Origin of the sequence: Paraburkholderia domus (assembly GCF_905220705.1) — a bacterium.
Classification (GTDB): Bacteria; Pseudomonadota; Gammaproteobacteria; order Burkholderiales; family Burkholderiaceae; genus Paraburkholderia; species Paraburkholderia domus.
In genome coordinates, this window is sequence record NZ_CAJNAT010000004.1 from 1 (window position 1) to 115343 (window position 115343).

Consider the following 115343-nt stretch of genomic DNA (forward strand, 5'->3'; position numbering starts at 1 on the left):
GCCAGTTATGGAACCAGACCGGTCCCATCGCATTGCCGGAAGTGCCGGGCGACACTGAACGATAGGTGCGGGAGAACACCATCGGCATGTCGTCGCCGCTGACGAAATCCGTGCTGTCGAGCGTAACGGCGCCGCTGCCCGGATAAACAGGGTCGGCAACCGGACAGGATTTTTCGGGTTGTGGATCGGTTTCGCCCGCGCACCACTTGTTGATGAGATCGAGGTCGTTCAGACATGCATAGCCGCCTGGTCCACCCGGCGAATTACTCGCCGCGTCGATAGCGCAGAACTTGCTGCCCTGGATGGCGCCTGATTTTGCGTAGCGTGTGGTGCAGTCATTCTGGTAATCCGCATTCGCACTGAAGGCGACCAGTAGCAGCATGAATGCGACCAGCAGACGGGCCAGATTTCCCGCTGGCCCGTAAGGCGGTTTGTTTGCTCTCATCTCTCTCCCTTTTGTAATGCGCCGTTAAAAACGTAATAAGGCGACACTGCATCGGGGAGTGCGACGTCAAAATGGGAGAATTCTGAAAAGCGCCGTAGCGCGACACATCTTTACAGGCCGGCTGAAATTGGCAGCTTCAAGGCAGGGCCGCCGCTAATCTGCGCGCCAACAAAGCCCGCTGTGCGGAACATCCAGCGGAGGTGAAAACCATGACATGTACGAGCTACAACGAAAGGGAATATCCGGTACGCGTCATCGTTGACCGCGACACCATTGACGATTTGCAGATTGACGCGCGCGCAACCTTTAAGTTAGGCACGCATTGAACTTCGTGAACTCAGGACGGACGCGGACGAATCGCGAGCGTCGTAACACGCGGACAAAAAAATGGCCCGCCGTCAGGCGGACCTTGGAAGGTCATTCGAGATCTGCGGCCGGGCGTCATTCTCTTCCAGGTGACGCGGCGCTCCAGCTTCGTACTAAGTGATCGCTGCACGCGCTCCTACTTCCTTCCCACAAGATATGTCACGCCATTCGGACCATAACGCTCCGAATGCGGTTTGTTTACCGGCAAGTGGAAGACGTCGCCGACTTTATATTCTTGCTCGGTGTCATCCACGCGTATATGCAATTCGCCTTCCAGAATCAACGCCTTCGCTTCGAATGAATGTTCATGCACATCCATCTCGACGTTCGCCTCCCGCGTCACAACAACCGCCTCAGGGAATCCGTCTTTCGTCAGGCTTTCAGTGAATGCTTCGCGGTCCATAGTGCCCCTCCGTCGGCAAGCAGTTGCGGAGACTTACTCTAACGCTATCCGGCAGTTCGTGCAGAGCGCAACCGCGTACTATGCCGATGCCGTCGCATGCGTTTCGACCTTCCTTCGGGCTCTCGCGCGCGGCGCTGCCGATTCACCCATCCCTTTCCTGCGGCGCTCAGCGTTCGATTCCGCTTCCTCCGCGTCGTCCATCACAACCGTCATCTTCCCCCGCTCGATGTTCGCCGCGGTTTCGTACTGTTGTGCCGTCCGCTCCAACAGCTCCGCAAGCATCATCTGATCGCGACGGTCGCAATGGTTCATTGCAATACCTTTGCGCAGCGTCCTGGCTAGCATGGCCAGCGACGAGAGCCGCTCGACGTAAATGCGGGTGGCCTCCACCACCTCAGCCGCAAGACGCTTGTACTCAGCGGGCTTTACGGATAGGCGAGGGTACATGTAAGTAGCTTCAGCGGGTTTGCTCATGGCGCGATTTCCGGTTAATTCTCGAAATCGCCCGACACTCGCTGCAAACGGGTGGGCGGGCACGTAGCGAGGTTGAGAGACCGGTGTTTTGCCAAGCCGGCGAGCCTTGTGGCCCCCTCGCCACCACCCGCCCATTGCGGACGCGTTGAGGCAGACGCACGAACCTGCACAGCAGGTCATGCGGTCAAAACATGCGGGCTCTCAAACCCGGTCATCATTGTTTTGACGACCGCCAAATTATAAGTGCGCCCTTCTCTTAAAATTCATTTTGTTAAGCTAACTATCTAACTTTGGCCAATCGGCCTAAGACAGTCCAAAACCTTCCCCCAGCGCAACGACATCGCACCTCTGAGCTTCGATCAAGCACCCCAACAAAGCAGCCGCCCAACCGAAGCCCATCCCCCTTCACCCGCCCTTAATTCACCACCAACACCGGCGCCACAGCCGCCGGATCACTAATACTCGGCCGGCCGTTCTCAACGTGCCCAGCCACACGACGCGAGAAGCTGGCGTCATCGTTGCTCGTCACCGTCAAGTCATACCAGTGATGGCTCGATGCCAGCACCCACGCCTCTTCGATATGCGCCTCGGCCGGCACCAGCACCGGACGTGTCCGCGCACCATACGCGTTGTCCGTCACCGTCAAGCGCGCAACGCCACCGCCCTTATTGCTGAACTTGATGAACACGTTCCCGTTCGCAACGTCGTACTGCACCTTGATTTCCGCCTCTGCGGGCTTATTGTGGCCGTGCCAACCCGCTGCCTGCGAAGTTGGCGCCGTCGCTGTCTGCGTATTGCCGGCAAACTTACGCACGAAGCCGTTCGGCCCAAACACCTCGAACGTATACACACCGTTCGTCGTCGTCAGATCGAAGGTCTCGTTGAGCGACTTGCCTGCCTCGATCGTATAACGCCACGGACCATCCGTGCGATTCGTCGAGTACACGTAGAAATGCGCGCCTTGATTGCCGGTGTTGGCAAGCACGATTTCGAATGTGTTCTTCTTCACATCCGCGCGCCCATTCACATGCAACTCATACGGCAACGCGCGGGCAAAACGGATACCCGATTCCTGCGGATCGAACGCGACTGGCGTCGCAGGCACGGTGGGTTTCGGCTGCGACGTACACTCGTTGGCGATCTGCTGATAGTTGCTCGTATCCGGGAGCGGCGGCACGGTGGCGTCCGGCGTGCGGAAGTCAAACGCCGTCGTCAGATCGCCGCACACCGCACGGCGCCAGGCCGTGATATTCGGCTCAACCACGCCAAAGCGCGTTTCAATGAAGCGAATCACCGACGTATGGTCGAACACCTGCGAGCACACAAAACCGCCCTTGCTCCACGGCGACACGATCGTCATCGGTACGCGCGGGCCGAGGCCATACGGTAAGCCGTCTGCCGTGTACGTGCCGCCACGCGCCGGATTGACCACGTTGTGAATCTCGCCGTCGGTGCTGACGGTCGACTGGCCTTGTGCCGGCGTCGTCGCCGGTTGCGGCGGCACGAGGTGATCGAAGAAGCCGTCGTTCTCGTCGTACATGATGAACAGCACGGTCTTGCTCCACACTTCGGGATTCGACGTCAACGCATCGAGAATCTGCGACGTGTATTCTGCACCGTAGGCGGGCGTATAGCTCGGGTGTTCGGAGTACGCAGCCGGCGGGCACAACCACGACACCTGCGGCAGATTACCCGCGAGCACGTCGTTCTTCAGGTCCGCGATTGTGCGCACCGTCTGCGCGCGCTCGTACAACGCTGAACCCGGCTGCGCGTTGATGAAGTTCGCGAAGTTCTGCAGCACATTGGTGCCGTAGTTGCCGTTCAACGGGTCCGCGCCTGTAAGACCTTGCTGGTAGATCTGCCACGTGATGCCCGCGGCTTGCAGACGTTCCGGGTACGTGGTCCACGAGAGCAATTGATAACTCGGCGGTCCGTCGCCGTCGACGTAGTCGCTGTTGTCGAGCAGCGGGCCCCCCATCGTGCCGGTCGGATCGACCATGCCGGTCATCAGATACGAACGGTTCGGGTGCGTCGGCCCCGGCAGCGAACAGAAGTAAGCGTCGCAAACCGTGAAGGCGTCGGCCAGTGCGTAGTGGAACGGAATGTCGCTACGCAAGTAGTAGCCCATCGTCATGTCGGTCTTGTACTGGGGCCACTGGTTGTACGCGCCGTTGTTGATCGCATAGTGCGTCGGGTACCAGGAATGGTCGAGATCGCCGATGCATTGCGCGCTGGTCGTCTGCGTGTTCAGATGGAACGGCAGCACAGGTTGCGCCGCGTTTTCTTTCGACGGCTGGTACCACACGGGTTGCTGGCCACCCGGCAGCGGAATCGGGAAGCGGTCGTTGTAGCCACGTACGCCGCGCAGATGGCCGAAGTAGTGGTCGAACGAGCGGTTCTCCTGCATGAATACGACGATGTGCTCGACATCGCGGATCGTGCCGGTGCGCGAAAACGCGGGCACGGCAAGTGCGTTGCGAATCGACTCGGGCAGCGCGGTTAGCGCGGCAGCAGCACCGGCGGACGAAGCCACGGTCTGCAGGAAACGGCGACGGCTATTTGATGTCATCGAATATCACCTTCTGCGGGTAAGGAAGAATAGCGCGACTCGTGCGCGCCGGTGGAATCAGGTCAGTTGCTGTTGGCGTTGTCGCCCGGTGCGTAATGCATCACGGGCGCGACTTGCTGGCTGTCGGCGGCGAGGCTGGCTTGCATGCTTTGTGTGATCGCGTCGGATGCCGCGGCAGGGTTGGCTGCGAGTGGTACCGATGCGTTAAGCATTGCCGCGGCAGGAGCCATGGGGGCGGCTTGCACGGCATTGTTGTTGGCAGTATTTACCGACGAAGACGCCGGCGCTGAGTCATCCGCGCCGCAGCCATTCAACGCGAAAGTTGCGAGCGCAACAAAAACGGCGGTAGCCAAAAGTGAGTTTCTTCTCATGTCTGCATCCAGCGTCGTGATGGCGGATGCAGTCTCCAATCCTTTCAAGAAATAATTGTGAAACGTTTGCGAGTGGATAAAACTCTTATCAAGCGTCAGTTATCCGAAAGGTGGTGGAAAGCAGCAAGCAGGAGAATGGTCACGTTAGCGCCATACGCTGAAGCTTAGGTACACCGAACGATTTGCGCTTTGCATACTTTGGTAAGTCAATGACACGCATCGAAAGACCTTTCGACATCTCGCGTCTCGAAGACGAATGGCTCGAAGCAGATGGCTTCGGCGGTTTCGCATCGGGAACCGTCGGCACGCTGCGCACGCGCCGCTATCATGCGTTGCTGCTGACCGCCACGCGCCCGCCTGGCGGGCGCGTGGTACTCGTCAATGGTGTGGAAGCCTGGCTCGAAGCGGACGGTCAGCGCTATCCATTGAGCATGCAGCGGTACGTGCCGGATGTGATCTATCCCGACCTGACAACGAGTCTCCTTGAGTTCAATACCGAGCCATGGCCGACGTGGCGCTTCCAACTCGATTCTCAGAGCGTGCTGACCGCAGAGCTGTTCGTGAGCAAGGCGACGCGCGAAACGGTGTTGCGTTGGCGGCTTGAAGGTGCAGAGGCAGCATCTGGCGCGGGCGCGTTCAGCCTGAAAGTCAGGCCCTTGCTCTCCGGGCGCGACTACCATGCACTGCACCACGAAAACCCCGCGTTCAACTTCAACGCGCAGACAAGCGGCGACCAGGCGTGCGTGAGTTGGCAACCCTATGGTGACCTGCCGATCGTCAATGTGGCGACCAACGGCGTCTACACGCACGCGCCTGATTGGTATCGAAACTTCTGTTACGTTCGCGAGCGCGAGCGTGGCCTCGATTTCAGTGAAGACCTCGCCACGCCCGGCGTGTTCAGCTTCAATCTCACCGATGGTGAAGCGGTGATGATCCTCAGCGCGTCGATTGCGTCCTCAGCATCCTCAGCGCCGGCAGCGGGGCCGGCAAGCACAAAACCAGTCGCCGCCCACGCAACCGAACTCGCACGCATCGAACAGCAGCGCCGCAGCACGCTCGGCTCACGCCTCCAGCGTTCCGCCGATGCCTACGTCGTCGCGCGTAACGAAGGCCGCACGATCCTCGCCGGTTTTCCATGGTTCACCGATTGGGGCCGCGATACGTTCATTGCCATGCGCGGTTTGTTGATCTCAGCGGGCCGTCTCGCCGAAGCCGAAGCGATTCTGCTCGAATGGTCGGGCACGTTGTCCGAAGGCATGCTGCCGAATCGCTTTCCCGACTATGGAGACACTCCGGAATACAACTCCGTCGATGCATCCTTATGGTTCGTCATCGCCGTCCACGACTATCTGGCGACGAACCACGCGAAAGCCGACACCCGAACGCGTCTGCAGCAGGCAGCCGAAACCATCCTCACGGGCTATACAAACGGCACGCGCTTCAACATCAAAGCCTCCTCGGACGATGGCCTCCTGAGTGCCGGCGTCCCCGGCGTACAACTCACGTGGATGGATGCGAAGGTCGGCGACTGGGTGGTCACGCCACGCATCGGCAAACCCGTGGAAGTGCAAGCGCTCTGGATCAACGCATTGCGCATTGCAGCAACGTGGAATCCGCAGTGGCAGCAGCCTGCTGAACGAGCGTTGCAAGCGTTTCATGAACGCTTTATCAACCCGTCGACGCAAGCGCTTGTCGATAACGTTGACGTGGATTTCGTAAAAGGTGCGGTAGATCGTTCGATCCGCCCGAACCAGATCTTTGCCGTAGGCGGTCTGCCGTTTCCGTTACTCGAAGGCGCGGCGGCGCGCGCGGTCGTCGATCAGGTCGAAGCGCAGTTACTCACGCCGCTTGGCCTCAGAACACTTGCCCCGTCCGATCCTGCCTACCGCGGGCGCTACGGCGGCCCTCCGATGGCGCGCGATGGCGCCTATCATCAAGGGACGGTCTGGCCATGGCTGCTAGGCCCATTCGTCGAAGCATGGCTGCGGGTTCACGGCGCCGAGCCGGACGCCCGTGCACAAGCCAAAGCGCGCTTTCTCGACCCGCTGTACGCGCATCTCGATCACGCCGGCCTCGACCATCTCTCCGAAATCGCCGACGGCGATGCGCCGCACACGCCCGCTGGCACGCCGTTTCAGGCGTGGTCGCTGGGGGAGTTGCTGCGCATCGAAAACCTGCTTGTCCGGTTGAAGCCCATTGCAGCGTAAACCGCGCTACGATGTGAGTCCCACCGCCAGGCCCGACGCAAGGACATCGTCATGCCACCGCTGCGCGCTGCCAATCTGCTCGACACGATCGAAGGTACCCGCCTGCACTCGGCTGACTGCGCCCATTGGCAGCGCTGGGGACCGTATCTCAGTGAGCGTCAGTGGGGCACGGTGCGCGAGGATTACAGCCCGGACGGCACCGCCTGGGACCACTTTCCGCACGACCACGCGCGCAGCCGCGCCTACCGGTGGGGCGAAGACGGCATCGCCGGTTTCGGCGACGACAAACTCAGCTGGTGCGTCTCGCTGGCCCTGTGGAACCGCAAAGATCCGATCCTGAAGGAACGCCTGTTCGGCCTCACCAATGCGCAGGGCAATCACGGCGAGGACGTGAAGGAGCTGTACTTCTACGTCGACGGCACACCGACGCATTCGTACATGCGGATGCTCTACAAGTACCCGCATGCCGCCTTTCCCTACGACGACCTGGTTCAGGAAAACGCGCGGCGCGGCGGCGACATGCCGGAATACGAGATCCTCGACACCGGCGTGTTCGACGATTTGCGTTACTTCGACGTGCAGGTCGAATACGCGAAACATGCGCCCGACGACATCCTGATGCGCGTGACGATCGAGAATCGCGCGGATGAGGCGGCTTCGCTCGATGTGCTGCCGCAGATCTGGGCGCGCAACTCGTGGTCGTGGAAGGAGAACAAGGACAAGCCATCGCTCGTGGCTGGCAAAGACCACAACGGTGAAGCCCATGTGGTCGGCAAGCAGCATGGCCATGAGCCGATCGTCGTGACGGCGTGGTCGAAGGACGCCCCGCAGATGGCGTGGCTGTTCTGCGAGAACGACACCAACGTCAAGCGCCTGTTCAATGTGGAGGGTACCGGGCCGTTCAAGGACGGCTTCAACGACTACCTCGTCCACGGCGACGAACAGGCGGTACGCCGAGACGCAGGCACGAAGGCAGGCGCGCACGCGTCGATTGAACTCGGCCCGCATGGCCGCGCCGTGGTGTACATGCGCTGGCGTCCGGCGTCGGGTCCCGATGCTGTGCAGCTCGATGCGGATGCGGTATTCGCTCACCGCATTGCCGAGGCCGACGAATTCTATGGCGCGCTGCAACACGAACTCGACGATCCCGATGCGCGCCTCGTGCAGCGTCAGGCGCTCGCCGGCATGTTGTGGTCCAAGCAGTACTACCAGTACGACGTGCATCGATGGCTCGAAGGCGATCCACTGCAACCCAAGCCGCCTGAGTCCCGCAAGCGCGGCCGCAATGCGGAGTGGCGACATCTGTGCAACGCAGACATTGTGTCGATGCCCGACAAGTGGGAGTACCCGTGGTACGCGTCATGGGACCTGGCGTTTCATGCGGCCGCGTTCGCGTTGATCGATCCGGCGTTTGCCAAGCGTCAACTGCTGCTGCTGGTGAAGGACCGCTTTCAGCACCCGAACGGCCAACTGCCCGCCTATGAATGGGCGCTAGGCGATGCGAATCCGCCGGTGCATGCCTGGGCCGCGTGGCGCGTCTATGAGATCGACCGGGCGCTGACCGGCACGGCGGATCGCGATTTTCTGGAACTCGTATTTCACAAGCTTCTGCTGAATTTCACGTGGTGGGTGAACCGCAAGGATGCGGAGGGCCGCAACGTTTTTCAGGGTGGCTTTCTCGGCTTGGACAACGTCGGCATCTTTGATCGCTCGTCACCGCTGCCGACAGGCGGTCATATCGATCAGGCGGACGGCACCGCCTGGATGGCGGCGTACGCGCTCGATCTGATGCGTATCGCGCTCGAACTTGCCTATGCGAACTACGTGTTCGTCGATATCGGCGTGAAGTTTTTCGAGCACTTCCTGTATATCGCCGAGGCCGTAAGTTGCGACGATGGTTGCGATACCGGTCTATGGGACAGCGAAGACGAATTCTTCTACGACAAACTGCGCCTGCCCGACGGCAGCAATATTCCGATGCGCCTGCGCTCGATCGTCGGCCTGATTCCGCTTTTTGCCGTGCACGTGCTCGAAGAACGTTTGCATGGTCACTTGCCGGGGTTGCGCGAGCGGCTCGTCTGGTTCCTCGAACATCGCCCCGATCTCGCGAAGCTGGTTTCACGCTGGAACGAACCGGGCAAGGGCAATGCGTTGCTGCTCTCTCTGTTGCGCGGGCATCGGATGAAAGCGCTGCTGCGGCGTGCACTCGACGAAAGCGAATTCCTCTCCGATCACGGCGTGCGGGCGCTGTCGCGATTTCACCGCGATCATCCGTTCGAGTTCAACCACAACGGCACCAGCGTCACGGTCAAGTATCTGCCGGCCGAATCCGACACACGCGTGTTCGGCGGCAATTCGAACTGGCGCGGGCCCGTGTGGATGCCGGTGAACTATCTGCTGATTGAATCGTTGTACGAATTTCATCGGTACTACGGTGACAATTTCCGCGTCGAGTATCCGACCGGCTCGGGGCAGAAGTTCTCACTCAGCGAAATCGGCGACGAACTGGCACGCCGGGCGACCACCTTGTTCCTGAAGGACAAAAACGGTGAACGTCCGGTGATGGGTGCGTATCCACTCTTGCAGGCCGATCCGCGTTCACGCGATCTCGTGCTGTTCCATGAGTATTTCCATGGCGACAACGGGCGTGGTGTGGGCGCTTCGCATCAAACGGGCTGGACCGGGTTGGTGGCGTTGCTCCTGCAACCGAGGGCGATGGCCGCGTCCGGTAATGTGCCGCTGGCAGGCGAGCCGGACCGGGCGCCGATTCCAACGTCGCCAACGTCGGCTATGGCACCCGCCCCCGCATGTCCACCCGAGTCAGCGCCCGAACCTGCACCTGCGTTGGCGACCACGGTGACCACGTAGCAAGTAGCAAGTAGCAAGTAGCAAGTAGCGAGTGGCAAGTGGCAAGTGGCAAGTGGCAAGTGGCAAGTGACAAGTGGCAAGTGACAAGTAGCAAGTAGCAAGTAGCAAGTAGCAAGTAGCAAGTAGCAAGTAGCGACCCGGCCGCGCGCGAGGTTACATAAGCCATACAGCGTGCGCGCCAGGCAGGTTGAGTCGTTGTTTTTGAACTGTGCGGGTCCAAGCGTGGTCTTTCATGTACCGCCACGTCCGTTCCATTGGCTTCCTTAAGTGAATCCCATGTCGACTACTCCGAACACCCCAACCCCGGCCAGTCACGAACCCAGTTGCAAAGTCAGCGCGGGTCCGCATGAAGCGCCGTCGTCGCCGGCCGGCAAGCGGCCCGCGCCGCCTTGCACGCTGGTGATCTTCGGTGCGGGCGGCGACCTGACCAAGCGGCTGCTGATGCCCGCGCTGTACAACCTCTCGGTGGACGGCCTGCTCGACAATGGCATGAAGATCATCGGCGTGAATCACGGAGCGCGCGAGACGAGCGAATGGCGCGAAGATCTGCACATGTCGCTGCAACAATTCGCCGCCGACAAAGCGAGCACCTTCCACGCCGGCAAGCTCGACGACAAAGCATGGGACTGGGTCGCGCAACGGCTCGAATACATGGCCGGCGAGTTCGAAACCGACGACACGTTCACGAAGCTCAAGCAAAAGCTCGATCAATCGCCGGGCAGCAACGTGATTTTTTACCTCGCGGTCAGCTCGCGCTTTTTCAAACCGATCGTCGAGCATCTCGGTAAAGCGGGCTTGCTGAAAGAAGGCGAGGGCGACTCGGGCGGCTTCCGCCGTATCGTGATCGAGAAGCCGTTCGGTACCGATCTCGCCTCGGCGCGCGATCTGAACGCGCACATTCTGTCGTACGCGAACGAATCGCAGGTGTATCGCATCGATCACTTTCTCGGTAAGGACACCGTACAGAGCATTCTCGCGGTGCGTTTCGCGAATGCCTTGTTCGAGCCGATCTGGCGGCGCGAATATATCGACAGCGTGCAGATCACCGCAGCCGAGACGATCGGCGTTGAAGGGCGCGGCAAGTTTTACGAGCAGACCGGTGCGTTCCGCGACATGCTTCCGAACCATCTGTTCCAGTTGCTCGGCATGGTCGCGATGGAGCCGCCCAATTCGTTCGATGCCGAAGCCGTGCGCGACAAGAAGGCTGAAATCTCCGACGCAATCCAGCCGCTGACCGCCGACGACGTCGTCTTCGGTCAATACGAAAAGGGGCCCGCGGGCATCGGCTATCGTGAGGAACCGGACGTCGCACCGGACAGCACGACGGAAACCTACGCCGCGGCGCGCGTGTACGTCGAGAACTGGCGCTGGGCGGGCGTGCCCTTCTATCTGCGGACCGGTAAGCGGCTTGCCGCGCGCCGCACGGAGATATCGGTCCAACTGAAGCCGGTGCCGTTCCGTCTGTTCCGCGACACGCCGGTCGACGCCCTGACGCCGAATGTGCTGACCTTGCGCATCGATCCCGCGCACGGCACGAGTTTCGATTTCAATGTGAAAACGCCGGGGCCGGTGATGCAGGTGGGCGCGGTCCAGTCGTCTTTCGACTACTCGGACTTCTTCGCCGAACGGGCCAATGTCGGCTACGAGACCTTGCTGTACGACTGCATGCTCGGCGACGAGACACTGTTCCAGCGCGCCGACAGCATCGAAACGAGCTGGTGCGCGGTAGACGATGTACTCCACCCGAAGACCGGCGGCGCGATGCCGGTGCACGGTTATCCGGCCGGCAGCGAGGGACCTGCGGAAGCGGATGCGCTACTCGCACGCGACGGCCATGCATGGCGGCCTTTGAAGCAGGATGCAGTTGAAAAGAAGTAACTCCATGAGATGCGCCAACACAATCGGGGGACACCGTGGCCACACGTAAGACGAAAGTGAAAAGCAGTACCGAACGGATTCTGGCCATCGATGTCGGTGGCACTGGCTTGAAAGCCGCGATCATCGATGCGGACGGACAGATGAAAACCGAGCGTTTGCGCGTGGCGACGCCGCATCCATGCACGCCGGATCAACTGGTGGACGCATTGGCGAAGCTGGTCGAACCGCTCGTCAAAACAGAGCCGCCCACGCTGATGTCAATCGGTTTTCCTGGCGTAGTGCGTAACAACCGCATATTGACGGCGCCGCACTTTGGCGTTGAAGGCTGGCACGACATTCCGTTGGCGGATTCGCTGGCGCAGCGCCTCGGCGGTCTGCCGGTGCGCATGATCAACGACGCCGAGATGCAGGGTTTTGCCGCGATCGAAGGTCATGGGCTCGAATTTGTGCTGACGCTCGGCACGGGTGCGGGCACGGCGCTGTTCCGTGACGGCGAGTTGATGCCTCACCTCGAGCTTGCGCATCATCCGGTCAGTAAGAAGGGTGTGGCTTACGACGAGTACATCGGCGACGCGGCGCGCGAGAAGGCGGGGAATAAGCGCTGGAATCGCCGGGTCCAGAAGGTAATCGGCATTCTCGATGCGCTGGTGAACTACGACAAGCTGTGGATTGGCGGTGGCAATGCGGCACGGCTGACGTTCAAGTTGCCCGCGAACGTGGCGACAGTATCGAACGATGCGGGGATCGAAGGCGGTGCACGTTTGTGGCATCCGAAGTCGCTGCGCGAGACGCGGCAGTTGCCGGAGGCCAATGAGAGGACGGGCCGGTTCAAGTGAGGCGCGCGTCGTCGAGCGAGTTATGTTGCGTCGGCGGAATAAAGCGCCCGGGCGATACGTTTGCCATCTAGAGCGGCGGCACGCGTTTTCTGGCGATGATTGTTTAGCCTTTGCGGCGGCCGGGCAACCGACGCCGCCGTCAAAGGCAACGCACTACCTGGCCGCATCACCCCAGCGATATTCCAGGCTAACCTCATCGAGCTGCGCTTTGACTTGTGGATCGAGCACAAGCTCCGTAGCAGCCAGCGTATCGCTCAGCTGTTCAGCGCGACTGGCGCCGATAATTGCCGAGGTAATCAGCGGATTAGCCAACACCCACGCAAGAGAAACCCGAGTCAAAGACTCGCCCGTCAGCGCAGCAATCGCTTTCAACTTCTCGATCGTTTCGAACTCGCGCTGATGCCAGTACCGCTCCTGGTACATTGCCCCCGCTTTGCCGACGGTTTCGGTAAATCGCCCGGACGTGGGCGCTGCATCCGCCCGATGCTTACCCGTCAGCAAGCCACCCGCCAGCGGGTTATAGGGCATCACGGCCAATTGCTCTTCTGCCGCCAGACGTAACAACTCCCTCTCGATCTGCCGGAACAACAGGTTATACCGGGGCTGAACCGATACAAACCGCGACACGCGCAACACATCAGCGCGACCCAGCGCCCGCGCCAGCCGATACGCCAGGAAATTCGACACGCCGATATACCGTGCCTTTCCCGAACGCACGATGACATCCAGGGCTTCGAGCGTCTCATCGAGCGGCGTATTCGCATCGTCGGAATGGAGCTGATACAGGTCCACGTAATCCGTGCCGAGCCGCCGCAGCGATGCATCGATCGCGTCCAGCAGATGTTTGCGCGACGCGCCTTGATCCCACGCTGACGGCCCCATCTTGCCGACCGCCTTCGTCGCCAGAATGTAGCGGTCGCGTTTGCCCTTCAGCCACCGTCCGACGATTTCCTCCGTGCGCCCGGCAATGCTCTCGTCGCCACCGAGCGGATAGACGTCGGCGGTATCGATGAAGTTCACACCGGCGTCCGCCGCCGTGTCGAGGATTCGATGCGAGACATCTTCTTCAGTCTGCAGACCAAAGGTCATCGTGCCAAGACACAGGCGCGAAACGGTCAGGCCGGTGCGGCCGAATTTGCGGTATTGCATGGTCAACTCCGAAGCAGGACGGAACGGTTGCGATATGCGGTGTTGCAAAAAGGATAAACGGTGCGGCGATTTCGCGTTCGATCACTCGTGCGCACCTGAGTGATGTGTCGTTAGTATTTAGAAAGATTTTCGATGAAATGCGTAAGTGCAATACGCCTTGAACGTTGGAGTACATCACCCAGGTCGTGTCGTTGACTCGGTCCTAAATTGACAGTAATTGAGGTGGGTATCCCTGACATACGAACATTTTCATATTCATCTAACGAATATAAAAATCGCCATGTAAAGGGCCACCTGATATTACAAGTATGTAATGCATTGCTGACCATGAAGCATTGAAAATTACGAATTGCATACGTTGGTAAAAAACGGAAATAATTTGATCACTCTGGGTAAGGCTCGGCGCGATTGATGCGTTTTGATGCGCATGAAATGATATCGATTCTCATTTAACAACTAGCCAGCCATCCCGTCGTCTTCCCTCCAAGCAGAAGACAGGCAGCCAGCCAATTGCGGTTTTGTCACTGATTGCATGTCGAACATGCGGATCTGGCAAGCGCACTTCTGACGGGATTTCCCATGTTCAACCACACGCCGCTTGCGACTGCGTTAGCGTTAACTTTTGCCGTTCCATTCGCCACGCCCGCTGTGGCGCAGACCGCGCCGCAAGCCGCATCGCAGTCGCCGGCTCAAAACGCGCCGGCGAATACAGCGGCCGAGAACGCGACCTTGCCGGCCATCGGTGTCGCGGCGCAAGCCGAACAACAGGACTTCCAGGCAGAACGCTCGACGGTCGGCGCAAAGACGCCCACCGCATTGCGCGACATTCCGCAGACGGTGACGGTGATCAACAAGGCGGTGCTCGCCTCCCAAGGCGCCACGTCGTTCCAGGACGCTTTGCGCAATGCGCCGGGCGTGACCATTGGCGGGGCTGAAGGTGGCCAGATCGGCAACAACATCAACTTGCGCGGTTTCACCGCGCAGAACGACATCTATCTGGATGGGTTCCGCGATCGCAACCAGTACTATCGCGACACCTTCGACCTCGAGGAGCTTGAAGTGCTGTATGGTCCGTCGTCGATGTTGTTCGGCCGCGGCTCGACGGGTGGCGTAATCGATCAGGTTAGCAAGAAGGCGAATCTGCATGACTCGGCGGAAGTCTCGGCAATGGTCGGTACCGACGATCGCTATCGCAGCACCGTCGACGTGAACCATAAGCTGACGGAGACGGCGGCGATACGCCTGAACGCATTCGGCCAGAGCCTCGGCTCGACGCGCGACGAGATGAAGAACAAGGACTACGGCATCGCGCCGGAAGTGCGTTTCGGCATCGGCACACCGACCGAAGTGACGATATCGGCGCTGATCCAGCACAACTACGACATGCCCGACTACGGCGTGCAGGCGTTGAACGGGCATCCGTCACCGGTGCCGAAGAACACGTTCTATGGCCTCACCACCGACCGCACGATCCAGGATGTTCAGACCTTCACGGCCGGCATCAAGCACAAGTTCTCCGACAGTCTGACCCTGAGCAACCAGACGCAGTTCTCGCATTCACTGACCGATGCACGCGAAACCGCGCCGCAAGCTGTGTTGACGGGCCCGCTCGCGAGCAGCACTGCGCTGACCAACGGCAATTACACGACGTTGTCGCCGTCGCAGTTGTTCATCAAGCTGCAGAGCCACGACCGTGTGATCGAAAACCATTCGTTGTACAACGACACGATGCTCGAATACAAGTTCGACACCGGCCCGGTCAAGCACGACCTGATCGCCGGCATCGAACTCGGCCACGACAGTTATTCGAATCAGGCGTACACGCGCAACAACTTGCCGGTCGTCACGATGGTGAACCCGGCGTATCTGTCATCACCCGCTGGTGTGACCACGACAGTCGGCAACTACGCCGATTCCGGTTCGAATGAGATCGCCGGCTACGTCAACGACACGGTATCGCTCGGCCAGCACTGGAAGGTGATCGGCGGCCTGCGTTGGGACCGCTTCCAGGCACAGATCCACAATTCGATCACGGCGCCGCTTTACGCGAGTCAGACCAACTTCTTCACCAGCGTGCGCGCGGGCGTGATCTATCAGCCGACCGACTGGCAGTCGTACTACGTGTCGTATGGCACGTCATTCGATCCGTCGCTCGAAGCTTTGACGGTCACCAACCTGACGCAAAACCTTGCGCCGGAGTCGACCAGGTCGTATGAAGTCGGCGGCAAGTGGGATCTGCTGGGCGGCAATATCTCGGTGACGTCCGCGTTCTTCCGCGAGGAAATGACTAACGCCCGCACGCAAGTTTCGCCGACCGAATATGAACTCGACGGCGACATCCGCGTCGACGGATTTCAGGCCGGCGTAACCGGTCACATCACCGACAAGTGGCAGATTTTTGGCGGCTACACGTACATGGACGCCATCATCCTGAAGGCGCTCGACGGCACGCAAGGGCACGTGCCGGCCAACACGCCGCGCAACACGCTGACGCTCTGGAGCACTTACGCGATCACGCCGCACTGGGAAATCGGCGGCGGCCCGACTTACATGTCGCCGCGCTACGCGTCGAACACGAACTACGTTCAGGTCCCGGGCTACACCCGCTGGGATGCGACCGCCGCCTATCACGCGAAGAAATACGACGTTCGGCTGAATCTGCTGAACCTGACCAACAAGATGTACTACGACGCGCTCATCCAGTCGGACGGTGGCCGTTCCGTGCCGGGTATCGGACGTACGCTGCTCGCGACGGTCGACTACCGGTTCTGAAGCGCGCCTCATTGATACGTTAGGCTTGCCGCTCTTGCAAACGGCAAGCCGACTAAACGAGGCCAAGGAAACTCAAGATGCTGCTGCACATTCCGAATGTATTGGACGCTGAGCAATTGCGCTTTGTGCGCGAACGGCTCGACAGCGCCGGCGACGCATGGGTCGACGGCCGCGCGACCGCCGGTTATCAGGGCGCGCCGGTCAAACGCAATCAGCAGATCGCCGAGCATTCACCGCTCGCGCGTGAACTTGGCGATGTGATTCTCGCGTCGATCGAGCGCAACCCGCTGTTCATCAGCGCGGCGTTGCCGAACCAGGTTTATCCGCCGCTCTTCAATCGTTACGAAGGCGGCATGCAATTCGGCAGCCACGTGGACGGTGCGGTGCGGGTGCTGCCTAACGGTGTGAAGCTGCGCACGGACGTGTCGGTGACGCTGTTCCTCTCCGAACCCGGCGAATACGACGGCGGCGAACTCGTCGTGGAAGACACCTATGGCGTGCAACAGGTCAAGCTCCCGGCGGGCGACATGATCGTGTATCCGGCCACCAGTCTGCATCAAGTCACACCGGTCACGCGCGGCGCGCGCCTCGCCAGCTTCTTCTGGGTGCAAAGCCTCGTGCGCAGCGACACGCAGCGTGCCTTGCTATTCGATATGGACACAGCGATTCAACGCCTGAACGCCACGCACGCCGACGATGCTGCGCGCCGTAGCCTGGTGGGCTGCTATCACAACCTGTTGCGTTCCTGGAGCGAAACGTGAGCGTACCCGAGGCTATTGAACTCGAACCAGTTGCGGCCATCGACGCCGCGGCGAGCGAACCGCAGGTGGGGTCGATCGATGCTGCTGTGTGCGTGGCGCTGATCTAACAGACCCTACGGACGGCGCGTGGCGATAGTGGCTCGCGCATCCGGCATCCTGCCCGCCCGCCAGCGGGAAAGCGCGCGCTCGCGCTAGAATCGTCGCAGACCGCCAAAACTGGTTACCTGTCCGCAGGCCGCATTTACACCGTTTCATCGCGTGATTGCCGAGCAACTTGGCCTGCCGGCCGAAGAGCAACTGGTGTGCGGCATGTCGCTCGGTTTCGCCGACGAACGCGCATTGGTCAATACGCTACGCACCGATCGCGAACCGGTTGAACGGTTCACGCGATTCCTCGATTGACGGCCATTCTCACTTCCTATCGGACCATCATGAAAACTTCGCGCCGCCATTTTCTCATGCTGGGTGTGGGCGTGAGCTCGTCGCTCATGCTATCCCGCGTCGCGTTCGCCGACACCGCGAACACCCTGAGCGAAGCCGATCCGAAGGCGCAAGCCCTCGGCTATAAAGAGGATGCGTCAAAGGTCGACAAGGCGAAATTCCCTGGCTACGCCGCAGGACAAACCTGCGCCAACTGCTCGCTATTCCAGGGTAAGGCCACCGACGCCTACGGTGGCTGCACGCTGTTCGGTGACAAGCAGGTCGCCGCGCGCGGCTGGTGCAGCTCGTATTCGAATATGTGACCGCGCAAGCGGCCCGCACGCCGGCACGTGTGATTAAAAACGCTTTGACCTTAATTCAAAGCGCTCAGTACCAGGTCATGCGAATGGCCGATCCATATCGCCGCGTCGCGGTGGTCGCGCAAGGCGTCGCCCGTATTCGGGTGCACAAAAATATCGAGCGCGCCGTGATTCAGCGTGAGCCAGCCGACGAGTTCGGCGAACTGTTCCTGCGCGAACGCGAGTTGATACGACCACATTGGATGCGGCCCGACCGGGCGTTCGTGAAAACGGCCCATTTGTAATTTGCCGTTCCAGTGCGTTTCAATCTGCTCGCGAAAGGTCCACGCGGCGTCGCGGCTGCCTGAATCGAAGTAAACGTGGGCGTGCCAACTCTCGATGGCTGAGGTGTCGCGAAAGGTCATAACAGGGTCCGATGGGGTTCAGTCTTTATCAGACACTCATTCTGCTTGAGTTTTCGCTGACGCGCGATGCCAGGCATCGTCGGCGAATTCGCCGGCGCGCGCCAGATGCCTGGTCATGGTGGCCTTGCGCAGTTCGAAGAGATAGCGCTTGCCGACCTCTCAACTTCATGGCTCACATCTGAAGAAATCGTCGCGCTACGCCGATTCGCCAAATTGGCCTGCCAATTCCCCTCGTTTCGCGCAATTGCATTCACGCGTACTCACATAAACTGTTTTCCATGGAGCGACAAAACACCGAGCCCATCGACGCGGTCTTCCCCCGCGTTGTTTTGAACCGTACCGTTGATGGCAGTTTGCCGCGGTTGTCTAACGTGGCAGGGCAGTAAAGCAGTAGGAAGTCGAAGCAATGCAAACAGCGCGCAAACGAAGCAACAACGCGCGCGAATCAGCAGGGGGTTGCAGCGAGGCGATGTTGAAGGCGAGGGACCGCGCTGTAACGCAGTAGCAGTTCAAGTAACAACAGTTTTGCTAGTTTGTGGTGGTTATAGGTCGGCAAGCATCCACGCGCCTGTACGACTCTTCCATCCTGTCCGGCCCTGTTCCCTCGCGGGAACAGGGTCTTTTTTTGTCTGTTCGGCAAATGTGACTTGTATTTAGCGGGTCCGAACCTACATGGCAGCTTGGCATTTTGGGCCTGCCGCAGCGGAAAGTCTGCTCGCGCGCGGCGGGATGCCGCACGGAATCGAGACTTTAAGTTGTTTAAGTCTGTCTTAATAGTTGCTTGCCATGATGGCTGCACAGACTCACATTAAGGGCCTGTCAAGCCGCCAGCGCATCGGCGGCGTTTGCCACCGGAGAGCACAGCATTCGGTGGTAGAGCCGAGAGTTAGCGAAGGAGGTTGAATCGATATGTCCAGTAAATCGCGAGTCCGCAAGCACACCCAGCCGGCCATGTCCCCGCTGCTGCGTGCGCTGACCTATAGCCGCACCGCCCACGAGCCGGTCACGATGGCGATGCTCATGCAGTGCTACACCGCCCTCGACGCATTCCGGCGCGGCCGAGGCTCGCGGGATTTGCACATGACCTTGAGCCGGCATTTGCTGGTGTCGCAGGAGTTGGCGCGCCTTGGTCTTGGCGAGGACGTTCTTGCCGATATCGAAAGCGCACATGCGGCGATGGTGCAGCTCGACGCGCGCGAGCATCAAGACGGCACCTGGATTCTCGACGACGGCGAATACAGGCGTCTTTGCACGGCGCTGGCGATTCTGGATGGGCAGCTGTCCGCTGCATCGTTGAGCGAGATTGCGAACGCGGAAGCGAAGATGATCGAGGGTTTGATGCGATCCGCTCGTGCGCAGGCTCTTGTCGAAGCGACTGTCTAAGGTCGCGTTGTAATTCTGCGGTGAGCCGTCGACGGCTCGCCATCTATCGGCACAGCAGCGTCAGAACATGATGTTGGTCCTGAGACCCACAACGGCTTCATTGCCGACTCGCTGCGATGGGTTCTCCGGATTCGGAATGCCGCCGGCCGGACGGAACGCGTACTGGAAGTCCGCTTGCAACTGCCACCACGGCGCGACCTGGTACTGATAGGTCGCTTCGATGATGGTCTCCGCGCTGCGCGACGGATACCCCGGTGTTGTGAGCGAAGCCGTGTCGCTCGCGAGGTTTTGCGCATGCGAGCCAATCCTCGCGTAGCCGACCGCAAGCCCGGCGACATCATTGTCGCGCCCCTTGAACGGCGCCTTCAGTGTCACGCCGACGTTCACCCCCAGGTCGACCAGATTGCGATCGCCTGGCGCGCCCATGATTCTGGCGAACACGCCTAACGATTGCGGACTGTCCGCGCCCGCACGCCAGACCATCTGGTCGGCCACCGCGTAGAAGCTGTAGTCGCCCCGGTGACTACGCGGAACGCCGGTGCTGGCCGGATTCGCAAGTGACAGGCCGGTGTTGTCGATCTGCTGGTCGGCAAAATTCCCCGTGTTGTACCAGAAGCCCAGTTTGTAAGTGCCAGGCAGTCCGGTGGGTTTAGCGTCCGACGGATTAGCCGGTGGCGGGTTGATCGCGTACTGCACTTCGCCGATGAACAGGGCGCTGTCATGCAGGTTGAAACTGGTGCCGTGCGCGTTCAGCTTCTGCGGATCGCCGATGCCATTGCCTGCCGGATTGCCGTCGAACACACCCGCCAGCACGGTCCACGAATCCGCGGGGGTGGCCCGCACGCGTACCCCAAGTGACGACAACGGATAGGCAGGCCCGCCCGCCGGCATATCGGTGGACGGCAGCACCGGCCAGCCAAACGTGGCGTTCATGAACGTGGTCGCATACTGGCTCGTCATGAACTCCTGGTCGAGACTCTGCTGCCCGATCTTCACATCGACCTTGCCCGCGAGCAGGGACTGCTGATACCAGAGTTCCCACAGTCTCGTCGTCGCATCCGCTTCGATGCCGGTCGCCGTTTGCAGGGTCTGCAGGTTCCGCTGGGTCAGGTTGGTGCCGTGAATCTGCAGGCCCGACACGTTGAAGGTGCCGCCCGGCAAGCCGATGGCCCTGCCCGTATCGACGACCAGGCCAAACTGGGTCAGACCGTCGTAAGCCCCGCCACGCGCAGTCCCACCTGACAGGTTGTTCAGATACTCACTGGTTTCCTGCAGGCTGAACGTCATGCCGTGGTCGCCGAGCCAGGGCCGCAGGCCACCCATGTCACCGAAAAGTGTCGCACGGTCCCAGAAACCAGTCGGCGCAGGCGGCGCCTGGTCCGCCTTCGCTGCGTCCGTTGCGGGCGACGTCGACGACGGCGCGGACTCGGCTGGCGTAGAGGTAGGCGCGGCTTCCGCACTCGCCTGAGCGAGCGCGGACTGTACAACGCCAAGAGACAGAAGGCAGGTCAGGCTGATGGGGGCACCGCACATCAGCAATGTGGTCTTGAGGTTTTTCTTCATGGCAAGGGGAGGCGAGATTCTCAGGCGGATAAATCCGTTCGTTTTTATGGATATGACACGCAATGTGTGGCGAGACCGTGACCGGGCCTTGTTCAGGAGAACCACCAGCTCAGTCGCAACGAGCGACCCAGCTCGTTGCCGACGGCGGACGTGCACAACATCGCGACCAGCGCGAAAGCGCCTACCGTGACGGCGACAATCGCGTACCCGATAGGCGTTAAAGGGTTGCCTGCATAGGCCACACGAAGTGCGGCGCGCCCGGCCGTTTTTTCCGGCACGGCGCCACCGAAAAACCTGAAGAATGATTTGATGAACATAAGCGCACCCCCGTCCTGCCCGGCCAAGCCGGGCGACGTGTGACGACGTGACTACATCTCGCAAGCGGACTTGCGACAAGCGGCCAAACGAAGGGAGCGTGCTGCTGACAGACCGGCAGAAAGCCAGTCATTGACGAAGCGCGCTAACCCGACAAAGCGAGTTAGCGGCGAAGGAGTGTTCCTGCGGCGGCTATCTCGCGGTGACTTCGCCGGCACAGGCCGGCATCGGACTTCCACTACTAGAGCATGTGTCCACGAGGGACTCCTTTTGATGAGACGGGGCGGATTGTATTCGGCTCACGATAAACACCGCAAGTAAAAAAACCGCAAAGACATCGCAGTCCGAATCTCCTGACGAGAATCCTTCGCCGAACGATTCTGTTTCTTATTCCGAGGTCATTCCCGCAAAGCGATGATTTTTCTTTCGATTCTGAAAGAAATAGATGCTGGAAATTTATATTGGCTCTGCTTAGCGAATGATGTTGACTTCGGATTCCAGCGCCGCCTAAAATTTAAAAATCTTCACAAACGGGGCTGATGCCTTGGACACCTGCAGTAGTCGACCTTCGAATAGTTTCGCTGCCTGACCGGCAGGACGTCCGCGCTCTCTTCATCCAGCCGCCGTCTTGCCTTCAGGCAGACGGTGCGCGCCGTAGTAACCCTCTCCGTGCACCCTTATTAGCGCTATATGGCCGCAGTATTTGCGCGTCCGTATGGCATCGCGTCGCGAGCGTCAACTCGCGGCTGCGTCCGTTCGCGCCTTGTCGATTTTCGATGGCGCAGGCGGACGCGTGGACAAGCGCGCGCGCAGCAGACGCGCATTGCAAACATGCAGCAAGCGCGTACAGACGTCGATAAGGAGCCGCCATGCCGGACAGTGACAGTTATCCCATATGCCGCTCACCTTTACCTTTACCTTTGCCTTTGCCTTTGCCTTTGCCTGAGGAAAGCGAGTAGACGTCCGTCAAAGCGCGCAGAGTGCGCCTGACCTCCATGTCTGCTGGCTTTCCGCGAATCGCGTCAAGCCAGACGCCTGGAGAAACATCATGAATTTCAGCCTCCTTCTTTCACGACTGCCGCAGGTTGAAGAATCGCGCGTCCACTACGACGCCATGCTGGCGCTGCATGCCAACGAACCGCACAGGTTCGCTGCATTCTGGCAACGGCTTAAAACACTCGTTTCGTAATCACTCGCGCCCTTTTCCGCCATACGCAAGCGACGTCGTCGTTCGACGGGACACGCTCTTACGTATGCCGGAGGTGCGCTATTTCCTTTTAATAACCAGAACCAGGGAAGAAAACAAAATGGCCACTCCAGCTAACGTCTCACCGCCACGCAGCGCTGTGCTTGACTCGGCCCATATCGGGGATATCAAAGGCGCTCTGGGCACCATCGCCCATCACGACACCGCGCCCCGCACCAACTGGTGGGCGCGCTTTCGAACACTGCTGGCCATCCTCGGCCCGGGCCTTATCGTGATGGTCGGGGACAACGACGCAGGCGCCTTCGGCACCTACACCCAGGCCGGCCAGAACTACGGAACCACCTTGCTGTGGACCATGCTGCTGCTGGTGCCCGTCCTCTTCGTCAACCAGGAAATGGTGCTGCGACTGGGCGCCGTCACCGGTGTTGGCCACGCGCGCCTCATCTTCGAACGCTTCGGCAAGTTCTGGGGGGCGTTTAGCGTTGTCGATCTGTTCATCCTTAACGCGCTGACCATCGTGACCGAGTTCATCGGTATCACGTTCGTCCTGGACTTCTTCGGCATCTCCAAGATTCTGGGCGTCTGCATTGCTGCGGCGCTAACGATGGCCGCCGTCAGTACAGGCAATTTCAGGCGGTTCGAACGCTTCGCTGTCGTACTGTGCGTCATGAGTTTGTTGCTTGTGCCCGTGCTGGTGTCGATCCATCCGCCGGTCGGCCAGATGACACGCGATTTCTTCATTCCGAACTGGCCCGCCCACTCGAAGCTGAGCGATGTGATGTTGCTCGTCATCGGTATCGTCGGTACGACGGTTGCGCCGTGGCAACTGTTCTTCCAGCAGAGCTACGTGGTCGACAAACGCATCACGCCGCGCTTTATGAAGTACGAAAAGGCCGATTTGTGGATTGGCATTGTGTTCGTGCTGATTGGCGCTGTGGCGATGATTTCGTTCTGCGCGGCGCTGTATGCCGGCAAGCCGGAGTTCGGTAATTTCACGGATGCCGGCGGCGTGATCGGCGGTCTGGAAAAGTATGCGGGTCGTACGTCCGCCACGCTCTTCGCGGTGGCACTGCTCGACGCCTGCATCATCGGCGCTGCTGCCGTGTCGCTGTCGACCGCATACGCCATCGGTGACGTGTTCAAGATTCGCCACTCGTTGCACCGTCCCGTGTCGGACGCCAAGGGTTTCTATCTCGTCTACTTCGGCATTGTTGCCGCCGCAGCAGCGCTGGTGCTGATTCCCGGTAGCCCGCTTGGTCTGCTGACTGAAGCCGTGCAAACGCTCGCGGGCGTGTTGCTGCCTAGCGCCACGGTGTTTCTGCTGCTGCTGTGTAACGACAAGGCCGTTCTGGGTCCGTGGGTCAACTCGAAGGAGCTCAATCTGTTTACGGGCGCCGTTATCTGGGTGCTGGTGATGCTGTCCATCATCCTGACCGCCTCGGTCGTCTACCCGGACATCACCGGCGAAACGATTCTGGAAACGCTCGCTGGCGGGACACTGTTGGCAATCTTCGGCTATGCCGGCACGGTCGGGATTCGCAGACTCCGTCGCGAAGCCGCGGATGGAGAAGTGCACACGTATCCGACGAACGCCCGCGATACATGGCGCATGCCGCCGCTCGACGACCTGCCGCCGCCGAATCTTACGCTGGCCAAGCGTGTCTGGATGGGTGTGCTGCGCGGCTATCTGCTGTTGGCTGTTGGCCTGGTTGTTCTTAAGGTCGTGCAGATGGCATTCTTGAAATAAGACAGATACCCGCGCCGGCCGCACCTTCGGTCATTCGCTCGAACGCACGACGCGATGCGACGCGACCTGAGGCTCACGCTATCGCGGGTTCGAAGCTGAAACAAGGATGAAATGAAAAACGCCCCTGACGGGGCGTTTGGCAGTTCGACAATCTTTCGTTTCTTGCTGACCTCGTTCTAATCGTTGTACTTCGTAATATCGAAATATGCGGTCCCGTTCCGCCCGCCACTCAACTGCACGAGCCGCGAACCGCCCGACGTCAACGCTGGGAACGGGCAATTCGTGCAAGTCTGCACGCCCACAGAATTGACACCCGCATAGACCGTCGTTTGATACTGACCAAACGTAGTGTTGTTCGGCCCACCGATCGAGAAACCGTCCACTTCCGTCGTCGAACCGGTGGCCGTTCCAGGGTAGGCCTGGATCTGCACGGACGTCACCGGATACGCGAGATTCTGTCCGTTCACGAGACTCGACCACGTCACGCTCATCGCGTACTGCGCGCTCGCCAGCGAGCCGCCCGGCGTGAGGAACTGCGTCGCGAAGTCAGGCAGCAGCGTCGGCCATGCGACCGTGCTCCCCGCCGCCGCGCTTAACGGGCTCCCCGGATTGACGATCGACGACTGGCCGAGCTGCGCGCCGTTCTTGTCGTAGAACGTCACGGTGTAGGTCGCGTAGAGCGGCACGGTGCTCGCGTCGATCGATTGCGCCGAGTAGTAGCCGCTCGACGCCGCCGGCGTGAAGGTCGCGGTCGACGACAGCGATTGCCAAGACCAGCGATACAGGGACGTGTTGCTGCTGGTGGTCGCGGGAGACACCGGTGCCGCACTCAACGTCCGATCCGACAGCCCCAGCGTGCTGCTGCCGAGCGCATTACGCTGCATCAGCCAGATCTGCGCAGCGAGTCCGGGTCCCGTGACGGAAGCCGAATACACCGTCGGATTCGAAGTGGTCGGAATCGAAATCGTGAGACCCGACTCATAACGGTTCACGTCGTTCAGCTTCGAATCGAGGAAGGTGCGGCGCTGGATTTGCGACATGATCGAAACAACGAATTGCGACTGATTGCCGATCAGATCCCAGCCGAGCTGCGTGCCGTTGGCGAGCGTGACGGGCGTGGGGAGCTGTTGCGCGATGGTGTAGAGCACACCGGCTGCCGCGCCGCCTGCCAGCGTGACCGGCAACTGCACGAGCGCAAGCTGCTTGCCGTTGCGTGTGAAGAAGGCGAGCGTCTTCGGCGAACCGAACACCGCACCACTGAAGATGGCATCGGTCAGACCGTGGCCGACCGCCAGATCGGTCGAACCGTTTTCGAGGAACGTGGAGTCGATTGCCGGTGAGCATGACGTGTTGAGCGTGCCGTTCGCGGCGCAGGCCGTCAGCAGGGACGCAAGCGGCTCCAGATAGTTCGCCGCCGCGGGCGGCGCTGCGAGCGTGACGGACTGGGCAGTCTGGTTGTTCAGCGCGACGGTCGTGCCCGGTGCCGCATTCGACGCCAGCAACGAGCCCCCGTTAGCCGCCGACACCAGCGAGACGGTGTCGATCACTGCATCGGCGCCGGTGTGGTTCGGCGTAAAGGCCATGCCGATGGGATCGAAGCCTGCCGTCTGGATGCCGTTCTGCGCGAGAATTTTCGTCAGGATCGCGTCGAGCGTGATGGTAGCGATCTGCACGGACGGCAGCGTCACCTTGGCTAGCGCCGTGGTGGATGCCAGGTCGATCGGGTTACCCGAGGCCGTCAGCATGGCGGCAATCGCGGTGGTCAGCGTGGTGACGTTGGCGACAGCGGGCGCCGTGCCACTCGGCAGTTTGGCGAGCACGGAGACGAGCGGGGCGGAAATGCCGGCGGCGTCGGTGGCGACGATCAGAAATGGCGCGGTCATGCCCTGCACGGAGATCGTGTACGCGCCTTGAGCATTGGTAGTTGCCGTCGCCTGAGCGCCGGTCGCATCGGTCAGCGTGACGGTCGCGCCCACTAAGGCGGAGCCGGTTGCGACCGTGCCGTTTACCGAGGTGGCCGTGACCGTTGGCGTGCTCGACGAGGTCGAGCTGGAACCGCCGCCGCCGCAACCGCCGAGTTGGAACAAGACAAAGGCGACGGCGGCCGCGACGCCGGTGCGCACTAACGATCCATGCATGAATTCCCCGATGCTCTGTTTACATGATGCGTTTGTTATATCGGCAGATTTTGCCGATGAGTGTGGCTATACTTGCCGCGCTGCGTCGCCGGCTCGAAAGCGGATTATCTGCTGCTATTAATCGATAAACGGCAAATTCCATGCGGGCTTTAGCGCGTTGGCAGAATACTTCAAAGCGGCGGTCTCGTGTCGCACGTCCGAAGGCCGTTCAGCGTTTCAATTACTTGCCCAATTCGTGTCCGATAATCCCGCCGGCTACCGCGCCGCCGACCGTGCCGACCGTGCTGTGATTGGTCGCCTCGTTGCCGATAACGCCACCTGCCGCCGCCCCGCCAAGGGTGCAGCCGGCCGTAGATGTGAGCAGCGCCAAAGCCGTTGCAATGACGCCCAAGCCAGTTCGATTCAACATGGTGTCACCTCGGATGTTTGTCGATACAAGCGAAGCAGCAATCCACATGCCGCCTTCTTATTACGAGTGTCCGTAGGGCCTGCGATCCATTGTCGCCCGGGCGCTGAAACGGGTTTGCTGGACTCATCCGCGCTTGCTAGACTGCCTTTCGCAACCCAACTGTAAGCGCGTTTTCGCCTTCGTACGCCTGCCTGGCGTTCACGTCCGCGGCGCGATCAATCGGAGACGCCATGTCTTATATGCTGCTTATCGTCGAACCCCCGAATCAACGCGTCGAACGCGGCGAGCAGGCGGGGCGCGAGGTCTACGACCAGATGGTGCGTTTCGCCGCCGACCTCAAAGAGCGCGGCAAGCTGGTCGCTGTGGAATCGTTGACCTCCGCCAGTGACGCTGTGCGCGTGCAGGTGCGCGATGGACAGCCCAAACTGCTCGACGGCCCGTTCGCTGAAGCCAAGGAATTGATCGGCGGTTTTTTCTTGCTCAATTGTGAAAGCCGGGAAGAAGCGGTGGCGATCGCGCAAGCCTGCCCGGCGGCCTCTTGGTGCACCGTCGAAGTCCGCAAACTCGGGCCTTGTTTCCTATAGGCGGGTTCGCCCATTCCCGGCTTTTTCTCGGGGTTTTCCCCAGGCCGGCGGCAAATATGTCGATCCGGTCCCGCATCGCTCGTCGTGTGAGTAAGGAGCCAGCAAACAGATAACGGCTCCCACTGACCACTCGCCACCCAAGGAGCGACCGCGATGCGATTCATGATCATAGTGAAGGCGACTGCCGTCAGCGAAGCTGGCGGGCCGCCAGACGACGCCCTGATGGCCGCGATGGGCGCATATCACGAAGAACTGGCCAAGGCCGGTGTGCTACTCGACGCAACCGGCCTGAAACCGAGTTCGAAAGGCTGGCGCATCCACTACAGCGCGGGCAAGCGCACGGTAATCGATGGTCCATTCGCGGAAACCAAAGAACTGATCGCCGGCTACACGCTGATTCAGGTTCGCTCCCGCGAAGAAGCCATGGAATGGGCGCGGCGTTTTCCGGCGCCGTTCGGCGAGCAGGCCGATGGCGAAATCGAAGTGCGGCAACTGTATGAACTCGAGGACTTCGAGCCGAGCCCGGAACGGGAGCGTTTCCAGAAACTGGACGCGGCCAAACCTTGATCCCGACGCCGATCCGGTCGCTAACCTAGGCGCCGATCCGGCCACACTGAAAGGATTCATCATGCTCAAAACCATTCTGATCGCCGTCGTCGCTGCGGTAGGCCTTGTGCTCATCTACGCGGCGACTCGGCCCGACAACTTTCGCATTGAACGCAGCGTGCGCATCGAGGCGCCGCCTGAGCGGATCTACGGGTTGATCGACGACCTGCATCAATTCAATCGCTGGAATCCGTTCCTGCGCAAAGATCCTGCGACGCAAGGCACCTACAGCGGCACGCCAAGCGGCAAGGGGGCGCGTTATGCGTGGCAAAGCGACAAAGTCGGCGTGGGGCAGATGGAGATCGTCGATACGGCGTCGCCATCGAGCGTGACGATGAACCTCGATTTCATCAAGCCGTACGAAGCGCATAACACCGCCGATTTCACGTTGAAGCCGGAGGCCGGCGCGACTCAGGTCACCTGGGCGATGCACGGGCCATCACCGTTTCTGTCGAAGCTGATTGAGGTGTTCATCAGCATGGACCGGATGGTCGGCAAGGATTTCGAAGACGGCCTGGGCAATCTGAAAACGCTTGCCGAGGCGAGCTGAATACGTGGGATCGCTCTACAGGCAGCGTACTGCGATGCAATTCGCGGCCTGTAGAGCACACAACCGGATCAATGGATTCCATCATGCATAAGCAGATCTACGTCAATCTTGCCGTCGACGACCTCGAACGGTCGAAGGCATTTTTCAGCGCGATTGGCTTCGGCTTCGAGGCGCAATTCACCAACGAGCAGGCCGCGTGTCTGGTCCTCGGCGAGAACCTCTACGCGATGCTGCTGGTCAAGGATCTGTTCAAGTCCTTCACGCGCAAGTCGCTTTGCAATCCGAAGGAAAGCACCGAGGCGCTGATGGGCCTGTCGTGCGAGAGCCGGGGCGAGGTGGATGCGCTGGTTGCGAAAGCGCTCGCCGCCGGCGGCACGGTGCCGCGCGCACCGCAGGACTACGGTTTCATGTACGGGCACGGCTTCGAAGATATCGACGGACACATCTGGGAGCTGATCTACATGGACCCGAACGCCAAGGCAGCGGGCTGATCCCGTGACGACGCCGGCCACCCATCGTGCCATCGAGGCAGTCTGGCGCATCGAGTCCGCCAAGGTCATCGCCCACGTCGCGCGGATCGTGCGCGACGTGGGACTCGCCGAAGAACTGGCGCAGGACGCGCTGGTGGCGGCGCTCGAGCATTGGCCTGACGCGGGCGTACCCGACAATCCAGGAGCGTGGCTGATGGCGACTGCGAAGAACCGCGCCCTCGACCGATTGCGCCAGGAAGCGCTGCATGCCCGCAAGCGCGAAGAGCTGGGTCATGATCTCGACGCATTGGAGGCGCACCTCGTGCCGGATTTCGTCGATTCCCTCGATGCCGCACGCGCCGACGATATCGGCGACGACCTGCTGCGGCTGGTGTTCACGGCGTGCCACCCGGTGCTGTCCACCGACGCACGTGTTGCGCTAACGCTGCGTCTGCTCGGTGGCCTCACCACGGACGAAATCGCGCGCGCGTTCCTCGTGCCCGAGGCGACTATCGCGCAGCGCATCGTGCGGGCCAAGCGCACGCTGTCGGCGGCCAAAGTGCCGTTCGAAGTGCCGCAAGCGGATGCGCGTGCGCCAAGGCTCGCGTCGGTGCTGCAGGTGATCTATCTGATTTTCAACGAAGGCTATTCGGCCACAGCCGGCGACGACTGGATGCGTCCGGCGTTGTGCGAGGAAGCGCTGCGGCTCGGGCGCGTGCTGAGCGGGCTCGTGCCTGACGAAAGCGAAGTGCATGGCCTCGTCGCGCTGATGGAAATCCAGGCGTCCCGCACGCATGCGCGCACCGATGCCGAGGGTCGGCCGGTGCTGCTGCTCGATCAGGACCGCAGCCGCTGGGACCCGCTGCTGATTCGGCGCGGGCTGGCCGCGCTCGGCACCTCGCACGCGTTGGGCGGCGCGAGCGGTCCGTACGCGTTGCAGGCGGCGCTGGCCGCGTGTCATGCGCGCGCCCGCCGCGCTGAGGAGACCGACTGGGCGCAGATCGTCGCGTTGTACGATGCGCTGGCGCAGGTGGCGCCTTCGCCCGTGGTCGAGTTGAACCGGGCAGTGGCGGTGGGGATGGCATTCGGGCCGGCTGCCGGTCTGGAAATCGTCGACGCGCTCGCCGCCGATGCGGCGCTCGCGAACTATCACTGGTTGCCGAGCGTGCGCGGCGATTTGCTGGCGAAGCTCGGCCGTTTGGCAGAGGCGCGCGCGGAATTCGAACGCGCTGCCAGCATGACGCGTAATGCGCGTGAGCGCGAGCTGTTGCTCGAGCGTGCTGCGCGCGGCATCGCGCATTGAACGGTGCCGCGCATCGAGTCTGAGTCGTTTAGCGCCGCGTCACCCGGCGCAGGCTCGCACCAGATAGAACTCGCGTGGACCGAATTCCTGCGGCGGATCGAGCAGCGGCTCGACGTAACGGGTGATGCCCACCTGATCGAAACCCGCCGCGATGCACGCGAGTTCCAGCATCTTTGCATCGTGGACGGTGAAGCCGTATTTGGCGAACGGCATCTCGTTGGCTGCTTCGGGCGTGATGGCCGCGATCACCAGTACGCCGCTCGCACGTAACACGCGGCGTGTTTCCTTCAAACCCGCCGTCAGGTCGGGCCAGAAATACGTCGAGTTGATCGTGATGGCTTTGTCGAACGACGCGGCCGGGAATGGCACGGACATGACGTCGGCGGTTTCGAGCCAGACCCGGCCATCGCGGACGAAGGTTGCGTTGCGGCGCCGAGCCTCGGCGATCATGGTCGGCGATAAATCGATGCCGGTGAAGATGAGTCCTGCAGCCTGATCCAATACCGATGCGATATGGCCGCCGTTGCCCAGACCGATTTCGAGAATCCGCTCATTCGCGTGCGGGTCGAGCAGAGCGAAGGACGCCTCGATGACGGCCAGATTCGAGCGCTCCAGCATATCGCCGACTGCCACGCCGATCTCGCCTGCGGGGCAGCCGAGTTGCGGAAGCAGAATGCTTTCGTCGAGATTGGCGACGAGGTCGCTTGCAAGGTTAGGGGATGCGTTCACGGTAAGTCCTCCATGACAGGTTGCGCTCTATGCCGCAGCGCGGATGCGCGATACGAGATCGCGGCGCCCTCAATTTATGTCATGAAAATTGGACTACTGATCATCCAATCCGCACGCCTTTGACTTACGACAAAGCGGCGTGCGGAAGGCTTTAGGATCGACGTCGAGTGTGTGAGAGGTAAGACACTTACCGAATTAGCTGGGCTACACCTAACGCCGCTTTGTGCGCAACCGCAACGAAGTTCGGACCGGGGCGTGTCTGCACTCCCCGCGCCGTTCACGCAATCAGGCCGAAAAGAACGCCATGGCACCCGTAATAACACCCGCAGCCGCAATACCGAACGATAGATTACGCAGCCATTTCTTGCGGGTCAGCAACGTGATCGCGCACAAGGCGATCGCAACCTGAATCAAGGTGGTGGCCTGGGCCCAGCGATGGTGGCCGTGCAGCAGCGCTTCACTTTTGGCGTCATTGTCCACGACTTCCTTTTCGATCGCTTCAGCCTTCGCGCGAATCGGCTCTTTCTGTTCCTTGTATTTGTCGACGTCGGCGATGAACTTCGCGTGTGCATCGGCATTGCCGAGCGACAGCGCTGCGCCGAGTTCAGCGAGATTCTCTTTCTCGCCCTTGGCCTGGTAGTAGTTCCATTGGTTCGACGCTTCGGTCTTTTTAATCGCGGCTTCGTTCTTGTAATACAGCGCCAGATTTTCGCTGTTGCCACTCTGGTACGCGCACAGTGCACCGATCGTCGCGAGGATCGCCGTCATCACGGCCATGCGGCTCGCAAAGGGGTCCGCGTCGTGGTGGCCGGCGTGTTCAACCGCATGGTCATGCGGACCATGCACTTCATATTCTTCAGACATCTGATTCTCCGAGCCGAGCTTTTTTTGTGGTCCCCGGGCGGCGCGCATGGCGGTGGCCCATGCGCGGGCGACGCCGCAAGCGCTGCGCGCCGGCCCGGGCGGGCTCAATCTTAGCGTGAGGCGGCCGGTGATGGAAAAGGTATCGGCGTCGGGCCAGGTCAATGAATGCCGACGGCTAACCACGCCCGCCGGTCGCTTCGGCCGTCACATCGTGATGACGACCCGGCCGCGCGTGCCGGCGGCTACCGCCTCGTAGGCCTCGCGCGCCCGTTCGAGCGGGAATTCCTGTGCGATCGCCGGGCCTTGCAGCTTGCCGCTTTCGAAGCCCTCTACCAGCGCCGTCATCAACGGTGCCGATTCGGCGACGCCCAGTTTGGCGCTATCCACGCCGAGCAGTTGCGTTTCGTTGTGATAGAAATCGATCAGGTCGAATTCCACGCGGCGCTTACCCGTGGCGCTGATTTCCAGCACCCGGCCGCGGCGCTTGACGAGACTCAGTGCGGTCTCAAACGCGACGCCGCCGACCGAGTCGTACACCACGTCCGCGCCGGCGCCGCCGGTCAACGCCTTCAGGCGCGCGGTCACGTTTTCGTCGAATGGGACGTAGTCGTCGATCAACCGGCCCGCGGGCGTATCGGCGGAAAGGGGATGGCGGTCGACGGCGATCACGCGAGCTCCCCGCGCTTTCGCGATCTGCACCACCGCGCCGCCGACGCCGCCGCCCGCGCCGATCACGGCAATCGTCTCGCCCGCTTGCAGGTGGGCATACTCGACTGTGCCGAGCCATGCGACCACGAAGTTCACGCCGATCGCGGAGGCCTCCGCGTGGCTGAGCGTGGTGGGCTTGCGCGACAGGCCGGCGAGCGGGATCTTGATGAACTCGGCGTGCGTGCCGTCGCGTGTGAAGCCGATATCGCCGCCAGTGCCCCAGACTTCAGCGCCGAGCCATGCCTGCGGACCCTCCACCACGACACCGCTGAAGTCGCGGCCGGGCGTGCGCGGCAGGACGGTGTGCTCGAAATGGCCGGACACGTTCTTGACGTCGCTCGGATTCACCGAGGCCGCCTTGACCTGCACGACGGCGCTGTCCGCGTCGGCTTGGGGCGTCGGCAGATCGACGTATTCGAGCACCTCGGGGTTGCCAAACGTCTTGAACTGAATCGCTTTCATTGCGTGTCACTCCTGTCGGGTCTTGCGCTGCGTTGTGCAGCCGATGAACGTAGTCTAAGTGACCGGCACAAAGGCGTTGAGACAAAGACTTTCGAAACGGCGGCTCGGTGCGCTGTTCGCGGTTCGCTTATGAAGACCGCGGACCCTGATGGTCCGTGTGCGAAGCATAGCGCGAGATGTCGGGCGAGGCATTTTCCGGGCGGTTCGCCTATGTACGATGGCCCATCACCAGCAGAAGCAACGACAGGGTCACCACCGATCCCACCGTCGACAGCAAAATCGTGCGCGATGTGATGTGCGCCTCGCGCCGGTAGAACTCCGCCAGCATGAATGGGCCGGTGCCGGTGGGCAACGCGGCCAGCACGACGGCCATCTCGACCAGGGTGGCTGAGAGCCCGAACACGTGCGCCGCGAGCCACCAGGTCAACGCCGGCTGAACCAGCAGCTTGACGCCGGTCAGCAGCAGCGAGATGCCGCGCGCACCGGTCTCGGGCGGACGCTTTTCCGCGAGGAACAGGCCAAGGCTCACCAGCGCGCACGGACTGGCGGCACCGCTTAGCAGCTTCAGAAACGTCTCCGCGCTTTGTGGCAACGCGACGTGTGTGCTCGCGAACAACACGCCCGCTATCGGTGACACGATCAGCGGATTGCGCGCCAGCGAGTTCAGCACTTTCAACCCCAGCTTGTGCGGCGTGCGCTCGGTCTGCAATCCGACTTCGATCAGCACGATCGCGAGCGCAAAAAGCACGCACGCGACGAGGATCGTGGCGATCGTGGTCGGCGTCAGGCTGGCTGAGCCGAACGCGATCATGCCGAGCGGAAAGCCGATGTAGCCCGTGTTCGGATACGACGCCGCAATCGCGTCGACGCTCGCGTCGGCCAGATGCCGGCCACTCATCAAGCGCATCATGAGAATCAGCAGAAACACGCTGACGCATCCGATCGAAAACGTCGCGACGAAAGCCGGTTGATAGAGCTGCTGCCAGGTGGCGTGCGCCATCGTGTCGAACAGAAGGGCCGGCAGTGCCAGCCAGACCACGAAGCGATTCAGCTCGGACGCGGCGTTCGGTCCAAGCACGCCGCGCCGGCGACAGGCAAAGCCCGCGAAAATCAGGCCAAACACGGGAAGCAGAATCTCAAGGGTGGCTAACATCGGTGCAAAAGAAGGGGACGGACAGAGCGATGCGCCAGCGTAGTGGCTTGCGTTGATACAATCCAATACTGTTTTTTGTATCCGATAATTCCTTTTCTGCATCGTCATTCAGCCCGAGGGTATCGTGATCGATATCAAGCCGCTACGCTACTTTGTGACGCTTGCCGAGACGCGCCATTTCGGCCGGGCGGCGGCACGCCTGAATCTGTCGCAGCCGCCTTTGAGCCGGCAGTTGGCTGCGCTGGAGGCGAACCTGGGGGTGACGCTGCTCGAACGCAGTCCGCGCAGCGTCACGCTCACTGCGGCGGGCGAGCGCTTCTACGTCGATGCGAAGGCGATCCTCGCGTCCGTGGAACAGGCGGTCGGCAACGCGCGAGCCGCGGCGCACGGCGATGCCGGCAAGCTCGCCATTGGCTTCACGATGTGCTCCGCATACAACGTCGTGCCAGGCTATGCGCGTGTGTTCGGCGCGGCGTTTCCCGAGGTCGCATTGAATCTGCGCGAGGTCGTCTCGAACGATCTGGCCGCGCAGGTGCTGGCTGGCCAGATCGACGCGGCGATCATGTTTCCGAGCGTGCCCGACAAGGGCATTGCGACCCGGACGATCCTCCGTGAGCCGTTGTGCGTTGCGCTGTCGCGCAGCCATCCGCGAGCACGCGCGCGGCGATTGAAAATCGCGCAACTGGCGGGCGAGCCGTTCGTGCTGGCGTCCGAGGAAGTCGCGCCGACCTTGCGTGCGACCATCCTCGAGCACTGCCGCTCGGGCGGTTTCGAACCGGATATCCGCTTTGAAGTGCAGTTGCAGCAGACCGTGCTCAGTCTCGTCGATGAAGGCGTGGGCGTGGCGCTGGTGCCCGCTTCGATGCGCAAGGCGCAACTCGCGGGTGTGGTGTTCCGGCCGCTGGTCGATGCGCCGCTGATCGAGCAGGTGCTGGCGTGGTCGCCGGCCAATCGCAATCCGTGTCTGGCGCGGTTTCTCGAACTGGCGTGAGGCGCCGTTTTATGAATTCGCCAGACGGTCTGTGGCGTCCGCAGGGTCTGCCGGGTCGGCGGGGTAGCGCATAGCGTCCTGCTTGAGGCGCCGTCGGCACCAGAACGTCCAGACCGTCAGGCCGGCATAGACACCGTAACGCAGCACCTCGGAGGCCAGTTCCGAGTGCGGATCATTCGGCCACTGCAAGATGATCAGGCTGCGCAACAGGTTCTCCCCGGTCATGCCCAGGCCCCATACGAGCGTCATCAACCGGATATAGGCGGCGAGCATAGGGCGTTCGCGCCAATGCTTTTCGTAGCTTTCGACGCTGCGATGATCTTCGCGCGCCCTCGTCGAACGGCCGAGGTAGAACACCAGCGGCCGCGGCAAGGCCAGTGAAACGAGGAACGACGCACCGATCATCCCCGAGACCATGGGATCCGCTAGCGCTCGCATGCGCGAGCCGCCGCCCGCGGCCATCGCGACCAGTGATAGCACGATGCCGACCAGCACGATTGCGCTGAGTGCGTCGAAATGGCGGTGGCGCACGAGGTCCCAGCTCATCCACGCGATCAGGGGCAGCGCGGATGCAACCAGCGCGCCGAGTTGGCCATAGTGCGGGAACGCAAGCCGGTAGGCGAGCCACGGCAAGGCGATGTTCACGATCAGCGCGGAGAGGTGGCGCAAGCGGGATTTCATGGACGCGCTCGCGATAAATACCGCCTACGCGCGCTTGCCTTCGATGGCGCGAAGGAGCGGGCTGTCAGGTGCAATGCGAATAAAGAACTGCGGGGGGTGAAAGCCCGCAGACGCCGCTCTCAACTCCGTCAGTGAAATGGTGCCGGAGAGTCGTTGCGGTTCGTGCAGGCCCAAAGCAAAGCCTTTCGATAGCCCATCGAAGTAGTCAAAGAATTCGCGCCGGGTGATGCCGCACACATTCGCAAATCGTCGCCATAAAGTGGTGGGCGCAAGCGAATGGGCGGCGCTCACCGTGGCACAACCGATCACGCGGCCAACCGGTAACTTCACATAGATCCATACGACAGTACCTGCCTTCACGTTCATCGCGCGACGTCGAAGTTCCACATGCTTGGTGCCTGCCAGTATGTTTTCGGCATGCCGCTCCTCAAGCGAAATGAGTACGTGTTCTGGGTGTTCCATGGGCAAACCCTTCCTGGAGGATTCCTTGAAGCTGTGCGTTGTCGATTGCATGAGTGATAAGCAGGTCCTGCGGACTGCCACAGCCCAACCGTTGCAGTGTGGCGAGCGGAACTGGACGTTCAAGGCAGATAATGTTGTCGAACACCGTCACGGTTTTCGTCTTGGATCGACCAATCGCTTCGAGTCCTGCAGCGTCGAGAACTGACGGATCGAGGTCCGAATTTTCCATCGCCTCTTGGGATTTCAAATACGCGTGCTGTACGCGTGCGATCGCGACAATGGCGCCAAGACCTTTGTTCTTCGCGGATTCGTAGAACAAGATCAGGTTACCACGCTTAAAGTGTCTGAGCGTCGCGACTCCGCTCAAATAGTGACGTTCTTTATAGAGTCTGGCTCGGGCGTGCGGCAAGAGGCTTTTCTGGGGTGAGTGTGCCAATAAGTCCTCTGCAAACTCGTGTCGCACCGGAGAAATCACCGCCCCTCGTCCGGGTAGGCAAAAGAGCGCGGGAGAGAGCAGTGTCTCCAGAGTCATCAAGGAAACATGTCCCACGTTTCCATCGGGCCTGACGAGGCGAACCTGCTGGTCGACGTCCCTATAGACCGGTGGGGTGTCGGGCAGGCACACGCGGGCAGCCCGAAAGAGGTGGTCCTTGCAGTCTTCCCAATTCGATGGGGTGACGACGCGTCCAACGGCAATCTTGGTTAGCGATGTCTGGCCCGTCATTCCGCCAAAGCCGAGCGCGGACGCTACCTCGCGGATTTGCGCCTGCTGCGCAGGAAATGTCAGTCTGATTTGGGACGTGCCTTCTGCCGTGGCTTGCTCTATCAGGTATCCAAGCAGCAGACGGGCTGCATGTATCGCACCAGGTTGAGTTTCATCGATGGCCACGCGCGCATTGAAATCGACGCCAGCGATTGTCCTGGGCCACATCAGATATCCGACCAGAACACCGTCGGACCAGACACCATGACGGTTGCAGACTCGCTCGTTCGAGTCGATTGCGGCCCACTCGGTCACGATAGCCGTGACGGGGATTCCGAGCCGGGATAAAAGCCGATGGACTGCGGCTTCGTCTGCCTGCGTAATGGATGCTATCGAGAGTGCGTTATTTCCTCCGGTCTGAAATACTTCTTCTCTTGTTTCGCCAGTATTCAAATCTTTAAAAGCACCGGGCGAGATGACCTGGATTCCACATCGGTCGTCAAGTCTCGCGGCCGCGTTGAGTATCGACGAGTCATTTGTGACTAGACCGGTGAGCCCGTTCTGAATGGCAGTGGCCAAATGTCGTAGGTCGGAGACGTCATTGCTACTCAATGCATTGGCTCGATAGCGTTCCGGAAATACTATAGACGCCAGCTCCGGCTTGAGGGCGTTCCACTCCTCTGCACTCGGGGTAGGAAAAGAGGGGAATATGCGAGCGTACGCCAGCATCGGATCTGTCACGCCAACGCGTGCGGTTCGGGTGAGTTCGGTCGTAATCTCTGTGCTCAAGGCCAACTGGCAGGAACCGGCTCTTTCAATTCGGAACAGGTCAAGGATTTCTTCGTTTCTACGTCTGCGTGGACCAAGGTCGAACAGTACATTCAGATCCAGCAGGAAGATTGGAGCCGCCGTGCCGTATGTCGAATTCAAGCCCAAGGGGTCGGCGGCGCTGAGCCCGCTTGGTGCGAATAATTGCGGCGTATCCAGCTCGTGACTGCGAACGACGATCGTCCGGTTCCTTGTCTCGCCACCCCTTACGATGCTCTGCACGTAGAAGCCTTGCTCTTCCCAGAACTTGTTGGCCTGAGTGAGGTCTTCTGCGACGCGCGCATACATGGAAATGAATGCGTGGTCTGTCAGATGTTTCTTGAGGTGTTGCAGCAGGCGAGTTGCAATCCCATGCTTTCTGAGCGTCGGCGCAACGAAAATCTGCCGGACGCGTCCCTTCGGATGTCTGGCTTCAAACAGTAGGTGGCCTGCATATGACATGCCCTTTGCATGACGTTCGACCGCGACGAAGAGTTGCTCCTTCCGGGCAAAGTCTTCAAAGACGCGTGACGGGAAGAATCCGAGGGCATTTTTATCGCTGTCTGCTGCCTCGTTGACTGAATCTACAAATGGAGCAACGTCGCTATAGCGATCCAGAATCTCAATGGTGTTTTTTTCGACGATCATCTCAGCGCGCGGCCTCCCAGCGTGTTGTCGCAAGCAGACGTTCTCCTGCAAGACGATGGCTTGCAGGAGGCTGCTGCGGACTATTTTGATTGAACTGTTCTTGAACAAGGCGCGTCAACCTTTCCAAGAATAGGATCGTAAAGATACCATTATTTAGGTTGGCATAATAATGGGATGCAGCGGTTGGATTGCATCATGAACGGAGTGGCTCTGCATTGTCGCTGAGCCTTATCGCAATGCCCCTTTTGAGGCGACGGGGCAACAACGGTATTGCTAGAATCTGCAATTATCAAACGCACGACTTTCCGAGTCACCACGCCAACCACCAGCCCGCCTATGTCGACACGCCCCACGCTCCTTACCACCGACCGCCTGATCATGCGTCCGCACACGCGCGACGATTTCCTCGACAGCTATGCAATGTGGTCCGATCCTGAAGTGATCCGCTATATCGGCGGCAAGCCGTTCACGCGCGAAGAAGTCTGGGCGCGCCTGCTGCGTTACGCCGGACATTGGGCGATGCTGGGATACGGCTATTGGGTGGTGCGGGAAAAGGACGGCGGCCGGTTCCTGGGCGAAGTCGGCTTTGCCGACTACCACCGCGAGATCGAGCCTTCCTTGATGGATACGCCTGAAATCGGCTGGGCGCTGGACCCAGCCGTACACAATCGCGGCTACGCCACCGAAGCCGTGCGCGCCGCACTCGCCTGGGCGGATGCACATTGGCCAGGCGGCGAGACCGCTTGCATCATCGCGCCGGAAAACCAGCCGTCGCTGAACGTCGCGCGCAAGTGCGGTTACCGTGAACAGCTTCGCACGACGTACAAAGGCAATCCGACCATCGTGCTGCGGAGAGCGGCAGGGATGGTGTAACCCGTCGCCTGACATCTCGTCAGTTTCTTCAATCTATGAAGCGTTGGAATCGTCGAGCCGGCGCGCAACCGGCTCGCGAACCGTCTTGCCTTATTGACCGCCTTCGCTCGCCGCCGCCCGCTGCCGCGCGATGAGGTCCACCAGGCGTTCAACCTGCTTGCCTTGCGCATCGAAGTTGCCGGCATCGAGCCAGCGCGCATAGCTTGGACGCAGCGCGGGCCATTCGCTGTCGATGATCGAGAACCACGCGGTATCGCGATTACGTTCGCGATATACGATCGCCTGCCGGAAGATCCCTTCGAACGTAAAGCCATAGCGCAGTGCCGCCGTGCGCGACGGTCCATTCAGCGAATCGCACTTCCATTCGAAGCGGCGATAGCCGAGATCGTCGAACACATGGTTCATCAGCAGAAACATCGCTTCGGTCGCGATGCGCGTGCGCTTCAGCCTTGGTGAATAGGTGACGTGCCCGACCTCGATCACGCCGTTCGCGCGGTCGATCCGCATCAGCGCGAGCGTGCCGACTGCGTTGCCGGTCGCCAGCTCGATCACCGCGTAGTGCAGCGGATCGGGGGATGCGGCCATCCGCGTCAGATGCTCGCGATATGCGGCGAGGCTCTCGAACGGCCCGACCGCGAGATAGGTCCAGTCGCGGCTATCGGGCGCCGAACTGTAGGCCTCGTAGAGATCCACGGCATGGCGCTCCACATCGACCGGCTCGATCCGGCAATAGCTGCCCACCAGCGGCTCGCGCCCGGGCGCCTGCGCGCCATTCCAGCCCGGCACGGGGGCGCCGATCGGCTGCTCGAAAGCGTTATGTCTGGGTTCCATGTCTGCTCTCCTGTCGATAGTGGTGACTGCTGTCTATGGAGAACGATACGACAAACGTGGTATGTTAAAAAGATCCAATAGAACGGTATTTGATAGGTCCAGCCGAGATGATCGAAATCATTGGCCCGCTCGCTAATTCAGCCGCCGCGACCGCCACCGCCGGCGGCGTAAAGCCCGCGCCGCTGCAAAAGCAATTGATCGAACGTTTGCAGCAAGCCATCCTCACAGGGCGTTTGCCGGCGGGGTCACTGCTGCCGTCATCGCGCTTGCTGGCGGCGGAGATGGGTGTGTCGCGCAACACGGTGGTGATCGCGTACGAGCATCTGGCCGCGGTCGGCTATGTCGTGGCCGACAAGAAGGGCACACGCGTGAGTCCGCTCTCCAGCCCCTCGGCACGCGGTGAACCGCAGACACCGGCGGTCGCGCCGGAGGTCGCCTACGCGGCGCGTGTCGAGCAATTCGCGGCGACGCGGACTCATGCCGACAACACCTTGCCGCTGACACCCGGCACGCCGGCGTTGGATCACTTTCCGCTCGCTGCCTGGCGGCGAGCGCTCGAACGTTCGATGGAGCGTGCGTTGCCGCTCGCACTCGGCTACGGCGACCCGATGGGCGAACCGGCCCTGCGCGACGCGATCGCCGCGCATTTGCGGATGGCGCGGGGCGTGCGCTGTGACGGCTCGCAAGTGGTGATCACCGAAGGTGCGCAGGACGCGCTGAACCTCTGCGTGCGGCTGTTCACCAATCCGGGCGACATCGCGTGGGTGGAAGATCCGGGCTATCGCGGTGCAAAAGCCGCGTTCAATCTCGGCGATCTGACCATGCTGCCGATGCCGGTCGACCCCGAAGGCATCGCGGTTCCGTCCGACGCCTGGCGCACGCATGCGCCCAAGCTGATCTACACGTCGCCCGCGCATCAGTATCCAACCGGCGCGGTGTTGTCGGTGGCGCGCCGGTTGGATCTGATTGCGCAGGCACGCTGCCGCGGCGCCTGGCTGATCGAAGACGACTATGACGGCGAATTCCGCCATACCGGCGAGCCGATCGCCAGCATGCAAGGGCTGGTCGAGGACGCGCCGGTTTTGTACGTCGGCTCATTCAGCAAGACGATGTTTCCGGCGCTGCGCATTGGCTTCGTGGTGTTGCCGCGCGCAATCGCCGCGCACACGGCGGTTGCACTGCAGGAGATGCTGCGTGGCGGGCATCGTCTGGAGCAACTGGCGCTGGCGCATTTCATCGACAGCGGCGAATTTGGGCGGCATCTGGGCCGCATGCGACGTTTGTACCGCGAGCGCCAGCAGGCACTGCGCGATGCGCTCACCGCGCATTTCGCGCCATCGCAGATTCTGGGCGGCGATTGCGGCATGCATCTGACGCTTCGCTTGCCGCCGCCTATTTCCGATCGGACCCTCGCCGAACGCGCGCTCGCCGCGCGGCTCAATCCGCGCGCGCTGTCGGGTTTTGCATTGCAGCAACGCGAGGAGACGAATGGGCTGGTGATTGGGTATGGCAGTACGCCAGCTGGGCAACTGGCGCCCGTCGTCCGCGTATTGGGCGAGCTGGTGCGGGAGATGGCGCGTGAGTCGAGCAGCGGGTCGGCAAGGCGGTCGACTACCCGGCGCGCTGTGTAAGTTTTTACGTTTGTCCGCGTGGCCCATGTCGCGCTATCGTGTCGTTTATGCGCGGCGATTTCGAAGTGCGCGACGTCGACGAATCGCCCGCAGGTCATGCCCAGCGCACCGCGATGCGACATCGCTTGGGATGCGGTGCCCGCCTGCCGGGCGGCTACTGCGCTCGGGCATGAAGAATGCCTTTGTTGTGGTTATTTACGACGACTTATCCGACCGGAGACGACATGAAGGAAATCGAACCGACCGCCTGGTATGAGCTTGCCGCCCATACGCCCGTGCGTGAAGGCTGGTACGAGGTGCAGTTGACGAGCGGGGACACGGCATTTGCGAAATATGGCGACGGCGTATGGACTGAGAAACCCTTGTTGGTGTTCACGCACTGGCGCGGCCTTTCCTCCGACCCGTCGAAAGCTGCCGATGGCGAGGCCGAATCGATCGGCGCGGAGGCCACCGCGGCTCAGGGCGTGCGAGCCGCATGGAACGCGTTCTTCCCGGGACTCGGCGAAGAACAGCACAAACCGCTGGACGCCCTGCCCAACGGCAAAGCCCCGCATTAGTTAGCCGATGGAATGCCTGGGCGGCGGCTTGCCGGCTGCCGCCTGGCGATGCCGGGTCGCCGACCTGGAGGATTGGGTAGCGTTGCGCCGACGCGAGTGCGTTAGCGGTCGTGTCCGCCAGCGTTGTTTCCCCTTGAGTTCCCAGCTGTCACTTCCGCTTCAGCGCGTCGGCCGCCATTCTGCCGATGTCTGTATCGATGTCCGGCGTCTCGCCCGTTTCGAGAATCCACGCCGCCGACAAACCCGACCACGCGAGAATCCATTGCAGCAGACGACGTCTTTCGAGTCCGGCGATTTGCGCCACTCGTTCGACGCGACGCTCGAACCGTCCGCGTACTAGCGCGGACTCCGAGTCCGGGTTGCAGAAGATGTTTGCATAGTCGAAGCCGCGCTCGCCGTACAAACCCTTCGGGTCGATTGCCAGCCAACCACGCGCGCCGAAATCGAGGACGTTGCCGTGATGAATATCGCCGTGCAGCACGACCGGCTCTTGTGGCGCGGCGAGCAGGGCTTGTGCTGCTGCCGCACTCTCGGCGAGCCAGTTCCCATATTGCTTTGCCGCAGGCCAGAGACTCTGGAACCAGCGCGGCAAGCCGACCAGTTCCGGCGGCGGTTTGTTGCGCGGTGCGTGGAGTCGTGCAGCGGCGGTGCAGAGGATGTCGATGGCGTGGTCGTCCGCCTCGCTGCTGCCTGTGCGGGCCATGTCCGCTAGCGAGTGATTGCTTTCGGCGCGCTCCAGCAGCACGGCGTCGGCATCATGGGCTAGCACGCGGGCCGCCCCGTCGCCGTCCCACCACACCATCAACTGCGCGCCGAATTTCTCTTCGGGTTCCTGTGCAACTTTCAGCATCGCGGCGACGCCATGCTGGCGCACCGGCAGCAGGCGGCTGCTGTGCGTGCGAATCGGCTCACCATCCGGCAGCAAATCCCACTTGACGATGTATTCGGCGAACATCGCGCTTCAGGCCGCGAGCGTGGCTGTGTGAACGGCGGCGGCGAGGGCGAGCAAGTCGGCGCGGACCACATGCGCCAACTCGAGCGCCTCGAATCCGGCTGCGCGGGCGGCCGCGTCGAACAGGGCGATATTGCTGTCAGCAGTATGCAAGCAGACGATGCGCACGGCTTCTCCGACGGTTTGTGGGTGGTCTTGCATTCTCGCCTGGATCACCCCGAGGTGGCGCTCGTATGTGGAAATCACGCCGATCCTGGATGCTGCGTGCGAAGGGCAGAGCGCAGCGTCCGTGGCGCCGTAGCTCGCGCAAGTGCGACTCAAGAGGCTGCCTCACCCGCTTTGCGCGTCCCCGCTACAATCTGCCTGATCCATTTGACGCGGAAGAGCACGTATGAAAGCCACCCGGGAACCCGTCGCATTGTCGCGGGCCACGCAGTTACTGAATCATGGACCCGTCACCATCATTACCAGCGCGCACGGCGGCCGCTCGAACGTGATGGCGGCATCATGGGCGATGCCGCTCGATTTCACCCCGCCGAAGGTCGTCGTCGTGGTGGACAGCCGCACGCTCACGCGGCAATTGATCGAAGCGAGCGGCGTATTCGGGCTGCAACTGCCGAGCCGCGGATTTGCCGCGCAGACGCTGGCGGTGGGCACGAACGCGGGTGCGGAACTCGACAAGTTCTCGGCCTTCGACCTCGAGACTTTTCCCGCGCAAGAGATCGATGTGCCGATGCTGGCCGGCTGTATCACGTGGATGGAATGCAAGGTCATCCCGGACGATAGCCAGCGGCACGATCTGATCATTGGCGAGGTGGTCGCCGCCTACGCGGATAGCCGCGTGTATTCGAACAACCGCTGGCATTTCGGCGACGACCCCGATCGGCGTACGTGCCATTACGTGGCGGGCGGGACATTCTTCGCTACGGGTGACGCGTTTGAAGTCGAGCCGGTAGCGAGCGGGGCGGGGGACTAACGACATGGCAGCGACGCGTCAGCGTCCTGCCGACCTCTTACTCAGCCCCCTCAGCAAACGCCGTGAGCGCATCCCCCGCCAACCGATAGCGAACCCATTCGCTTTGCGCACTCGCGCCGATCGATTCATAGAAGCCGATTGCCGGCTCGTTCCAGTCGAGCACGCTCCATTCGAACCGCCCACAGCCTGTTTCGCATGCAATTTGCGCGAGGTGGCGAAGCATCTGTTTGCCCGCGCCACTGCCGCGCGATGTCGGCGATATGTACAGGTCTTCCAGATAGAGCCCTTGTTTGCCGAGCCACGTCGAATAGGAAAAGAAATAGACGCAAAAGCCGATCGGCTCGCCGTTCATTTCGCAGATCAAAGCCTTCGCGGTGGACGTCGCGGAGAACAGGCTTGTTTCGATGTCTTGAACGGTAGCGACAACTTCGTGTTCCGCCTTTTCATACACCGCTAATTCGGTGATAAAGCGGAGAATCAAGGCGGCGTCGGGTGTGTGGGCGTGGCGGATGTGAATAGTCAAGGTGCAGGGCTCGGTCGGTCTGGATGGTGGATCGAAAGGGCCGCCGCGCGCGGCGGCCAATCTTCTATGTCGCTATAGTACGTGGGACTGAGGCCGCCGGGTAGTCACGCCGGCTCGCTCACGATATCCATTCGCGATGGCGTTTCTCGCTGTTGCCGAGATACTCGAGCACCCGTTCCAGCACCGGTGGCGTTTTGCCCCCAGAGCGCTCGTCGAGATCGCGATTGACGTGCCCTCACAAAATCGTTTACTGTCGATCCATGGACTTCCACTCAATTCCCTTCGCTGCTGTCACCACCACGACGACCACCTTCACAGGCGGGTCGTCTGGAGGTTGCGCACGCTAGAAGCAAGAAGCTGTGGCAGACCACCAAAGGCCCCGCCGGAAACGGACGGGGCCTTTGGCGTTTCTGGACCTCCGTTTGCGGCATCGATCTGCAGCATTTGCGACATCAAACCAAACGGAGCAGGACTGTGAACGACATCGATCATCGTGTATTGGGCAATAAACTCGACCTCTTCCATCAGCAGGAAGAAGGCGCCGGCATGGTTTTCTGGCACCCACGCGGCTGGGAGTTGTACCGCGTGCTGGAAGACTACGTTCGCGCCCGCATGCGGCGTGCGGGCTTTCGCGAGATCCGTACGCCGCAACTGCTCGCACGCTCGTTGTGGGAAAAAAGCGGTCATTGGGAGAAGTTCGGCGCGGCGATGTATTCGCTGTCCGACGCGGAAGAAGGGCGCGCGCTTTGTCTGAAACCGATGAGTTGTCCGTGTCATGTGCAGGTGTTCAACCAGCGCGTGCGCTCGTATCGCGAGTTGCCGGTTCGTTATAGCGAGTTCGGCGCGTGTCATCGTGACGAACCTTCGGGCTCGCTCGAAGGGCTTAAGCGTACGCGTGCTTTCGTTCAGGACGATGCGCATGTGTTCTGCACGGAGACGCATATCGAAGCCGAAGTCGGCCGCTTCTGCTCGTTGTTGCGCTCTGTCTACGCGGACCTGGGTTTTCCCGACTTCAAAGTAGCACTCGCCACGCGGCCCGCGATGCGCGCGGGCAATGATCAAACGTGGGATCGCGCGGAAGAGGCGCTGGCAAATGCAGCGCGCGCGGCGGCCCTCGGATTCGACCTACTCGAAGGAGAGGGCGCTTTTTACGGCCCGAAACTGGAGTTTCATCTGACGGACAGCCGCGAACGCAGCTGGCAATGTGGCACGATCCAGCTCGATTTCGTGCTGCCCGAACGGCTCGACGCGGAGTACGTCAACGAGCGCAACGAACGCGAGCGGCCCGTGATGATTCATCACGCGGTGCTCGGCAGCATGGAGCGTTTTATCGCGATGCTGCTTGAACATCACGAAGGATGGTTGCCGCTGTGGCTCGCGCCCGAGCAGGTCGTGGTTGCGACGATCAGCGATGCGAATGTCGCGTATGCGCAAGAGGTGATGCAGGCGCTTGACGACGCCGGCATCAGAGCGCTGCTCGACAGCAGACCGGAGCGGTTGGAGAAGAAGATCGTCGATGCGAGGGAAAAGCAGGTGCCGATTTTCGTCGCAGTGGGTTCGCGCGATGAACGCGATCGGACGATCAGCATTCGCATGCGCGACGGGCAGCAGTCGACGCTTGCGCTTGCGGAGGGTGTCGAACAGTTGCGGCTGGATGCGCTGCCGCCTCCAATGCGATCGATGCTATGACCGTAGCCTGTCGCCGGGCGGCATGGGCTTGCCGCCGGTGATTGCGCGCAGCCTGGCAATGGGATGTCGATTCGAGTTTGTTGGGGGGAGAGTGTTTGAGGCGTGAGCGGCTTGCGCCGAGTTTCGATGGGAGGACCTGCGTGGTAGGAGAGCGCTGTCCTCCTGGATCGCCGGTACGCCCGTCGTCATGATGCCACCGTCGAGCGGCACAGTCAGGCCGTTTACGTTCGACGCCTGCAGATGAGCTGCAACGTAAAGATGCGCACGGTGTTCGTCGAATCCGATGCGACCGCGCAATTGCGTTCGGTGATTCGCCGTTGCGCACGGGGCGTGATTCACGTCAGCTTCGCAGGCTCGCCCGCCTGGGAGGTCTGGCTTGCTGCAACCGGTAGCGGCAGGCCGGTCGCCGGGTCCAGATTCTTTTCCTTCGCCAGGCGGTTGATCAGTTTGTCCGATGGCTTCGGCGGAATCTCGGCCTGTTTCTTTTCCCATTCGAACGTGCCGTCCCATGCCGGTAGTTGAGCCGGTGGCAGCGGAACGATCCTGTCGATATCCGGAACAGTAGGGTTGCTCAGCTGGTTGCGGTCAAGGAAATTTCCTATCAGTTTGTAGCGGCGCGAGCGTTCTTGATCCTTGGAAAGATCAAGAAAATAGAGCTCCTCAGTAGCGGGTGGCGCGAGAAACGATTCCTCAAGATTCAGTGCCGATACGCTACTTCCAGCAGCCACGCCTTTCTGATATGCCACGAGAGCATCATGGTATTTCCCATTATTTTGACGATTTACTCCCAGTTCATAAGCTGCCCGCCCATGCCCTTGATCGGCAGCACATTGCCGCATCTGTCTTGCAACGTCCGGCGCTCGATCATGGGGAGCCAATAAGTCGGCAACGTAGTACTGTGCGTCCGCATTCCCCAGATCCGCGGCCTTGCGGATGTACTTCTGCGCCATCTCCGTGTTCTGCTTCAGGCCGTATCCGGAATTCAGGTAGTAACCAATATCGTAGTAACCCGTCGGAATCCCCTGATTGACCAGTTGGGTCGCCCATTCAACGGCCTCGCGTGCGGCGTCCGGCGAACTTGCCATGCCCTGCGACACCAGTTGCTGCACGTTATGGTTCGCCTTGTAATGGCCGTGCGCCGCTGCGATGCGGTAGTAACGCGCCATCTCGTCGAAGTTCTTCGGACCATCCCGCGTCTGCAGATACCGGCCGTAACGGAACAAGGCATCCGCGCCCGGATCGAGCGCGGGTAGACGATCAGCTTCGTGGGCGCAGGTGAACGCCAGATTGGCGCGTATGTTCCCCAATGCCGCATCCCAAGGTAGCGCGTCACCCCGGTTCGAACAGCCGCTCGCCAGCAAAACGAATAGTGAAACCAGTACGGGATATCTCATCGGACTACCAGCGTTACGCCTTATCGTTGTAAACGGTCAGTGTCCAGACTACGTCCGTGGTGTAGCGACGTTTCCCCAGTACGTCGTCGAGCCACACGAATATGCGTGGCCTGTACACGTCCAGCATCGGCAACGTTTCGCCCTTACGGAAGTACTGTGTCGTCTCGCCGCGTAGCTCTGCCAGAATCTGTGTGCACCACACGCCGCTTTCCGGACATCGCGCACCGGCCCGCACCTTCGTGCCCAGCGGTACGCGCGCCAGCTTCGCAGGCTTACCCGCCTGGGAGGTCTGGCTTGCTGTAGCCGATAGCGGCAGGCCGGTCGCCGGGTCCAGATTCTTTTCCTGCGCCAGGCGGTTGATCAGTTCGTCCGATGGCTTCGGCGGAATCTCGGCCTGTTTCTTTTCCCATTCGAACGTGCCGTCCCATGCCGGTAGTTGAGCCGGTGGCAGCGGAACGATCCTGTCGATATCCGGAACAGTAGGGTTGCTCAGCTGGTTGCGGTCAAGGAAATTTCCTATCAATTTGTAGCGGCGCGAGCGTTCTTGATCCTTGGGCAGATCAAGGTAGGAGCCTTCGTCCGTGGCGGGTGGTGCCAGGAATGATCTCTGAAGAATCAGAGCCGAGATGCTCTCTCCTGCGGCCACACCCCTTTGATATGCCACGACAGCATCATGGTATTTCCCATTATTTTGGCGATTTACGCCCAACGCCAAGGCTGCCCGCGCGTGTCCCTGATCGGCAGCACATTGCCGCATCTGCTTTGCAACGTCCGGCGCTCGATCATGGGGAGCCAATAGGTCGGCAACGTAGTACTGCGCCTCCGCGTTGCCCAGATCCGCCGCCTTGCGGATGTACTTCAACGCCATCTCGCTGTTCTGCTTCAGGCCGTATCCGGAATTCAGGTAGTAACCAATATCGTAGTAACCCGTCGGTATCCCCTCATTGACCAGTTGGGTCGCCCATTCAACAGCCTCCCGTGCGGCATCCGGTGAACTTGCCATGCCATGCGACACCAGTTGCTGCACGTTATGGTTCGCCTTGTAATGGCCATGTGCCGCTGCGATACGATAGTAACGCGCCATCTCGTCGAAGTTCTTCGGACCATCCCGCGTCTGCAGATACCGGCTGTAACGGAACAAGGCATCTGCGTCCGGATCAAGCGCGGGTAGACGATCAGCTTCGTGGGTGCAGGTGAACGCCAGATTGGCGCGAACGCTGGCAATGTCAGGTAAACCAGGCAAGTCATTCTCCTTCGAACAGGCGGCCAAACTTGTGATCGTTAACAACAGTAACGCGGCAACTCTCATTTCCTAGTCCCAGCTGGATCGACTTGGGTCATCTCTATAAAATTCAACTAATGATACGTATGGAGACGGATTTCCACTGCTTCCTTTCAGTCCTTTATTTTTGCCCAAAAAGTACTCCCAGCTCTTGAATACACCGCCAGCATCCAACCTCCCATTCAAACCCTTCTCCCCCACCCCCATCCCCTTCGTATGAATCCCCCACAGCTTCTCCCGCAGCGGCTGCGTCACGCGCATGGACTCGTGGCAGATATTCAACTCACTATCCACCTCCATGCTGCGCAGATTGATGTTGGCCGAACCGTGCGTCACAAAAACATCGTCAACGATCATCAGCTTGGAATGGATATACACCTCGTCCCACTGCATTCCCTTCGGCGTATCGGGCGGAACGAGGGTGCAGATATGCACATTGAGCCCCGGAATGTTCAGTTTCTGCGGGTCTTCCGTCTTCGCCTTCTCCAGTTGCGATTTCAATTCGCTCACCCGCTGGGCAGCCGCAGCGGATTCCTGCTGACAGGCCGCCATGTTGTTCACCGCATACTGTGCCGAGCCGGAGAATGGATCGACCTTCATCTGCATGGCATTCCCGAGCGCCTGGTCAGCCGCCTTCTTCACCTTGAGCGCCGCGTCATACTGCCTGCCCAGATCGTCGGCACGCTCAAGCTTCGCGACACCCGGCAGGACGTCCGCGCGCCCCAGCGCATTGAGCATCTGATACGTGCTGACCGTACCCAGGCCAATCCCGTCATCGCTCGAGTTCGTCACGACAAACAGATACAGCGACGTCTTGCGCCCTCCCTGCTGATAGGCTTTCACCAGATTTGTCAGCTTGTCCGCCAGCGGCGGAAAGCGGAAATACTGATTCTCGATGTATATGAAATTGCTGGTATTGTTGACCGCCTGAAGGTAAAGCGATTCGATATCCTTAACACCATGCTTTCCCGCCTGTGACTGGGTTCGCAGGATCTGCGCCATCACCGGTACGTCATCCTTGCCACAGCGCATGACCGGTTCCTTCGCCGATGCGCGCTGCTTTCCGAGTTGCTGTCCCGTTGCCTTATCCCACGCCTGACAGAAATTGCGGTTCAGGTCGATCAGGATCGGCCCCGTCACCCGGGCGGAGATGTCCTGCCGCGGGCGAAATCCGTTGCGCCCCATCTGCGGATGCATCCGCAGGTTGCCATGGCTGCTGGTGTCCCAGTATTCGTCGAGCGTGTTGTGTCCCATCACAAAGCCGGTGGCCAGCTCGGGATACTCGTAGTCGATCAGCACCATTTTCTGATGATGCGAGGGTGCGCCTCCCATCGCCAGGCTATTCTTCGCCTTCACACCCATACCACGCCCGGCATAGTCACTGTCGAACGCGGTGCGCCAGGCGATTTCTGCGTGCTCCTCCAGACTGAAATCGCGCGTCGCGAATTCAATATTGTCGAACGCCGGGTCACGCCAGTGCCGCAACGCATGGTTATGCCTGATCGTCGTACGAAATGAGTTTCCATTCGACCTCTGATCTGTGCTGGCGCATCCCCAAGAGGCTGTCGAGGCCGGGCACCATACGCGGGCTATTCATCACAAGCGGCGGCATGATGTCACCCTTGCAGAGACGCAGCACGGCATTAGGTGCTGTGCGCGGCAGGTACGACACACGCCAGACGCCATCTTGCGGGCACCTCTCGCCTGTTTTTGCGGCGGTGCCGAGTGGCGGCCGTTCGATCTGTGATGTCTTGCTGGCCGACAGCGGCAGGCCGGTGGCAGGATCGAGATTTTTAGCCTTGGCAAGACGCTCGATCAGTTGGTCAGACGGTTTCTGCGGTGGAACTGCTGCATCCTGCTCCTTCTGCCATTGGAACGTCCCGTCCCACGGTGGCAGTTTGGTCGGCGGCAGCGGAACGATCTGGTCGATATCCGGCACCTTCGGGTTGCGACCGTCGTTGTCAGTCAGGAACTCCCAGATTAATCGGTAGCGTCGCGAACGCTCAGGGTCAGCGGGTAGTGCCATGTAGTTCACTATCTGCGTCGGCGGCGGTGCCTTGAAGCCGTCCTCTAGAAGAGATGCTGATTGCGAATCTCCCGCTTCCACACCCTTCTGGAATGCCTCGACAGCCTCGGGAAAGAGATTGTGATCTTGGCGATCCATACCTAGCGTACTCGCCGCTTTTCCGTAGCCCTGATCGATCGCACATTGAATCATCTGCCTGGCAATGTCGGGAGCTTTGTCACTTGGTAGAAGAAGATAACCAACGTAATACTGTGCCTCGGGGCTGCCCAAATCGGCTGCCTTGCGGAAATGGCGGCGGGCCATGTCCGCGTCCTGGTCCACCCCATACCCATCTTCGAGATAGTGGCCCATATCATAGTAGCCCCCTGGTACGCCCTCCTTGATCAACTGCCCGGCCAGATCGATGGCTTCCCCTGCCGCGTCAGGTGAAGAAGCTGAACCATCAGTCAGGAGCCCTTGCAGGTTGTTGTTGGCCTTGTAGTGTCCGTAGGCGGCCGCGATGCGGTAGTAGCGGGCAATATCGTTAGAGTCTTTCGGCCCATTCTTCTTTTCCAGATGGCGACCATATTTGAATATCTGGTCGGCTATCGGATCGAGGGAGGGTAGATGATCGACTTCGTGGGTGCATGTGAAAGCCAGTCGAGCACGTACGGCAGACATTTCGATGGGCGACGGCAACGAGTTCTCCTTGTTCGAACAGGCATATAACAGCGGTGCAAGGCAAATTATCAGCGCAGCTTTGTTCATCGGTCAGTCCATCTTGCTGCGCGTCGTCGAAGTACGCGAAAAGCCGATGAGTGAGGCAACAGGCGCCAGCCCACTTTTCAGACGCATTCCATTTCGATCGATGATCTTCCCCCACCGTTCAAATGCCTCCTTCGGTTCATCCTGTGCACCCTCACCTCCGGTGTGCATTGCCCACAACCGTCTCCGCAACGGCTGCGTCACGCCCATGTGCTCGTGGCAGATATTCAGTTCGCTATCTACCTCCATGCTCCGCGTATTAATATTCGCTGAGCCATGGGTCAGGAACACGTCGTCGATAATCATGATCTTGCTGTGTATGTAGATGGGCATCCAGTCGTTTGCTGGCGAATCCGGTGCCACGAGCGTGCAGATATGGATATTCAGGCCTGGGATGTTCTTCGGCGCGAGCGGCTTCCCGCGATTCTGTCGGGCCTCGTCAAGTTTTTTTTGCGCGGACCGTTGACGTACCTGCGCGCCCACGCCGAGACTCATGCGGGCAAGCGCGACCTCATTTACCGCGCCTATGACGTCATGCGCTTGCTGAGCATCCTGCACTTGCTTCGCGAGGCCAGACATCAGGTTTGCCTGCCCAAGACTGTCCAGCATCTTGTAGGTGCTGTCAGTGCCAACACCCATTCCGTCGTCACTCGAATTGGTCACGACGAACAGGTAGATCGGTCCATCCTTGCCCTGATCGCGTCCCCACGCTACCTGCTTCGCGGCTGCCGCCTTGATCTGTTCAGCGAGCGGGTCCCATCGGAAATACTGGTTCTCGATATAGATGAACTTCGTCGCGTTACGCACCGTTTGGAGATAGAGCGCCTTAATATCCTGCTTCCCTTCCTGTGACTGTGTACGCGTGATCTGCGCCATGACGGCCGTACCCATGTCGCGACGCACTCTCAACCGGCCCGCCAACGGCTTGCGCTTCGTCAGCAGATCAACTTTTGCGTGACGTTGCCAAGCGCGGCAGAAGTTCGCGTTCAGACATTCCAGGATGGGCCCTGTGACAACGCTCGAGATGTCTTGCCGTGGCGTTTGTCCGTTGCGTCCGAAACGCGCATTCATCTTCGCATAGCGATGCCCATCATCGTCCCAGTAAGCGTCAAGCGTGTTATGCCCCATTACGAAACCGATCGCCTGTTCGGGTGCCTCATAGTCAACCATCACCATCTTCTGGTGGTGCGACGGTCCCCCGCCAAAACCGACTGTCACGGCCATTTCACTCAGCCCCTTGTCCGCGCGATGCAAGGACTCGCGGAACATGATCTCCACACGGTCCATCAACGAAAAATCCCGCGTAACCAACTCGATGTTCACGAGAGGCCGTACGCCCGGCAAAGGCCGCGAAGGGGCATCCGGCGAACCAGCTTCTGGGCGAGCCTTTAGACTGTCAGCGAGGTCCCGTTGCTCCGGCGATGCCGCAATACGGGCGCGGTAATACCAGACGCGGTCGTATTCGCGCTGAGTGTTGTTCTCGTTTTGGGTAGAGACACTTCGCAGCAGGTCGTACCCTGGATTTTCGTTTTCGATAAATTGCCCGACAGCGAATGAATCTGCCCAGCACAGCAGGCGGATTTTCACGCCGTCCAGTCCCTTCTTGATAAGCAGATCGCCGATGCAAAGAGAGTCTCCCCCGTCCCGCTTGAAATACATTGATGGCTGGAAGCCCCAGCAGATAATGTCGACCGTATGCCTCGCTGCCAGGATGGCGTCATAGATCGCGCCGAATGCTTCCTTGCCGTTGACCAACGGACGGTACGAGGCAGACATTGGAGGATATTCTGTGAGCTGCACGAACCACGGCGTACACAGCATTGCAGACGTGGTCTCATCGAGTGCGATTGGTGTATTGATACTGGCAGGCTTGCTCACGATTTATTCTTCCGGTTCATTTTTGAGCAGGGCGTTGTAGCGCTGGCGGTTCAATGCGCGGTCTCCCGGCGCATTAATGTCATCGGACGGCAGGCTTTCGTGGAAATGGAAGCCCTGATTCGCAAGGTCGCCGTTCGCCGCGTCGCCTCGATATGCCTCGGCAATGGGAATTGTGTGCACGACGCCGCTTGCCAACTCCAGCTCGTATTTTTGGGTGGTGACATGGTGGTCGACCGGAATCTGGCCTGTCTCGTCGATGACGCCTTGCTTCACCAGCGCGCCGTCCGCGAAAAGTCTGAACGGCATTCCCGTCAGCATGGACCCCATCGCGGAGGGCGAAGCCGCCGTCTCCAGCATCAGGCGCTGCGCCGGCAGACTGTTCAGCAGCGTACTGCTGGGCTCTTCGCTGGCCACCCCCTCCCTGCCCCAGAACGCGCACTTTTCCAGAATGTCGCCGGGCGTGCCGCTCTCGATGCAATTGGCGTTGATCCGGATGTACGACCCGCCCGCGCCAATCCAGACCTCGTCTTTCGCGGTCAGTACCAGCCGGCCCTCAGTGCTGGTGATCGTGACGTCCTTGAGTGCCGCCAGCGCCATCTCGTCGCCCTGCGCCTGGATCTCCACTTTGCCCTTCGCGGCAAATAACTTCATGCCGAGCTTCTGCGCAAAGAGCGATACTGCTTCACCGGCCGCGACCGTAAAGTTCTTCAGGACACTGACGTCCATGCTGCCACCGGCGGTAAAGAACAGGCTCTTTCGCGCAGCCAGTTGAAGATCATTGCCGGAGACCAGGCCGATACCTTTCGGAGCGCTTACCAGCACGCCCGCACGCTTCAACCCCTTGAGCGTGTTGTCCAGCAGCGCCTGCTGCCCGGCTACATCGGCTGCGAGTGCCCGCGCGCATTCTGTCGCATCGCCCAACGTGCGCATCTGCTGCATCGCCTGTTCCAGCGCCTGTACGGCCGCCTGCATATCGAGCTGTTTGCCCTGCGCCGCGTACTGGGCGTCGGCGGAAATGAATACGCCCTTCGCGCCCCGGATGGCAACGTGTTCGTCGGTGCGCAGTTCCGCGCCTTGTCCTCGCTCCCTGCGGTCGCCGTCGACCATGTGCCCAAGATTCAGCTCACTGGTCTGGAACGGCGTGGTCAGATGGATGTGCTCATGGCCTTCCCTGTCCTCCATGCGCATCTCGTTCTGCGCGGCGGTACGGATACGGTTGCGGGTGTGGTTCAGGTTGTTGACCAGATCCGGATGCAGGCTGTCGTGCATCGCCCCGATAATCACGGGTCGATCCGGATCCCCGTCGGTGTGAATGACCGCCACCTCCGCGCCGTCAATCAGCGGAAAGTGATGACCGTAGTTGCCACCGCTGTACGGCTTCGCAAGCCGCACGGGCCGGCTCGTGCCACCCGGACTCCACGTATCGAGGTCGAACGGCAGCCGGATCACATACCAGCCTTCCTCCGTCAGATAGGCTCGCCTGTAGTCCCCGGGCGATGTGATGCGTGCCGGCAGGATGCCATTGATGACCGGTCGCGCGGCCGGAATGACCGGCGTACGCCAGACCCGGTCGGACGGGATCGCCGTAAACGTATTCGAATACGCCTGCTTGCGGCCACCACTGGATGAGACAGCGACGATGAACAAACCATGTGGCGCATCGGAGAGCTGCTGGTCAAGGTTCAGTACCTCACCGGCCTCGAGCGCAAACACATTGCCGTTGCCTTCGAAGGTAATCTGCTGCGCCAGGTGGGCCTCGTGACGCCGTTGCGCAATGCGCTTTCCCTCCTGAGGCGTCTCGTAATGCTCGCCCCAGCGGTAGTCGACTGCGTTCGTGGTCCGGTCGCCACGCGCCGCGTTCTGCTCGACGAGCAGCGACACCCCGGCCTGACGGTGGTTGTAGTCGTTCAGCCGGATCGCTTCAGGCACGCGCCGCATGCGGCGCCCGATCGACCTGACGGACTCGGCTCCGGCGTTGGCCAGTCCCGAGTGGCGCCGGAACGGCACGATGCGCTGATTACGCGCATACGCATCAAGGTCATCGCCGAAGACGATGACTTCATGGTCCTTCGCCTGTTCAAAGCGGAACCAGATGCCTTCGTCGGCCGCAATGCGCTGGATGAAGGCGAACGTGGTTTCGTGGTACTGGGTGAGGTATTCGTGACGTTTGTACTGCGCCCGCAGGTGGAACCTGAAGTCGACGCCTACGCGATACCCGTAGTGGCGCAACGTATCAGTGATAATTTCCTGCGCTGACTGTTTCTGGAAAAGGCGGCTGGTCACCGTGCGGGCAAGATCAGCGATACGTGGCTCGATAAGCAACCTGTAGCGCGTCTCATCCGCGGACGTATCCATCTGGTCGAACTGCGTCACGATACCGTGGACGGTTCGCGCAGGCGGCATCTCACTGAACTTCGACGCGTTCTCGCCAAACATCCTGAGCAGATAGGCGGCGTTCGGATCGATGGGGTCGATCACGAACTTCGCGGGCCGCCCCAGCACCTGGTCCATCGGCATGCCGGCGACGGCGCTTGTGAACTCGATGTCGTAAGCGTACAGACGGCTGACGCCTTCGCCACCTTCGAACTTCAGCACCGAGAACGGTGCCGGATGCGGCGCAAGTTTGACCTCGTATGCCTGGGATGGCAGAACAATCGATTTCATGAATGCATTCTTTCTGAACAGGTGTGACGCGCCGCAAAGACACAAAAGTCAAAGACAGCGCAACCGGACACCGGCCAGAAAACGTCATCGCAAATGACAAGGTCGGGCCACAGAGTGACCCAGGACCAAACTGGCGAGGACATTCCCCAGCTTGTCGGTATCGTCGTGACCCGACATGGCGTCTTTTACGAGGCTACACCGCATTCATCATACGAATTGTAAAGATTTGCCAAAATTGATCGCACGAACTAGGTGCCGTCCCATGAACCATAAGGATCTTTAATTATTTCGCCAGACAAGGCGTTCAGGGAGGTAGGCATCGTTGGCGTTCGTTTCGACGCCCCGGCTTTCTCGGCCGACTTTGACGGTGTGGTTCTGTCGCAGCAGATTCGTCGTGATGCGTCACCGGATGGCAAAGTTCCGCGCGGCGTGGTGGTCGACACGCGCGCGGCGTGTCCTTCCAGTGTGTATCGGTGGTTTAGTCAGCAAGCAGCAACTTCACGCCCTCGGCTGCTTCATAACGAAGCTGTTCGAGATCGAGGCCCGGAATCACGCCGTTGTCTACCACTACGCGGCCATTCACCACGTTGTAGCGAACACGCGCCGGCTCGCCCGCTGTCACCGGTGCCACCGCCACATCATGGAACCCGTTGAAGCGCAGATCGCTGACGTCGTACAGCACGAAATCGGCCGCCTTGCCGACTTCGAGGGTGCCGACCGCATCCAGGCCGAGCACGCCCGCGCCGCCCGCGCTGCCCCAATGAATGATTTCTTCGACCGTGGTGGCCGATGCGCCTTGCGCCGCGCGATGCACTAACCACGCGAAGTGCGCTTCATTGGTCATGCTGCCGGATTCGTTCGAGGCGACGCCGTCCACGGCCAGCGACATCGGCACGCCCGCCGCTGCCATCTGCGGGGCAGGGGCAATGCCACTGCCGAGGCGCGCGTTGCTCACCGGGCAGTGTGAGCAACCGCTGCCGGTTTCCGCAAGCATCGCGATTTCGCTCGGTTGCAGATGCACGAGGTGGGCGAACCAGACGTCGGGCCCGAGCCATTCGTGATCGGCAACGAACTCTACCGGCAGTTTGTTGAAGCGCTCCTTGCAGAAGTCGACGTAGCGGGTCGTTTCGGAAAGATGCGTATGCAGCCTTAAGCCCATGCGCCGCGCCGCGCGTGCGACTTCAGGCAGCAGTTCCGGCGGCAGAGAAAACGTCGGCGTAGTGGGGGCAACGACGACGCGACGCATCGAAGCGTCGCCCGCATCGTGATAGCGCGACTTCAGGCGTTCGACATCCGCGAGCATCTGATCGAGCGTCTCGGGCTTCAAAGCGACTTTGGAAAACCCCGGGTGATCGCCCGCTGTCTGCAACGCGCCGCCACGGCACAGCACGAAGCGCATGCCGAACGAAGCCGCTTCGTCGAATAGCAGATCGCCAGTTTCGGTGGTGCCCTCCGCGTGATAGAGATAGTGATGATCGGCACAGGTCGTCACACCGGAGAGCAGCAGTTCGGCGAGCCCCAGGCGTGCAGCGACACGTGCCAGGTCCGGCGTAAAGCGCGCCAGACGCGGATAGGGCACGGCAGCCAGCCATTCCTGCAAATCCGAGTTTATGCCGGACGGCACCGCCTTCAGCAGGTTCTGGAACAGATGATGGTGCGTGTTCACCCAGCCCGGATAAACGACGCATGAACGCGCGTCGATCACGCGTTCATCGGCGCGCGGTTCGAGGTTAGGGGCGATGGTCTCGATACGGCCGTTGCGAATCCGCAGATCGACCTGACCCAGGCGCGCATTGTCACCACTTCGGCCGCTCATCACCGCGACAGGGTTCTTGATCAGCAACGCTTCAGTTTGCATGCTCACGATTCAATGTCCTTTCGGTTACTGCGAAGCGGCCGTCGGTCTGGAGAAACGCGCCGGCCGCGCTCGTCTTACTGCCTGGCTCGCTTATTCACGCACCAGGTTGTGCGTCTCGACAATCTCTTTCTTTTCTTCATGCGCGCCGTTCAACACCGCGTTCAGCACGACCGACACCAGACACGCCAGCACGACGCCGCTATGCAGGAACGGCTGCGTCCAGTCGGGCATATGCTTGAAGACTTGCGGCGCCATCACCGGAATCAGCGCGGTGGCGATCGTGAAGCCCACGATCAGCACGTTGTACCGATTGCGCTCGAAGTCCACCTTCGCCAATGTTTGAATACCGGCTGCAACCACCACGCCGAACATCGCGATGCCTGCGCCGCCGAGCGCCGCAGAGGGCGTCGATGCAACCACTGCGCCAATCTTCGGCACCAACGCCACCACGCACATCAGCAAGCCGCTGATCGCCACCACCCAGCGGCTGCGCACGCCAGTCAGGATCACAAGGCCGACGTTCTCCATGAAGGCGATGAACGGGAACGCCGCGAACATGCCGGCTATCGCACTCGCAAGACCATTCGCACGCATGCCGCGCACTACGTCTTCCTCGCTCACGTCCTTGTCGACGATGCCACCAATGGCGACGAACAGTCCCATCGATTCGACCATCTGCACCACCATCACAACGATCATCGTCAGAACGGGCACCACTGAAAACACGGGCGTGCCGAAGTGAAACGGCATCGGCAGCGTGAACCACGGCGCGGCGCTTACGCTCGTGAAGTTGCCCATGCCGAGCGAGCAGGCGAGAATGCCGCCAGCGATCAAACCGATCAGCACGGAGAGATTGCGCAGGAACGGACCGGCAAAGCGGTTGATCGCGAGAATCACCAGCGCGACGAACAGCGTGACGCTCAGGAAGGGCAACGCACCGAACTGCTGTTGGGCGGCCTCACCGCCACCGGCCCATTGATACGCGACGGGGAACAGTTGCAAACCAATCACGGTCACGATGCAGCCGGTCACCACAGGTGGGAAGAATCGTCGTAAACGTCCGACCAGAGGCGCGGCGAACATCGTGAAGAGACCCGCGCCAATCACCGCGCCACACACGCCGGCAAACCCGACGCCTGGGCTCAAGCCGATCGCGATCACCGGCCCGACGCTGCTGAATGCGACACCTTGCAGAATCGGCAGACGCACGCCGAACTTCCAGCAGCCGACGGTCTGCAAGATCGTCGAAATGCCCGAGCAAAACAGGGCGGTGCTGATTAGCACGGTAGTGTCGGCCGGCGACATCTTCAGTGCTGACGCGACGATCAGTGGAACTGCGATTGCGCCGATATAAGCCACTAGCATGTGCTGCAGACCGAGCGTGATCATCTGGCGCTTCGGCAGAATCCGATCGACGGGATGTATGGCGGTGTTCATGACGTGTCTCCAGAATATCGTTGTCGATCGGAACGCGCCGCACGGCCCGGCCGTGCAGCATCACTTCACGCGCCGACCGGATCTCCCGTCAGGCCGCAACCGGCACGGCAAGACAGGCATGGAAGCGGTCGGTCAGCGCGGCGCGATCGAGATCGCGTCCGATGAAAACGATGCGGCATGAGCGCGGTTCAGTGCCCCACACTTGCGCCGCGCGCAGTTCGATGACGTTGTGCACGCCTTGCAGCACGTAGCGGTGCGACTGGCCTTGCACGGCGAGAATGCCTTTCATGCGGAACAGGTTGGCGGCATCGGCTTCACGCAGTTCGGTGAGCCATGCTTGCAGCGCGTCGAGATCGATGTCCGCATCGACTTCGATCCCGACCGAAGACACGCTTTCGTCGTGCTGGTGGTCAGCGTGGTCTTCATCATGAAGGGCGTGTTCATGATCGTGGTGCGTATCATGTTCGTCGTGGTGATGCTCGTGTTCTTGCGCGTGGGTGTGCGCTTCTTCATGCAAGCCGTCCGTCTCCACGAGAATCTGTGAGAACTCATTTGCACCGACGCCGAGAATCCTGTCCAGGTCAATCTGTGCATAGCTCGATTCGACGATTTCGGCGGTGGCATTCAAGCCGCGGATACGCTGTGTCAGTGAAGCGATTTCTTCTGCCGTCACCAGATCGACCTTGTTGATCACGATACGGTCCGCGCAGACGATCTGATCGACCGCCTGGTTGTCGCTGCCGTCGAGCACCAGATCGTCCAGGTGCGCGGCGATATGCTTCGCATCCACCATCGTGACGACCGCATCCAACGTCACCTGTTTCGCGATCGGATCGTCGAGGAAGAAAGTCTGCGCGACCGGATACGGATCGGCGAGCCCACTCGTTTCGACGATGATGTGATCGAGCCGGTCCGGCCTCTCCACCAGCATGCGCACGATCCGCACCAGATCTTCGCGTACTGCGCCGACGCAGCACACGCAACCGTTCGTCATCTCGTAGATCTCTTCGGTCGATTCGAGCACGAGGCCACCGTCGATGCCGATTTCGCCGAACTCGTTCTCGATCACCGCGATCTTGCGGCCATGTTTCTCGCGCAGGATGTAATTGAGCAGCGTCGTCTTGCCGGCGCCGAGAAAGCCAGTGAGCACCGTGACGGGGATTTTCTCGATTTCGTTGTGGGTGGTGTGAATGTGATTCATGACTCGTCTCCGTTTCTTCGTTCGTGATGCGGTTCGTGCGGTTCGGCTTTCAGGCGATATGCGGTGCTTGCGCTTCTACATTGGCTTCTATCTCTTGCTCTCTCCAGCGTTTGACGGTGCCCGCTTCGAGACCGAACAGATCGAGCACTCGACCTAAGGTGTGGTCGATCATCTGGTCGAGCGAAACAGGGCGCGCGTAAAACGCCGGGACAGGTGGGGCGACAATCGCGCCCATTTCCGTGACGGCGATCATGTTGCGCAGATGCGCCAGCGTGTAGGGGGTTTCACGCGCCAGCAGCACCAAAGGGCGGCGCTCTTTCAACGTGACGTCGGCGGCGCGCGAAATCAGGCTCGACGACATGCCACTGGCAACTTCGGCAAGCGTCTTCATCGAACAGGGCGCGACGATCATGCCCAGCGAGCGGAACGAGCCGCTGGAAATGGCCGCGGCCATGTCGTCGCAACGATAGGTGAAGCTGGCGAGGGCGCTGACTTCGGCGAACTTGTAGGCGGTTTCATGCGTCATCGTCAGCAGCGCGCTGCGCGAGACGGTCAGATGCGTTTCGATATCGAGTTGACGCAGCAGTTGCAGCAGGCGCACGCCGTACGTGAAACCGGATGCACCGCTGATGCCGACTACGAGTCGCCGCGGGGTCATGACTGGGCTCCGGTTGCGGCGCGAGCCAGGATCTCAACCGCTTGCTGCGCAGCCCGATCGCTGATCTTCGCGCGAATGCCGTCAAAGTGAGAGCCACGCGTCGCGTCGATGCCCATGCGCGACGTCGTACCCGCAGCAGACGATGACGGATCGAGCGGACTGCCCGGCAGGCCATCGACGATGAACACGTCCTGATGGGGCTGAAAATGCGTGGCGATAGCCCACAGCACTTGCGAATCGTTGGTGATGTCGATATCGCTATCCACCGCCACCACATTCTTCAGATAGGGGTCCCAGCCGAGCAAGGCGAGCATGATCTGGCGTGCTTCGCCGTCGCGCGTCTGGTTCAACGCGACATAACAGTGAAAATGCGTGCCCGAGTTCGGATAGTGCAGCGCGGTGACGGAAGGAAAGCGCGCCTTCAGCTTCTCGCTCATTTCCGCTTCGCGCGGTAAGCGGGCCAGTGTCAGATGCTCGGCGTACGGGCCGCCGACGACATCGACGAGCCACGCATCTTTACGCCGCATCATCGTGTCGATGCGCAGCACGTTGTTGGTGGAGCGGTCCGATGAATAGCCGGTGAATTCGCCGAACGGACCCTCTTCTGCGCGGGCGTCCGGATCGATCGTGCCTTCGAGCACGAACTCAGCGGAAGCGGGAACGCCGATGCCGTAACGCGGCGTACGCACCAGTTCCAGCGGTGCACCAAACAATCCGCCTGCAATTGCGCGCTCATCTGTACCGAAGGGCACTCGCGCCGCGGCGGCCAGCATGAACAACGGATGCGCACCGACCACCATTGCGACTTTCAACGTATCGCCGCGTGCTTGAGCAGTTTGCAGCATGCGCCAGAGGTGGCCGCGCGAATGCAGGCTGGTTGCCAGCGCGTTGCGGGCATGCCGCATCGAACGGTGATAGCTGAGATTCGCGACGCCGGTCACCGGATCTTCGGCAACGATCACCGCGTTGGTGATGTACGGACCTCGATCGGTATCGAAGTGGCGAATCATCGGCAGTTGCGCGAGATCGACGGCGTCGCCTTCGATTACCTGGTCGAGGACAGGGCCGGTCGGAGCAAAAACCGGCGCGATCGGGGCGTTCGCACGTTGCTGGTAAGCGTCGAATAAGCCTGACGCGTCGACGTCGAACAAGCGGCCAATACGTGTACGTGAAGCAAAAAAATTGGTCACCAGCGGTGTCGCAATGCCGTCGACCTTCTCGCAGATCAACATTTCATGCCGTCCGCGCGCTGCCAATTCGGCCACTAGAGCGGTGACGTCCTGATCCGCCGCGACGGGCTGCTTGATGGTCAATACATCATCGGGAAACTGCTCGCGATACGCCTGAGTGAAGCGGTGAAAATCCTGCGTGGCGCGGAAGAGGTTATCCGCCATGGTGAACTCCGTCGAAAGCGAAAACGAAAGCGGACTGTCGGGAGAAGCAGATGCGATGTGAACCGCACCTGCCCTACAGCAAGCGCTAAACGCGTTAAGCAGGCTGCGTTACGTCATTCACGTAAGTCGCCTTCAAACGCTTTTCCGCTTCGGCCAGATCTTTCGGCGGCTTGGTCGGCTTGATGCCGACCAGACGGGCGATGTTGTTGCCCATATAGTCTTCGAGACCGTCTTCATCCAGATCCATGCCTTGCGGTGCCGGACCGCACAGCATTTCGAGTTCGCGGAGCCACATGCCCGGTTCGTTCGGCGGCGAATCGGTGCCGAACACGATCTTGTTGCGTGGCAGTTCGCGAGCGAATTCGACAATGCGCGACTGATAGCACCAGCCCGATTCGCAATACACGTTCGGCGTATCCATCGCCATCCAGAACGATTCGAACGAGTAGTTACCACCCGTTTGAATCCCGAAGTGACCGATGATGAAATTCACCATCGGAAATTCGCGGATGATCGGATAGAACTGCGTCGGAATCGTGTACGGTCCGTCGCCGGTGTGAATCAGCACCACCACGCCGAGTTCCGCACACTTCTTCATCGCCGGACGGAGCCAGTCGAGCGCGCGATCCGGACGATAGCCGTGCATGTTCGCGTGCAGCTTGAGCATCTTGAAGCCGTACTCCTTCACGTGGAATTCGAGTTCGGCTGCGCCGTTCTCCGGACCCCAACGCGGGTTGTACGTGAAGTTGCCGATAAAACGATCCGGGTACTTTTGCGTCAGCTCGGCGATATACGCCATGTAATCGCGAATGCCTTCACGGCCGCGGCGATTGCCGTCGCGATAGCCGGTGTTGCCCGGCGGCGGCTGAATGAAGCCCATGTCGATACGGCGCGGTTTGCCGTTGATGATGTACGGGCCATCCATCATCTTCAGCAGGCGTTCGCCGGTAAACGGCTCGCCGGTGTGGCGCCACGCTTCGTCGACGAGATTGGTCGGGTGCAGATGGGTATCGATGATCATCAGCGGGCTCCTGCGTAGGCTGCTTGAGTTGCATTCGCGGCATGTTTCTGTGAGACGCCGGCGTGTTGCTTCAGATAGGCTTGTGCTTCTTCGACGCTTTTCGGCCGCGCAGTGGGCTCGATGCCGATCATGCGGGCGAGGTTGTTGCCGAGGTAGTCCTCGAGCGTGTCTTCGTCGAGATTCAGGCCCTGCGGGGGCTCGTGGCACAACACTTCGAGCAGGCGCAGCCACATGCCGGGTTCATTCGGCGGCGTGTCCGAGCCGTAGAGAATCTTGTGCGTCGGCAGCACCTTCGCGAATTCGACGATCCGCGATTGCAGGCACCAGCTCGATTCGCAATACACGTTCGGTGTATCGAGCGCCATCTGATACGGCTCGAAGCAATACACGCCACCCGTCTGCACACCGAAGTGCGCCATGATGAAATTCACCGACGGGAACTCACGGATCAGCGGATACCATTCGCTCGGAATGCTGTACGGGCCATCGCCGGTGTGCAGCTTCACGAGCAGACCGAGGTCCGCGCATTTGCGCAATGCAGGGCGCAGCCAGTCGAGCGCGCGGTCAGGACGATACGCATGCATGTTGGCCTGCAACTGCACCATCTTGAAGCCGTGTTCTTTCGCATAGAACTCGATGGCTTCGGCGCCGTTCTCCGGACCGCAACGCGGGTTGTAGACAAAGCAACCGATCAGACGGTCCGGGTACTTCTGCGTCATTTCGACGGTGTACGCCATGTAGTCGTCGATCGATTCGCGCCCCGAACGATTGCCGTCGGTCCACGTATAGATGGTGTTGCCTTGCGGCGGCTGAATGAATGCCTTGTCGATGCGGCGCGGCTTGCCGTTGATGATGTACGGGCCGTCCATCGTTGCGATCAGACGCTCACCGGTAAATGGCTCGCCGTCGTGGCGCCAGGCGAGGTCGACCAGATTGGTCGGATAACAGCTGGTGTCGATGATCATGTACTCGATCTCCTTGAGAGGAACTGGTGTATCCAGTTGCCGGATCGCGGGCAGGCACATCGATGGAACGGAGCCCAGACGGGCTTGCCCATGCGGCCCTTTGCAAGACGCAGTGTTTGTGCGCCTTCCCCTCGCCGGCATCGAGTGTCACACTGATGTGCACTGCTGCTTGCGATGCAGTCTCACAAGATAAAAACGCTCTGTACAATATTTTTTAACCACGATCTTGATACGTTTGCGATATGGACATCCGGCTGTTGCGTTACTTCGCGGTACTTGCCGACGAACTGCATTTCGGCCGGGCAGCCGCACGGCTGCACATTTCGCAGCCGCCGCTGAGTCAGCAGATTCGCATCCTCGAAGAGGAGATGGGCACCGCGTTGTTCATGCGCTCGCAACACCGTGTCGAGCTCACTGATGCAGGGAAAACACTTAAGGAACAGGTGCCGCTGATCTTCGCGCAGTTCGAACGCGCGATCGATCTGACGCGTTGCGCGGGTCGTGGCGAAGTGGGCAGTCTCGAGATCGGCATCATTAGCTCGGCGATGGTCGAACCGATTCCGCGCGCACTGCGGGTATTTGCGGAGAAGCATCCGCAAGTACAGTGGACGCTGCATGAGATGACGCCCGCTGCGCAGATTCTTGCGCTCAAGGAGCGTCGGCTGGATGTGTGTTTCTTCCGGGTGTCGCATGAGGACCCGGAGATTCGCAGTGAAGTTGTGATGCGCGAATCGGCCGTGGTGGCGCTGCCGTTAGGGCACCGGCTCGCCGCACGTGAGGAGATTGCGTTGCGTGAGTTGGCGACGGAGCGTTTTGTGTCGTTCGGGTTGCAGCAGTCGCAGCTTGCGCGCTTTCTGCAGGACTGTTGCGTCGAGGCAGGGTTTACACCGCAGATCGAGCAGGAGGTGGTCGAGGTGCATACGCTGCTGTGTCTGGTGCGTGAAGGTTTGGGCGTGGCGCTGCTGCCTTCGTCGGCGCGGCAATTGACGACCGGCGGTGTCGCCTTCGTGCCGCTGGCTGCGCCGCGTCCTGAGGTGTCGCTGCATGCGCGCTATCGTGCGGAGGATCCGTCGCCCGTGCTTTCGCTGTTCCTCGACACCGTGCGCGAAGTGGCCGCTAGCGTGACTGTGGACGCGAAGGGCGATGAACGCTGACTAAGGTGCGCCGACCGTCTGCGCAACCAGTTCGCGAATCACGTCGATCAGCGGAGCCACGCGCGTCGCTTTCTCCCGAGGCCACACCGCATACAGGTTGTAATGCGTCGGAATTTCTACTTGCGTGAGTTCGACCAGACGCCCCTCGCGCCGCGCGTCCGCCGCGAGCAGGCCGCGCGCCAAACCCGCGCCCACGCCTGCGCTTGCGGCCGCGATCAATCCGGCGGCGTTGTCGAACACGGCAACTGCATCCGGTTCGATGGCGGGCATGCCTGCCGCGGTGAGCCAGGGAATCCACGAGCGTTTCGTGTAGCCGAGCAACGGTAAATCGAGTACCTGTTCAGGTGTGAGCGGCAGACTCAGCCCGCGCGCCTCAAGAAGCGCGGGCGACCCTACGGCAGTCAATCGGTCGCCGCAGATCAGCGCGTTTTCGAAGCCTTCCCATTCTCCATACCCATACCGCAGCGCAATATCCACGCGCTCGAACGCGTTGCGTTCATGGCGCGGCGTGGACAGTACCGTCAACGATGTGCCGGTCAACGCACCGAGCAACGCCGGCAAGCGCGCCACCAGCCAGCTCTGCGCGAGTTCGGGATCGACGTCGAGCGTGATCGACTGCTTGACCGTGCGCTCTTTCACCGACGACAACGCGCGATCGATCTGCTCGAAGCCATCCGCTAGTTGATTCGCAAACAGCACCCCGGCATCGGTCAGCACCACGCGGCCGCTTTCGCGCACGAATAACGGCTGCCCGACGAATTCTTCGAGCGTGCGGATCTGCTGGCTGATCGCGCTATGCGTCAGTGACAACTGGCGCGCCGCGCTCGAAAAGCTGCCGACGCGCGCCGCTTGCAGAAAGGCCTGCATCGACTGGATGGAAGGGTAGCGCTTCAACATGGTGTTAGCCGGACTTACGGGTGATGGAAGAAATCGTCGCTGGCGTTGTGCTTAACGGCTTTCAATAATGACCGCAAGCACGCGGACCCTTTGAATCACGCACCGCGCTGCACAACACCATTCAGGAGACAGCGCATGATCGAGATCGTGGTCAACGACACGCGGCACTCGCTCGACAATGTACCGGAAGACATGCCCCTGTTGTGGGTGTTGCGCGACCGGCTCAAATTGACGGGTACGAAATTCGGCTGCGGCGGCGGGTTTTGCGGCGCGTGTACGGTGCATCTGGAAGGCGAGGCCGTGCGCTCCTGTTTGCTGCCGATTGCAGCGGTGGCGGGCAAGCACATCACGACGATCGAAGGCTTGTCGAAAGACGGCACGCATCCGCTGCAGCTCGCGTGGGTGGCGGAGGACGTGCCGCAGTGCGGCTACTGCCAGTCCGGTCAGTTGATGCAGGCAGCCTCGTTTCTGAAAGACAATCCAACGGTCAACGATGAAACCATCGCGACGGCCATGTCGGGCAATATCTGCCGCTGCGGCACCTACTCGCGGATTCGCAAGGCGATCAAACGGGCCGCGTCGGGCGATCCGGCGCTTGCGTCGGTCACGTGGGTCGAGTCTCTGTGCACCTCCGCTTGCACCTCCACGAAAGAGGAGGCGTAAATGCGCAACGATAAGCAAGCGCTGAACAGCGCACACGGTGCGGCGCGTAGACGTTTCATCAAGCAGAGTTCGGCATTGTTGGCTTCCGGTCTCGCGATCGGTTTTCAACTGCCCGAGGCTGTCGCGAAAGACGCCAACGTAAGTGGCGATCCGAAACCGCAAGCGGGCGAGTTCGAACCGAATGCATGGGTGCGCGTGCTGCCCGACGACACGATCAAACTCGTGGTCCATAAGCACGACTCTGGCACGGGGACGCGCACCGCGTTGGCTGCGGTTGTCGCTGAAGAACTTGATGTCGATCCGTTTCGCGTGGATGTGATCACGCCGGAGAATCCGTTCTACGGGGACTACATTCATCCATTGTGGAAAGTGTTCTCGACAGGCGGCAGTACCAGTGTATCGCTTGAGTACGATCGCTTGCGGCGTGCAGGTGCAACCGCACGTGCCATGTTGATCGAAGCCGCCGCGAAACAGTGGAACGTGTCGCCATCCGCGTTAACGACGGAAAACGGCTTCGTTATCGATAAGGCTAGCGGCAAGCGCGCGAACTACGGATCGCTGGCGAGCGTGGCAGTGCAATTGCCCGCGCCGAAAGACGTCGCGTTGAAAGACCCGTCGCAGTTCAAATACATCGGCAAGCTGCAGAAAAAACGCGGCGCCGATCTGAAAGCGAGAGGGGCGTTTCCGTACAGCATTGACGTGTCATTGCCGGGGATGCTGGTCGCAGTCGTCATGCGCGCACCGGTGATCGATGCGCGTGTGCGTAGCGTCGATGCCAAAGCCGCGTTGGCGGTGCCGGGCGTACGGCAGGTGTTGCAGATTCCTGGACGTCCCGACATTCTCGGCGGCAATCAGGCGGGCGTTGCCGTGCTGGCCGACGATTATTGGTCGGCGCATCAAGGCCAGGCCGCGCTGAAAGTCGAGTGGGAAGACAGTCCGTTCGAAACCTTCGATAGCAGCAAGCTGGCGGCGCATCAGGCCGCGTGGCTCGACGATCCCGCTGCGCACGTCGTGCCGACGATTCAAACCGGTGACGCGAAGACCACGTGGCCGCATGGTGCGCGTGTGGTCGAGGCGTCGTATTCGATGCCGTATAAAGCGCAGAATGCTCTGGAGCCGATCAATGTCACTGCGTGGGCTAAAGACGGCCACATCGAATACTGGGGCGGTTTGCAAGTACCTTCCACTGTGCAGGAAGCGGCGGAGGTGGTCGGCGGGATTCCTGCTGAGCGCGTCGTGCTGCATGAACTCGTCTCGGGCGGTAGCTTCGGCTCACGCGAATCGAAGTACTGGTTATTCGAAGTGACATGGCTCGCGCTGAAAACCGGCGAACCGGTCAAGCTGATGAACAGCCGCGAAGACGAAATGCGTGCGCTCTTCTACCACTCGGCGAGTTACCACCGTGCCAAAGCGGCACTCGACGCGCACGGCAATCTCACCACGTTGCAATTGCGCGTCGTGATGCCCGCCTCGCCGGAACAATGGGAACCGGGTTATTTCGACCGTCCGGACCGGATGGACTACAGCACGACCGAAGCGATCAGCAAATACGAGTTCGCTTACGATGCACCGCATGTCGACATCGGTTGGGTGCGCCACGAAACCGGCGTGCCGACAGGTTGGTATCGCGCGGTGAGTTATATCCCGAACGTGTTCGCGGTGGAGTCGTTCATGGATGAGACTGCGCATGCCGCGCAGCGCGATCCGGTCGACTTCCGGCTCGCGTATATGAAGGACCCGCGGCATAAGGCCGTGTTGCGGGAGGCAGCGGAGCGGGCTGGGTGGGGTAAGCCGTTGCCTGCCGGTACCGCATTGGGCGTTGCGACGAATCAGGCTTATAGCAGCTATGTTGCGGTGGTGGCGCGGGTGGTTCGGAAGGGCGATGCGGTCGTCGTTGAGAAGCTGACGTGCGTGGCCGATTGCGGGTTGGCTGTATCGCCGGGCGGGGTCGAAGAACAACTGTATGGCGGACTGATGTGGGGGTTAGGGCATGCGACGGCGGATCGCATTGATATTCGCCACGGTCAGGTTGAGCAAAAGAACTTTGATACGTATCGCGTGATGCGCATGAGCGACATGCCGGAGATCGACATTCAGATCGTGCAAGGGGACCCGGCGAAACCGGGTGGGGTTGGAGAGTTATCGAGTCCTTCAGTGGCGCCCGCGGTGGCTAATGCGGTGTTTAAGCTGACGGGGCGGAGGTTGCGCGATACGCCGTTTGATCTCGAGAAGGTGGCTGCGCAAGCGGGCGGGCCAGCAAAGGTCAATGCGAAGGCGAAGGCCTGAGTTGGTGGCGGCAGCTTTCAGGCTGCAGGCCATTGGCACAGCCGCCACCTCAAGATTCAGGCGGGTGCGAGGCCGCCGTTCTGGTTTGTTCGTCGGCGCGGAGTAGCGCGGGTGAAAGGAAGCAGCCCATGACGGCGGACAGGATAATGAAAATCGAGGCCGCATCGACCAGCAGTCCGAAGCGCATGAAAATAAAGAAGCAGCATAGAAGGTTCAGCAGATGCAGGCATAAACCCAGAGCGGTGACACCCTTTGGGACCCTTCTTGTCAATACCGCAAACCGCGAGTGTGGACGGGGCACATACCAGATGATCAGCAACCCGAACGTCATGATGAGGGCACATTCTGCCCATTTCAGCCAGGTGGGGCGGCGCAGAAAACGTCCCTCGAAAATCGTCTCGATGACCTGCGCCTGAATTTCGATACCCGGTACCAGTTCCCCTAGCGCCGTCGTGCGCATGTCAGTCAAGCCGGCACCGGTCAGTCCGACCAGCACCAATTTGTCCCGGATCCGCTCCGGATCGACTGTTCCCTGCAGGATGTCGCGTGCCGACACGTAGCGGCTCAGCGTCGACCGAATGGATGCGAAATGCAACCAGATGTCACCGCCGGGCTGCGTGGGCACCAGTACATCAGCGACACCCACCGCTTGCACGCCCGATGTGTCGGCAAAGACGTCGATTGCCGATGAGTCCGTAGCGAGACGGAGCATTTCCATCGGTAGACTGGGAACCAGTTTCTCCCTCAAACCCGTGATGAGGGGAATATGCCGGACTACGCCTTGTTCGAGCGCCACGCTCAGCATCGCCTGCCCGTGGGCCGCCGCCTGCAATTCCGGCAGGCTGGCGAGCACGTACTCGAACCTTTGCACGTGGTCCAGTGGGTCAGCGCCGTGAACGAGGATCGGAGCGCTTCGCAGATCGGTGCTGGTGGCGAAGCCGGCATGATCGAGCGCCGCGGCACCCAGTATGGTCGGCGCCGCGCGCAACGACTTGGCGAGAATAGCTTCGTGGCTGGGAAGGGCACGCAAGCCGGCGGCGAGAGCCGCAGCCGATTTCGGCAGATTGCCAGCCACCTTGTCGGGAGAGGTCTGATCCGGTTCCGGCATGTAGATGTCGAGACCGATCGCCAGCGGTTTCAGTGCCGCGATGGCATCGACCAGGCTCGCGAGTCGATTTCGCGGCCAGGGCCATTGACCGACGCTTGCGAGCGTCTCTTCATCGATCTCGACGATGGTCACGGGCTGAGCAGTCGGAATCCGTGGGAAGTGACGTTGATACTGATCGAACAGAATTTGCCGGGCTGTTTTAAAGGAGTCGGGAAGTGCTTCATCGAGCGTGTCCACGAAAGCCGGACGTGCTATGTCGCTCGGCCATTCGCTGCACAGGTTGAGCAGGCTCAGGCCGAACAACACCACCAGTGCCACCGGACGCCCCTGCGCCGCCCTCAGCAGACGCCTGATCCGGGCAAGCCATGGGTCGAAATAGCGTTTCATCGACGGAAAGGCCATTCAGCGCCGATGACTGGCGCGGATCATTGGATTGTGATGACGACGCGCCGGTTCATGCGATTGGGAACGCCATCTGCCGTGGGCACCAGGGGTTCGCGCTTGCCCCGGGCCGCGGTCTCTATCTGTTGGGCAGGAATGCCCTGCTTGACCAGGAACGCTGCAACGGTCTGCGCCCTCTGCATGGACAGTCTGTCGTCGTGCTCCTGAGAGCCAGCCAGATCGGTGTGACCGACCACCACGACCTCAGGCGCGGGCCAGGTCGCCAGGACGGCTTTTAGCTTTTTAACCGTGGTGGATGACTCCGGAGCCAATTCGGTGGGGGAATCAAAGAGAAAAAAGATCGTAAATGTCATGGGGCGAGGCGGCCGGGCTGCGAGTAGCTCGCCATATCGTGCTTGCACACTGGATTGGTTATCCATCGTTTTTTCGATGGCGCCGCCCTTAGTGACGCCGACCCCAGCGTAAGCCTTGTCTATTGTCTGCTCTCCGGTGGTGCTGTGAACAATGACCGTTCCGACTTTGCCGTCTGGATCCGGCAATAGAATAATTTTGTCCGGCGTGCTGCACCCGGCCAGGAAAGCCAGCATGACGAAGGCCGTTGCAGATGCCAGCCCGTGACGTCGGATTGCAGCCTTCAACGTGCACCCTCCTATTTATCGCCGACTTCGATGATGAATTCAGTGCCGCGCACACCCAGCGTGGTAGTCGGCGTGCTGAAGCGGACGGCATCTGGATTCGCCTTCGCCAACTTTCCGGAAATCACGGCCAGGGAACCGCGTTTGACGGACGCGTCGAGCACTCCGTCATGGGTCGTGGTATTGAACGCGAATTTGTTGAGGTCGAGGATGGTATTGGCGCCGGCCGAGAGTTGGGTGGTGTCACGCAGCGTGATGCCGACGGAGGATTCCGGGCCCGTCACGATGCGATCGCTGCTGTAAACCTGGCTGCCGATGGCCGCACCCGAACTTGCTCCAGCCCGCTCGATCTGCACCGTGCCCTTAAGGGTCTTGACGACGCCGGCAGCTTCGGCGGCCAGTGCATCGGCGACAGCCATGCAGCCGCAGGCAAGAATCAAGGCATATTTGACGGCTCGAAGACGCATCGGTGACACCTGCTTGCGTAAAACTGCTTTTCGCGGGGCAGTGCGGTTCCCCGAGGTCGACCTGGTGTTGTGAGCGATCATTCCCAAGTGCTCGTAGCGCCGGGGCTTGTGTAGGGCGTGCAGAAATACTGCTCTTGGAAGTCAGGCGGAGGCGCGCCTGCTGCATCGAGCAAAATATCGCCACGATCTGAATGACTCTGTGCGCTTCCGCGCATATCGCACCAGACACTTCATTGGCAGCCGGCTCACTGCGATGTATGAAACCTACTAGTGACCGTCCGATGACGCGTGGGCCGCGATCGGCTGTTGGCAGTTGCGGTGTTTTCCAGACGCGGCGCCTGGCGACGGTATAGACTCAAATTGCGTTAGCTGATCTACCGCGTGGCGTTGGACCACCACGTGAGGCACACCCAGCCGGGGATCGGTGTGCCAGTTGCGTTGCGATGCGGCAAGGCGCCTGTTTGCGGCCGAATGCTCCCAGCAATGGCGGAGGAATTCAAATGTGTGATGTGTGTGGTGATGCGCAGCACGACCCTCAAGTATCGCGCCGAGATTTCCTGAAGACCAGCGCACTCGCGACGCTCTTGCCATGGAGCGTGGGCGCCGCGCTCGCAGCCGAGCCACCAGCGTCAGGCGCATCGCCACAACCGAACTCGATCGCGCCCGCAGACGCGTTGAAGCGGCTGATGGATGGCAACGCGCGCTACGCCGCCAACGCGCCGAATGAGCGCGACTTCTCATCGGGGCGCGCCGCTCGAGTGCAGGCACAGTATCCGATTGCCACGATCCTGGGCTGCGCCGATTCGCGCGTGGCGCCGGAGTTCGCGTTCGATCAGGGGCCGGGCGATCTCTTCGTTTTACGCGTCGCGGGCAACATCGTGAACCCGGATTTGCTTGCATCCGTCGAATACGGTGCCCAGTTCCTGGGGGTGCCGCTCATCATGGTGCTAGGCCACACCGGATGCGGCGCGGTCGATGCCGCAATCAAAGTGCTGAAGGCCAATGCGGTCCTTCCGGGTCATTTGCCGGGACTCATCAGTGCGATCAAACCGGCCGTCATCGCCGCCGAGAAGACGCAGACCGGCAACTTGCTGGACAACGCGGTCGCCGAAAACGTGCGGCGGCAGGTGGCTCGGCTGAAGAGCTCACCGCCGATCGTCCAGAAGCTTTACGTGGGCAAGAAGATCGACATTGTTGGCGGCGTGTATGACCTCGCCACCGGCAAGGTTGCACTCGTCTAAACGAGTGCATTGCCCGTGCGTGGGTGCCAGCAGCCGTACGTCGGCTTGCCTGGCGTTAGGGTTCCTGCAGAGTGTGAGATGAGCGTCGTCCGGAAGCGGGGCAACCTGACCGACGCTCTATAGCGCACACGTTGTACGGGGCCTTCTGTCAAAAGATCCCTAAGTCGACAAACACTAGCCGGTCGCAGCGATCACACGGATCAATCGCCTGTGTGACGTATTGTGTGCGCCTCACGGAACTCCGCCACGCCGCACAGAGCCAGAAAAATCCGCAGCGCGAAATGGCGGCCGGCGTGTCGCCGCCACGTCCATAGAAGATTCAGATTCATTACAGGTATAGCGTTAACTCAATGCAGACCATAAATAAGTTTTACTTTCCGATTTTCGGTCGCGCCGCCATTGTGTGAACCATACAGCCGGTCTCCATAGCCGCAATCGATGCGCTGCGCAACTGCATCCATGCGAAACACGGCTATCTCTTCAAATAATGATTTCTTAAGATTCCTTAAGAAATCATTCGTTGATCGTCGTCGATTAAGGACGATAGAAATTTCAATACTCAGGCTGATCCCCGGACCGGCGGTCAGACCAATAAACGGAAATGGAGACGAATTGATGGAAAAGCGCCTGATGACCTTGATGTTGCTCGCTGTCGCCGCATTGGCCGGCTGCGGAGGTGGAGATAATGTCAGCGCACCGACACCACCCAAGCTACTGACGAATATCGCCGTGCCCAATGCTTCGAGCCCACCATTCAGTTTCGACATCGGCTATGCCGAGGCTGGCAAATACTATCTGACCGACCGCAATAACAAAACAGTCGATGTCGTGGACACCAGTTCGAACACTTTGATCGCCCAAATCCCGGGGCCATTCATCGGTGCCGGCGCCACGACAAACGAGTCAGGTCCAGACGGAATTGTGGGTATTACTGGCACGAACACAATCTATGTCGGCGACGTCGACTCAGTTAAGGTGATCGATACGGTTGCGCAGAAGACGGTCAACACGATCACCATCAGTAATTCCGGATCTCGCGTCGATGAGGGTTGCTACGATCCTGACGATCATCTCGTGATGTACGCGAGCCCCGGAGACTCGCCGCCGTTGGTCACGCTTATTTCCACGCTGACACAAAAGGCCGTGGCAAAGCTTCCTTTCAACGGCTCGTCGGGGCTCGAAGCATGTACCTATGATCCTGCTTCGAAGAGCTTTTTGATCAACAACGACGGGACCGCTGCCAATCCCGATGGCGAACTCGATGTCATCACCGCCAGCTCGGCGGTGGCGGGAAACCCTGCCGTCAGCAAGTCGTTTCCACTAGGGAAATGCGGACCGGCCGGAATCGTGCTTGGCCCGAATAACGACGTGCTCATTGGATGCGATCCGCCGGCCGGCGACCCTCTCATCACGCTGATCCTCGATCGTACGAGTGGCGCAATTCAAGCCAGCCTGCCATTTGGCGGCGTGGATCAGGCCAGTTACGATCCGGCTTCCAACCGCTATTTCCTCCCGGCCCGGCATTACGTGACGAGCGGTATCGCTGCTGCGTCAGGATTTAGCCCGCAGATGGGCGTAATCGATGGCGCGTCACGGCAGTTGCTCTTTAAGATTCCGGTGGGCACAGGCGCGCATTCCGTCGCCATCGACAGCACGCTTGGGCAAGTGTACGTGCCGTTCCAGCCCGGCGCGGCAGGATTCCCCAACGGCGGAATCTCGGTGTTCTCGACCCACTAGCCTTTCCGATGCGGGTCGTAGTCTAACGGGCCGCGTGCTGCCTCATGCAAGGGCATGCGCAATGTGAACCGCGCAAGTCCATGATTGGCAGCACGCGCCGGCCGCAGTCAAGGCAGCAACTCGACCGGTGGCATCTTGAAGGTACCGGTTAGGACGCTTCCCGTCGGCTCATACGCGCGCGCAAACAGCGTGAAGTGGCGCCCGTCGGCAGGCGTCGGCAGCCAGTTCGCGGCTTGCGCATCCATCGGACGCTGGGCTTGCAGCCAGATATCTACGCTGCCATCCGCATTGACGACGAGCCCTGGCGTGCGGCTGCTTATCTGATAGCGGTTGATCGGATTTGCGGCGAGGAACTGCCCGTCCTTATCGACCGCATACAGCGACACCGACCAGAACGCCTGCGCCGGAATACCTCCCGACGGCACAGCGTCGTCCAATCCTCCCCGTGGTGCGGTCGCCGAATCCGACCACAACGGGTGACCGGACGGAACCAGAGTGCCGATGAAGATAGACGTGCCGTCATTCAACGAAATCGTCCGAATGAACGTTGCAACACGTAGATTTGCTCTGCCAGCAGCATCGCCAGGAACAGTGGGGACTACGGGCGACCGTTCCGCGGTCGCGCAGCACCCTGCTGATCGAGTGGCGCATCTGGCCGGCGCAGCGGCTACTTCGTGGTTGTCCCTGTGTCCAGGTACTTGTGCGTTAGCCGGTCTATCGTGCCGTCTTGCTTGAGTTGGGCGATCGCTGCGTTGAGCATCTGTAGCGTGTGCGTGTCGGTCTTGCGCACGCCGATCACGCTGCTTGCGGAGAGCAGTGCCGGATCGACGATCTGTGCGCCAGCCAGTTCGAAGTTTTTGCCCTCGGGCTTTGCAAGGAAGCCCAGTTGGGCGGCGGCGCCGACGACCAGCGTACCGTCGAGCCGTCCGTTCACGAGGTCGGCGTAGACGCTGTTCTGGTCCTGATACTCGACGATCGTCACACTGTGCGCGGCCCAGTTCTGCTTCGCGAATGCTGCCTGCGTCGAACCTTGCAGCACGCCGATACGCTTGCCGGCGAGCGATGCCGCAGTGGGCTGCAAGTGAGCGGCCTTCGCAGCGACGAGGCGAATGTCCGCTGGATACAGCGGCGTCGTAAAATCCATCACCGCGCGTCGTGAGGCGGTGGCGGCGAGCGACGCGTTGATCGCATCAAACTTGCGCGATTGCAGCCCGGCGATCAACCCGTCGAAACTACCCTCCACCCATTCGCATTTCACATGGGCAGCGGCGCACAGGGTATTGCCGATTTCGATGTCGAGCCCCACGAGCTGGCCGCTCGACAATTTGTATTCGTACGGCGGATAAGTCGGATCGGTGCCGAAACGCAATGTTTCGGCCTGCGCAGACTGGGCGACGAGGAGGGCGGCGGCTGCAAGCACCCGCAGCAGATGCTGGTTCATAGTTATGTCCTGACTGGATTAAGTAGGTGTGGTCCTGACGCGCAAAGACGCGGGCTACGCCTCGAGGCGCGCGAGCGCCAGCGTCACGAAGAAGCGCACGCCGAGCGGCAGCACTTCGTCGTTGAAATCGAACTCGGGATGGTGGCAATAGACGCCGCCCTGGCCGAGCAGCACGTAGGCACCGGGTCGACGCAGCAGAAACTCGGAGAAGTCTTCGGAGCCGCTGAGCGGCGGGAAATCGCGCAGGACGTTCGCCGTGCCGAGCACCTCTGCCGCCGCGTCAGCCGCGGCCGCGGCCTGCTCGCGATGGTTGATCGTCGCAGGCGAGCTGCCATAGAACGTCACCGCGATCTCGCATTCTGTCGCGAGCGCGACGCCCGCGCAGATCGACTCGATGCGCGCCTTCATCCGTTCGCGCACGCTTTCGTCGAACGTACGCACGGTGCCCGTCATCTGTGCATGTGAAGGAATCACGTTCGAGGTGCTGCCCGCATGAATGCTGCCAATGCTGAGCACGGCGGCCGAAGCGGGGTCGATCGCGCGGCTCACGACAGTCTGCAACGCGCAAATGAGCTGCGCCGCAGCCGCGATCGGATCCTTCGTCCTTTCCGGCGACGAGCCATGACCGCCGACGCCGTTCACGTCGATTCGCAACTCGTCGCACGACGCCAGCATGGCACCGTCTCGCACGCCCAACGTACCCGGCGCGAAATGCGGCGCGTTGTGTATGGCGTAGATTTCGTCGAAGGGAAAGCGGATTTCGAGCCCGTCGGCCAGCATGGCCAGCGCTCCGCCGCCGGTTTCCTCGGCGGGCTGAAAGATCAGCACGATCGTGCCTGCGAAATCGCGATGACGGCTGAAGTGGCGGGCTGTGCCGAGCAACATCGCCGTATGGCCGTCGTGGCCGCAACCGTGAAATACCCCTTGCCGCAAGGAGCGGTGAAACGGGCGTCCTTCTTCTTCCATGGGCAGCGCGTCCATGTCGGCTCGCAACGCGATTGCACGCCCACTTCCGGACATTGTGCGCGTGCCTCGAATGATGCCGACCACGCCCGTTTTGCCCACGCCCGTGTGTGTTTCGATATCCCACGCGCGCAATTTCGCGGCGACGAGTTCGCTCGTGCGCGTTTCGTCGAACGCCGTCTCCGGATTGGCGTGAATGTCTCGCCGCAATGCAACGAGTTCGTCGATGTCCGCATCGATGAGGTTCAGTCCCACTTTCGCTCCTTGTCCTGAGTGCTTCTGGCCGCGCCTTACAGACGGCGGCGGAGTGGCCGGAGTGGCTATACTAGCCAGCGCCGCGACTGGTCAATTTCCAGTTTTTTATGTACATAGCCAACGCTTATGGGCCGCGGAAACCATGAAAACCACCCAATTGCGGACCCTCGTGGCGATTGCCGAGCACGGCACGCTGATGGCCGCCGCCGAAGCGCTATGCCTGTCGCAGCCTGCCGTGACCAAGAGCATCAAGGAGCTGGAGGCGCGTCTTGGCGTCCAACTGCTGCTGCGCAGCGGTTCGGGCATCCGGTTGACGCCGTATGGCGAAGCGCTGCTGAGGCGTGCGCGCACCGTCGTGACTGAGATCGCGCGGGCCGAGCAGGAACTGGAGGAGATGAAGTCGTCGGCTGAGCGGACACTCGAGATCGGTGTATCGCTGCTCGCCGCGTCAATCGTCGTGCCGGACGCGATCCACGCGTTCCGTCAGCGGTTTCCCGATGTGCAGCTCGACGTGCACGAGTACCAGACGATGCGGCTCATCGACGGCCTGCGCGACGGCTCGTTCGACATGTGCATCGGCTTTACCGGCGAAGGCGATCCGAGCAACGAGTTTCGCGTGATACCGCTCGGCAACGTGTCGCAATCGCTGGCAGTCAAGCTGGGCGATCCGCTTGCGGGTGAGAGACAGCTTGCACGTTTGCGGGAGGCGCACTGGCTCTACAACTACACGCGCAAGAGCGTGCCCGCATTCTGGGCCGCGTTGACCGCGCGCGCGGGCGATACCGCGGGGGCGATTGCACCGCCGTCCCGGATTACGGTCTGCACGGCGCGGCGGCTCTATACGGAGCTCGCCAGCGAGGCGGGGGTGGTGAGCGTCTGGCCGGACTTTCAGCTCAACGAGGAAATCGAGCGCGGCACGCTGGAACGTGTTGCGCTCGATATCGCGCTACCTCGCCTCGCACTCAGCCTGATTTATCGCAAGGATCGCGTGCTGGGCGGCGCTGCGGAATATTTCATCGATTGCCTGAAGAGTAAGGCGTTGCCGGATTGAAGGCGCGGCGTAGCGCGCGTTCGATAGCTCGCCGTCCAAGGTCTCGGATTGGAGGCTATCGTTATCGTTTGGATACCTACCGATTAAATTCGCGAACCCCGTTATGCAGGGCGTCGTCGCCGGCTTCGCCGGTTCAGGTGGGATTCGAGTGGAAACTAGGGACGCTTCGACCGCTGTACCGTCGTGCTGCCTGATGTATTGGTGCCGGATGGCGCGCGGCAAACGTCTAAAGATATACAGCGCGGCGCTGCTATTCAGCGGTGGCATAAAAGAGATACTGGCTGCGATCGGCAATTCAACGAAAAGAGGCCAGAAAAAAGGCCTGTTCGTCATGTAAACGCACGCACATGATCGATAGAATTTCGTTACGCATCGTCACGGGTCCGATACCTGTCGGATCGCTTTCTCACATCGGATTTCCGGTTAATTCAGCATGACACGGCTTGCACGGCACTACGTCCCAGATCAACCGCAGCACGTTATCTTGCAGGGGCTCACGGGGCCCGCATTCCTGGACGAAGGAGACTACCTGTACTTCCTCGCCTGCCTGGCAGACGCAGCGCGCGTCGCCGATCTGGCAGTGCACGCGTGGGTACTCATGCCTGACGCGGTACAGTTCCTCGTGACACCTTCATACGAGTCGAGCGTGGCCATGGCGATGCAGGCAGTCTGCCGTCGCTACGTCGAGACCTTCAACCGCCGCCATGGGCGGCGCGGTTCGGTGTGGCGTGGCGGTTACTGCGCAACAGTGATTGAGCCCGACCGGTATTTCCTGCTCGCGAGCCGGGTTATCGATCATGCGCCGGTGCGCAACCGCCTGGTGGCAGAGCCGGGAAACTACCCGTGGTCCAGCTTCGCGCATCACATCGGGCTGCGTGTCGATAGCTTCATCAAGGACCATTCAATCTACCGGACGCTCGGCAATGCGCCGTTCGAGCGCCACCAGGCCTACCGCGATGTGAGCGCACAGCCCCTTGACGAACTCGAGGTCAACAACCTGATGCAGTCGACGCTCAACGGCTGGGTGCTCGGCAGCGCCACGTATTGCGAGTGGGCGGCGCAGACAGCCAACCGGCGTTTGATGCCCCTGCTGCTGCGCGACCGGCCGCCCAAGGCTCGCACGACACGCGCCCTCGCACATGTGGACTAGTCAAAAGAGAAACAAGCAACGAAACCTTGCCTGTTTGAGAGGTGCTACGCCAGGTCAGAGCGTTTCAATCCGCTCGACCGTATCTCTTCCTCAAGCGATTTCCAGTGCCTGCAATATCGGTAGATGTATTTCAGCAAAGCGATTCGCTTTCGCAATCAGATCGCCGCTGGTGTTGAGCGGGCTAACGGAAACGCCCTCCGTGATGTGAGCGGGTGCGGAACTCGTGCGCAAAGCGGCCTCGGCGAATTCGGCCCACTGTGTAGGTTCCCTTAAGTGACGTCGCCTCGCCAACAGGAAGAGCTGTGGCACACGCGGAATCAAAACGCCCGAACCGGACACCGGACTGACCAGAAATTGTACGTCCCCATGCTGGAGCGCCTGCTCGCAAATGGCGGCATTCAGCCTGTCCGATGACGGACGAGCGAGGTCAATCTGCGCCTCGTCCTGTACATTCAGCAACACGCCGGCTCCCACCAACAATGTCACGGCCTTGACGATGAGGGGGAGCGTAATCCCGCGTACGCGGACGCTGTTTTCAATATCGGCGAGGCGTGCGGGGTGATGGCTGGCAAGCGCGTCGAGAATCGGACCATATAAGCTTTCCGGTAGCGTCGCTTCTCCCAGCGCTCCGCGCACGTTCAGCAAGACCGAATCCCTCGGCAATGCCAGCATGACGCGATGCGCGCGCAGCGCCGTCTGCTGCGCCTCGTCACTAAGCGTCCGGCGCCCTTTGACCCAATAATCTCGCCGCATCGACCGGTTGATGCAAAAGTCCCGTACGGTCTCACGTAAAACGGTATCTGGAATGCCCGCCAACAAGGCGCGTTGAGCGGGGTTGAGATTGATCTCGTCAACGTGATCGCGATAGTCCGCAGAGCAGCCATAAGTCAAACCGCTCGCAGCAAGCGATGATGTGACCTGCGAGAAAGTCATGGGCTGCCAGTCACGATTGAAGTATTCATGTGCGAGGTAGTGCGTGTTTTCCTTGCACAATGCGTCGACACGTTCAGCCAGCAGCGGGTTGACCACTGCATAGCCGGGTTGCGTCGCAACCACGGTTTTGACGAAGTCTAATGCCGCTGCAATGTGCGTCTGGACCTGCGTTTCGGCGGGCACGCCACTGTGTGCACTCAACCGCGCGCTCGCCTGGAAATGACAGTTCATCAATTCGCGCACCGGCAACATCGTGGCCCACCCGGGCTGGGTGTTGTAGCTCATAGACACAACGCCGCCGTCATTGAGTTTGCGTCGTATGAAGTCGGCAATGAGCGCGCGGTTTTCGTCGGAAATCCAGCTCCAGATGCCGTGCATGCCGATGAAATCAAAATTCGGCAAATCGTCTCGCATACAGAATTCTGCGAAGCTTTCAGCGAACAATCTCGCCTGCGATCCGGCGCACTGTGTCAGTTGCCGTGCAAAGCTCGCATGAGACGGGTTGAAGTCAGTACCGAACCATCTTGTAGCGGACCCGGCTGCGTGGATATTCACGCTGACGCCGTGGCCGAATCCTAGCTCGCACGCGGTACGAAGAGCCGGAGGGGTGAGTCCCGACTGTAGCAACGGAAGTCTGAGGCGCAGCGGATCGAGTTCGTCGCAATACCCGTACGTGTACTCAATACCATCAATGCTGCCGGCTTCCCATTCACTCACGTTCTAGCTCTCATTTTCTTAAAGGATTGCCGTACTGGAACGACGTCTTCCCAATCCACTTTCAATAGAGGCCGGGCGATGCGGTCAACGTCGCCGGGCGCGGATCTCCCCGCCGCCGGGTCGGCGCGATGCGAAGCCTCTCATAGCGCGGGCCCCTTTGTCTATCCACAGTGCAACGCCAAACGTTCCTACGCGGTTTCCCGCTTTGATAGCAAGTCCTTCAGGTTCTCATAAGGTAGCGTCCCTTATATTCATGCGCCGACGGCGATGCCGCTCAACTGCTGGTCGGCTGATCCGGGATGAGGTTCGCGTCTTTGGTCATTCGACACACCTCGTTATCCAATCGACATTCGTCCATCGACATGAATAGTTCCGACTCCCAGCCGCAATCCGATGTGTGGTCCGATTGGCTGTTACATATTCGGCACGGAGATGATCCAGGGCACGAACGAGCCCTCCATGTCGAACTCAAACATCATGTGGACCGCGTTCTGGACGGCGCGAAGCTTGCCCCTGGCATGACGCTCGCCGACATCGGTGCCGGCGACGGACTGATCGGCTTAAGTGCTATCGACCGCATAGGCCCATCACTGCGCGTGCTTTTGACGGATATCTCGGCACCTCTGCTTCGTCACACTGAAGCACTCGCAGTTCAGCGGAACATCCAGGATCAGTGCGTCTTCATCCAATGCTCCGCCGAATCGCTCGATGGCATTGAGGATGGCACTGTCGATGCAGTCACGACACGGGCCGTTCTCGCTTACGTCCCCGACAAGATGGCCGCTCTGCGGGAATTTCATCGGATTCTCAGACCCGGTGGCCGGCTATCGATCGCCGAACCCATTATGCGCGACGATGCAATCGAGGCAAGCTCGCTGCGGAAAATCGTTGAAGGTCTGCCCGAGAAAGCCGGGGACAACTTCTTCCACCTGCTGCATCGCTGGAAAGCCGCTCAGTTTCCCGATACTGAGGAAAAAATTGCTGCGAGTCCGATTGCCAACTACGGCGAACGCGATCTGGTCCGCTTCGCTTTAGATGCAGGGTTCGCGGATATTCATATGGAGTTTCACGTCGATGTACGCCCCGCTGCGCTCACCTCGTGGGATGTGCTGCTTGGCAGCTCGCCGCACCCTTGGGCTCCGCGGCTCGGCGACATTCTCGCGACGCAGTTCACCGTGGACGAACGACTATTTTTCGAACAGATCCTCCGCCCGCAAGTTGAGGGTCGTCGATTGGTCACGGCCGAGCGCACCGCTTACCTTACGGCACTAAAGCCTAATCGCTGACGCACGCGGACGCTTCGGCCAATCATTTGCCGGCCAACGAAGCTGTGGCAACCGCTGTTATACATTGCGCTTCGCCGTTCAACTCGGGCGGCGTCGAAGCGCCGAAGCGTGCGCATCGCTATTCCGGCAGGTTCCGGAGTGCTCCTGCCGATGTGGTTGCGAGGACGAGCCATGCGCACATGCTCCGGAAAATCGCGCTAAAGGATACCGTCCAACGCCTTGGCAAGCCTGGCGACCGCGCCTTCGACGTCATGCAGTTTGTCCAGGCCAAATAATCCGATGCGGAAGGTCTTGAAGTCTTCAGGCTCGTCGCATTGAAGGGGAACGCCGGGCGCGATCTGCAAGCCGGCATCGGCGAATTTCTTGCCGGATCGTATGCCGTCGTCGTCGGTATAGCTGACCACAACGCCCGGAGCCTGAAAACCTTCGGCCGCCACGCTTTTGAAACCCTTGGCACCCAGGAGTGAGCGAACGCGCGCGCCGAGTTCAACCTGCTCCGCTCTCACTTTGTCGAAGCCATATGCCTCGGTTTCCTTCATGACGTCGCGCAGCGTCGCGAGACTATCCGTGGGCATCGTGGCGTGGTACGCGAACCCGCCGTTCTCGTAGGCCTCCATGATCTGCAGCCACTTGCGAAGATCGCAAGCGAAACTGGTGCTGGTTGTTGCGTCGATTCTTTCGCGGGCAAGAGGGCTGAGCATGACCAGTGCGCAGCAGGGTGATGCACTCCATCCCTTTTGCGGTGCGCTGATCAGGACATCGACGCCACTGGCCTGCATGTCCACCCAGATCGTGCCGGAGGCGATGCAATCCAGTACAAACATGCCGCCGACGGCATGAACTGCGTCGGACACCGCGCGTAAATAGGCATCAGGCAGCATCATCCCGGATGCGGTTTCGACATGCGGCGCAAAGACCAGATCCGGCTTGTTTTCCCTGATCGCCGCGACCACCTCTTCAATCGGCGGCGGTGCATAGGCGGCCTGCCTTCCTTGTTCGACCGGACGCGCCTTCAACACTATCGATTCAGACGGAATGCCGCCCATGTCGAAAATCTGCGACCAGCGGAAACTGAACCAGCCATTGCGGATGACCAGACACTTCTTGTTCGTCGCGAACTGCCGGGCGACGGCTTCCATGCCGAAAGTCCCGCTACCCGGGACGATAACGGCCGACTTCGCGTTGTAGACTTTTTTCAGAGAATCGGAAATATCGCGCATGACTCCTTGAAAGAGCTGCGACATATGATTGATTGATCGGTCGGTGTACACGACTGAATATTCGAGGAGTCCCTCGCGGTCGACATCGGGAAGTAGGCCTGGCACGTTTGTCTCCGGTTATAGACGAATATGAGGATCGAAAACAGATTCTAACGAAAGCCACCTGCACCAGCATCGGCCGAGACGCCCCGTTACCCATCCGGCAAGTTTCGGCGCGGACCAGCCGTCGAGTTATGCTGGTTTGGAATGCTCTACTGGCAACAATCGGCACGATTGTGAACCGTAGCCGAAGCGAGGTTTCAAAATGGAACTCCCAACTTTCCTTTGGGAGTGTGCCATGAAATTCGAACAATCCCGTGAGGCGTGGAACAAAGGCAAGCTGGTCGGCCAGAAGCCACCGCTCAAGTTCGCGATGTCACCCACGTCAATCAGGTCCTGCCGCGGGCACAGGTCGTGACATAGGGGCTCCGCGCGTACTGTTCGTGTTGAACACAGCGGGCGACGGCTACGGATCTGGCATCATCGGCTGTGTAATTGCAGCTCGCTTCGAACGCGGTCCCGGGAGACGAGCCGAGAGAGTTCGAAACGTTGGCGTGGCTGGTGCGCGGGCTTCCGTCCAAGACGATTGCGCTGAGAATGGGTCTTGAAGACATTACGGTACGAAAATACGTCAGCCATTTGCTCGCGCATTTCAATCTGCGGCGCCGTACGGAACTCATCGTCATGCTGGCGGATAAAGCGATCAAACTCGGCGTCCCGCCAATCACGGATCCCGCCCATGATCGAAGCCCGTCGGCCGTTGGGCAGCAACGAGCCGACTGACTTCAGCGAGCGTGCTTTCCGGCGCGGAAGACTTCCGCACCAGCACGAACGGCTCGGCGAAATCGCGAAGTGCGTGCGGAGACACCAGCTCGCCAGTGATGAATGCGACGGGAAGCACGCCCGCCCAGGCGAAATGCTGCCTGATCCGTTCGGCAAGCTCAATGCCGGTCGGCCCGTCGCGCAGCCGGATATCGGTGACAATGATGTCGGGTGCGCGGCCATCGTCGGCGAGAATCGATTCGAATCCCGCCATTGACCCGGCGGCATCCACCAGTGCGCCAGCACTGAGGAATAATCGGCGCAGGCCCTCGAGAACGGTCGGTTCGTCATCGCAAAGCAGGATGTATCTGCCGTTGAGGATGGACGTGCATGCGGCGTTCGCTGGGTCTTCCGTCACGATGACGGGTGCTGATTGCGATATCGGAGCGTACAGGGAGAAGCGTGACCCGCGCCCTTCGACCGACCAGAAACGCATGCTGTGCTTCGGCAGAATTCCGACAACCCGATTGACGATAGACAACCCAAGTCCGAGTCCTTTCGACCGGTCGCGGCCGGGGTTGTTAATCTGATAGTACTCGGCGAATATCGCATCCCGATGCGCGGGCGAGATGCCGATGCCCGTGTCCCATACGTCAATGCGAAGCCGCTCCCCAATCAGCACCCAGCCGATTACGACGCCCCCCGCGGAGGTGTTCTTGATCGCATTCGATACAAGATTGGACAATGCCCGTTTGAACAGGGAGCGGTCGCTTTCAATAGGCGGCGGGGGGCATCGACGCACGCTGATTCTCAACTCGATGCCCCGCGACTTCGCCGGTTCAAGGTATTGCTCGAAGACTTCTGTCAGCACGGCCTGCGTATCGACCGGTGACAGGTGCGGGACGTATGAGCCCAGTTCGCTATAGTCCTGAATGTCCTTGAACATGTCGAGGATGTCGCGTGCCGTTTCCTCGATAACGTCGGGATCATGGCTTGCGGTGTGTTCATCTGCGAGTTTTCTCCGCGCGCTACGGATAAAGAGGTTGATCGCGGCGAGAGGCTGCTGGATGTCGTGGTAGGCCGATGAAAAGAATCGCTCCTTCTCTCTGACGACTTCTCTCATGCGTTCATTTTGTTGCTTGACCACGCGAGAAGCGGCTTCAACGCGTGCCTTGGCTGCGCGCAACGTGCGCCGGAACACAAATTCGCGCCGGGCCGCGAGTTCAAACTGAATGCAGACGCCAATACCAACGAGATACATCATAGACACCATAGCCCCACGGGTATACCAGTGAGACCAGGACATGGAAGTACCTCAGATGTATCGGAGCAGTTCTATAAGATGGTAGGTTACAACGCATAGTCCGACTAACCATGCTGCCGTGATTGCGCGAAGTCTGAACAACGTGAATATCAGGAAAAGGGCAACGAAAAAACCGGGGAAAATCTCCTGTCCGACCCGGACTGGCGGGTAAACGTTCACCAGCCCCAATAGGGCGAACCAGCAGCTCAGCGTCACTACGCAAAGTAACCTGACGGCCCAGCGTTCGTCAAAGGCGCGCGGTCCCCACATCAACCATAACGGCAGAGCCATACCCACGGCACCTGCGAGTCGCACATAGCCAACGCGGAAGAGGATGCTGGGATCAAGCGTGTTCAGCAGCAACCAATCACGGATAACAACCGCGGTCCATATCAGTATGAGGCTGGCGCAAGCCAACCTGCGTTGGCTCGCGTAGCGACGCGCATAGTCCATACGGAACGCACGCTCCACAGCCGCCGAGCCAAACTTGCGTACCAGGAAGCCTGACAATCTCATAACGTTGCTTGATCAGGAAAGCCGCCGTGGGCGGACAGTGCGCGACGTCGAGAGGCTGTATCGGCGCACCACGGGTTAGACAGGTCCCCACCGAACATGGCTAACGGAGTAAGACGGCACATTCCAGCGAAAGCGGCGCCAGTGGTCATGGGTGCACAACACCACCGTGCGTAACCACATAAAAACAGAATAACAGGTCGCCATTTCTACCATCAGCCACAAATGTATCAACTACGGGATGTGTCCTTGCCTGCACTGGAAGGTTCAGCAAGGCGCTCCGCCATCATTGAAGGCGAATAGCTGATACGTCACCGGGATGAGCCAGCGGGAGTGCATACATCTTTCGTCTGAGTTGCTGGTCCGTCGCCCACGCATGTGCGTTGTGACGGCATTTCGCCTGACCAACAATGAATATGACAGCAACGCTGGAAAGGCATTCGTCGAGCGCATCCAGATCGATTGATCGTTGCAACGAGCCGAACCTGTTTTGGTTCGCGCGAAGACTGCTGTCGGTCGGCGAAAGATGCGCAGGCCGATCTCTTAAACTCCGAGGGAGTACTCCCATGAAACTCTATCAATCGATCACCGTCTGTCTTGCGCTGATAGCTGGAGTCACAGCAGACGGATGCTTCGCCCAAACGGCGACCAACCAGCAGGGAGCGGTAACGGATGGCAACGCCCCGCAGGTTTCAGAGGTCGCGGTTCCGACCGTCACACCGGCGCCCTCCGTGCCCGTTGGAAAAACGCGCGAGCAAGTGATGCGCGAGTTGGAAGACTTTCAGAAAAATGGCGGGCCAGCACTGATGTTCGATATTTACCGAGGCGGCGGCTAATGAAGCGTCGCGAGCCAGAAGGGCGTTTCGAACATCATGTGCGCGGAAAGCTGACGATGAGTGAGTTGCGTCACGGGCGGCGTCTAAACCATCCCGCGAGCGACATGCGGTCGCGCGTTGCAGGCAATACTTCATGCACCATGTCGGCGGATAGAAACACTGCGATCCGGCTGCCGACTGGCGAGATGTCTTGCGTGCTCAAGCCCTCTGGATGAAGCCGCAACGCGCCGCCGTCCTCGGGCAGCCAGTCCGCATTCAGATAGACGATGACGGACACCGTGCGGCTATCGTCATCGCGAAATTGATCGCGGTGTTGCAGATACGAAGCGCCCGGGGCGTAGTAGGCGAAGTGGCTCTCGTATTCTTCGAGTCCCAGAAAAAGTCCGCGATTTAACGCAATGCGCAGCATTTCCATGATCGCGAGATACCGGTCGCGGGCTTCGGACTGGCCCGCCTCCAGCCACTGAATCTGGTCCCCGCGCACATCGGGCTGGAGGGAGCGCGCGGCGCCCTGGCTGACATGCGCCAATGTGAGCGTCCCGGCCGTCGCAAGCGCTGCGCATTCCAGCGCCAGCGCGAGCGTCAAACTCGGGGGGATAAAATTGTCCTGCTCCGACCAGCCATGGTCATGAATAGCATCCACGATACGTTGATGCTGCTCATCTCCGGGTGCATCGAAGCACGCCGGCGAGTGTGATCGGGTCACTGCTTGTTCCTTCGAACGAAGGTGCTCGGTGGAAACTCGAACGGCCGTCCGAGGCGGGTATCGGCAGGGGGCTTGATCCGAGCGCAGCATAGTAACACTGACTGTCATGCTGCCCGCTCGCCGCGTGGGCGTCGCGTGGGTCCAACGTGCATTCAGCGCAGACTTCTAACCTGGCTCGGCGTGACACTTCCGGCAAATCGATTGCCGAAATGGGTTCTCGTGTAGTTGACGACGGCAGCGACCTGATCGTCATCCATCGCGTCGCCAAACGATGGCATCGCCTTCCGGCCGTGCAGTACGTTGACGATGACGTAAGGTGCTGCTTCTACTGCCGGGTTGTCAGCAAGCGCCGGGTAGTGACCCGCGCCCTGTGCGCCTTTTCCATCCGGCATATGGCATCCCGCGCAAGTCGCGTTGTAAAGCGCTTCGCCGCTTTTTTCGGTGAAGCGGTAGTCCGGTGAAATCGTGAAAGTGCGTGGGGCCTCCTGCGCCACCGCCAGAGCCGACACTGTCGCGGCTCCCGACAGCCAGGCCGTCAGCATCACGCTGAAGATCAACGTCGGCCTAGCCATTGACGATTCTCCGATGCAAGCGAGTGATCGCATCCAGTGACGACAGCACGGCGCCTTCCTGCCATGCCGGGATATGGGACGCGTGCTCTCCAGCAAGAACGATCCGCCCGTCGATCTGGCAGAGATTCGCGTAATGCGCTTCTCTCAACGCATCCGTCCATGCGGCGAAGCAGCCATTCGTGAACGGTGATCGGCTCCAGCTCATCGCGAAGCCGTTCTGGTACTCGCGCGCGTACTGCGGATGAATCTGGCTGCCCTGGCTCAATGCCACCGCGATCCGTTCCGCAGGGGGCAGTGCACCCATCTCATAGCTGGCAGGCCCCCACATGTAAGCGCCGAGCAGCACCGCAGGACCGGTCGATCCGTAACCTGTTGCCGGATAACCGATTGTCGAGATCGGCAGGTCAGTATGCGTGATGCCGCCGTAGATCTGCTCGTCTTCTTCCCAGAATCGCCGGCCAAATTGCAAGCCGATTTTCACCGATGTCTCGTAGGGCACCGCATCGATCGCGGCGCGCATGTCCGGCCCGACCGCCATGTCGATCTGACTCAGAATCGAGAGCGGGATGGTGCACACCAGCCAATCCGCGTGTGCGTTCCGCTCGGTTCGGGTGGTCGTATCGGTGTAGCGAACGGTGACGCCTTGCTCGTCCTGCAGGATGGCCGTGACTCTGGCGTTGAACACGACGGCGCTCGCGACCTGCGAATGAAGCGCATGGGCAATCCTGTCCATGCCGCCGACGGGCTGGAAAATGCTGCTCTGGAAGTCCTGCTCGTTTCCCGACGAGAGCCATTGCCACAAACGCGATGCAAGCAAGGGGTCGCGCGGGAGCAGATTCGACGGCACGGCCTTGGGCATCAGGCCGCCGCCATGCGCGGTCGCGAATCCGCGGCGCTCACTGCTTCGCCGGCCGGCCTGATAGCCACCATCCCGATCGAGCGCACCCCATTGGCGCAGGGATTCGAGTAGCAGATGCGCATCTTCGGCTGACAACGCATCATCGAGTGCGTCCTTGCGGATTGCTTTGGAAAGCAGTTCGGCGATATAGCCTTGATAGTCGGTCTGCACCGCCCGGAATCGTTGCGGCTTGCCATCGAAAGCATCCGTCGAATGCAGGTATGCGTTGTAATTGACCTGGATGAACGGCTCGAGCGACACCTTCAGGCGTTTTGCATAGTCGAGTACGCCTTGGTGGTGATACGGAATGCGCCACGGCCCTGGGTTCAGATAAAGCCCGTCAGCGAAATCGCAGGACTGGGTGGCACCGCCGAGTTCGGTATAACGATCGCCGCCCCTGACAGTCCAGGCCCGACCACCCGCGCGGTCGTTGTACTCGAGCACCTGCACGTGGTAGCCCGCGTTCCTCAACTCAAAGGCCGCGACGAGGCCGGCCATGCCCGCGCCGAGCACGAGAATTCGCGTTCCCTTGGGCGCGCCGTCGAGTCTGATCGGTCCGGCGTAGGTCGAGGTAGCGGCGAACCCCAACGTGCCCATGCCTTGCATCATGGCGGCCGCGCCGAGGTTCTTGCCGATCAGCGTCAGCAGGTGCCGGCGGCTCATCGTATTGGTGGTCATTCTCGACATAAGGACGCGGTGCCCCGACTGGAGAGAAACGATGACGAACGAAATCAGATGGCATCCCAGCTTGCAAAGGCCCGAGTCATCTGGATTTGCATGCTCGGGGATTGCGTTTGGGCGTATTGCAACCGACTAGTTCATTTTATGCGATCACCCGTTTCGTGTGAGAAGCGGACACATTCGCCACAGACGACCTCGATCGGACGCTTGCTACGCACGATTTCAACCTCCGTTCGGCCCCGAAGTTGTTATGGATCCGGGATTCAGTGCGCCGTTACCCGGTGACCTGATGCACGCCGAAGCCGCGCTGCTGTCTGCCAGCGGGCCGCGAACCGGCAGCCTTACTCGTCCCCGGGGATCAGGGTTGGCGTTTGCCGCGGCCACCAGCGGGTTTGCCAGCCGGTTTACGTGAACCCGCAGCCGGCTTGCTGGCGGGTTTGCTGCGTGGCTTTTGCGCGCTGAATGGGCTACCGCTGGGCAAGCTTGTGCCTTTACCCGCGGCCACGGCGCGTTGCGCCGCAGGCTTGCGTTTGTTTTCGCCGCTTTGCGGGCGCGGTTTTTTGCTGAGCTCCTGTATGGCGCCCGGCGCAGCTTGCGGCACTTTGGGCTTCTTAGGCTTTTTGGGTTTCTTGATGATCTGGCCCGTCGCGCTAGTTTGCGGCACGCGGTGTTCGGCTTCAAAACCCGGCTCTTCTTCACGGGGCAGCGTTTGCCGGATCAGCGCTTCAATCGCGGCCAGTTGCGGCGCTTCATCGGCACACACAAGGGACACCGCCACGCCGCTGGCGCCCGCGCGGCCGGTACGGCCAATACGGTGCACATAGTCTTGCGCCACGATCGGCAGATCGACGTTGATCACCAGCGGCAGGTCGTCGATATCCAGCCCGCGCGCAGCCACATCGGTGGCTACCAGCATAAGTACTTCGCCCGTCTTGAAGCGCTCCAGCGCACGCAGGCGCGCGGGTTGCGGTTTGTCGCCGTGGATGGTGTCGACCGCATAGCCCGCTTCATCCAGCATGGCCGCGAGGTAATCCACGCCATTGCGGGTTTTGACGAACACCAGCGCGTGCTTCCAGTTGTTCTCAGCCACAAGGTGCATGAAGAGGTCAGGCTTGTTCTTTTTATCCACCGGCACCACCCACTGCTTGATCTTGCTGACCGTGGAATTGGGTGGGCTGACGCTGATATTGACCGGGCCGCGCAAAATGCCTGCCGCCATGGCGCGGATATCGTCGGTAAACGTGGCAGAGAACAGCAGGGTTTGGCGCTGGGCGGGCAAGGCAGCAAAGACGGCGTTGAGTTCGCGCGCAAAGCCCAGATCCAGCATGCGGTCGGCTTCATCCAGCACCAGCGTTTGTACTTGATCAAACTGCACTGCGTTCTGGCGATGGAGATCCAGCAAACGGCCCGGCGTGGCGACGAGCACATCCACGCCTTTGCGCAACTTCATCATCTGCGGGTTGATACTCACACCGCCGTAGGCGGCCAGAAATCGTAAGTCGAGGCCTTTGCCGTAGTCGATAAAGCTTTGCAGCACTTGTTCGGCCAGTTCACGCGTGGGCACCAGCACCAGAACACGCGCGCGGTTGCTGGACACCGCCGGGCCGTGCTGCACCAGCCGTTGTAACAGCGGCAGCGCAAAACCTGCCGTTTTGCCAGTGCCGGTCTGTGCCGCAGCCATGACGTCCTTGCCACTGAGCACAGCAGGAATCGCCTTGGCCTGCACCGGCGTAGGTGTCTGGTAATTGAGGTCCTGCACATTACGCAGCAAGGGATCGATCAGGCCAAGCGAGGCAAAAGACATTGGCGTATTCCAGGCTAAAGCCGCAATTCTAGCGGTTACCGCCTGATTGCGCCGCGCAGATCAATGGTCGCGCAACCAGCCGCGCGCGCACCTGCATCGTCACCAACTGCCCGAAATAAGGCCAGAGTCCTGTCAGGCCATCCATGATCGAATCTGTCGCGGTAGCGAAAATCAGGAAAAGTCGAGACGGCACGAATAGGAATGCTTATTTCGCAAGATCGTAACGACAGAAGCGGGCCGGCCGGCGCCGCCCCTTGCGCGAACGCGGCTCGGCGCGGCGCCGAAGCCGGTGCGAACGGTGTGCCGCCGCTAGCGTTGGCGTCGTCCACCTGGAAAGCCGCGGCCGCGCGTTGCAGGCTCATCGCCTGTTCCTTCAGCGACTGCGCCGCGGCGGCCGCTTGCTCGACGAGCGCCGCGTTCTGCTGCGTCATGCTGTCCATCTGCGTGACCGCGAGATTCACCTGATCGATGCCGGCGCTCTGTTCCGCCGCTGCCGCCGCGATCTCCTTCACGACGCCGGTCACGCGCATGATCGCGTCGCGCGCTTCGTCGATCGTCGAGCCGGTGTTTTCGACCAGCGTCGCGCCGCTGCCGACACTGCCCACTGCATGACTGATCAGCTCGCGAATTTCCTTCGCCGCCGTCGCACTACGCTGCGCGAGGCTTCGCACCTCGCTCGCGACGACCGCGAAGCCGCGGCCCTGTTCGCCCGCGCGTGCCGCTTCGACCGCCGCATTCAGCGCGAGGATGTTCGTCTGAAACGCGATGCCCTCGATCGTCGCGATGATCTCGACCATGCGGCCCGATTCGCTCGAGATGCCCTTCATCGCCGCGACGGCCTGCGTGATCATGTCGCCGCCGCGGTTCGCGATAGTCGCAGCGCCGGCCGCAAGCTCGCTCGCGGTGCGTGCGTTGTCGGCAGTCTGGCGGACCATCGCCGTCATCTGCTCCATGCTCGACGCCGTTTCCTGCAACGATGCCGCCTGGCTTTCGGTGCGCGACGACAGGTCCGCATTGCCGTTCGCGATCTCGTTCGCGCCGCACGCGACGTTGTCGGACGCGTGCTTGATCTGGCAGATGGTGCCCGTTAGCGCGTCGCGCATCCGCTGCATCACGTGCAGCAGGCTCGACGTGTCGCCGTCGCGCGTACGGATCGCTACCGTCAGGTCGCCCGATGCGATCGCGTCCGCCACGTGCGCCGCATAGGCTGGATCGCCGCCGACCGTGCGCGCGATGCTGCGGTTCGTCACCGCGACGAGCGTCACGAGCACCGCCGACACCGCCACGAAAATCGCGCCGATCAGCCACAGCGACGCCATGAACGCTGCGTCGATGTCGTCGACATAGGCGCCGGTGGCGATGATCCAGTCCCACGGCGCATAGCGCACCACGTAGCCGATCTTGCCAACCGCCTGCGCCGACGCCGCGCCCGGATGCGGGAACACATAGTCGACGAAACCGCCGTCCGGTGCCTGTGCGGCCGACGCGAACGTCACGTAATGGTGACGGCCGTCGGCATCGGCGCTGCCCGCGAGATCCTTGCCTTCGAGTGCCGGCTTGATGGGATGCATCACCATCTGCGGCTTCGAGTTGATCACGAGGAAGTAACCGTCTTCGCCATAGCGGACGCCGCGCAGGCGCTCGAGCGCCTGCTTGCGGGCATCCGCCTCCGGCAGCGCGCCGCTTTGCGCCAGCGCCGCATACTCCGTCACGATGCTGAGCCCGACGTGCGCGACGTTCGTGAGGTCGTGCTTACGTTCCTCGATGCGGGTCTCGCGAGACTGCCACGCCGCCGAAACCGAGACGGCGAGCAACGCGACGAGGCTGATGATGAGCGGCAGCCACAGCTTCTGCGTAAAACTGAGCTTGTGCATCCTGAGTCCTCTTGCAAACGAATGGAAATCGCGCAGGGCTGCCGTGCGAAGGTGGCACGTGAATGGGTGCGCCGGGCGGCGCCGGTGGGCTGGCCGGCTTCAATCCAGGTAGTTCCTGCCCAGATTATCGGCAGATGCGAGCGAAAGTTTCGTCCTGTGAAACCCTCGGTTATCACGTTGCCGCTGCCAGCGAATAATCGAGGCGCAGCTGCCGTGGGCTGGAAAAATTCGCCCAGAGTCATCATTCGGTGCGATTTTGTGTTGCCGCCGGACCGTCTCTGCGGCCGCATCTTTAGCTGCGCTAACCTGACTCTCGCGCGCTCTCTACATATTCGCCAGTTCCTCCACCCCCGCTTCACGCAGAAAATGCGTGATCGTGTCCTCGATCACCGACCTCGCGAGCCCCTGTACGATGAACACAAGCCGTGTCGTGTGATCATCATCCGGCCACGCTTCAAGCCGCAACGGTTCATGCAGCAACTGCTGCACGCCATGGAACACAACCGGCCGCGATTCGCCGATGAAATTACCGATTCCCTTAACCCGCAGGATGCGTTCGCCGTGATAGCCGAGCAGTACGGTCAGCGCAGTTTCGAATGCCCGCATCGGCAATGCCTGCGAGTAAGTCAGGCAGAAGCTGTCGATGTCCGGATGGGCCACGCGTGACGCCGTCGCGCCCCGCATCAGCAACTTGCGCGGCGAAGGCTCGGCGCGCAACCAGGGCCGCAAGGCACGCGGTGTCAGAATGTCGAGCAACTGTTGTGCGTCAATCTCGCCGTTGCGCACAGGGATGCGCGTCGCACCGGGATTCAGCGCCTCAAGCGCGGCCTCGAGGTCGGCAAGCGCGGGCGCATCGACCAGTTCAGCCTTTGTCAGCAACAACCGGTCCGCGACCGCCACCTGCTGACGCGATTCCTCATGCCGGGCAAGTTGCGCGGCGCCGTGTTTCGCGTCGACGGTCGTCACGATGCCATCGAGTTGCAAACGGCCTTCGAGCGCTGGGTCACCCAGCAGCAACGAAATCACCGGGCCGGGCCGCGCAAGCCCCGTGGTCTCGATCAAAATCCGCTCGAAGGCGGGAATCTCGCCGCGCGTGCGGCGCTCTAGCAGATCGGCCACGGTCGCAGCCAGTTCGTCGCGCACGCCACAACACAAGCAGCCGTTTTCAAGCAGCGCGATGGTTTCGTCTCGCGAGGTGCTGACGAACAGATGATCGAGACCGATCGCGCCCAGTTCGTTGATCACCACCGCACAACGGCCCAGCGCCGGTTGCGGCAGCAGGCGATTGAGTAACGTGGTTTTACCCGAACCGAGAAAGCCAGTCAGCAACGTCAGGGGAATCGCAGCGGATTGCATGGTGGCTTGTCCCGGCACTCAGATAACCTGCAGGTCTTTACCGACGATGACCTGTCCATCGAAATGCTTGCGCGCATCGGCGGCCCACATCTCGTCGGTAATCGCGGGGTCGCCGCCCGGCACGAAATGGCTCAGCACCAGCGTCTTGACGCCAGCCGCCGCGGCGATCTTGCCGACCTGTTCCGTGGTGGTGTGGCTCTTCACGAGGTGATCGAGCAGCGTCGGCGCGTTGTCGACGGTCTTCATCAGCTTTTCGAGTGCGGGCAGGTACATCACTTCATGCACCAGTACGTCTGCGCCTTTGGCGAACTCGGCAAGCGCCGGGTAGTAGGTCGTGTCGCCGGAAAAGACGACGGTGCGGTCCCGCGTCTCGAAACGGTACGCGAATGCCGGCTTGATCGTGTAGTGGTCGACCAGTGTCGAGGTGACGCGCACGCGGTCGTCTTCCATCACGAGGCGCGGGCCGTCGAATTCGTGGATGTTGATCAGTGGCCGGAACGGCGGGCGGCCTTCTTCGCGCATTCGCACGTCGAGGTCGATCGCGTTCATGTCGACAAAGTCGTCGATCATCTTTGTCATGCGCGGCGGCCCGTACAGGTTGACGGGCGTGCGCAGGCCGGTGGCCCAGGCGAGGAACACGAGGTTGCCGAGGTCGGCGTTGTGGTCCGAATGATGGTGGGTCAGGAAGATGTCACGGATGCCGGGTAGCTTGATGCCCGCTTTGGTCAACTGCAACGCGACGCCGTTGCCGCAATCGACCACGTAGGGCTGACCGTCGACCACCAGCACGTTCGCCGGTGCCGCGCGCAGGTCAGACGGCGTGGGGCCGCCCTTGGTGCCGAGCAGGATCAGCTGGGTGCCTTTCGCCGAGTGTCCCGCGACGGGTGCAGGGGTTGCGGAGCTGGCTGGTGACTGCGCGTGGGCGTCCTGCATCCACGGTAGCGCTGCGGTGGTGCCTGCAGTAACGGCAATACGCATGAAATCACGACGGGAGCGTCCGAACGGCTGATCACTCATGGCTCTGTGTCTCCTGATATTTTTGGATGGGTGTGCTCGATTTTCCTGCGTAGCCGGGCTCAAGAACGATTGAATTCTAACGATTTCATAAGCATGCTTCCATGCCAGAAAACAACCGATCGCATCTAACCGGTGATCTGGCTCAGGTATGCTGGGCGTTTTTGGGTAGCTTCAGTTCAAGGGGAGAACATGCGGCGCGTCGTATTCAATCAGAAAGGTGGTGTAGGCAAATCGACCATTGTTTGTAACTTGGCGGCAATCAGCGCTAGCGAAGGGATGCGCACACTCGTCATCGACCTGGATGCTCAGGCGAATTCAAGCCAATACCTCCTCGGCTCGCAGGCCGCCGAGGCCAGCCCCACCGTCGCCGGCTTCTTTGAAACCGCGCTGACGTTCAGCTTCAGGCCTGTAGAAGTCACGTCGTTCATTCATCCGACGCGATTTGAGAACCTCGACGTCATGCCCGCTCATCCTGATCTGGACACGTTGCACGGCAAACTGGAATCCCGTTACAAGATCTACAAGTTGCGTGACGCGCTGAACGAACTCGACATGTACGACGCGATTTATATCGACACGCCGCCTGCGTTGAACTTCTACACGCGCTCCGCGCTGATCGCGGCCGAGCGTTGCCTGATTCCGTTCGACTGCGATGATTTTTCCCGTCGCGCGCTCTACACGTTGTTGGAAAACGTGAAGGAGATCCAGCAGGATCACAACGTCGCGTTGGAAGTGGAAGGGATTGTCATCAACCAGTTTCAGCCTCGCGCGAGCCTGCCCCAAAAGCTGGTCGATGAGCTTGTCAGTGAGGGCTTGCCGGTGCTGGCTTCAAAGCTGTCTTCGTCCGTGAGGATCCGCGAATCGCATCAGCAGGCAACCCCGCTCATTCATCTCGATCCGGGACACAAACTTTCGCAAGAATATCGGGCCTTGCATTCTGAATTGGCTGAATAAGGGGAGATCCGCGGACGGCCGCTTCGGCTACGTACGGTCGTCGGTCAGCGCCGGGGAACGGACGCTCGAACGTCTCTGTCACCTTGATACAGTTGAAGCAGCCATGTTCTGGTTCGCGAGAACGGCTTTTACCGATATGGCAAGCAAAAACCTCGCTTGCCCGCGCGCTCGGGCTTCTCTGGCCAATGTGACCAGAGCTTAGCCCGATTCGCTTATTGGTGTTTGCCGCCGATGTGCCTCTACCCAGAGCTCAAATTTTCCCGGTGGAAGCGGTGGCGAGTACAGATATCCCTGGTACATAAAGCAGCCGTGCTTATGCAGAAAATCGCGCTGTGCTCGCGTTTCCACACCCTCAGCGATGACACTCAGCGCCAGCACACTGCCAATGTTTATTACAGTCTGTGTCAGGGATTCGGCCATTGCATCGGTCCCGATACCTCGAACAAAGCTTTTATCAATCTTCAGTTCTTTGACGGGGAACCGGTGTAGATAGCTCAGGGACGAGTAGCCCGTGCCGAAATCATCGATCGACAGTGCTATTCCAAGGGCATGTATCGCATCGATCGATGTGCGAATGTCGTCGGCTGACTCATCAAACATGACTCGCTCGGTCATTTCCAGGGTCAGGTTTTCAGGCGACAGACCATGGACCTTCAAGGTGTGCGCGATAAAGCCGGGATAATTCGGACTCTTGAGGTCGGCGGCACAGACATTCACCGATACGTTCGGTATCTCGATGCCCTGAGTGCGCCACGCAGCGAGTTGACGGCAGGCTTCGTCCAGCACCCAGGCATCCAGTTCCGCAATCAGGCCACTTTCTTCCGCGATGGCGATAAAGCGGTCTGGCGGAACGATGCCCAGTTTCTCGTCGTTCCACCGAACCAGGGCTTCGGCCCCATGCAGTGTTCCCATCACATCGACCTTCGGCTGGTAGGCGACGCTCAGGGCGCTCCCTCGCAGGGCTCGCTGAAGCGCGATTTCCAGTTCGAGCTGTTCCTTGGCTTGACGCTCATACACGGGAGCATAGAAATGCATCTGGTTACGTCCCGTGCTCTTCGCCTTGTACATTGCCATGTCTGCGTTACGCAGCAGGGTATCGGCGTCCTGCCCGTCGTGTGGATACAGGGAGACACCGATACTCGCACTGAGCGTGATGGTGGTGTCATATGTTGCGTTGACGGTAATGGGCTGGTACAGGGTCTGCAGGATGCGCCCGGCTACGTGGGCTGCCCGATGTACGTCACAATTTCTCAGTACGGCCAGGAACTCATCTCCGCCGAGGCGACCAATCACGTCCTCACCCCGGACGCAATTCCGGAGACGCCGCGCGATTTCGCTCAACACTTCGTCACCGGCAGAATGACCCTGCGTGTCGTTGACCCGCTTGAAACGGTCAAGATCAATGAACAGAATCGCGAACTGGGACGAATTCAGTCTGGCGTCCGTCAGGATGCGGAGCGTTTCCCTGTTGAGTTTTGCCCGGTTGGGCAGGCCGGTCAAAGCGTCGAACCATGCCAGCGTCTGCAACTGACGCTCCATGGCGAATCTCCTGCGCAATTGGCCGCTGAACATCAGAGACAGCATGATGGTGAGCACGTCGAGTATGGCCGTCACGATACCAATGGCGAATGCCCGCTTACGCCACCCGGCGTAGATATCCTCAGTCGCGAGACCCACCACCACTACCAGCGGATAGTTGCCGATCTGCCTGAAGCTGTATAGGCGTTCGATGTGGTCGAGCACGGCAAAGTCGACATAGGTTCCGTGATCCGATTGCACGAGAGGGGGAAAGGAATGGCCGCCGGCGAGCGTGCTGCCTATATCGTCCTTGTGATACGGTTGCCGCATCAGGACGGTGCCATCTACGCGCAACAGGGTAAGGGTTCCATGATTGCCGAGTATTGCGCCTTCGAATAGCTGGTGAAAATAGCTGAGCCGGAGCGTGCCAGCAACAATGCCTTTGAAGTGGCCATTTGCATCGTCAAGACGCAGGCTCAGCGCTATCGACGGCTGCGCAAAGTTGGCCGTGCGTGGTACGAAGGGCTTGCTGAGATACAGGCCAGCCGCTTTCTGCTGTTGTTGAACCTGAAAGTAATCGCGGTCGCTAACATTGAACGTTGTCGGCCGAACCCCTCGGGAGTCGAGCACGCTGTTGCCAGCAGCATCTGCTGCGAATATCACGCCCAGTTCCCTTACATTGCTTGCCGAGCTGAAAGCGACGAGTTGCCGGGCATCGGGAGTGAGTTGGAGGAGGCTGGGGGTCTCCATAGTTGTCACGACATCCCGCATTGCAAGTTGGCAAATGTCGAGGTTGCGCTCGGTCTCTTTTTGCAGGGACAGCACGAGGTTCTGCGCAGCATCGCGGGCCTGTGCCATTGCGTCCAGCCTCATCTGGTACAGCGAGACTGCAGTGACCCCGGTGGTGGCAAGCGTGATGCCAATCCCGGCGAAAATGAACAGGGCCGGTCTTGCCAGAAGGGAACGCGTGATTCGAATCATAGTCTTCCGGATTATGTCTGTGCCCGGCCTGCTTTCGGTTGAGCTGGCGAGCCCGATACTGCCCGTATAAGCGGGAAGACAAGTGCCAATCTGCCACACGATAAGGCGGCACTTCAAGCAGTATATCGACACGGATGGCGCAATCTTTACGCTCTGCCTCGATAGGTTCCCGTCGTGCCGGCACAGGATGGCTGTGCCGAATCGCGCCCTTATATGCCGACGAGAAGTGAACCTGAAGCCAACCTGAAGCCAGGAAGGCTTATTTACGCCAGCTATTCACGGGACATGACACCAGGCACGAAGTGTCCTCCGGACCGCGTTGACGCAGCGGGTGGCGCGGCTCGGGGTGGAGAGGACAAAGCGGACTTCACTGGCATACGTAGCTACTGGCAGTAAAGATGTCACCACTCACGTACGTCCGCACTGTCGGATACGCGCACAGAGGCAGACTTTTCGTCACCGGCGTGCTGCTAGTAGAGGAAAGCACGATGTTGTTCGGCGCGATTCCCCCATATCGGGCATGGGAAATTGAATGGGACCCTGCCGCCTACTTGCTGAGTTCGAACGTAGTGGGTATCCACGAACTGTGTCCCTCGCTGGCGATACCGTACTTCCCATCCGCGGTCTTTTTCAGGAACGCGCACCACCCTTCGGTTTGCAGGTGTTCCCACTCGATGTGTACGCAATATTGCCCCTTGTCGTTCACCGTCCAGGTACCCTGGGCGTTGCCTGTCGCATGTTTGACCTGCGGCGGCGTCTCCCAGTTGGCGACAAAATTTCCCGAAGGGTCGTTCGTCCAGCGCCGAACATTGCCCTTCGGGCCGGTGCTTATAACTTTGGAATCCGGAATAACTTGCGTCAGGTCTTCCTTGGACAGCTTCTGCTCATCTTCTGCCCGCGCAGAAAAAACGATGCAGCCAAGCAGGACCGCCGATGCAGCCGCGGCGAAGCGGTAAGTCGAGGTCATTTTCGTCTCCCAGTATTCGCGTTGCTCCAGACCAGATCGGCGTGGACGCATGCAAGTCGATGACCATGCAACAACCGGACCATGGTTGTCGGAAAGCGCGGGACGGGGCGATGGCTCTCCAGCATGCGGCAGATTTCAGCGAAAGTGTTTCAGCGATGAAACAGCCTCGGATTGGCCGCTGCATTCGCGGCACCTCGACCGAGCGCATGGCATCATTGGGTCTGGGAAGCGACGTCGACTTATTCCGTATCGGATCAGGTTCGGCCAGTTATTCCGGAGCCTCACATGCCCAAAATCAACATCGCCGACGTACCAGAACGTCAAGGAACGGGTTATCCGCCTCCGTTCGATACCCACTGCGCCGAACGCATACGCCAGCGACTGGGCAACGCCGGTGGACTCAGTGATTTTGGGGTCAATCTGATGCGCTTGCCACCGGGTAATTGGTCGAGCCAACGCCATTGGCACTCTGCCGAAGACGAATTTGTCTATGTTCTTGAAAGAGAGCTCACCTTGGTCGAAGACGACGGTGAAACGGTGCTTCAGACCGATCAGGGTCGACCTGAGCCGGTCACTGTAGGACCGGGTGCGGCCTGTTAAAGACCTTCGACGTGTTGACCAGAATTGACGACAATGTTCCCACGGAACGATGGCGGGTTGTGCGCCGTCGTCGGAAACGCCGCTGAATCTAAAGGAAAACATGAGACGACTGTTCCTCGCTGCGCTTGCCGCCACCTCCTTCGTGACTGGCGTTCATGCGCAAAGCAACGCGTCCGGCCCGCTCGTCACGCCCTCGGGAAACTTGCAATTCGTGCGCGTCGACCGCGATTTCGTGGGCATGCTCGACAAGGAAATTTTCGATCGCTTCAGCGCGAGCGCGCTCACGCATTTCGATGACGTCGGCAGCGAAAATGACAGCATCACGCGCACGCTCGTGCAGACTGATTCGGGCCCGGTGCTGTACGACTTTCGCCACCAGCCGCCACTTGTGCAACGCTCGGGTAAGCGCATGACCGTCAAGCGCGTGTTCTGGCAAGACGATGAAGTCGTGATGCAAAGCTCGGAAGGCTGGTTCCGATTAAAACGCGGCGTGCTGACGAAACTGCAGTCGTCTACGACGACATACCGTTGATTACACGCGCACCCCGAACACACAAGCCGGCGATGACATACGTCGCCTCGCCGTGCCACGTTAATCAAAGTCTTTCCCCGCAACCGAAGTTGGCCGCCATCGAACCGGGTATCTTCCATGGCGATTCATGTTCGGATGGTGCTCCAGCACCATCCGAACCGACTGCTCACAAATTTCCGGCAAACATCTCGCCGACTTCTTCTTTGTGTTTTCCGTGACGCCATTCCCTTAAGAGCGGGTATCTCCGGAAACCACGACTCGGTTCATGCCTACGTTGCCGAGTTAGTCAAGATTGCAAGGCTTGGGCAATAGTGCGTTGCGCTCAAATACGGCGTTTGCTGTGAGCGAACTCCAGCAGCACTAGACGTGGGTGGATCGATAAAAACTGACGCATTGTTCGACCCCGCAGGAGCGGTGAGGGTCATCGTCACCTTCCACCAGTTACCCGATTTCATCGCGCTCAGCGATGTCGCCTGTCCGCCGCCCCATGTCCCTCGCGCTACAGCGCCCGTATTCGTATTGAGAACCCAGCCAAATTCGGTGCCGTTCGGGTCATCGGTCTGGATTGATCCACCGGGAAAGACCGTGGCGTTCGTGGTAGCGAGAACATAGTCAGTGAAACTATACGATTGCCCACCCTGAACCCTGATGATTTCGCGGACATTCGAGACCGACGAGCCGTTCGTGCTGGTAACCGTTGCGGCTCCCTTGTTCACTCCGGAAATATCGGGTGCAGGCACGGCGGTGCCGCCATTTTGTTGCGACCATGCATCTGGTGTGGCAAGACTCAGCGGCGAATTGATCAGATTGTTTGCATAGCAGGCGGCCACGACCTTGTCGGCAGGCGGTCCATAAAAGCTTGCGATGCTCGCCTGGATCGCGTTATCGGTCGTGTCGGATGTCGCCTTGGTGATCACCGCTCCTTCGAAGAACTGCACGGGAGCAGCGCTGCCGTCACCGCCTTCGCCAAGCGAAAGACCACCTTGCCATTGCCCGTTAAATGCATGACCCGCGTCGTTGCCAAAGTTCAAGGCTTCTGGGGGCGCCTGGTCATAGAGTGCTGTGAGTACACTCTGCGAGGCAGAGCCGCCTTTAACCGCGAAGATATTCGACGCGGTCACCGGTGAGTACTTGGAGAGCACGGTGACGAACTTTTCTCTTGGAGGCTGTTGCGGGCCGTAGAGATAAACGCCTGCCTCTGCGTCGACGCCCGGCCAGTTGATATCGAGTGCGTTGCATACGGGGTCTTTTACGTTGGGTGCCTGATTCGAGTCACCATCACAATAGCCAAAAACAGCTGCATTGCCGTTCGAGAACGCCAGCGCAAACATTTCGCCTTCAACTTCTCCATGTGCATAGGTGCCCGGGTTAGCACTGCTTTCCATATTTCCGTAAGTCCCGCAGCACGTGGAGGACTGGCTATAGTGCGCTCCCGCCACCATATATTCGGCGATATCGCTATCACCGATCGACTGGTTCACCGTGCCGAACCTGTTGCGGTACGCTTGTCCCGCCAAGGTACCCAGGGCTGGAATCTGGGCTCCTTGCAGCGGCACGAAGCCCAGCTTGGCCGGCGTACCGGCGAGCGCCGGCAAATCGTTTCCGATCGACAGCTGGAGGGTTGGTGACTGGGTGGTCAGCGCGGTGGGAGACTGCAGAAGTTGAACGGTCAGTGCACCACCGGTTCCTGGAAGCGTGATCGTCGCAAAGCCGTTGAGGACCGGAACGGTCGTCGTTTTTTGACTCCCTGAGCCACTATTCGGTACGGTCAGTGACTCCGTTCCGTCCGGGTTGAGTGTGAGGGTGGCCGGCACATTGCCGAATGCTCCTCCCTTGAGGGGCGCAACCAGATCGATCTGATCGTAAATGTACGTGACGGAACAGCTTGTATTGTTGCAGAACGCGTTTGCGCTTTTGACGTTGGCCGAGCCAATCAGCGTGCGGTCAGCGCCGTTCGGCAAAGTACTCGACGTATAGGGATAGACGTCCTGTGTTGCACCATCGGACGCCCGTTGAACCCGGAATAACGGGCCCCTGTAATTCTTTGTCAGCAAGCGTGTCACGCTGTGAGCTGCGGAGCACGGCGTGTTGGCAGTTGCTGCTGCGTCGCACGGTAGAGGACTCGTCGTCGCTGCTTCCGTTGATGTACTGTAATTTGACTGGGCGGCGTCATTCGTCGGCGACGCACTTGAGTTCGCCACCCCTGTCGCTTGAGATGCAGACGTGCCGCTGCTATCTCCATTGCATGCAGCAAGCCCGACGGTCATCGCTAACAAGACAGCAATTAATCCGGTTCCTCTGGACATCATGACCTCCTCCTATGAAACCACGTTTCTGATTAGGCTCACACAACTTAGTTATGCAAACTGATTTACCCAGAATCATCACTGATCAAGCAGGTATTCTTCGGAACTGCCACTTATTTCCGGTGAGTTAGAAAATGTGCTGCCGAGCGATGCAACGCACGGTCTCGGCCATGCTGCGCGGCGGTCGGGCAGTGGAAACGCACTGGCTGTCCAGTGGGACAGCATGCGATGACGCGAGGCGGTACGGTCGCTGCGTTAGGTAATAATATTAGTCAATAATATCGCCAGACCGTCTCAGTACAATCCCGTATGCATGTATAAAGGGATCGAGCACTTGCGCCCATATATAGGGCGGGCAGCGTGATTCTGTACGAACTTGATCGATATTATCGCTAATATAATTGCTAATGAATCGTCGAGCGGCTAGTCGAGGGACGTTCCCCCGAATACGCTTGTCGGTGGAAATCCGGCGAGAGTCATTCGTTCGATTGCTGACTAAGGGAATCTCCGCAAGAGGTCGATCCCGGTGTTAAAAAAGACTTCATCGCGGATTGGCGGGAAACCTGACAATGCCCAAGCCCGGCCAACAACAGACCTTGACTGAGGTTGGTTTAGACGACTGCTTTCAAGCCTTTTGCGGGCAAACAGGGAATTTGACACGCTTGCTCAATTGATAGCTGCATCGGATCATTGTCACTGTCGGAGCGCTCCAGCTTGGGTCAACTCCACTCACTGCGGAAGAATGCCCCGTTTTTAGAAAAGCGATCTATGGACGAAGTTGAGAAATTGAAGCGTGCGGTTTCGTGGCTCCGCGAGGCAGACAGTTTGCTCATCACGGCGGGGGCGGGTATGGGTGTTGATTCGGGCCTGCCCGACTTTCGTGGCGCGGAAGGGTTTTGGCGCTCCTATCCGGCGTTGCGGAAGCATCAACTGACTTTCCAGGACATGGCGAATCCACGTACGCTCGTCAAGTCTCCGACTTTATCGTGGGGCTTCTATGGTCACCGACTTCAACTCTATCGGCGAACCATACCTCACAGCGGATTTCAGGTACTCCTCCGTTGGGCCGAGAACATGTCGCATCGCGCCGCCGTTTTCACCAGCAATGTTGATGGTCAGTTTCAGAAAGCAGGATTTCGCGACGATGTCATAGCGGAATGCCACGGCTCCATCCATATGATGCAGTGCTCGGAAGTCTGCACTGACGCCATATGGTCAGCGGCGGCTTTTGAGCCTATCGTAGACGAAGCCGAGTGCCGCTTGCTCAATGAGCTTCCGACCTGCCCGCATTGCGGTGCGGTTGCACGACCCAACATCCTCATGTTCGGGGACTATGACTGGATTGAACTACGCACGGAGGCGCAGGAATCGCGCCTGAACGCCTGGCTTGCCTCCGTCAAGCGGCCCATCGTCGTAGAGATAGGCGCGGGCAAGACCATTCCGACCGTTCGGAATCTCAGTGAGCGGGTTGGTGCCCGTGTCATCCGCATCAATCCCAAAGATTCAGGCATCGCCCAGCACCGTGGAATCGGATTCGCAGGAGGAGCCCTTCAAACTTTGTCGCTGCTAAACGAGGCTTTAACCGGCTTCTAGCCGGCTCTTATGCAATTTCCAACCGTCCAGGCAGCCAGTCTCCCTGCGGTGCAGCTGCCGCGCGCCTGACAATGACCGGTATTGGCATACCCCGACTGCCATCGGTGGCGACTCGTGGCTACGTGTGGCAACATCGCGGTGATCTCTAAATCACGTTAGGCCTCGCGCAGGCCCACGCACTTCAGGAGAACTCATGTTCGACCACGTCAAATTCGGAGTCAGCGACTTTGCAGTGAGCAAAGCGTTCTTTCTCAAGGCGCTCGAACCGATCGGCGTAGCTGTTGTCTCGGAGGGGCCGCCAACGTACGGTGTCGAGCTTAGCCCGCAGGGTAAGGCTTCATTGTGCCTGTACCAAACCGAGGAGAAGCCGGCGCATCTTCATTTGGCGTTCACGGCCGAGAATCGCCAGCAAGTCGACGCTTTCTATCGCGCGGCTCTGGAGGCGGGCGGCAAAGACAATGGTGCGCCTGGTCCGCGCCCGCACTACCACGCGAACTACTATGCAGCTTTTGTCATTGGTCCGGACGGGCACAACATCGAAGTGGTTTGCCACCAACCCGAGGCCTGACCCTTCCATCGAGCGGAGTCGCGAGGCCAGGCCGCCTCTCATGTCAAACGTTGAGCGGCCGTTATTCGACGGTCTGCTGCTGCCGGTTGCCGGCCAGTAAAGACACTTGACGTGTAGCCGGTAGCCAGTGGGCCGCTCTGCGGCTACCCGTGCTGAGCGTAAACTACACGCACACTGCCAGCCCCCGGGAACTCATGCCGCCTCGCGACGACCATAACGCCCAGTTGCCTGCCTCGTCCCCTGCACCGGTCGGCGCCGACGCGTTGGAAGACCCGGCCCTGCTGCGCCGACTGCTGCGTGCCAAAGACCGCATGGATGCCGCCTCGCACGAGGCGTGGCCCGTCAAGCGCCTGGCCGAGGTCAGCGGCGTCTCCGAAGCCCATTTCGCGCGCTCGTTCAAACGGGCCTTCGGCGTCCCGCCGCACCGCTACCTGCTGACGCGGCGCATCGAGCAGGCCACCACCCTGCTGCGCGACACCGAGCTCAGCATCACGGAAATCGCGTTCGCAACCGGCTGGGAGAGCCTGGGCACCTTCGGCCGCATCTTCCGCGACATCACCGGCCAAAGCCCCAGCGCCATGCGCCTTGAGGCCCAGGCCAACATGCCTCAACTCGACCGTGTGCCCGCCTGTGTCCTGAAGGCCGCGCAGCGTCCCGACCTCACCATCGCAGTTTTGGAGAAGCGCCGCCGCGTGGTCAAAGATACATTCTGACCATCAACCAGGGAGGTGTCATGAACCAAGGTATTAATGTAGTGGGCTTGTATGTCGATAACCAGGACGAAGCGCTCACGTTCTACGTCGACAAGCTCGGATTTCGCGTCCACACGGACGTGCGCAACGGTCCCTACCGCTGGCTCACGGTCCAGCATCCTGATCAGCCCTCGTTCCAGCTCGGCCTGTTCGCACCCGGCCCGCCCATCCACGACGAGGCCACCGCGCAAACCCTGCGCGCGATGGTCGCCAAGGGGGCCATGCCGCCCCTGGTTCTCTCTGTGGCCGACTGTCGCGCCAGCTACACCGAGCTGAAAGCCAAAGGCGTGGAATTCACCCAGGAGCCGGTGGACCGCTTTGGTAGCGTCGATGCCGGTTTCCGCGACCCTGCCGGCAATGGCTGGAAGATGATCCAGGCCCCGAGGAGCACGACATGAATACCAGCAACTGGATTCGTCGGTTTCACCGGTGGGTATCCATCGCTTTCACGCTGACAGTGATCGCCAACTTCGTCACCATGGCCCGGGGAATCGGTCTCCCGCCGCCCTGGATCACCTACGCGCCGCTGCTGCCGCTGGCTCTCTTGCTGTTCACGGGGCTCTACATGTTTGTGCTGCCCTACGTCAGCCGCCAGCAGACCGGTGATAGGCCGCAGCGTTCTTTAGGCGACCAGGAGGCGCCACTCGCTTGAAGAACGCCCCAGTCGTGCGCCTCGGTGCAAGACTTTTCAGTCTGGCCACGGCCGTTCGACCCCGTTTCTCAAATGGTTGACAATCGCCGGATTCACGCGCGTTCTCATTGAAAGCCAATCGATAGCCAGGCGCGGCAGCGCATCGCCCAGTTCGGGTGTTTCCTGACTCAGGTAATGCGCCGCCACGCCGTTAATCAGTGACAACCCTCTGACGGCTCGCGCACGCGTTGCGCTCCCAGTGTGGTTGAACACTGGGCTTGGCGATTGAGCCGGCGATGGCCGGCTGTGGAGAAAATGGCGTGAACCGACTCAGCTTGAATACCAAACTGTGGCTTGCATTATTGATTACGTGGCTTGGTCTGCTGGGTCTCGGCGGCTGGGCCGCGTGGCAGTCGCGCACGACGATGCTGTCGGAGCGCAAGGCGGCAGTGCAAAACGTAGTCGAATGCGCATACGGCGTCGTGGCCGACTACGCGAAACTCGTCGATCGGCACGAATTGACGCTCGATCAGGCAAAGCAGCAGGCGATGGCGCGACTGTCGGTGATGCGCTATCCCGGCAATGGCTACATGATCATCACGACGGCGACACCGGTCGTCATCATGCATCCGACGCTCGCGGATCTGCGCAACAAGGACGTCACGCACTACGCGGATACCGACGGCAAGCTACTGTTCGTCGACATGGTCAAGCTCGCGCAGGCGCAAGGACAGGGCTTCGTCGACTATATGGCAAGATTGCCTGGCAAAACTGAACACGTGCCGAAAATCAGCTTCGTCAAACGCTTCGATACGTGGGACTGGTATCTGATTTCAGGCGTCTACGTGAACGACATCAACGAAGCGTTCCGCGCCGATCTGCTGCGTTATCTATTCACCATCCTCGTGACAGGAAGCTTTAGCACGATCGCGCTCGTGCTGATCATCCGCAACGTGAAACGCAGTCTTGGCGGCGAGCCGGCCTATGCTGCAAGCGTGGCGGAAACCATCGCGGACGGTGACCTATCGCGTTCTGTGACACTAGGTCGCGACGATCAGCAAAGCATGCTGTTCGCGATGGAGCGCATGCAGAGTCGGTTGGCCGACACGATCCGGCGCATTCGCGGTGGCACTGAAACGATCACTGTCGCCGCGGAGCAGATCGCTGCGGGCAATCTCGATCTGTCGGCACGTACCGAAGAGCAGGCGTCGTCGCTGGGCGAAACCGCGGCGAGCATGGAGCAACTCACTGCGACCGTGAAGCAGAACGCCGACAACGCCTTGCAGGCGAACCAGATGGCGCGCAGCGCATCGAAGCTCGCGGGCGAGGGCGGCGAGGTCGTCCAGCAGGTTGTGACGAACATGCAGAACATCGCGGCGAGTTCGGCGCGCGTGGTCGACATCATCGCCGTGATCGAAAGCATTGCGTTTCAGACCAATATTCTCGCGTTGAACGCGGCCGTCGAAGCAGCGCGTGCTGGCGAAGAAGGGCGCGGCTTTGCCGTGGTAGCGGGCGAAGTGCGCAATCTTGCGCGCCGCAGCTCGGATGCGGCGAAGGAGATCAAGAGTCTGATCGAGGACTCGGTGGAACGCGTCGACGACGGCAAGGCGCTCGTCGAAAAAGCGGGCGGCACGATGCATTCGCTCGTTGATGCAGTGAGGCGCGTCACCGACATCATCAGCGAAATCTCGGCGGCCTCCGAGGAACAAAGCCGTGGCATCGAGCAGGTCAACGTCGCCATTGCGCAGATGGACGAGACCACGCAGCAAAACGCAGCGATGGTCGAAGAAGCGGCTGCCGCCGCGCAATCGATGCAGGAACAGGCGCAATTGTTACGCGACGTCGTCAACGTGTTCCGGCTGCAAGGCGAGGCTGTCTGACGATGATCTATCCGGCCACCACGCGGTTGCGGCCATCGTGTTTGGCCCGGTACAGTCGCTCGTCAGCGACTCGTAAGAGGGTGTCGATCGTATCGCCGTCGCGGCCGAACTCGGAGACGCCGACACTGACGGTAATGGCGACGGGCCGCCCGGTTTCGGTATAGAACTCATCGGTAGCCACTGCGCCCCGGACGCGCTCCGCGACCGAACGTGCCATGTCTAGCGCGGCTCTAGGCAGCAGCACCATAAACTCTTCGCCACCGACTCGCGCCACGCCGTCATAGGGGCGAATGGCGTCAAGGCATTTCTGCACGAATCGCTGCAACACCTCGTCACCCACCTGATGGCCGTAGTTGTCGTTGATCAATTTGAAGTTGTCGAGATCCAGCGCCAGCAGCGAGAACGGCGCACCCTCTCGCCTGGCTCGTGCGATTTCCGCCTCCACTTGCTGGATAAACTCACGCCGGTTCGCGGCACCCGTCAGTGGATCGGTCGCGGCGAGATGCTCAAGCTTGTGATTGGTGCGTTGGAGCTCCTGCAGCGCGCCTTCCGTGCGTGCCATTGCCTCGGCGAGGCGAGACATCAGTTCTTCCTGACTGTAGATCGTCGAAAAAGAGCGCGTGGTGCGGAACGCCTGAACGACGCCATAACTCAGGAGGAAAAAGCCGGCCGCGAAGATCGCGTGCGCCAGCCACCACATATGATTCCAGGGCTTGCCGAGAATGAACGCGAGAGACGAAAGTGCAAAGGCGGTGATCGAGATGCCGTAGATCACCATCAGCGGCGAGCGAATGCGACGCAGCATCAGCACCATGACGTTCAGCGTCGAGAAGATGAGCGCGCCGCCCTCCATCGATAGTCGCACTGCGAGGCTGCCCGCAATGGGCGAGTTCGCAATCAGTCCGACAACCAGGTCGATCAGGACGAAGACGGCGATCCACGCCAGCCACGGGCGCGGCTTCGAGCGCTGCTCGACCGCGTCCGGTGCGTTGTGGTACGAGAGAAGCCCGATCAGCAACAATACTGACATCACCAGACGCGATGCCGGTCCATAGAGCAGGAATAGCCAGATATTATGGTGAGCCATGCCGGTGAATGCGCCGTGCAGCGCATAGACCAGCACAAAGCCTAGAAAGCCCAAAGTCAGCCACCGCAGCAGCGGTTCACCCGACGACAAATAACAACGCCAGGTCACATAGGTGACAAACAGTCCCTCGAGCGTCGCCGCTGCGATCGCGATTTCGTGGAATGCGTGGTTTTCGAACTTCAGGCTCGGGTCTTGAAAGAAAGCCAGATAAGCAATGAGGTAGGCAGGGATGAGCGCAAAACCAATGATCAACAAACTCGAGTAGACCTTGGTCACGATCCCAATGATGCGGGGCGGCTCTTGGATTGAGATGGTCATGCTCATGTGCCCGTCTCCGACAATATTTCTGTGGTTTTCGCATCGCCGAGCGATTGACGCGTGAATCGGCCGACTCGGACACGGCGCCATGCAGTCGCGCCGTGCCGAACATACCACGCGGCGGACTATCTTCAGGCTATTGGAAGTATATGCGTCAGGTTTCATCTGACAAGACGTCCAACGATCCGAATTTTGACGCTACCTCCTATAGCGCGACGGCCAAACGGAGCCTGTCACGGGTGAGGATCCAGTGACAGCGCTCCGGGACTCCAAAGGACCTTGTGCTATCGCCGGCGCGAGCGTCCACGCGACTGAATTGCGGGTTCCGCGTCCACGATGGTGAGGAGGTGCTGGCGGCCCTCATCAAGAATTTCATCCGCGAGGGCCGGGTCAACGTCTGCAACTGCACGCGAAAGCAGCAGCGTGCCGACCATCTGGCTGAACAAAGTGATCGCCTTCCCGCGACTGCCTTCGCTGACCCCCTCCGTCTCTTCGATGACCTTGGCGAAATCCTGGAGGTTCACCGCGAGACCTGCCGCGTAAGTGCCGTGTGCCACGTCGCCGAGCCGCCGGGCGTCGCCGACAAAACCCGACAGGGGGCAGCCCGCCTCGATATTCGCGCGATGCTCGGGCGAGAGGTACCACTCGATCCGTTGCCTGACCGGGTTGGCGTTGGCTGACCTGGCGTTTTCGATGATGGAGCCATACGTCTCCCCACCCTCTTCCATCGCCTTTTCCACGACGGCGGCGACCAGTGCGTCTTTTGATTTGAAGTGGTTGTAGAAACCGCCCTGCGTAAAGCCCGCCGCCTTCATCAGCTCGGCGAGCCCGACCGCATCGACGCCGCGCTCGCGAAACAGCTTCTCGGCGGCGGCCACGATCGCGTGCCGGTTTTCAACCGCCTGTTGTCTGGAAACACCCACTCTCCCTCCCTTCGGCCGACAACGGCCTAATCAGACCCATCGAAAAATACAATGTCGATCACAATTGACATTAGCAGGGTGGGCGCCCACACTGCATCTCAATGACAATGTCATTCACCATTGTCTTAAGTATAGCCTTCTTTACCTGAAAGTTCAGGCAGCAGAGGGCACAACGGTTATCTGACGCCTGACCGCGTCGTCACCCGAATCTTTAAAGAGGGTCTCACCATGACGAAGACAACCCCTGAACAGAACAAGGCGCTCGCGCTGGAAGCATTCGACACGCTGTTCAACAAGCGCGACTACGTTGCAGCCGAGCGCTTCTGGTCCGATCGATACATTCAGCATAGCGCCCACATTGCGCCAGGACGCGACGGCCTGTTCAACCTGGTTCGCGCGCTGCCTGACACCGCGCGCTACGAGAACCAGCTGATCGTGGCCGACGGTGACTATGTCATCGCCCATGGCCGTTTTTCCGGGGTCGGCAGGCCCGCCGCGTGGATTGCAGCCGACGTCGTCCGCTTCGAAGACGGCAAGCTCGCCGAGCACTGGGACGTCCTACAGGACGAAGCGACCCAGGCCGAATCCGCAAGCGGCCTGCCGATGTTCGGCGTCCGGTTCCCTGCCTGAGCACGCCAACCCCATCTACAGCGATATCAACATCACCAGGAAACGATCATGAAACTCACCGGAAACACGATCTTCATCACGGGCGGCGGTTCGGGCATTGGCCGCGGGCTAGCCGAAGCGCTCCACAAGCGTGGCAACAAGGTCATCATCAGCGGCCGCCGGCGCAGCCATCTCGACGAGGTGGTGGCGGCGAATCCCGGCATGGCTGCCATTGAGCTCGACATTGCCGACCCGGCCAGCATAGGCCGGGTGGCGGCACAACTGATCGCGGACTATCCCGATCTCAACGTGCTGATCAACAACGCTGGGATCATGCAGCCAGACCAGGCCGGCGGCCACATCGACGACGCGCTGATGGTGTCCACCATCACGACCAACCTGATGGGGCCGATCCGCATGACGTCGGCGCTGATCGATCATCTCAAGACCAAAAACGATGCTGTTGTCGCCTATACCAGCTCGGTCCTGGCTTTTGTTCCGCTGGCCGTGACGGCAGTGTATTCGTCGACCAAGGCGGCGCTGCATTCGTACATCCTCTCGCAACGCTTCATGCTGCAGAACACGAAGGTTCGCGTACTCGAGATCGCACCGCCCTGGGTGCGCACGGACCTCATGAACAGCCGCGAGGCCGAACAGGCGATGCCGCTTGACGCCTTCATCGACGAAACGATCGCTGTCCTCGGGACGGATGTGGATGAGGTTCTGGTTGAAGGTGCGAAGCAGTTCCGCGGGAACCCGGGACCCGATGAGCACGCTTTCGTCAATGGCCTGAATGCACAGATGCTGGAAGTGCTGGGCGGGTGAATAGCTGCCTGACGGACACGTGAGCCGGCGATGATGCCGTCGTAATCGCCCGGCCAATCCTGTGCGACGAGGTAAGCGTTTCGGCCGCCGTTCGATGCGCCTTCGAAGTAGGTGTACTTGGGCGTCTGACCGTAAAAGGCTGCAATCACCGCTTTGGCAAAATAGACGGCGGTGCCACGTGCCGCGTATGAGTAATCCTGTTTCTGCGTCGCATTGTTAAGGACATCGACGGGATAAACCCTGCCGACAGTCGCGCAGGAATCACCTCGGATTGGGTTTTGATCTGGACGGCGTGACAAGCGAAGTTCGCGGCGGCGGCGACGCACATGACAACGTGCTTTCGATTCTCGCGTTCGGAGAAGTGCGGATCAAAAGAAAGCTGGGATAATGAAGGGCTCGCAGCGCGACTTTCGGGGCTAGCCTCCAAGGCGTCGGCGGCGGAACCAGAGGTGAGTTATGCCCGAAGAAGTCCAGTACAGTCACTCAGCAGACATCCCCGGTTTGACCCTTAGCACGGCTCGGTTTGCCGAGTTTCGCTTTGAGCCGCACTATCATCTCGACTGCCATATCGCACTCATTGCCAGCGGGGTGCAACGTCAATCGTTCCGTGGGGAATCCCTGTTGCTCACGCGTGGCGCAATTCAGCTTATGCCTGCGGGCGAGGTTCACGATGGGGTTGCTGACGCGGATGAGTCGTACACGCTCCACACGTTTCGATTGTCGCCCGGGCTGCTGAATGGCTTCGGGGAGGAAATCACGGGCAAGCACTATTTCCCCTCACAGGCCGCAGTGGTGCTGCAAGATAGCCGCCTCTCAGATCAGTTGTTCAAAATTCACGCAACCCTCCGGCAGGGGATGAACGATCCCATCATGAACGAAACCTACGTTCTGGAATTGCTGGAGTCACTGTTCGCCCGTTTGAAGCAACCCTCTCCTCAAACTATCGCCGGAGCCTTGTCGTCCCAGCAACTACGACTTGTTCGGGAGTTCGTCGAGGCGCATCTTGCCGACAAAATCGTTCTGGAAGATCTATCCGGTCTTGTTGGCCTCGC

General features: G+C 60.4%; 99 protein-coding genes and 4 pseudogenes (1 of these 103 running past the window's edge). 45 read left to right on the plus strand and 58 right to left on the minus strand.

The annotated features are described in order from the left end of the window. The 4 genes from KHO31_RS10220 to KHO31_RS10235 form a co-directional block, all read right to left on the minus strand. Positions 1 to 445: DUF6531 domain-containing protein (locus KHO31_RS10220; protein WP_236071157.1), on the minus strand; the 445-nt coding region annotated here is incomplete at its 3' end. 502 nt (positions 446 to 947) lie between these two features. After that, the gene (locus KHO31_RS10225) at positions 948 to 1214 is read right to left on the minus strand and encodes a cupin domain-containing protein (RefSeq protein WP_211623229.1); all 267 of its coding nucleotides are present in this window, start codon (positions 1212 to 1214) and stop codon (positions 948 to 950) included. 78 nt (positions 1215 to 1292) lie between these two features. Beyond that, on the minus strand, positions 1293 to 1688 hold the full coding sequence (locus KHO31_RS10230) for a hypothetical protein (RefSeq protein WP_211623231.1): 396 nt from the start codon (positions 1686 to 1688) through the stop codon (positions 1293 to 1295). A 415-nt stretch (positions 1689 to 2103) separates the two neighbouring features. Then, entirely contained in the window at positions 2104 to 4257 is a 2154-nt protein-coding gene (locus tag KHO31_RS10235; RefSeq protein ID WP_201086588.1) for a phosphocholine-specific phospholipase C, read from the minus strand. Positions 4258 to 4401: 144 nt separating this feature from the next. Between KHO31_RS10235 and KHO31_RS10240 the strand changes: the two genes are divergently transcribed. The 5 genes from KHO31_RS10240 to KHO31_RS10260 all read left to right on the plus strand — a co-directional run bounded on the left by KHO31_RS10240 (position 4402) and on the right by KHO31_RS10260 (position 12417). Next, positions 4402 to 4683, plus strand: a complete 282-nt coding sequence (locus tag KHO31_RS10240) for a hypothetical protein (RefSeq protein WP_201081411.1) — start codon at positions 4402 to 4404, stop codon at positions 4681 to 4683. A gap of 154 nt (positions 4684 to 4837) precedes the next feature. Beyond that, positions 4838 to 6835 carry an amylo-alpha-1,6-glucosidase gene (locus KHO31_RS10245; protein WP_201086589.1) on the plus strand — a complete coding sequence of 666 codons (1998 nt, stop codon included), beginning with the start codon at positions 4838 to 4840 and terminating at the stop codon, positions 6833 to 6835. A 51-nt stretch (positions 6836 to 6886) separates the two neighbouring features. Beyond that, positions 6887 to 9703, plus strand: coding sequence for an MGH1-like glycoside hydrolase domain-containing protein (locus tag KHO31_RS10250; RefSeq protein WP_201081414.1), 2817 nt, complete (start codon positions 6887 to 6889; stop codon positions 9701 to 9703). A 276-nt stretch (positions 9704 to 9979) separates the two neighbouring features. After that, on the plus strand, positions 9980 to 11581 hold the full coding sequence (gene zwf / locus KHO31_RS10255) for a glucose-6-phosphate dehydrogenase (RefSeq protein WP_201081416.1): 1602 nt from the start codon (positions 9980 to 9982) through the stop codon (positions 11579 to 11581). A gap of 35 nt (positions 11582 to 11616) precedes the next feature. Further along, complete coding sequence (locus tag KHO31_RS10260) at positions 11617 to 12417, plus strand: ROK family protein (RefSeq protein ID WP_201081418.1); 801 nt, start codon at positions 11617 to 11619, stop codon at positions 12415 to 12417. A 153-nt stretch (positions 12418 to 12570) separates the two neighbouring features. Here the strand turns inward: KHO31_RS10260 and KHO31_RS10265 are convergent, their stop codons facing one another. Then, on the minus strand, positions 12571 to 13566 hold the full coding sequence (locus KHO31_RS10265) for an aldo/keto reductase (RefSeq protein ID WP_201086590.1): 996 nt from the start codon (positions 13564 to 13566) through the stop codon (positions 12571 to 12573). Between the two features lie 579 nt (positions 13567 to 14145). Between KHO31_RS10265 and KHO31_RS10270 the strand changes: the two genes are divergently transcribed. The 4 genes and pseudogenes from KHO31_RS10270 (at position 14146) to KHO31_RS10285 (ending at position 17842) form a co-directional block, all read left to right on the plus strand. Further along, a complete protein-coding gene (locus KHO31_RS10270) occupies positions 14146 to 16338 on the plus strand; it encodes a TonB-dependent receptor (RefSeq protein ID WP_211623232.1) in 2193 nt (730 codons plus the stop codon). A gap of 77 nt (positions 16339 to 16415) precedes the next feature. Beyond that, the gene (locus KHO31_RS10275) at positions 16416 to 17099 is read left to right on the plus strand and encodes a Fe2+-dependent dioxygenase (protein ID WP_211623233.1); all 684 of its coding nucleotides are present in this window, start codon (positions 16416 to 16418) and stop codon (positions 17097 to 17099) included. Between the two features lie 216 nt (positions 17100 to 17315). Further along, a pseudogene (locus KHO31_RS10280) lies at positions 17316 to 17501 on the plus strand (nitroreductase); the annotation flags it as partial. A 29-nt stretch (positions 17502 to 17530) separates the two neighbouring features. Next, complete coding sequence (locus KHO31_RS10285) at positions 17531 to 17842, plus strand: high-potential iron-sulfur protein (protein ID WP_201081428.1); 312 nt, start codon at positions 17531 to 17533, stop codon at positions 17840 to 17842. Between the two features lie 50 nt (positions 17843 to 17892). On the opposite strand, the gene KHO31_RS10290 is transcribed toward KHO31_RS10285, so the two are convergent. Continuing rightward, positions 17893 to 18243, minus strand: a complete 351-nt coding sequence (locus KHO31_RS10290) for a DOPA 4,5-dioxygenase family protein (RefSeq protein ID WP_201081430.1) — start codon at positions 18241 to 18243, stop codon at positions 17893 to 17895. A gap of 909 nt (positions 18244 to 19152) precedes the next feature. Here KHO31_RS10290 and KHO31_RS10295 point away from each other — a divergent pair. Beyond that, positions 19153 to 19626: a hypothetical protein gene (locus tag KHO31_RS10295; RefSeq protein ID WP_201086592.1), complete on the plus strand. Its 474-nt coding sequence runs from the start codon at positions 19153 to 19155 to the stop codon at positions 19624 to 19626. Between the two features lie 60 nt (positions 19627 to 19686). Here KHO31_RS10295 and KHO31_RS10300 read toward each other — a convergent pair whose 3' ends face one another. Both KHO31_RS10300 and KHO31_RS10305 read right to left on the minus strand, forming a co-directional pair. Then, entirely contained in the window at positions 19687 to 21189 is a 1503-nt protein-coding gene (locus KHO31_RS10300; protein ID WP_201139330.1) for a carbohydrate porin, read from the minus strand. Between the two features lie 92 nt (positions 21190 to 21281). Next, a complete protein-coding gene (locus tag KHO31_RS10305; protein ID WP_201081436.1) occupies positions 21282 to 21506 on the minus strand; it encodes a hypothetical protein in 225 nt (74 codons plus the stop codon). Positions 21507 to 22552: 1046 nt separating this feature from the next. Here KHO31_RS10305 and KHO31_RS10310 point away from each other — a divergent pair. After that, positions 22553 to 22693 carry a hypothetical protein gene (locus tag KHO31_RS10310; RefSeq protein WP_201141241.1) on the plus strand — a complete coding sequence of 47 codons (141 nt, stop codon included), beginning with the start codon at positions 22553 to 22555 and terminating at the stop codon, positions 22691 to 22693. A gap of 118 nt (positions 22694 to 22811) precedes the next feature. Then, positions 22812 to 24458, plus strand: a complete 1647-nt coding sequence (locus tag KHO31_RS10315) for an NRAMP family divalent metal transporter (RefSeq protein WP_201141239.1) — start codon at positions 22812 to 22814, stop codon at positions 24456 to 24458. A gap of 176 nt (positions 24459 to 24634) precedes the next feature. Here KHO31_RS10315 and KHO31_RS10320 read toward each other — a convergent pair whose 3' ends face one another. Together KHO31_RS10320 and KHO31_RS10325 are read right to left on the minus strand one after the other, a co-directional pair. Beyond that, a complete protein-coding gene (locus KHO31_RS10320; RefSeq protein WP_201081442.1) occupies positions 24635 to 26596 on the minus strand; it encodes an Ig-like domain-containing protein in 1962 nt (653 codons plus the stop codon). 220 nt (positions 26597 to 26816) lie between these two features. Then, entirely contained in the window at positions 26817 to 27005 is a 189-nt protein-coding gene (locus tag KHO31_RS10325) for a glycine zipper 2TM domain-containing protein (protein WP_201081443.1), read from the minus strand. 230 nt (positions 27006 to 27235) lie between these two features. On the opposite strand from KHO31_RS10325, the gene KHO31_RS10330 reads away from it, so the two are divergent. From KHO31_RS10330 to KHO31_RS10350, 5 genes are all read left to right on the plus strand, one after another. Then, complete coding sequence (locus KHO31_RS10330) at positions 27236 to 27589, plus strand: YciI family protein (RefSeq protein WP_201081445.1); 354 nt, start codon at positions 27236 to 27238, stop codon at positions 27587 to 27589. Between the two features lie 153 nt (positions 27590 to 27742). After that, the gene (locus tag KHO31_RS10335) at positions 27743 to 28156 is read left to right on the plus strand and encodes a YciI family protein (RefSeq protein WP_201081447.1); all 414 of its coding nucleotides are present in this window, start codon (positions 27743 to 27745) and stop codon (positions 28154 to 28156) included. Positions 28157 to 28217: 61 nt separating this feature from the next. After that, positions 28218 to 28745 (plus strand): SRPBCC family protein, encoded by a 528-nt coding sequence (locus KHO31_RS10340; protein ID WP_201081449.1) that lies wholly within the window; start codon positions 28218 to 28220, stop codon positions 28743 to 28745. A gap of 83 nt (positions 28746 to 28828) precedes the next feature. Beyond that, positions 28829 to 29236, plus strand: coding sequence for a VOC family protein (locus KHO31_RS10345; RefSeq protein ID WP_201081451.1), 408 nt, complete (start codon positions 28829 to 28831; stop codon positions 29234 to 29236). Positions 29237 to 29240: 4 nt separating this feature from the next. Continuing rightward, positions 29241 to 30518 carry an RNA polymerase sigma factor gene (locus tag KHO31_RS10350; RefSeq protein WP_201081453.1) on the plus strand — a complete coding sequence of 426 codons (1278 nt, stop codon included), beginning with the start codon at positions 29241 to 29243 and terminating at the stop codon, positions 30516 to 30518. Positions 30519 to 30557: 39 nt separating this feature from the next. On the opposite strand, the gene KHO31_RS10355 is transcribed toward KHO31_RS10350, so the two are convergent. The 4 genes from KHO31_RS10355 to KHO31_RS10370 all read right to left on the minus strand — a co-directional run bounded on the left by KHO31_RS10355 (position 30558) and on the right by KHO31_RS10370 (position 34434). After that, a complete protein-coding gene (locus KHO31_RS10355; protein ID WP_201081455.1) occupies positions 30558 to 31247 on the minus strand; it encodes a class I SAM-dependent methyltransferase in 690 nt (229 codons plus the stop codon). 285 nt (positions 31248 to 31532) lie between these two features. Continuing rightward, complete coding sequence (locus KHO31_RS10360; protein ID WP_201081457.1) at positions 31533 to 32111, minus strand: DUF4337 domain-containing protein; 579 nt, start codon at positions 32109 to 32111, stop codon at positions 31533 to 31535. Positions 32112 to 32315: 204 nt separating this feature from the next. Beyond that, positions 32316 to 33281, minus strand: a complete 966-nt coding sequence (locus tag KHO31_RS10365) for a quinone oxidoreductase family protein (RefSeq protein ID WP_201081459.1) — start codon at positions 33279 to 33281, stop codon at positions 32316 to 32318. 208 nt (positions 33282 to 33489) lie between these two features. Further along, complete coding sequence (locus tag KHO31_RS10370) at positions 33490 to 34434, minus strand: AEC family transporter (RefSeq protein ID WP_201081461.1); 945 nt, start codon at positions 34432 to 34434, stop codon at positions 33490 to 33492. A 124-nt stretch (positions 34435 to 34558) separates the two neighbouring features. On the opposite strand from KHO31_RS10370, the gene KHO31_RS10375 reads away from it, so the two are divergent. After that, positions 34559 to 35425 (plus strand): LysR family transcriptional regulator, encoded by an 867-nt coding sequence (locus KHO31_RS10375; RefSeq protein ID WP_201081463.1) that lies wholly within the window; start codon positions 34559 to 34561, stop codon positions 35423 to 35425. Between the two features lie 9 nt (positions 35426 to 35434). Here the strand turns inward: KHO31_RS10375 and KHO31_RS10380 are convergent, their stop codons facing one another. The 3 genes from KHO31_RS10380 to KHO31_RS10390 are packed head-to-tail and all read right to left on the minus strand — an operon-like array spanning position 35435 to position 38726. After that, positions 35435 to 36106, minus strand: coding sequence for a VC0807 family protein (locus KHO31_RS10380; protein ID WP_201086597.1), 672 nt, complete (start codon positions 36104 to 36106; stop codon positions 35435 to 35437). A 24-nt stretch (positions 36107 to 36130) separates the two neighbouring features. Continuing rightward, a complete protein-coding gene (locus KHO31_RS10385) occupies positions 36131 to 36568 on the minus strand; it encodes a transcriptional regulator (RefSeq protein WP_201086605.1) in 438 nt (145 codons plus the stop codon). Next, complete coding sequence (locus KHO31_RS10390; protein ID WP_211623234.1) at positions 36534 to 38726, minus strand: GNAT family N-acetyltransferase; 2193 nt, start codon at positions 38724 to 38726, stop codon at positions 36534 to 36536. The genes KHO31_RS10385 and KHO31_RS10390 overlap by 35 nt, the downstream gene beginning before the upstream one ends. Positions 38727 to 39062: 336 nt before the next feature. Between KHO31_RS10390 and KHO31_RS10395 the strand changes: the two genes are divergently transcribed. Next, the gene (locus KHO31_RS10395) at positions 39063 to 39599 is read left to right on the plus strand and encodes a GNAT family N-acetyltransferase (RefSeq protein ID WP_201081465.1); all 537 of its coding nucleotides are present in this window, start codon (positions 39063 to 39065) and stop codon (positions 39597 to 39599) included. A 90-nt stretch (positions 39600 to 39689) separates the two neighbouring features. On the opposite strand, the gene KHO31_RS10400 is transcribed toward KHO31_RS10395, so the two are convergent. Beyond that, positions 39690 to 40430 carry a GNAT family N-acetyltransferase gene (locus tag KHO31_RS10400; RefSeq protein ID WP_211623235.1) on the minus strand — a complete coding sequence of 247 codons (741 nt, stop codon included), beginning with the start codon at positions 40428 to 40430 and terminating at the stop codon, positions 39690 to 39692. 107 nt (positions 40431 to 40537) lie between these two features. On the opposite strand from KHO31_RS10400, the gene pdxR reads away from it, so the two are divergent. Both pdxR and KHO31_RS10410 read left to right on the plus strand, forming a co-directional pair. Continuing rightward, positions 40538 to 42061: a MocR-like pyridoxine biosynthesis transcription factor PdxR gene (pdxR, locus tag KHO31_RS10405; RefSeq protein ID WP_211623236.1), complete on the plus strand. Its 1524-nt coding sequence runs from the start codon at positions 40538 to 40540 to the stop codon at positions 42059 to 42061. 224 nt (positions 42062 to 42285) lie between these two features. Continuing rightward, positions 42286 to 42618: a hypothetical protein gene (locus KHO31_RS10410; protein ID WP_201081471.1), complete on the plus strand. Its 333-nt coding sequence runs from the start codon at positions 42286 to 42288 to the stop codon at positions 42616 to 42618. 148 nt (positions 42619 to 42766) lie between these two features. On the opposite strand, the gene KHO31_RS10415 is transcribed toward KHO31_RS10410, so the two are convergent. Next, a complete protein-coding gene (locus KHO31_RS10415) occupies positions 42767 to 43573 on the minus strand; it encodes an aminoglycoside phosphotransferase family protein (protein WP_201081473.1) in 807 nt (268 codons plus the stop codon). 6 nt (positions 43574 to 43579) lie between these two features. Continuing rightward, a complete protein-coding gene (locus KHO31_RS10420) occupies positions 43580 to 43816 on the minus strand; it encodes a hypothetical protein (RefSeq protein WP_201081475.1) in 237 nt (78 codons plus the stop codon). 145 nt (positions 43817 to 43961) lie between these two features. Between KHO31_RS10420 and KHO31_RS10425 the strand changes: the two genes are divergently transcribed. Continuing rightward, a complete protein-coding gene (locus tag KHO31_RS10425; protein WP_201081477.1) occupies positions 43962 to 44546 on the plus strand; it encodes a flavin reductase family protein in 585 nt (194 codons plus the stop codon). A gap of 37 nt (positions 44547 to 44583) precedes the next feature. Here the strand turns inward: KHO31_RS10425 and KHO31_RS10430 are convergent, their stop codons facing one another. Then, positions 44584 to 45069: a GNAT family N-acetyltransferase gene (locus tag KHO31_RS10430; protein WP_201081479.1), complete on the minus strand. Its 486-nt coding sequence runs from the start codon at positions 45067 to 45069 to the stop codon at positions 44584 to 44586. 444 nt (positions 45070 to 45513) lie between these two features. On the opposite strand from KHO31_RS10430, the gene thrS reads away from it, so the two are divergent. Beyond that, on the plus strand, positions 45514 to 46758 hold the full coding sequence (gene thrS / locus KHO31_RS10435; protein ID WP_211623237.1) for a threonine--tRNA ligase: 1245 nt from the start codon (positions 45514 to 45516) through the stop codon (positions 46756 to 46758). Positions 46759 to 47105: 347 nt separating this feature from the next. Here thrS and KHO31_RS10440 read toward each other — a convergent pair. From KHO31_RS10440 to KHO31_RS10500, 13 genes and pseudogenes are all read right to left on the minus strand, one after another. Continuing rightward, positions 47106 to 48152 (minus strand): annotated as a pseudogene (locus tag KHO31_RS10440) (SEL1-like repeat protein); the annotation flags it as partial. Positions 48153 to 48165: 13 nt separating this feature from the next. After that, a complete protein-coding gene (locus tag KHO31_RS10445; RefSeq protein WP_211623239.1) occupies positions 48166 to 49461 on the minus strand; it encodes an SEL1-like repeat protein in 1296 nt (431 codons plus the stop codon). Positions 49462 to 49464: 3 nt separating this feature from the next. Continuing rightward, entirely contained in the window at positions 49465 to 50919 is a 1455-nt protein-coding gene (locus KHO31_RS10450; protein WP_328822716.1) for a phospholipase D-like domain-containing protein, read from the minus strand. A 7-nt stretch (positions 50920 to 50926) separates the two neighbouring features. Then, a complete protein-coding gene (locus KHO31_RS10455; RefSeq protein ID WP_201107996.1) occupies positions 50927 to 52207 on the minus strand; it encodes an SEL1-like repeat protein in 1281 nt (426 codons plus the stop codon). 3 nt (positions 52208 to 52210) lie between these two features. Beyond that, entirely contained in the window at positions 52211 to 54082 is a 1872-nt protein-coding gene (locus KHO31_RS10460) for a phospholipase D-like domain-containing protein (protein WP_321207309.1), read from the minus strand. 3 nt (positions 54083 to 54085) lie between these two features. Next, positions 54086 to 56746 carry a type VI secretion system Vgr family protein gene (locus KHO31_RS10465; protein ID WP_211623240.1) on the minus strand — a complete coding sequence of 887 codons (2661 nt, stop codon included), beginning with the start codon at positions 56744 to 56746 and terminating at the stop codon, positions 54086 to 54088. A gap of 478 nt (positions 56747 to 57224) precedes the next feature. Further along, positions 57225 to 58604, minus strand: coding sequence for an amidohydrolase family protein (locus KHO31_RS10470; RefSeq protein ID WP_407945932.1), 1380 nt, complete (start codon positions 58602 to 58604; stop codon positions 57225 to 57227). Between the two features lie 90 nt (positions 58605 to 58694). Next, positions 58695 to 60041, minus strand: a complete 1347-nt coding sequence (locus tag KHO31_RS10475; protein ID WP_201085656.1) for a nucleobase:cation symporter-2 family protein — start codon at positions 60039 to 60041, stop codon at positions 58695 to 58697. 88 nt (positions 60042 to 60129) lie between these two features. Further along, complete coding sequence (locus KHO31_RS10480; RefSeq protein WP_201074367.1) at positions 60130 to 61242, minus strand: CobW family GTP-binding protein; 1113 nt, start codon at positions 61240 to 61242, stop codon at positions 60130 to 60132. Between the two features lie 49 nt (positions 61243 to 61291). Next, the gene (locus tag KHO31_RS10485) at positions 61292 to 61900 is read right to left on the minus strand and encodes a UbiX family flavin prenyltransferase (protein WP_201074369.1); all 609 of its coding nucleotides are present in this window, start codon (positions 61898 to 61900) and stop codon (positions 61292 to 61294) included. Next, positions 61897 to 63294, minus strand: a complete 1398-nt coding sequence (locus KHO31_RS10490; RefSeq protein ID WP_211623243.1) for a UbiD family decarboxylase — start codon at positions 63292 to 63294, stop codon at positions 61897 to 61899. Before KHO31_RS10490 ends, KHO31_RS10485 begins: the two co-directional genes overlap by 4 nt. A 94-nt stretch (positions 63295 to 63388) precedes the next feature. After that, the gene (locus tag KHO31_RS10495) at positions 63389 to 64315 is read right to left on the minus strand and encodes an amidohydrolase family protein (protein ID WP_211623244.1); all 927 of its coding nucleotides are present in this window, start codon (positions 64313 to 64315) and stop codon (positions 63389 to 63391) included. Then, positions 64315 to 65280: an amidohydrolase family protein gene (locus KHO31_RS10500; RefSeq protein WP_172314971.1), complete on the minus strand. Its 966-nt coding sequence runs from the start codon at positions 65278 to 65280 to the stop codon at positions 64315 to 64317. Before KHO31_RS10500 ends, KHO31_RS10495 begins: the two co-directional genes overlap by 1 nt. A gap of 242 nt (positions 65281 to 65522) precedes the next feature. On the opposite strand from KHO31_RS10500, the gene KHO31_RS10505 reads away from it, so the two are divergent. Further along, on the plus strand, positions 65523 to 66434 hold the full coding sequence (locus tag KHO31_RS10505; RefSeq protein WP_201085653.1) for a LysR substrate-binding domain-containing protein: 912 nt from the start codon (positions 65523 to 65525) through the stop codon (positions 66432 to 66434). On the opposite strand, the gene KHO31_RS10510 is transcribed toward KHO31_RS10505, so the two are convergent. Next, positions 66435 to 67331 (minus strand): LysR substrate-binding domain-containing protein, encoded by an 897-nt coding sequence (locus tag KHO31_RS10510; protein WP_201108000.1) that lies wholly within the window; start codon positions 67329 to 67331, stop codon positions 66435 to 66437. It abuts the gene before it with no gap. 135 nt (positions 67332 to 67466) lie between these two features. Between KHO31_RS10510 and KHO31_RS10515 the strand changes: the two genes are divergently transcribed. Together KHO31_RS10515 and KHO31_RS10520 are read left to right on the plus strand one after the other, a co-directional pair. Then, on the plus strand, positions 67467 to 67994 hold the full coding sequence (locus KHO31_RS10515; protein ID WP_201140783.1) for a (2Fe-2S)-binding protein: 528 nt from the start codon (positions 67467 to 67469) through the stop codon (positions 67992 to 67994). Continuing rightward, positions 67995 to 70280 (plus strand): xanthine dehydrogenase family protein molybdopterin-binding subunit, encoded by a 2286-nt coding sequence (locus tag KHO31_RS10520; RefSeq protein WP_211623245.1) that lies wholly within the window; start codon positions 67995 to 67997, stop codon positions 70278 to 70280. A 49-nt stretch (positions 70281 to 70329) separates the two neighbouring features. Here the strand turns inward: KHO31_RS10520 and KHO31_RS10525 are convergent, their stop codons facing one another. From KHO31_RS10525 to KHO31_RS10535, 3 genes are read right to left on the minus strand one after another with little or no spacing between them, the layout of a single operon-like run. Beyond that, positions 70330 to 71775, minus strand: a complete 1446-nt coding sequence (locus KHO31_RS10525) for a CHASE2 domain-containing protein (protein WP_201074376.1) — start codon at positions 71773 to 71775, stop codon at positions 70330 to 70332. A gap of 38 nt (positions 71776 to 71813) precedes the next feature. Beyond that, entirely contained in the window at positions 71814 to 72428 is a 615-nt protein-coding gene (locus KHO31_RS10530; RefSeq protein WP_236061411.1) for an OmpA family protein, read from the minus strand. Positions 72429 to 72439: 11 nt separating this feature from the next. Next, positions 72440 to 72973 (minus strand): FecR family protein, encoded by a 534-nt coding sequence (locus KHO31_RS10535; protein ID WP_236061409.1) that lies wholly within the window; start codon positions 72971 to 72973, stop codon positions 72440 to 72442. A 419-nt stretch (positions 72974 to 73392) separates the two neighbouring features. Between KHO31_RS10535 and KHO31_RS10540 the strand changes: the two genes are divergently transcribed. Further along, a complete protein-coding gene (locus KHO31_RS10540) occupies positions 73393 to 74133 on the plus strand; it encodes a carbonic anhydrase (RefSeq protein WP_211623246.1) in 741 nt (246 codons plus the stop codon). Between the two features lie 347 nt (positions 74134 to 74480). Here the strand turns inward: KHO31_RS10540 and KHO31_RS39215 are convergent, their stop codons facing one another. Next, positions 74481 to 74900, minus strand: a complete 420-nt coding sequence (locus tag KHO31_RS39215) for a hypothetical protein (protein ID WP_236071163.1) — start codon at positions 74898 to 74900, stop codon at positions 74481 to 74483. Between KHO31_RS39215 and KHO31_RS10545 the strand changes: the two genes are divergently transcribed. Then, positions 74863 to 75870, plus strand: a complete 1008-nt coding sequence (locus KHO31_RS10545) for an autotransporter adhesin family protein (RefSeq protein WP_236071165.1) — start codon at positions 74863 to 74865, stop codon at positions 75868 to 75870. The genes KHO31_RS39215 and KHO31_RS10545 overlap by 38 nt on opposite strands. Positions 75871 to 75977: 107 nt before the next feature. On the opposite strand, the gene KHO31_RS10550 is transcribed toward KHO31_RS10545, so the two are convergent. From KHO31_RS10550 to KHO31_RS10560, 3 genes are all read right to left on the minus strand, one after another. Beyond that, positions 75978 to 76397, minus strand: coding sequence for a DUF1214 domain-containing protein (locus KHO31_RS10550; RefSeq protein WP_236071167.1), 420 nt, complete (start codon positions 76395 to 76397; stop codon positions 75978 to 75980). A 140-nt stretch (positions 76398 to 76537) separates the two neighbouring features. Then, positions 76538 to 77311, minus strand: coding sequence for an ABC transporter substrate-binding protein (locus KHO31_RS10555; RefSeq protein ID WP_201140775.1), 774 nt, complete (start codon positions 77309 to 77311; stop codon positions 76538 to 76540). Between the two features lie 54 nt (positions 77312 to 77365). Then, positions 77366 to 78529: a M20 aminoacylase family protein gene (locus tag KHO31_RS10560; RefSeq protein WP_211623248.1), complete on the minus strand. Its 1164-nt coding sequence runs from the start codon at positions 78527 to 78529 to the stop codon at positions 77366 to 77368. 142 nt (positions 78530 to 78671) lie between these two features. On the opposite strand from KHO31_RS10560, the gene KHO31_RS10565 reads away from it, so the two are divergent. Continuing rightward, positions 78672 to 79580, plus strand: a complete 909-nt coding sequence (locus KHO31_RS10565; protein WP_211623249.1) for a LysR family transcriptional regulator — start codon at positions 78672 to 78674, stop codon at positions 79578 to 79580. Positions 79581 to 80013: 433 nt separating this feature from the next. Then, complete coding sequence (locus KHO31_RS10570; protein ID WP_201074388.1) at positions 80014 to 80730, plus strand: transposase; 717 nt, start codon at positions 80014 to 80016, stop codon at positions 80728 to 80730. Positions 80731 to 80820: 90 nt separating this feature from the next. Here KHO31_RS10570 and KHO31_RS10575 read toward each other — a convergent pair whose 3' ends face one another. Further along, positions 80821 to 82077, minus strand: a complete 1257-nt coding sequence (locus KHO31_RS10575) for a methyltransferase regulatory domain-containing protein (RefSeq protein WP_236071170.1) — start codon at positions 82075 to 82077, stop codon at positions 80821 to 80823. A gap of 665 nt (positions 82078 to 82742) precedes the next feature. On the opposite strand from KHO31_RS10575, the gene KHO31_RS10580 reads away from it, so the two are divergent. Next, on the plus strand, positions 82743 to 83666 hold the full coding sequence (locus KHO31_RS10580) for a class I SAM-dependent methyltransferase (protein ID WP_211623250.1): 924 nt from the start codon (positions 82743 to 82745) through the stop codon (positions 83664 to 83666). A 197-nt stretch (positions 83667 to 83863) separates the two neighbouring features. Here KHO31_RS10580 and KHO31_RS10585 read toward each other — a convergent pair whose 3' ends face one another. Beyond that, positions 83864 to 84991 carry an aminotransferase class V-fold PLP-dependent enzyme gene (locus tag KHO31_RS10585; RefSeq protein ID WP_201108007.1) on the minus strand — a complete coding sequence of 376 codons (1128 nt, stop codon included), beginning with the start codon at positions 84989 to 84991 and terminating at the stop codon, positions 83864 to 83866. Positions 84992 to 85420: 429 nt separating this feature from the next. Here KHO31_RS10585 and KHO31_RS39990 point away from each other — a divergent pair, with 429 nt between their 5' ends. Beyond that, complete coding sequence (locus tag KHO31_RS39990; protein WP_407945930.1) at positions 85421 to 85708, plus strand: response regulator transcription factor; 288 nt, start codon at positions 85421 to 85423, stop codon at positions 85706 to 85708. On the opposite strand, the gene KHO31_RS10595 is transcribed toward KHO31_RS39990, so the two are convergent. Beyond that, positions 85650 to 86951 carry a hybrid sensor histidine kinase/response regulator gene (locus KHO31_RS10595; RefSeq protein ID WP_201074393.1) on the minus strand — a complete coding sequence of 434 codons (1302 nt, stop codon included), beginning with the start codon at positions 86949 to 86951 and terminating at the stop codon, positions 85650 to 85652. The genes KHO31_RS39990 and KHO31_RS10595 overlap by 59 nt on opposite strands. Before the next feature lie 1118 nt (positions 86952 to 88069). On the opposite strand from KHO31_RS10595, the gene KHO31_RS10600 reads away from it, so the two are divergent. Beyond that, positions 88070 to 88339: a hypothetical protein gene (locus tag KHO31_RS10600; RefSeq protein WP_201074394.1), complete on the plus strand. Its 270-nt coding sequence runs from the start codon at positions 88070 to 88072 to the stop codon at positions 88337 to 88339. Positions 88340 to 88409: 70 nt separating this feature from the next. Here the strand turns inward: KHO31_RS10600 and KHO31_RS10605 are convergent, their stop codons facing one another. From KHO31_RS10605 to KHO31_RS10635, 7 genes are all read right to left on the minus strand, one after another. Next, entirely contained in the window at positions 88410 to 89045 is a 636-nt protein-coding gene (locus tag KHO31_RS10605) for a 2OG-Fe(II) oxygenase (RefSeq protein WP_201074395.1), read from the minus strand. Between the two features lie 152 nt (positions 89046 to 89197). Further along, positions 89198 to 89617: a c-type cytochrome gene (locus KHO31_RS10610; protein ID WP_211623254.1), complete on the minus strand. Its 420-nt coding sequence runs from the start codon at positions 89615 to 89617 to the stop codon at positions 89198 to 89200. Continuing rightward, positions 89610 to 91202 carry a flavin monoamine oxidase family protein gene (locus KHO31_RS10615; RefSeq protein WP_211623256.1) on the minus strand — a complete coding sequence of 531 codons (1593 nt, stop codon included), beginning with the start codon at positions 91200 to 91202 and terminating at the stop codon, positions 89610 to 89612. The genes KHO31_RS10610 and KHO31_RS10615 overlap by 8 nt, the downstream gene beginning before the upstream one ends. Before the next feature lie 352 nt (positions 91203 to 91554). Next, complete coding sequence (locus tag KHO31_RS10620) at positions 91555 to 93000, minus strand: DEAD/DEAH box helicase (RefSeq protein WP_211623258.1); 1446 nt, start codon at positions 92998 to 93000, stop codon at positions 91555 to 91557. 35 nt (positions 93001 to 93035) lie between these two features. After that, positions 93036 to 94874, minus strand: coding sequence for a methyl-accepting chemotaxis protein (locus tag KHO31_RS10625; protein ID WP_236071172.1), 1839 nt, complete (start codon positions 94872 to 94874; stop codon positions 93036 to 93038). A gap of 324 nt (positions 94875 to 95198) precedes the next feature. Then, complete coding sequence (locus KHO31_RS10630) at positions 95199 to 96230, minus strand: CobW family GTP-binding protein (protein WP_201074406.1); 1032 nt, start codon at positions 96228 to 96230, stop codon at positions 95199 to 95201. Between the two features lie 18 nt (positions 96231 to 96248). Continuing rightward, the gene (locus tag KHO31_RS10635) at positions 96249 to 97208 is read right to left on the minus strand and encodes an MBL fold metallo-hydrolase (protein WP_201074802.1); all 960 of its coding nucleotides are present in this window, start codon (positions 97206 to 97208) and stop codon (positions 96249 to 96251) included. A 228-nt stretch (positions 97209 to 97436) separates the two neighbouring features. Here KHO31_RS10635 and KHO31_RS10640 point away from each other — a divergent pair, with 228 nt between their 5' ends. After that, on the plus strand, positions 97437 to 98201 hold the full coding sequence (locus KHO31_RS10640) for a ParA family protein (protein WP_201074408.1): 765 nt from the start codon (positions 97437 to 97439) through the stop codon (positions 98199 to 98201). A gap of 198 nt (positions 98202 to 98399) precedes the next feature. On the opposite strand, the gene KHO31_RS10645 is transcribed toward KHO31_RS10640, so the two are convergent. Both KHO31_RS10645 and KHO31_RS10650 read right to left on the minus strand, forming a co-directional pair. After that, positions 98400 to 100700, minus strand: a complete 2301-nt coding sequence (locus KHO31_RS10645) for a putative bifunctional diguanylate cyclase/phosphodiesterase (protein WP_211623260.1) — start codon at positions 100698 to 100700, stop codon at positions 98400 to 98402. A 547-nt stretch (positions 100701 to 101247) separates the two neighbouring features. Beyond that, positions 101248 to 101667: a DUF995 domain-containing protein gene (locus KHO31_RS10650; protein WP_211623262.1), complete on the minus strand. Its 420-nt coding sequence runs from the start codon at positions 101665 to 101667 to the stop codon at positions 101248 to 101250. 285 nt (positions 101668 to 101952) lie between these two features. Between KHO31_RS10650 and KHO31_RS10655 the strand changes: the two are divergent. Beyond that, a pseudogene (locus KHO31_RS10655) lies at positions 101953 to 102255 on the plus strand (cupin domain-containing protein); the annotation flags it as partial. 112 nt (positions 102256 to 102367) lie between these two features. After that, complete coding sequence (locus KHO31_RS10660; protein WP_201140767.1) at positions 102368 to 102799, plus strand: hypothetical protein; 432 nt, start codon at positions 102368 to 102370, stop codon at positions 102797 to 102799. Positions 102800 to 103068: 269 nt separating this feature from the next. Here the strand turns inward: KHO31_RS10660 and KHO31_RS10665 are convergent, their stop codons facing one another. Then, entirely contained in the window at positions 103069 to 105108 is a 2040-nt protein-coding gene (locus tag KHO31_RS10665; protein WP_201139166.1) for an arabinofuranosidase catalytic domain-containing protein, read from the minus strand. A gap of 765 nt (positions 105109 to 105873) precedes the next feature. Between KHO31_RS10665 and KHO31_RS10670 the strand changes: the two genes are divergently transcribed. From KHO31_RS10670 to KHO31_RS10695, 6 genes are all read left to right on the plus strand, one after another. Beyond that, positions 105874 to 106698, plus strand: coding sequence for an SIR2 family NAD-dependent protein deacylase (locus KHO31_RS10670; protein ID WP_201074416.1), 825 nt, complete (start codon positions 105874 to 105876; stop codon positions 106696 to 106698). Between the two features lie 193 nt (positions 106699 to 106891). Continuing rightward, positions 106892 to 107266 carry a VOC family protein gene (locus KHO31_RS10675; RefSeq protein ID WP_201074418.1) on the plus strand — a complete coding sequence of 125 codons (375 nt, stop codon included), beginning with the start codon at positions 106892 to 106894 and terminating at the stop codon, positions 107264 to 107266. A gap of 194 nt (positions 107267 to 107460) precedes the next feature. Next, positions 107461 to 107979 carry a helix-turn-helix domain-containing protein gene (locus KHO31_RS10680; RefSeq protein WP_201074420.1) on the plus strand — a complete coding sequence of 173 codons (519 nt, stop codon included), beginning with the start codon at positions 107461 to 107463 and terminating at the stop codon, positions 107977 to 107979. A 20-nt stretch (positions 107980 to 107999) separates the two neighbouring features. Then, on the plus strand, positions 108000 to 108416 hold the full coding sequence (locus KHO31_RS10685) for a VOC family protein (protein WP_201074422.1): 417 nt from the start codon (positions 108000 to 108002) through the stop codon (positions 108414 to 108416). Beyond that, positions 108413 to 108670 (plus strand): hypothetical protein, encoded by a 258-nt coding sequence (locus KHO31_RS10690; RefSeq protein ID WP_201074423.1) that lies wholly within the window; start codon positions 108413 to 108415, stop codon positions 108668 to 108670. The genes KHO31_RS10685 and KHO31_RS10690 overlap by 4 nt, the downstream gene beginning before the upstream one ends. A gap of 299 nt (positions 108671 to 108969) precedes the next feature. Continuing rightward, positions 108970 to 110529 (plus strand): methyl-accepting chemotaxis protein, encoded by a 1560-nt coding sequence (locus KHO31_RS10695; RefSeq protein ID WP_201074426.1) that lies wholly within the window; start codon positions 108970 to 108972, stop codon positions 110527 to 110529. Positions 110530 to 110536: 7 nt separating this feature from the next. Here KHO31_RS10695 and KHO31_RS10700 read toward each other — a convergent pair whose 3' ends face one another. Continuing rightward, a complete protein-coding gene (locus KHO31_RS10700; RefSeq protein ID WP_211623264.1) occupies positions 110537 to 111940 on the minus strand; it encodes a GGDEF domain-containing protein in 1404 nt (467 codons plus the stop codon). A gap of 278 nt (positions 111941 to 112218) precedes the next feature. Next, complete coding sequence (locus tag KHO31_RS10705) at positions 112219 to 112857, minus strand: TetR/AcrR family transcriptional regulator (protein WP_201085641.1); 639 nt, start codon at positions 112855 to 112857, stop codon at positions 112219 to 112221. A 228-nt stretch (positions 112858 to 113085) separates the two neighbouring features. Between KHO31_RS10705 and KHO31_RS10710 the strand changes: the two genes are divergently transcribed. Both KHO31_RS10710 and KHO31_RS10715 read left to right on the plus strand, forming a co-directional pair. Further along, the gene (locus tag KHO31_RS10710; protein ID WP_201085640.1) at positions 113086 to 113487 is read left to right on the plus strand and encodes a nuclear transport factor 2 family protein; all 402 of its coding nucleotides are present in this window, start codon (positions 113086 to 113088) and stop codon (positions 113485 to 113487) included. Positions 113488 to 113535: 48 nt separating this feature from the next. Further along, a complete protein-coding gene (locus tag KHO31_RS10715; RefSeq protein WP_201074433.1) occupies positions 113536 to 114291 on the plus strand; it encodes an SDR family oxidoreductase in 756 nt (251 codons plus the stop codon). Between the two features lie 32 nt (positions 114292 to 114323). Here the strand turns inward: KHO31_RS10715 and KHO31_RS39995 are convergent. Next, positions 114324 to 114617, minus strand: a pseudogene (locus KHO31_RS39995) (tannase/feruloyl esterase family alpha/beta hydrolase); the annotation flags it as partial. 130 nt (positions 114618 to 114747) lie between these two features. On the opposite strand from KHO31_RS39995, the gene KHO31_RS10725 reads away from it, so the two are divergent. Then, on the plus strand, positions 114748 to 115343 hold the 5' portion of the coding sequence (locus tag KHO31_RS10725; protein WP_201085639.1) for an AraC family transcriptional regulator. The gene runs 214 nt beyond the window's last position; 596 of the gene's 810 nt are visible here — the first part of the coding sequence; it begins with the start codon at positions 114748 to 114750; the stop codon falls past the right edge of the window.

What these genes read in the sequence shown, in the direction of transcription:
- KHO31_RS10225 (WP_211623229.1), bottom strand. Translation starts at nt 1,214, where the DNA reads ATGGACCGCGAAGCATTCACTGAAAGCCTGACGAAAGACGGATTCCCT.
- KHO31_RS10230 (WP_211623231.1), bottom strand. Translation starts at nt 1,688, where the DNA reads ATGAGCAAACCCGCTGAAGCTACTTACATGTACCCTCGCCTATCCGTA.
- KHO31_RS10235 (WP_201086588.1), bottom strand. Translation starts at nt 4,257, where the DNA reads ATGACATCAAATAGCCGTCGCCGTTTCCTGCAGACCGTGGCTTCGTCC.
- KHO31_RS10240 (WP_201081411.1), top strand. Translation starts at nt 4,402, where the DNA reads ATGCTTTGTGTGATCGCGTCGGATGCCGCGGCAGGGTTGGCTGCGAGT.
- KHO31_RS10245 (WP_201086589.1), top strand. Translation starts at nt 4,838, where the DNA reads ATGACACGCATCGAAAGACCTTTCGACATCTCGCGTCTCGAAGACGAA.
- KHO31_RS10250 (WP_201081414.1), top strand. Translation starts at nt 6,887, where the DNA reads ATGCCACCGCTGCGCGCTGCCAATCTGCTCGACACGATCGAAGGTACC.
- zwf (WP_201081416.1), top strand. Translation starts at nt 9,980, where the DNA reads ATGTCGACTACTCCGAACACCCCAACCCCGGCCAGTCACGAACCCAGT.
- KHO31_RS10265 (WP_201086590.1), bottom strand. Translation starts at nt 13,566, where the DNA reads ATGCAATACCGCAAATTCGGCCGCACCGGCCTGACCGTTTCGCGCCTG.
- KHO31_RS10270 (WP_211623232.1), top strand. Translation starts at nt 14,146, where the DNA reads ATGTTCAACCACACGCCGCTTGCGACTGCGTTAGCGTTAACTTTTGCC.
- KHO31_RS10275 (WP_211623233.1), top strand. Translation starts at nt 16,416, where the DNA reads ATGCTGCTGCACATTCCGAATGTATTGGACGCTGAGCAATTGCGCTTT.
- KHO31_RS10285 (WP_201081428.1), top strand. Translation starts at nt 17,531, where the DNA reads ATGAAAACTTCGCGCCGCCATTTTCTCATGCTGGGTGTGGGCGTGAGC.
- KHO31_RS10290 (WP_201081430.1), bottom strand. Translation starts at nt 18,243, where the DNA reads ATGACCTTTCGCGACACCTCAGCCATCGAGAGTTGGCACGCCCACGTT.
- KHO31_RS10295 (WP_201086592.1), top strand. Translation starts at nt 19,153, where the DNA reads ATGTCCAGTAAATCGCGAGTCCGCAAGCACACCCAGCCGGCCATGTCC.
- KHO31_RS10300 (WP_201139330.1), bottom strand. Translation starts at nt 21,189, where the DNA reads ATGAAGAAAAACCTCAAGACCACATTGCTGATGTGCGGTGCCCCCATC.
- KHO31_RS10305 (WP_201081436.1), bottom strand. Translation starts at nt 21,506, where the DNA reads ATGTTCATCAAATCATTCTTCAGGTTTTTCGGTGGCGCCGTGCCGGAA.
- KHO31_RS10310 (WP_201141241.1), top strand. Translation starts at nt 22,553, where the DNA reads ATGAATTTCAGCCTCCTTCTTTCACGACTGCCGCAGGTTGAAGAATCG.
- KHO31_RS10315 (WP_201141239.1), top strand. Translation starts at nt 22,812, where the DNA reads ATGGCCACTCCAGCTAACGTCTCACCGCCACGCAGCGCTGTGCTTGAC.
- KHO31_RS10320 (WP_201081442.1), bottom strand. Translation starts at nt 26,596, where the DNA reads ATGCATGGATCGTTAGTGCGCACCGGCGTCGCGGCCGCCGTCGCCTTT.
- KHO31_RS10325 (WP_201081443.1), bottom strand. Translation starts at nt 27,005, where the DNA reads ATGTTGAATCGAACTGGCTTGGGCGTCATTGCAACGGCTTTGGCGCTG.
- KHO31_RS10330 (WP_201081445.1), top strand. Translation starts at nt 27,236, where the DNA reads ATGTCTTATATGCTGCTTATCGTCGAACCCCCGAATCAACGCGTCGAA.
- KHO31_RS10335 (WP_201081447.1), top strand. Translation starts at nt 27,743, where the DNA reads ATGCGATTCATGATCATAGTGAAGGCGACTGCCGTCAGCGAAGCTGGC.
- KHO31_RS10340 (WP_201081449.1), top strand. Translation starts at nt 28,218, where the DNA reads ATGCTCAAAACCATTCTGATCGCCGTCGTCGCTGCGGTAGGCCTTGTG.
- KHO31_RS10345 (WP_201081451.1), top strand. Translation starts at nt 28,829, where the DNA reads ATGCATAAGCAGATCTACGTCAATCTTGCCGTCGACGACCTCGAACGG.
- KHO31_RS10360 (WP_201081457.1), bottom strand. Translation starts at nt 32,111, where the DNA reads ATGTCTGAAGAATATGAAGTGCATGGTCCGCATGACCATGCGGTTGAA.
- KHO31_RS10365 (WP_201081459.1), bottom strand. Translation starts at nt 33,281, where the DNA reads ATGAAAGCGATTCAGTTCAAGACGTTTGGCAACCCCGAGGTGCTCGAA.
- KHO31_RS10370 (WP_201081461.1), bottom strand. Translation starts at nt 34,434, where the DNA reads ATGTTAGCCACCCTTGAGATTCTGCTTCCCGTGTTTGGCCTGATTTTC.
- KHO31_RS10380 (WP_201086597.1), bottom strand. Translation starts at nt 36,106, where the DNA reads ATGAAATCCCGCTTGCGCCACCTCTCCGCGCTGATCGTGAACATCGCC.
- KHO31_RS10385 (WP_201086605.1), bottom strand. Translation starts at nt 36,568, where the DNA reads ATGGAACACCCAGAACACGTACTCATTTCGCTTGAGGAGCGGCATGCC.
- KHO31_RS10390 (WP_211623234.1), bottom strand. Translation starts at nt 38,726, where the DNA reads ATGATCGTCGAAAAAAACACCATTGAGATTCTGGATCGCTATAGCGAC.
- KHO31_RS10395 (WP_201081465.1), top strand. Translation starts at nt 39,063, where the DNA reads ATGTCGACACGCCCCACGCTCCTTACCACCGACCGCCTGATCATGCGT.
- KHO31_RS10400 (WP_211623235.1), bottom strand. Translation starts at nt 40,430, where the DNA reads ATGGAACCCAGACATAACGCTTTCGAGCAGCCGATCGGCGCCCCCGTG.
- pdxR (WP_211623236.1), top strand. Translation starts at nt 40,538, where the DNA reads ATGATCGAAATCATTGGCCCGCTCGCTAATTCAGCCGCCGCGACCGCC.
- KHO31_RS10410 (WP_201081471.1), top strand. Translation starts at nt 42,286, where the DNA reads ATGAAGGAAATCGAACCGACCGCCTGGTATGAGCTTGCCGCCCATACG.
- KHO31_RS10415 (WP_201081473.1), bottom strand. Translation starts at nt 43,573, where the DNA reads ATGTTCGCCGAATACATCGTCAAGTGGGATTTGCTGCCGGATGGTGAG.
- KHO31_RS10425 (WP_201081477.1), top strand. Translation starts at nt 43,962, where the DNA reads ATGAAAGCCACCCGGGAACCCGTCGCATTGTCGCGGGCCACGCAGTTA.
- KHO31_RS10445 (WP_211623239.1), bottom strand. Translation starts at nt 49,461, where the DNA reads ATGAGAGTTGCCGCGTTACTGTTGTTAACGATCACAAGTTTGGCCGCC.
- KHO31_RS10455 (WP_201107996.1), bottom strand. Translation starts at nt 52,207, where the DNA reads ATGAACAAAGCTGCGCTGATAATTTGCCTTGCACCGCTGTTATATGCC.
- KHO31_RS10465 (WP_211623240.1), bottom strand. Translation starts at nt 56,746, where the DNA reads ATGAAATCGATTGTTCTGCCATCCCAGGCATACGAGGTCAAACTTGCG.
- KHO31_RS10470 (WP_407945932.1), bottom strand. Translation starts at nt 58,604, where the DNA reads ATGCAAACTGAAGCGTTGCTGATCAAGAACCCTGTCGCGGTGATGAGC.
- KHO31_RS10475 (WP_201085656.1), bottom strand. Translation starts at nt 60,041, where the DNA reads ATGAACACCGCCATACATCCCGTCGATCGGATTCTGCCGAAGCGCCAG.
- KHO31_RS10480 (WP_201074367.1), bottom strand. Translation starts at nt 61,242, where the DNA reads ATGAATCACATTCACACCACCCACAACGAAATCGAGAAAATCCCCGTC.
- KHO31_RS10485 (WP_201074369.1), bottom strand. Translation starts at nt 61,900, where the DNA reads ATGACCCCGCGGCGACTCGTAGTCGGCATCAGCGGTGCATCCGGTTTC.
- KHO31_RS10490 (WP_211623243.1), bottom strand. Translation starts at nt 63,294, where the DNA reads ATGGCGGATAACCTCTTCCGCGCCACGCAGGATTTTCACCGCTTCACT.
- KHO31_RS10495 (WP_211623244.1), bottom strand. Translation starts at nt 64,315, where the DNA reads ATGATCATCGATACCCATCTGCACCCGACCAATCTCGTCGACGAAGCG.
- KHO31_RS10500 (WP_172314971.1), bottom strand. Translation starts at nt 65,280, where the DNA reads ATGATCATCGACACCAGCTGTTATCCGACCAATCTGGTCGACCTCGCC.
- KHO31_RS10505 (WP_201085653.1), top strand. Translation starts at nt 65,523, where the DNA reads ATGGACATCCGGCTGTTGCGTTACTTCGCGGTACTTGCCGACGAACTG.
- KHO31_RS10510 (WP_201108000.1), bottom strand. Translation starts at nt 67,331, where the DNA reads ATGTTGAAGCGCTACCCTTCCATCCAGTCGATGCAGGCCTTTCTGCAA.
- KHO31_RS10515 (WP_201140783.1), top strand. Translation starts at nt 67,467, where the DNA reads ATGATCGAGATCGTGGTCAACGACACGCGGCACTCGCTCGACAATGTA.
- KHO31_RS10520 (WP_211623245.1), top strand. Translation starts at nt 67,995, where the DNA reads ATGCGCAACGATAAGCAAGCGCTGAACAGCGCACACGGTGCGGCGCGT.
- KHO31_RS10525 (WP_201074376.1), bottom strand. Translation starts at nt 71,775, where the DNA reads ATGAAACGCTATTTCGACCCATGGCTTGCCCGGATCAGGCGTCTGCTG.
- KHO31_RS10535 (WP_236061409.1), bottom strand. Translation starts at nt 72,973, where the DNA reads ATGATCGCTCACAACACCAGGTCGACCTCGGGGAACCGCACTGCCCCG.
- KHO31_RS10540 (WP_211623246.1), top strand. Translation starts at nt 73,393, where the DNA reads ATGTGTGATGTGTGTGGTGATGCGCAGCACGACCCTCAAGTATCGCGC.
- KHO31_RS39215 (WP_236071163.1), bottom strand. Translation starts at nt 74,900, where the DNA reads ATGTCGAAACTGAATGGTGGGCTCGAAGCATTGGGCACGGCGATATTC.
- KHO31_RS10555 (WP_201140775.1), bottom strand. Translation starts at nt 77,311, where the DNA reads ATGAACCAGCATCTGCTGCGGGTGCTTGCAGCCGCCGCCCTCCTCGTC.
- KHO31_RS10565 (WP_211623249.1), top strand. Translation starts at nt 78,672, where the DNA reads ATGAAAACCACCCAATTGCGGACCCTCGTGGCGATTGCCGAGCACGGC.
- KHO31_RS10570 (WP_201074388.1), top strand. Translation starts at nt 80,014, where the DNA reads ATGACACGGCTTGCACGGCACTACGTCCCAGATCAACCGCAGCACGTT.
- KHO31_RS10575 (WP_236071170.1), bottom strand. Translation starts at nt 82,077, where the DNA reads ATGCGAGACGATTTGCCGAATTTTGATTTCATCGGCATGCACGGCATC.
- KHO31_RS10580 (WP_211623250.1), top strand. Translation starts at nt 82,743, where the DNA reads ATGAATAGTTCCGACTCCCAGCCGCAATCCGATGTGTGGTCCGATTGG.
- KHO31_RS10595 (WP_201074393.1), bottom strand. Translation starts at nt 86,951, where the DNA reads ATGATGTATCTCGTTGGTATTGGCGTCTGCATTCAGTTTGAACTCGCG.
- KHO31_RS10600 (WP_201074394.1), top strand. Translation starts at nt 88,070, where the DNA reads ATGAAACTCTATCAATCGATCACCGTCTGTCTTGCGCTGATAGCTGGA.
- KHO31_RS10610 (WP_211623254.1), bottom strand. Translation starts at nt 89,617, where the DNA reads ATGGCTAGGCCGACGTTGATCTTCAGCGTGATGCTGACGGCCTGGCTG.
- KHO31_RS10615 (WP_211623256.1), bottom strand. Translation starts at nt 91,202, where the DNA reads ATGTCGAGAATGACCACCAATACGATGAGCCGCCGGCACCTGCTGACG.
- KHO31_RS10620 (WP_211623258.1), bottom strand. Translation starts at nt 93,000, where the DNA reads ATGTCTTTTGCCTCGCTTGGCCTGATCGATCCCTTGCTGCGTAATGTG.
- KHO31_RS10625 (WP_236071172.1), bottom strand. Translation starts at nt 94,874, where the DNA reads ATGCACAAGCTCAGTTTTACGCAGAAGCTGTGGCTGCCGCTCATCATC.
- KHO31_RS10630 (WP_201074406.1), bottom strand. Translation starts at nt 96,230, where the DNA reads ATGCAATCCGCTGCGATTCCCCTGACGTTGCTGACTGGCTTTCTCGGT.
- KHO31_RS10635 (WP_201074802.1), bottom strand. Translation starts at nt 97,208, where the DNA reads ATGCGTATTGCCGTTACTGCAGGCACCACCGCAGCGCTACCGTGGATG.
- KHO31_RS10640 (WP_201074408.1), top strand. Translation starts at nt 97,437, where the DNA reads ATGCGGCGCGTCGTATTCAATCAGAAAGGTGGTGTAGGCAAATCGACC.
- KHO31_RS10645 (WP_211623260.1), bottom strand. Translation starts at nt 100,700, where the DNA reads ATGATTCGAATCACGCGTTCCCTTCTGGCAAGACCGGCCCTGTTCATT.
- KHO31_RS10650 (WP_211623262.1), bottom strand. Translation starts at nt 101,667, where the DNA reads ATGACCTCGACTTACCGCTTCGCCGCGGCTGCATCGGCGGTCCTGCTT.
- KHO31_RS10660 (WP_201140767.1), top strand. Translation starts at nt 102,368, where the DNA reads ATGAGACGACTGTTCCTCGCTGCGCTTGCCGCCACCTCCTTCGTGACT.
- KHO31_RS10665 (WP_201139166.1), bottom strand. Translation starts at nt 105,108, where the DNA reads ATGATGTCCAGAGGAACCGGATTAATTGCTGTCTTGTTAGCGATGACC.
- KHO31_RS10670 (WP_201074416.1), top strand. Translation starts at nt 105,874, where the DNA reads ATGGACGAAGTTGAGAAATTGAAGCGTGCGGTTTCGTGGCTCCGCGAG.
- KHO31_RS10675 (WP_201074418.1), top strand. Translation starts at nt 106,892, where the DNA reads ATGTTCGACCACGTCAAATTCGGAGTCAGCGACTTTGCAGTGAGCAAA.
- KHO31_RS10680 (WP_201074420.1), top strand. Translation starts at nt 107,461, where the DNA reads ATGCCGCCTCGCGACGACCATAACGCCCAGTTGCCTGCCTCGTCCCCT.
- KHO31_RS10685 (WP_201074422.1), top strand. Translation starts at nt 108,000, where the DNA reads ATGAACCAAGGTATTAATGTAGTGGGCTTGTATGTCGATAACCAGGAC.
- KHO31_RS10690 (WP_201074423.1), top strand. Translation starts at nt 108,413, where the DNA reads ATGAATACCAGCAACTGGATTCGTCGGTTTCACCGGTGGGTATCCATC.
- KHO31_RS10700 (WP_211623264.1), bottom strand. Translation starts at nt 111,940, where the DNA reads ATGAGCATGACCATCTCAATCCAAGAGCCGCCCCGCATCATTGGGATC.
- KHO31_RS10710 (WP_201085640.1), top strand. Translation starts at nt 113,086, where the DNA reads ATGACGAAGACAACCCCTGAACAGAACAAGGCGCTCGCGCTGGAAGCA.
- KHO31_RS10715 (WP_201074433.1), top strand. Translation starts at nt 113,536, where the DNA reads ATGAAACTCACCGGAAACACGATCTTCATCACGGGCGGCGGTTCGGGC.